This window comes from Dyadobacter koreensis (genome assembly GCF_900108855.1).
In the GTDB taxonomy this organism is placed as follows: Bacteria; Bacteroidota; Bacteroidia; order Cytophagales; family Spirosomataceae; genus Dyadobacter; species Dyadobacter koreensis.
This window is the reverse complement of record NZ_FNXY01000005.1, coordinates 1-98,680: the sequence shown is the minus strand read 5'-3', so window position 1 is coordinate 98,680 and position 98,680 is coordinate 1. Positions and strand designations below refer to the sequence as shown.

Sequence of the window (98,680 nt, the reverse complement as noted above, 5' to 3'; positions counted from 1 at the left end):
AAGGTACATTTTGTCGGTAGAAAGCATAAAAAATTTATCACAAAGCGTTCCAATAGAAACGGCTCCTAAAACGGATTTCGGATTTTGCTACCTACGAAGTATGCCGATGGCATAAACGTCTGACAATTAAAAATTAAAGATCAATATCAGCAGATTATGTACCTAAGGTACATTTTGTCGGTAGAAGGTATAGAAAAATTTATCACAAAGCGTTCCAATAGGAACGGCTCGTAAAACGGATTTCGGATTTTTCTACCTACGGGTTATACCGATGGCATAAACGTTTGACAATAAAAAAATTAAAAACCAATATCCGCAGATTAAGTAGGTAGCTACATTTTGTCGGTAGAAAGCATAAAAATTTATCACAAAGCGGCCAATAGGAACGGCTCGTAAAACGGATTTTGGATATTTCTACCTACGGGATATACCGATGGCATAAACGTTTGACAATAAAAAAGTTGAAGATCAATATCCGCAGATTATGTACCTAAGGTACATTTTGTCGGTAGAAGGCATAGAAAAATTTATCACAAAGCGTTCCAATAGGAACGGCTCGTAAAACGGATTTCGGATTTTTTCACCTATGAAATATGCCGATGGCGTAAAATTTCAGGTTTCATATTATGTCAACTCCTCTTATCACGAATCGAATTGTTACTCCTAAAACTCCCGCTGGTAATTTTTCTGAAAAGAGCTGCTTTATTGTTTGGTTGCTTTATTTCATTATTCCTCCTCCTGGACCTCCTATTCCCATTCAAACCAAAAGTCCAATATTCAACCCAAATCACCGCCAACGACGGAACCATTTTACACGCGTTTTTAAGTCCGGACGATAAATGGCGGCTATATACCAATATTTCTGAAATTACGCCCCTTTTGCAAAAAACGCTTATCCACAAGGAAGACCAATATTTCTATTACCATCCCGGAATTAATCCCTTTGCTATGTTACGGGCCGCCGGAAGAAATATTTTTAGCGGAAAAAGAACGTCTGGTGCTTCGACAATTACCATGCAGGTTGTCAGGTTATTAGAGCCTAAAAAAAGAACCTACTTAAATAAATTGACTGAATCTTTTCGGGCAATGCAGTTGGAATTACATTATTCAAAAGATGAAATTCTTCAATTGTATCTTAATCTCGTGCCTTATGGCGGGAATATTGAAGGTATTAAAGCAGCTTCCCTGTTCTATTTTGGTAAAATGCCTCAGCTGTTGAGTCTTTCCGAAATTACCGCGCTTACCATTGTGCCAAACCGACCATCAAGTTTACGTCCTGGAATGAGAAATGATGCGTTGATAACGGCCAGAAATCAGTGGCTTACACGGTTCAGTAACGATAATTTATTTGATAAAAGTACAATTCAGGACGCCATTGCAGAGCCATTGACTGTCAAAAGATTGACTACGCCGAAACAGGCGCCTCATCTTGCACAGCGCTTAAAAAAAGACTTTCCAGATCAGCCGATTATTAACACGACGATAAAAATCCAGTCCCAAAAACAAATCGAAGAACAGGTGAAAAACTATATTAACAGGCTACAAAGCATGAATATCCACAATGCCGCGGTTTTGGTTATTAACAATGAAACCATGGCGGCTGAAGCTTATGTGGGTTCGGCTGATTTTAACAATCCTTTTGACGGCGGACAAGTGGATGGAATCCGTGCAATCCGGTCTCCCGGAAGTACTTTGAAGCCGATACTTTATGCAACTGCTTTTGACAAAGGCCTTATTACTCCAAAAACAGCATTAAACGATGTGCCGTCAAATTTCAGTGGTTATGAACCCGAAAATTTTGATCAGCATTTCAATGGCCAGGTTACTGCGGAATTTGCTCTTGCTAATTCTTTGAATATTCCGGCAGTTAAGATTTTGAAAGAAGTGAGCACGCCGGTTTTGATTGATAAATTAAAAAAAGCCGATTTTCAAACGATCAGAAAGCAATCCAAAGATTTGGGGCTATCTATGATTTTGGGAGGTTGCGGTGTTTCCCTTGAAGAGTTGACGCGACTCTTTGCCGCTTTTTCAAATGAAGGAGAATTAAAACCAATCCGATATGCTACAGAAAATCCTGTTTCAAAAAAAGGTGAACAGCTTGTTTCAAAAGAATCAACTTTTCTATTAAACAACATTTTGACACAGATTACCCGGCCTGATCTGCCCACTAATTTTGATAATACTTACCACTTACCAAAAATCGCCTGGAAAACCGGAACGTCTTATGGAAAACGGGATGCATGGAGTATCGGGTACAATCGAAAATATACGATTGGAGTTTGGGTTGGAAATTTTTCAGGAGAAGGAGTTCCTGAATTAAGCGGAACCAATACTGCAACTCCATTATTGTTTTCAATTTTCAATTCTCTGGATTATAACTCTTCCAGAAGCTGGTATCAAATGCCGGAAAACGTGTCTTTACGAAAAATTTGTGCGGCCAGCGGAGATATTCCTAGCGATTTTTGCGATCATCAGATTACGGATTATTTCATCATGGGCGTTTCTCCATATCGAAAATGTCAGCACCTGCGGTATGTTTTTACAGATCTTGCATCAAAAATTTCTTATTGTACTTATTGTCTTCCTGAAAGTGGTTTTGTGAAAAAAACATACCCAAATCTGGCTCCTGAGCTCATTGCTTACTATGAATCAAAGAAAATTCCTTATCAGAAATTACCTCCACATAATCCTTCCTGCGAAAGGGTTTTCCGGGAAGGCGCACCTTTGATTACGAGCCCGAATGATGGAAGTGAATATTTTATTCAAACAAATGAACCGCAGCAAATTCAGTTAAGCTGCCAAACGAGGAATGACGTTCAGGAGGTTTTTTGGTATGTGAATGATAAATTGGTAAAGCGGTCTTCTCCCCATGAAGCTGTGTTTATTAGTCCGCCGATTGGGCGGGTTAAGATTTCTTGTAGCGATGATAAGGGTCGGAATTCTGATATTTCAATTTTGGTGAAGAAGATTTAAAGGGGGGTCACGTAAAGCAAAAAAGCGGACGCCGCGCGGTTTAAACGCAAAGACCGCTAAGTTTTTACTCTTAGCGGTCTTTGCGTTTTTTAATCTTTGCGCCTTTGCGTGAAACCCCTTAAAGCACAGTTTCACTTTCCTGATACAATACCTGAATCAAAGTCTGTCCCACCGCTTTCAATGTTTTCGGATCTATATTTTCAAGATCATCATGCGCCGTATGCCACTGATCGAAAAAGGTACGTTCCGGATCATTCTGCTTAATATGAATAATATCGATCATTGGGATTTTTGCCGTTTCGTTTACAGGAATATGATCATCCGTGATGGAAGGTCCTGCCTTGTCGATAAAATAATTACTATACCCGAGCTGACTGGCGATGCTCCAAATAGTTCGAACTACGCCGTCAGCCATACTTACCGAATAACCTTCCTGTGGAAAAGTTGCACCCTTTGCCCCCACCATATCGAGCAATACGCCAAAATAAGCCGTATAATTTGGGAGATGTTTATTTGCAGCCCAGTATTGAGATCCCAGACAAAATCCGCCAAACTTATCGGACGCTTTTTCGGAATTTCCCCAATCTTCCGCATCGAAAAGAATGATATCGACACCGAGGTTTAACTTATTTCCGGAAGAAGAAAGCACTCTCGCAATTTCAAGCAAAACCCCTACGCCACTCGCTCCATCATTTGCAGCCAAAACAGGCGTTAGTTTCGAAACAGAATCCTGATCTGAAAAAGGACGGGAATCCCAGTGGGAAGTTAAAAGAATTCTTTTAGAAGCTTTTGGATTGAAACTAGCTATAATATTTCTTGCATTAAGCTTTTTTCCATCATATGTTTCCGGCGTAAAATTTTGCTCGGTTACTTCCAGTCCAAACTTTTTAAAAGTTGAAACCAGATAATCACCACAGGCTTTATGCGCCGCCGTATTGGGAACACGCGCCCCGAATTCAACTTGTTTCTTTACAAATTGAAATGCTGAATCTCCATTGAATTCAGGACTTGATACTAATTTTTGCAATTGTTCTGTCGTTTGCTCCGAACTTGTCTTTGACTTACAGCTGGCTAGAAATAATATGCCAGTCAAACAACTGCATAACAATACTGAAACAATCGTTTTTCCAATCAATCTCATCATCCTACTCTTCATATGCCCACTCCACGCGTAGTTTACTATCTCGTATTGCAAGTCCCTGAAGCTTGAAATAGGTACGGATTTCGTCTACTTTTTCATAATTTTGAACTGCTTTATATTCTCGGTAAAGATTCAGCATCCCATCCAGAACTGCGTGCCCTTCTGTCAGCTCTTCCTTAAGTCCGAGAACATTTTCAATGAAAACGATGAAATTTTCTAATAATGAGGTAAAAGTAGCTTCACCTAGGGCAGCAGACTTCACCTGACTCATATTCAGCATATTCACATACTTTAGCATGTTGAATAAATTTGCGATTGCTACCGAAGTATTCAAATCATCATTCATTGCATCATAGAAACCCTGAATTGATTTTTCGATATCTGCAATTTTCTTTTCATCGCGCGCAACTTCTTCGTCAGAATATTTCAGAATTTTAGCGAGACGAATGCCATTTGCCAGCCTTTTATATCCTTTTTGCGCCGCTTTTAATGCTTCATTAGAAAAATCAAGCGTACTGCGATACTGGCTTTGCAACATAAAGAAGCGAACGGTCATTGGGCTATATGCCTGATCCAGCAACTCATGATCGCCTGAAAATAATTGGCTTGGAAGGAAGGAATTGTTAAGCGATTTTGACATTTTCTGTCCATTTACCGTCAGCATATTTGTATGCATCCAGTAGCGAACCGGCTCAATATCTGTCAAAGCCCGCCCTTGCGCAATTTCACATTCATGATGCGGGAATTTTAAATCCATTCCACCGCCATGAATATCAAATTGTTTACCTAAATATTTGGCACTCATGCAGGTACATTCCAAATGCCAGCCTGGAAAGCCCATTCCCCAGGGAGAATCCCACTGCATAATATGCTCTGGACTTGCCTTTTTCCAAAGAGCAAAATCAAGCGGATTGCGCTTTTCAGATTGACCATCAAGATCACGGGTTTCATTCAAAAGGTCTTCGAGAATCCTGCCTGAAAGTTTTCCGTATTCATTTCCGGCATCGTTGTATTTTGTTATATCAAAATAAACAGAACCGTTTGATTCGTAAGCCGCTCCTTTATTAATCAACGCAGTTACCGCTTCAATCTGCTCAATCAAATGTCCTGTAGCAGTTGGTTCGATACTAGGAGGAAGCAAATTAAATTCAGCTGTAACATCGTGAAAGTCATTTGTGTAGCGCTGAACAATTTCCATTGGCTCCAACTTCTGAAGCTTCGCCATTTTACCAATTTTGTCTTCCCCTTCGTCACCATCGCCAACCAAATGGCCAACATCTGTAATATTTCTCACATAACGGACTTTGTAGCCGATGTGTGTCAAATAACGATACAGGATATCAAAAGATAAAAAAGTACGGATATTTCCAAGGTGAACATTGTTGTAAACCGTCGGTCCGCAGACGTACATACCTACATATGGAGCAGCAAGCGGAACAAACAAATCCTTTTTACGGGTGAGCGTGTTGAATATTTTAAGCGGCTGGTAAGTTTTATCAGTCATGTATATTTTACTTTCTTGTAATCAATTTTAGTAATTTATCTTTCAGGTTTTGAAAGTCTGTTTTCAACCCAACTTATAATTTTTTCAGCTTTATCCACTCCAAATTTTGCCAAGTCAGCACTGGGCGAACCCTCATAACCCATGTCTAAGTGTAAAACCTGATACGCGGTAGCAAAATCTGAAGTGACTTTTTTGTCTATTCCGGACAGTTCGTTTTGATACCATTCAACACTTTTTTTTGTCTTCTTCCTCTTTTCTCCTAACAATTCATCAAGCGCAAGTAAAATTCCCGTGTATGCAGTGTGTCCGGCTATTTTCACATACTTTTTATCTTTATACAGACCGTCTTTTTTATTTGCGTTATTACTAAGAAATCCCTTTGCATTGTCAATGTGTCTTCTTGCTTCGATAATTGCTTCCATGATAGTGCGATTCTTTTGTATGAAGAAATAATTGATTAAATAAATTCATAAGAAGTCTTTCACACCATATTTTAACGTTGCCTGACAAAAATAGCAAATAACTCAGGATTGACGCCAACTGTTTAGCATTATGCCATCCTTTAAATATGCTATTCAGCCGTTTTTATTATCTTCGCAGCGTTTTTGTCTTCAAATCAAAAATTGAAACTTACTAAAAATCAATACTATACTACTTTATGAGTTTATTAACAGTTGGCTCTGTGGCGTTTGATGCCCTTGAAACACCTTTCGGAAAAACCGATAAAATCATTGGCGGCGCGGCAACCTATATCACACTATCAGCCTCGTATTTTACAAAAAAAAATAACCTGGTAGCAGTTGTAGGAGGTGATTTTCCTCAGGAAATGGTTGACCTTCTTATAGAACACGGAGTTAATACCGAAGGTTTAAAAACAATCCCGGATGGTAAAACTTTCTTCTGGTCTGGAAGATACCATGAAGATATGAATACCCGTGACACACTTGAAACTCAGTTAAATGTCATGGCTGACTTTGATCCGGTTATTCCTGAATCTTATCAGACAACGGAATATCTGATGTTGGGCAATACCGTTCCCGCTACGCAAAAAGCGGTAATCGAACGTATGGTAAAACGTCCTAAACTGATCATGCTGGATACGATGAATCTTTGGATGAACATCGCCATGGACGATTTGAAAGATGTTTTGACTTTGGTTGACGTATTGACGATCAATGACGAAGAAGCACGTCAGCTTTCAGGAGATTATTCTTTGCGTAAAGCAGCTCAAACGATTATGGCCATGGGACCAAAAACGTTAATCATTAAAAAAGGAGAGCACGGCGCACTTTTATTCCAGGGCGATAGAATTTTCTTTGCTCCGGCTTTGCCTTTAGAAGTGGTATTCGATCCAACCGGAGCCGGTGACTGTTTCGCTGGCGGATTTATCGGATATCTTGCCAAAACAGACGATATCTCTTTCGAAAACATGAAACGCGCTATCATTTATGGTTCTGCGATGGCATCTTTCTGTGTTGAAAAATTTGGCACAGAGCGCGTTGTAAATCTTACACAAGAAGAAATCGACGCCCGTGTTCAGGAATTTGTGAAGTTGTCAAGCTTTGAAATAGTTTAGTAGCTGTTGGCTGTTATCGATTAGCTTTTAGCCTGGTTCAACAGACGATTTCTGATCAATATAAAAGGTCTGAGAATCTGGGAGATAAATCTCAAATTCTCAGACCTTTTTTCTTAATACGTGTGAGTGGCCTGTTTTGTTGAAAAATTAGTACTGAAAAGGTGTTTTCAGCCGCTTTTTCAAACAACAAATATTTTACAATGTCCGCCGACAAAAATAAATCGCTTCTTATTCAGATTGTTTTCTGTTTTATTTCAAGCTTTTCAATTGGTCAGAATTTGCCTGAGAGTAAGCACAAACTTATTGTAATTGCCCATCGTGGAAACCACGTCAATGTCCCGGAAAATACATTGGCTTCTATTAAGGAAGCGATTAAATACGGTGTAGATTATGTTGAAGTAGATTTGCGAACAACCAGAGACGGCCATTTAATCATTTGTCACGACGGAACGGTTGACCGCGCCACAAATGGAAAAGGTAAAATAATTGATCACACACTGCCGGAAATCAAAAAACTTAAAATTTTCAATAATAATAAAAAAACTTACAGAATTCCGGAATTCAGGGACGTTCTCAAATTGTGTAAAAACAAGATCAATATTTATCTGGATTTTAAAGATGCCGATGTGGCGCAAACCTGGAAGCAGATTCAGGACGCAGGCATGGAAAAGCAGATTGTAGTTTATATCAATAAAAAAGAACAATATCCGCAATGGAAATCCATAGCACCTCAAATGCCATTAATGACCAGCATTCCTGATGAAATTAAGAATACTGATCAGTTATCATCTTTTTTAAACGATATAAAGATCAGCGTCATTGATAATGTTGTAAATCCGGACATGGAAAAAATAATAAAGGAAAAGAAAATTTCAACCTGGCTCGATGTGCAAAGTCCAACGGAAGGGCCGGCCTCGTGGGATGAAGCAATTAATAAAGGCGTTCAAGGCTTACAAACCGATCATCCGGAAGCGTTGATTGAATATTTAAGAAAGAAAGATTTAAGGTGATTAATCTCAAATAATTCCCTTGACCAAAGCAACACCTGACGAATACGGCTCCTTTGGAGCCTCCCGTTTATAGAAAGACGAGCCAACGCCTGATCCACAACTCCATCGGAGTTTCCTGCATATTCCCGGAGGCTCGCTCCGAAAGTGCCAGGATTTGGCACGCTGAAATTCTTGCTACAAACAGGAGACGGCGATGCCGTCCTTGATTTGCCTAAATTCCTTTATAAATCTTTTTATCAATACATTCCTTTCAATTTCAACCAATATATTTACAACCACAAAAAATTTAAAAATTCCTTACCATGCCAAGACAAAACATTCTTACAGGATCTCCCTGGGAAGATAAAATGGGTTATTGCCGTGCGGTACGCATCGGAAACATCGTAGAAGTTTCAGGAACTGTTGCTATTGTAGACGGAGAAATTGTGAAAGCAGATGACGCTTATGCACAAACCAACAACATCATTGAAAGAATTTCAAAAGTGCTTGAAGATGCCGGTGTTTCTTTGAAAGATGTCGTTCGTACCAGAATCTTCACAACAGATATTACCAAATTTGATGATATCGCACGAGCACACGGTGCTTATTTTGGAGAGATAAAACCAACAACCGGTATTTATGAAATCAGCAAACTGGTTTCACCTGACTATCTTGTTGAAATCGAATTTACTGCTGTTGTGGAGTAAATAATAATAAAAAGAATGGTCTACGAAATAAATCGTAGACCATTCTTTTTTAGCTAAATAATGCCATGATATCGTCTTGGCTCAGCTTTTTGATAAATCCGGCTTCGCCGCCTACCAAGTCTTCGGCCAGTTCCTGCTTGCGTTCTTGCAGCAGCAATATCTTCTCTTCTATCGTATCCTTACAGATCATTTTATAAGCAAACACTTTGCGCGTTTGTCCAATACGGTGCGTTCTGTCAATTGCCTGACGTTCAACTGCCGGGTTCCACCACGGATCCATCAGATAAACATAATCTGCTTCGGTCAGGTTAAGTCCTACTCCACCCGCTTTCAAACTCATTAAAAACACCCTGCAATTCTGATCGTTCTGGAAACGGTTCACACGACCGGCGCGATCAACTGTTTGCCCATCCAGATACTCATAAGGAATATTAACTTTTTCCAGGTGCTGACGGATGAGATCAAGCATACCCAGGAATTGGCTAAATATCAGAATCTTGTGATTCGACGCGTTTTCTTCGATTTCCCTTACGATTTCTTCCAGCTTTGCAGATTCATTTCCATAATCCACGTCGTCTGAAAGTAGCACCGGAGAATCACAAATCTGACGAAGTTTCAAAAGCGCTTCAAAAATTAAGAAGTTACTTTTGTTCAAACCATCGGTAGCCAGCTTTTCCGCAATCTGCAATCTGTATTTCTCACGAATCGTTTCATATACCTTGCGTTGCTTCTTGCCCATTTCACAATACAGAATTGTTTCAGTTTTATCCGGCAAGTCGGTCGCTACTTCTTCCTTGGTACGTTTTAACATAAAAGGATATACCAGACGACGCAATTCTTCCGCCTTAACTTTGTCCTGAAACTTATCGATCGGCGTTGCATATTCTGCACGGAAAAAGTCGGCGTGACCTAACAATCCGGGGTTCAAAAATTCAAACTGAGAATATAAATCAAATGTATTATTTTCAACCGGCGTACCCGTCATGGCCAGGCGATTATTCGATCTGAGCAATCTGGAAGCTTTGGCAGTTAATGAATCAGGATTTTTAATGGCCTGAGATTCATCAAGAACAATGTAATTGAATTGTATTTTTTTCAACAATTCCACATCACTCCTCATTGTGCCGTAAGTCGTCAGAATGATATCATATTCTTCAAAAAATTCAAGATCCTTACGACGATCCATACCACGATGAACATACAATTTCAAATCTGGCGTAAACTTAGCAGATTCTGCCTGCCAGTTGAATATCAGCGTAGTAGGAACTACGACTAAATTCGTAGATTCCGGATTCTTATTTTTCTGGTGCTGTAAAAACGTCAGCATTTGCAGGGTTTTCCCCAAACCCATATCATCAGCCAGACATCCTCCCCAGCCAAATTCTTCAAGGAAATTCAGCCACTTATATCCTTCTTCCTGATATTGTCGAAGTGTCGCGTTAATATTTTCAGGAAGCGGCACACTTGGGATTTCTTTAAAATTCAGGAGTTTTTGTTTTTTCTCCCAAAGCTCCTGTAAAACCTCTTCGTTATCAATCTGTGAAGCCAGTTCTTCGATCAGCGAAAAATGAAATTTTGACAAATGCACTTCGTCGCCATCCACTCTGCCGAATTTTAATAATGGCTCCAGTTTCTGTATCCATTCTTCCGGCAAAATTCCCATTGAACCATCTTTCAGTTCCACGTAATTCTGCTTTTTCAACAAGGCTTTTTTCGCATCAGCCAACGTTACCTGCTGATCACCAAAACTGATTTCGATCTGCATATCGAACCAATCAATTCCAGAAGAAGCCCTGATCTGCACTTTCCCCCGGTTCGGGTTGATGCGCATTTTTTTCAGATCCTTAAAACCTAAAAGCTGGATTCCCTTTTCTTCGACCGTATCCACGAAGTGAAACAACCACCCATCTTTCATTACCTCTTCAAAAGGAATGAAGAAAAATGGCTGATCCGGCTGCTGCGCAAAATCAGGATGAAGCGATTTCGCCCAGTCCCAGTGTGTTTTCTCTGCCGTTGTATCACGTTCAAGCAACTGGATTTTGTTATCCTCAAACCCAGCTTTGGTACGCTGATTATCGTGAATTAATTCTGTTTCTTCAGATTCCTCATCGCCTTCGTAAACATATGTCGGGACGATCAACAGGTTCGATTCATCTTCTTTCAGATAAATTCTGCCCTTGACATAGTTCATCGCGCTTGTTTCCAACTCATGACGGGTTTGGAAAATAACTTCGAAATGTTCTGTCACCGGCATAACCCAGTCCTTCATGAAACTTTCAGCGTGATCCTTACGCACACGGATTTTAAATCCGTTTTGACGCAAGTAATCAACCATTTCCGCATCGTTGATACTTGCCCAACGAAACAAAATATCTTCTTTGTAGATACCCAACCAGAAGCTATCGAACGTTGCAGCTACTTGCTGAAGATCGATTGGTTTGCCCTTTTCGATTTCGGCATAAGGATTCAGGCTTATGAATTCCTGATCTTCCGTTAAAACAAAAAATATTTTTGCCGGAGTCGGATGAAGTTTTACTTCCTGAAGCTGGTTTTGATTCGTTACATAATCATTTTCTGTAATGAATAATCGCTCGCCGCTAAGGTCTTTGAAAATCCTGACAAGCTGCCGGCCAACCCATTTATGCGCTTCATTTTGATAATCCGAAGATTCGTCGCTTAAATGAGCACTGGATTGTCCGCGACTTTTCATGTATTTTTGAAGACCTTCCGGACTAAAATGTCTTGCGATACGGACGAGTCTGGAATCCCCAGCAGTTAAAACCGGAATTTCTTCAGGCAAATAAGCCGTTCCCGACCCACCTGCAATACTGCGTATGTGAGTATACTTTTGCGTTTTCGAACTGCTTTTTGCAGAAAAAATACCAAAACCTACATCGAGTAAACTATCAGCACCTCTTGGCCAAAACACATATAGCGAAAGCCTTTCGTCACCGGAATGCGAATCATTATCTGTAACCTGATACGTCGGTTGCAAATCCGGAATTACCTTGTCCCGCAACGAACGCCAGTTTTGAAAAGAACCTACTTTCTGGATTCCCTTATCTTGCTTGATTAACTGCAAGGCACCGTTCTGGTCAATTTTGAAATCAAATTTTCCTTCCAGATTATCTTCAAGCGTATAACCGTATTCTGCCAAAAGATTTGTTTTGTCTTCCGTCCAGTCACGCATCATATCAAACGCACGCTCTCCGAACTGATCTCGCAGCTTTAACAATGCAGCCAGTTTATGCTCGCAAATCGGAACATAAAGCGTCTGTTCGCATGAACAGCTTGTCTGTATTTGATTGGAATTTGGAATTTTCGTGAATTGAACTGAAAACTCTTTATCTCTGATATTCACTTTGCAATCTGCAAATCCGTCGCGTGTCGAAACAATATCAACTTTGGCAAGCTGATTTCTATTATTCCATGTTTCCCTCTGGACGATATCTTCAAGATATACGTCTTTAAGTGAAGGAAGCACAACCATTGTATCAGCCATGTGATGCTCAGTTGGCTTTACGTACGCTGGCATTTTGTCCAGTACATACAACGTCATCGCGATACGATGCTTGCAAAGTCCGCCGTAATCATGCGTACATGTACAGGAAGTACTAATATTTGGGGTAAGAAAATCCTGGATTTTTATAACATAATCCCGGACCGAGTAATCACTTTTTACTTTGAACTCGGCATAACCTCCTCCATTGTAGTCCAATTTCACGATGCTGTAACCACCGCTACTGAAAATGGAACGTCCTTGTGATAATGTTTGGCCCTCAGAGTTCCGTCTTAAAAACTGTGATAATCGCTCCTTCCTCTCGTTGTCCATTTATCCTAGAAACTCGTTAAACCGCAAAAGTACGGTTTGTTTCTGTTTTTGTGAAGCCTATTCTAAAAGTATAGTGGAAATAGCATTAAAAAGCCTTCTAAAATGCAACTCTGCACTATAATTTATTTCAGGTTTCAGAAATAAAGTGCTGCGAGACGATTTTAAACTTTATTTCCGGATCTATTCTGAATGTAGAATTCAAAGGAATAGCGGGCAAATTTTATAGTCAAAATCTACTTCGCATAGGGCTGATCTATGACGCCGATATATGCAGATTTCAAACTTCCCTTTAAATATTGCCGGATATCTTTTCCAACGTTCGGATACATCAGCCGGTTTTCAAGTTCGGAAAAAGGCACCCAGACAACTTCCAAAGCTGTTGTTTCTAAGGGATTGATGACAGGTGAACCTTCATCAATTTTCGCACTGAAGACCATATGCAAAGTTTCCTTTCGTGTTTCACCCCACAAAACTTCGCCGCAAAGTGCCATTTCGCCAATTTCGACAGTTACTCCTAACTCTTCCATTAACTCGCGACGAAGGGCTTCCGGCAGACATTCATCGGGATCTGGATTTCCTCCGGGAAGTGCGAACACTTCCTTTTCTCCATACTTATAACGCATGGTCAGAACAGAATCTTCGTGGACGATAATAACTGCCGGACGTACTTTCATGTAGAGTTTTGATTGGATTAGTGCATCGGCAAAATAGTAACTTTCATTATAAATTAATTCCCAATCACCATTTTTTCGATCAGAAGCATAAAAATATGTATCACCTTGATATGTATTTCCTGAATTCTGTCGGCATATCCGAAATGCGGAACCCGGATTTCCACGTCAGCCTGACCAGCGAGTTTTCCTCCGTCCTTTCCCGACAGAATTACAACTTTCATCCCTTTTGCCTTTGCGGCTTCAACGGCACGGATAATATTTGCAGAATTTCCACTGGTACTAAGTCCTAAAAGAACATCTCCTGATTGTCCCAATCCCTCGACAAATCTTGAAAATACAAATTCAAATCCGAAGTCGTTACTGACGCAGCTTAAATGACTTACATCAGAGATAGCAATCGCGGGAAGTGAACGGCGATCATCACGGTATCTTCCTGTTAATTCTTCGGCAAAGTGCATCGCATCGCAGTGTGAACCGCCATTACCGCAAGAGATAATTTTATGATTATTTGAAATTGCTTCCGCCATCAGAGACGCTGCCTTTTCTATTTTTTCTATCTGAACCGGATCACCTAAAAAAGTTTCGAGAACAATTTGTGCTTCACGAAGTTCCTGGCTAATAATATTCTGAAATTCCATAATAATGATTTACAAAGATCGTAACGATTGACAAAAGTATTTAATAACCGAACCCTCACAAACTAAATACCGAACCGAATAGTTTTTGTCAGATTTTGGTAGCTTTCAAAACATGCCATTTTTTCCCTGGCCCTTTATGTTTTTCGACAGAAAACCCTGCCGCAGCTAAGGCTCGTTTTACAATTCCTTTTGAAGAATATGTTACCAAAACGCCTCCCGGGCAGGTTTGAGACGCAATTTTTCCGAGTATTTCTTCGGTCCATAGTTCGGGCTGAGCTTTGGGATCGAAAGCGTCGTAAAAAATGACATCAAAAAGTTCTTCGCTGGAAAATTCCTGTAAAGTCAGCTGCTCTTTTCTAAAAGTAAAATATTCTGAAAGCTGATGATTTTCAAACCAGGAAGATTTATGCAGTTTTAAAAACCCATTAAACGAAGTTACATCTTCATAATTTAACTGCGAGGCTTCTTCCATTGAAACTGGAAACGCTTCAACGCCTGTATATAAAATTGATTTTTGATACTGATCGGCGGCCTGCCAGGTAAGGAATGCGTTGAGACCTGTTCCAAAACCCATTTCAAATACCCGGACAGGTTTTTCCGCGGCTTCAAGAACAGGAATTAGTCCTAGGTTCATATAAATGTGTCTGGACTCTTTGAGAGCTCCAGACACAGAGTGATAATGCTGATTGTATTGCGAATTGAGTAAGGAGTGCGACCCGTCCTCTGTCAATTTAAGGCGTTCCAAAATAAAGCAAATAGTTAGTTGCGGCCTTAAAAATACTCAAATCATTCTTCGCAGTGTAAGCTTGGTAAAGAAAATATTTCCATTCCGTTTAACCAGCAAATCGATTTTCCTTCCGTCGCCACGCTGCATCAATTTATAAATTTCGCTGACATTTAATTCCGTTGCCGCATGATCGTCTATGAAAAGCAACTGATCTCCTTCGATAAGGCCTGCACCGGCAGCTGGTGATTTTTCCTGAACGTGATTAACAAAATACGAACGCAGGTCACTTCCTTCCGCCCGAATTTCCATACCACTCATATCATGTTCGAATTTTTCACGCAACCGACTTTTGTTAGGTTTCAAAACCATATAACCTTCTTGGTAATTCATTGTAACTTTGAACCTGCGAAGCAATTCGCAGCCAATATTTCCCTGGCGTTCTACGTTAGTTCCTATTTTGGCACTGAACCCTGCACTGTCGGGAAAAGAAGCCACGATGTTATCCAGTTCAAAACGACCCAGTTTCATTCGGTCAACACGGCCCAGATTTCCATTGATCACGCCATTTAACCCCCTGCCTAATTGCGCACGAATGACTTTTTCAGGAAGACGGTAGGTTTCCTTAGGAGAATTATTCAGTAAAAGAGCGTGTCCAGCACCTGTATCGATTAAAACACGGATTGGTTTTTCTCTTCCGTCAGCAAATAAAGTTACTGCATCCGTAAATGGTTTGGTATCTTCGATTACAATCGGATGTTTATCGCCCTTGCTGGGTTTGTATTTATAATTTCCATTTTGCGTAAGTAAAAGTTCTCTCTTTGAAAAATCGATGGTTACTACAAAATTGTTAAAAATGTCGTAGCCAAAAATTCCGTGAACCGGCACTCCGACATACTCAGAAAGTCGTAAGAAGTCTTTTTCGATAACAACAATATTTTGATGATTTGCCCGAAGCCGTCCCATTGCAAAACGGTTATCAATAGCAACATGTGCTGCTACTGACTTCCCTTCACCCGCTCCTGACAGGTTTACTTTTCTGGTCAGCCGCAATTTATCCGGTTTCAGAACAGACGGGTCCGTGATAATGATTGAACTTACTCCGGTGTCGAGAATAAACCGCAGCGAGTCGACATCGTTAATGCGCGCATAAACCAGGATAAGATTTGAATGCAGTTCAAAAGGTATCCGGGCCGTTTTATGATTTCTATCTAAAAAGTATCCATATTTTTCTTCGGCGTTCTCAGTGCCATCCGGTGATGCAGCCATTGCAGCATCAGAAATAAAGAGCGAGCTGATTACCAATAACCAGATAAAAGTTTTCATCGTGGCCTCCTTTCTTTTTAACCTTGGTTTCTATTTTATTTTCATGAATTAACTGGTCTCATTACGAATGATTTATATCCTGTCCGGGACGATAAGTAGTCATTTGATCGAAATCGGTTTCTTATGTAAAAATAATGTTTTATTCTATAATAAACACAAAAAAATCTTGCAATTACCTTATTATTCTGAAGATATTTTTAAGGAAGAATAGAATACCGGAAATGAGGAAATAATGGTAAGTTTGTAGCGCAAAACGAGGATTTAACACAATAAAATTAATTATGCGAAAAAAAATAGTTGCCGGGAATTGGAAGATGAACAAGCTTGCAGATGAAGCTGTTGCTTTAGCATCTGAGCTTGTAAACATTGCGAACGACGAAGTTAAAGGAGACGTTAAAGTGATCCTTTGCCCTCCTGCAATCTATCTGACTACCCTTAAAAAATATATTGAGACATCTCCGAATTTTGCATTAGCTGCGCAAAACTGCTCAGATAAAGCCTCAGGAGCTTTCACAGGCGAGATTTCTGCTGCTATGCTTCAGTCGATCGGTATCGAATACGTTTTGATCGGTCACAGCGAACGTCGTCAGTATTTTGCTGAGTCAAATGAATTGCTTGCTGCGAAAGTAAACATTGCGCTTGAAAACGGTATCTCTCCAATTTTCTGCTGCGGCGAATCTTTGGATCAAAGACAAAATGAGGATTATATCGGATTTGTCAAAAATCAGATTTCTGAAAGTCTTTTCCACCTTTCTGCTGAGCAATTGCAGAAAGTAGTTATTGCTTACGAACCAATCTGGGCAATCGGAACAGGTTTGACGGCAAGCGCTGAACAAGCTCAGGAAATGCATGCCGCCTTACGTGCGCATTTGGCTGGAAAATATGGAAGCGAAGTTGCTGAGGAAATTTCTATCCTTTACGGTGGAAGCGTAACAGCTGCGAGCGCAGACGAACTTTTCGCTTCACCTGATATCGACGGAGGTTTAGTTGGAGGTGCTTCTTTGAAATCCCGCGAGTTTATCAATATCATCAAAGCGAGATAATTCAGATATAAAAAAGGTCATTCAGCGAATGCTGAATGACCTTTTCCTTTCCTATTCTGCGGATTTTATTTGTGTTATGACAAATTCAACCCGTCTGTTTTTCTTCCGCTCTTCCTCTGAACCATTTTTTGCCAGAGGCTTTGTGGCCCCGAAACCTTTTGCTTCAATCCGGTCTTCGCTTATTCCTTTTCCAGTTAAATATTTTTTCACTGATGCGGCTCTGTTCGCCGATAATTCGAGATTTTTATCAAAGTCACCCACATTATCGGTATGACCTTCCACTCGGATTTTGATACCCGGATTTTCCTTCATCATTTCCGATAGCCGATTTAACTCGTCGTATGATTCCGTGAGTAAAGTAAACTTTGAGGTTTCAAAATAGATATTAGGAAGTGCAATGGTTTCACCAACTGCAAGCGGAATCAGGTAAATATCCCTTGAAAACGAGCCTCTTGCAGAAGAATCAGCTGGTGATAAACTGAAATTTGCTCCATAATAACCATTTGCCAAAACACTAAAATCATAACTGGATTTAGGATCGATACCAATCCGGTAATTCCCTGATGAAGATTTGAACTGCAACGAATCCCCTTTTTCAAAATAAGTTATCTGGGCAGGAATCGGATTTTTAGTTTTTGAATCGTAAACTGTCCCTTTGATCATGACAAATTCCTCTTCGACCGGGGTCGGTTTTTCTTCAATTTTCTCCGCGGGTTTGTTTGCTAATGGCGGTTTAGGAGCTGGTTTAACAGCCTTAGGCGCAACTTTCGATGTTGTTTTTGAATTTTTCTTTAAAGGGTTTTTGATATGCACACCATAGAAATTCCAGGTTTGACCACCTTCTCCCGCCCTACCTTCATAAAAATCAAAAATCTCGATCCCGGGAGAAAGCTTTTCAAAATATGCGACAAAATCTACTACCTCTCCAGGTGTAACTTCACGTCTTGATTGCGTTGGGATATCCTTTGCTTTGATCAGCTTGAATTTCATATTAATTTCTCCCGGCTTGTAGAGCCTGGTTTCCGGATCTAGCCATATTCTTGGCGTTTCCGGAACTTGTTGCCTTCTAGGTGATGGTATTTGTCGAAAATCCGGTAGAGGAACAGGAGATCTTTCCGGAATTGTTAGCGAGCCTTTTTCAGTGAATTGTAAATAAATTATGGTGAATTCATCCGTCAGTTCAACCCGTTTAATTTTCACATAAGGCGCAGATTGTTCCTCTACTCTTGGGTTTTCAGTTATTTGCCCAAAAGCAGCAGTAAGTGAAAGCGCAACAGCACAAGTAAAGGCAAAAAGCGATTTATAGGTCATGGTTATTCTTTGTTAATTTTTTACGAATTAACTTCAAAAACGCAGCAGCGCGGGGGATAGTTTGTTAAAAATTGTTAAACTGACTTAACAATTATTTCTGAGGAATAAATGCCGACCAGAATTCGGGGTCGTAGCGCTCCCAGGCGTGGCAGGCAAAGGGAAGTTCATGATTAGTTATTTCATAAGTCGCCGCCGGACTTTTCTCAAAAGAGAAACGCAATGCCTCCTTCCACGGCGGAAGTTTAAGAAATAATTTCATGGGGATCAATCTGGTGGCCTCCTGTGAAAACAGCATATCTTCATTACCAAGCCAGGCCGGATAAAAAGTATTGTAAATTTTCAGATAACGCAAAAAAGCAGAAACTTTCCGAAGCGACAAACCTCCGTTCAAAACAATGCGGTTACCTGAAAGCGCCTTAGCAAAGATATCCTGCTGATCAGAAGATAACGTGTCAAATTCTTCCTGATGTAACGAAGGAGCGCCGACATAGTCATAATCTTTCCGGCACCACTCTGTTAATTCATCCCTGAAGACGTAAGCATCCAATTGATAAATCAATATATACTCAAAGTCCGAGAAAGCTTTATAAAAATCCGTGGAAATCATTAACCGGTTGTAAGAATCAATACCCTTGAAGTAATGATCCTCGAATGACTTAAAACTGATCGACGGATATTCTTGTTTTATTTCAGCAAAATCAAGACCATCAGGTTTAACAAAAATGACAGGATATCTTGACAAAACCTTCAAACATTGCCGCAGCGACAACTTTTCCGATTCCGTCAATTCCAATTTATAAACTGGAATAACAATCGCTACACCCGGTTCCTGTTTCTGTATCTTCACTTATAAATAAATTATTACTCAAATAAATCGCCGAAAACCGGAAGCCACCAATGTTTGCTGCTAAACAGATATCTTCCTTTTACGATATCTGTTACCACCGGAACTACGCGCACAAGGCGATTTTTGGGCAATTTTGCTCTTTTTTTATAATGCTCCTTCGCAAGCAGCAAATTCTTTAATTTATCTTTTGGAAAAAGAGGAATCCCCATTAACAACTGATAAATCTGTTCGAGTTTATCGGCCCGTTCCTGCAAGGGAAGAAGTTTTTCATTTCTGTCGCGAAAAAAGCGGTCCCTGAATCTGACATGCTCAACTTTTGCGCCGAAGCCAACCTGTTGACGTGCATGAATTCGATAAGAAACCAGAGGTTCACTGATAAACTCAATTTTTTCCTGAAGGCTTAAAATCATCGCGATGTATGCGTCATGAATCAGGTCAGGTATATGCGTCGGAAATGGCATTAACCTTGGTAACGCAGATTTACGGATTGCAAGCGTTGCGCCCGTTACTACAAATCCTTTAAAAAGAATTTCATGCGCTTCTCCACTCACCCATTTATTTTGCGCAATATCATCAAATTCAATTTCCTGCCAGATTGTTCGGCCGGTTGGATTTGAATCATCGTCAATCATCATCGCGTCGGAAAAGACAGCGTCAATATTTGGGTGAGTATCAAAATATTCTATCTGCTTTTGAACTTTATCAGTCCGCCAGGCATCGTCCTGATCTGAAAAGAAAATAATATCGCCCTTACATAGGGAAAGGCATTTCTCGAAATTTTTTGTAGACCCAAGATTTTTTTCATTCTGATGAATGAAAACGGGAAAAGGTAACTTTTCCGAAAAAGATCTTAAAACCTGAATGGTATCGTCATTCGAACCGTCATCACACACAACCAGTTCATCAACAGGGACTATCTGATTGGCTATGCTCTCCAACTGCTCAGGCAGATATTTTGCCCCGTTGTAAGTGCACATGGCCACTGAAATCATATTGTGTATCGGAATTTTAAATACATAAAGAGTGCAAGTTACGAGGCTAATATATTTTTTCAATTAATAAGAGCCTTACTTAATAAACTATTCTTCGCTTTTTAAAATTTTAACGCCGTTTTCTCCAATTGCATAAAAAGTTTCGAAGAAAAATGCAATATCTATAACCGGCAAATTCGTGTTATTGAATATCGAACCGCAACTTTTCACCATTGCTTAGAGAGATTTACGATAAAATATATAAGCATACGATAGAAACCCTTTTCCGGATTAATATTTTATTTTTTTATCTAAATAAAGGATTGAAAATCATTGACTACCACGAAAATGAGTCGCATAGCATACCTGTTGTATGGCTAGACATTTCGGAAATTTTTGAAGTGTGCATATTCAAACGGAAGAATTATGAATACACTTGTCGCCGGGCATAGATGTTACATCATATGCTGACGTTTGATAAAAGGATAGAATTACGTTCATTTGATATAGTGTGTTATGAAATCAAAGGTATCCTAGTTTTGTCGTATACCAAAATTTAACTTATTAACGGGAAACCGATATGCCGATAGAAGACCAACTGAAGAAGGCTATTATTCAAATGCCGCCAAAGGAAAAAGATAAGCTGCTTATCAGACTGATCACGAAGGACAAAGCACTGACTGATAAATTATATTTTGAACTGATCGAAGAATCGTCAACAATTCAGGAGCGGCGCGAGTCGATTATGGCACGAATTACACGATTGACAAAAAATGTGCAGGATTCGCCGGGATGGATTCTGATGGATATGCGAAATCTGAGCGGCGATATTACCTATCATGTGAAAGTGACAAAAGATAAAATCGGCGCTTTGGAATTGAATATTTTTTTGTTGAATACTTTCCTGAGCAGTTATTCCGACAAGCTGAAAGTGTATACTTCCAGAACCGACAAATGTGCTTTATACATTGCCAAGAAAGCGCTGACAATTCTGAATGGTTTAAATAAACTGGAAGAAGATTACCGTGTCGATTATAAAAAAGACACAAATAAAATGCTCAAACTCGTGCATCAGTTATGCTCCAAAATGTATGCACGACAATTAAATGTGCCAGAGGAATGGGAATAAGAATGACTTAAACTTAATCCTGACGTAACAGAGTAATCCTGAATTTTATATTTCTTGTCAACCGAAAAGCAATTTCTTATATGACCAACAAAACAACAGCATTATTGATCATCGATGCTCAGTTTGATTTCTGCAACCCAAAAGGCACTTTGTTTGTGCCCGGCGCAGAAAATGATGTCGAAAGAATAGCACAGCTTATCGCCTCCTATGGTGAGCGCATCACTCAGATTTTTGTGACACTCGACACACACAAAGTTCTTGATATTGCGCATCCTTTATTTTGGGAAGATCCAAATGGGAATACGGTTGCGCCTTTTACTTTAATTACGGCAAACGCTGTAAAATCCGGAAAATGGACACCTCGCTATAAAAAGGAGTATGTTTTAAATTATCTTGAAACGCTGGAAAGTGAAGGCGAATTTAAACATTTTATCTGGCCGGAACATTGCCTGATCGGATCCCGCGGCGCTTCACTGGATGATACCATTTTACACGCGCTTCTCTCGTGGACGCACCGCACAGGTACGGACTACAAAGCTGTCATCAAAGGAACAAATCCATTGACCGAACACTTTGGTGTTTTTCGTGCGCAGGTACCTATCGAAGGCGAAAAAGAGACAGAACTGGATCAGAAATTTATTGATGAATTAAGCTCTTTCGATCAGATTCTCATTGTTGGCGAAGCGCGTTCACACTGTGTGGCTACCAGTATTAAACAGATATTAATTTATGCTCCTCAGCTTTCACCGAAAGTTAAAGTCCTTGCAGACTGCATGTCGGACGTAACAGGCTGGGGACATCTGGCTGACCCGATCTTCGAAGAAGCCAAAGAAAAAGGTATTGAATTCAAAACTTCCAGGGACATATTTACCAGCTCATGAGATTATTTTGTTTGCGACACAGATCATTCTTTCTACCTTTTTTTCTTATCTGGATCGTCCTCAGTATCATCCAGTTATTGTTTACTCAGAACTTTATTTTTCTCTTTGTCAACAAACACTGGACACCGTTCGCAGACATTTTTTTTAAGACTTGCACGCACATCGGAGACGGCGTTTTTATATTAGTTTCAGGACTTGTCGCCGCGCTCTTTTCCTATCGGCTTGCAGTAAAAATTTTTCTTAGTTATGCCATTTCAGGAATTGTTGTGCAATTCCTGAAGCAAATGGTCTTCGCTGAAATTTATCGTCCTCCTAAAATCCTCGCTTCTTTACTTCCTGTGCTGCATAAAGTTGAAGGTGTTCAGCTTTATCATTTCAACAGTTTTCCTTCCGGACATACAACTTCTGCATTTGCCCTTTTTACAGTCCTTGCTCTTGAATGCAAATCATCGCTTATTAAACCTTTCCTGCTAATTCCTCCGCTACTGGTCGCTTATTCGAGGATTTATTTATTAGCCCATTTTCTTGGTGATGTTTACGTTGCCGCTTTTGTCGCAATTCCGGTTTCGGTCCTGGTTTATTTTTACATGAACCAATACTGGGCAGCACAAACCGATCCAAGACTTGACGGCGGCTTGACGAAATTATTTTAGAAAATCATTCTAAAAACAATTCCTAACACACACTGGCCATGCTTTCAACAGAAATAAGCCGAAAAATTTTTCTTGTGCTGTTCGTACTCTTCGGCTTCCTGTGGGGTATCGGCAATGCACCATTGTTCGATGAAGACGAAGGTTTTTTCGCAGAAGGAACAAGAGAAATGGCAGTTCGCGGAGATTTTATATCCACTTTTATTAATCAGGAACAGCGTTTCGACAAGCCTCCGTTAACTAACTGGCTTCAATACGGAACGACAAAAATTTTCGGCTGGAACGAGTTTTCGATGCGTCTTCCATCCTGCCTCGCCTCGGTTTTCTGGATGTTCCTGATCTATTTTTTCACCAAGAAAAGACTGGATGAAAGATCCGCCTTTTTTGCGACACTTATCTCTGCCTCGTCTCTTCAAATAACAATTGTTGGAAAAGCAGCACTTGCAGATGGTATTTTAAACATGGCACTGACAGGTGCCATGTTTTGTCTTTTTGATTTTATTCAACAGAAAAACAGAAAATTCATCTGGGCTTTTTACGTTTTTACCGGTATCGGGTTTCTTGCCAAAGGCCCTATCGCAGTATTAATCCCCGGAGTTGTGTTTATTTTTTACCTCATCAGATGGAAAACCTGGAATTCGATTTTACGTCTTTTGGATCCGATCGGGATATTGGTTTTTCTGGCCATTTCTGCTCCCTGGTATATTTTGGAATATCAATACAGCGGCGATGCTTTTATTAATGGATTTTTCCTGAACCATAACGTAAACCGTTTTCAGACGGCATTCGAAGGACACTACGGTGGAATATTTTATTTCATCCCGGTATTGCTGCTTGGCTTGCTGCCTTTCACCGCTATTATTTTAAAATCCTTTACAAAAATAAATTATATCTGGTCAAAAAAATGGCTGTCTTATCTGATGATCTGGTTTTGTTTTGTGTTCGTTCTTTTTTCCTTTTCCGGTACGAAATTACATCATTATATTATCTACGGATATTCCCCACTGTGCGTTTTGGGAGGATGGTATGCGGCAAATAATGACCGGCTCCCGATTATCTGGCCAGCATCCGTGTTATTGATTTTACTTACCGCAATTCCATTTCTACTTCCTTTTGTCGTTCCAAAAATTAGCGACGCCTATGCTCTGGAAGTATTAAAAGGAGTACCATTTGAATTTGATCATTTCTATTTGATTGCCATGCTGGTGTTGTTAGCAACATTACTACTGGTTTGGTTGAACAAGAATTGGTCAGCCGAAATCAGGATGGGCATTGCTGGTCTCACTATGTTGATAACGATCAACATTTTATGGATGCCCCGACTTGGCGCTTTATTGCAAAAACCAGTAAAAGAAGCCGCACTTTTTGCAAAAAAAAATGATTTTCGAACCATTGTCGTACTGGATCATTATAGTCCAAGTTTTCATTTTTATTCAGGATTATATGCAGAGGAACGGGAGCCGACCGCAGGTGAAATTGTATTCACAAAAATAGATCATCTTAAAAATATTCCTTTACAGCAAGTTTTTTATAACAAACATGGATATATACTGGCAAAAGTAGCTTCAAAGTAAATTGATATTTTGAGTATCAATTTCTTAATTTTTATTCCGTTATTTTTCTACTTTTAGTATCGAAGTCGACAATTCGTGTTAGGAAACACAAACTAATTGCACGATTTTTGGGTTAATATTTAGATCGGGAAAGCAAAAAACCCGAGCTAATCGACCTGATTTTCTATATATGACGCAATTACCTGTGACCCGGATTGAAGCTGCTCAGTTTGACGAATTAGATCCGAGGAAATTTATTCTGATTAAGGGCGCGCGCGTTAATAACCTGAAAAGTGTTGACGTCGCTATTCCAAGAAATAAACTGGTTGTAATAACCGGACTTTCGGGTTCGGGAAAATCTTCTTTGGCCTTTGATACGTTATTCGCAGAAGGCCAGCGTATGTATGTAGAAAGTTTGAGTAGCTATGCCCGGCAATTTTTGGGTCGTATGGAAAAACCGGAGGTGGAATACATCAAAGGAATTTCACCGGCAATCGCTATTGAGCAGAAAGTAAATACGCGAAACCCACGCTCGACAGTCGGAACTTCAACAGAAATTTACGATTATTTAAAACTTCTTTTTGCCCGGATCGGTCATACTTATTCACCCATTTCAGGGGAACTGGTTCGGAAAGATTCAGTGACAGATGTAGTAAACTATATTCTTGGACAAGAAGAAGGAGCCCGTGTGTTAATTTTAACACCACTTTTAGTCCGCGACGGCCGGTCTGTTAAAGAGGAATTGACGATACTTTTATCGAAAGGATATAACCGGATCATGATCGGTTCAGATACTGCCTACATTGAGGAAGTGCTGGAAAAACCAGAAGATTATCAATTTGAAGGAAAAGAAATTTTTATTCTGATTGACAGGGCTTCCGTTCAAAAAGATGATGAGGATACACAGTATCGCCTTTCCGATTCAGTCCAGACTGCATTTTTTGAAGGGGAAGGCGCTTGTTTCGTTCAGGTGGTCGGCGGAGAACAACGAGTTTTCTCTGATAAATTTGAGCTTGACGGGATGGTTTTCGAAGAACCAACAGTTAATCTTTTCAGTTTTAACAACCCATTTGGAGCTTGCAAACGCTGTGAAGGTTTTGGTAAAATTTTAGGGATAGATCCGGAACTGGTCATTCCTGACAAAAATCTTTCCGTTTATGACGGTGCGATTGCACCATGGCGCTCTGAAAAAATGAGCGAATGGCTGCAACCGCTGATACGTCATGGCGTCAAATTTGATTTCCCGATTCACCGTCCGTATAAAGATTTAACTGCCGAGCAAAAAGAATTGCTTTGGACGGGCAATCAATATTTCTCTGGTATTAACGCCTTTGTTGCTGAGCTCGAATCTCAGACCTATAAAATTCAGTATCGCGTCATGTTATCGCGTTTTCGAGGCCGGACAACCTGCCCGGAATGTCGCGGCTCCCGTCTTAGAAAAGATGCTTCTTATGTGAAAGTAGGTGGCGTTTCAATTACGGATTTAGTTTTAATGCCGATCAAGGATGTTATTACTTTTTTTGATAACGTTGAAATCAACGACCATGACCGGAGCATTGCGAGAAGAATTTTGACGGAAATTGAAACCCGCTTAGATTATATGAACCGGGTGGGACTTGGTTATCTGACTTTAAATCGTCTGACGAATTCACTTTCTGGCGGAGAGTTTCAACGAATAAAACTTGCCACTTCACTTGGAAGCGCGCTTGTGGGTTCTATGTATATACTCGATGAACCGAGTATTGGACTTCATCCGAGAGATACACAACGGCTCGTAGGTGTTCTGGAATCTCTTCGTGATTTGGGCAACACCGTGATTGTCGTAGAGCACGAAGAAGAAGTTATGCACGCCGCAGATCAGATTATTGATATCGGACCGGAAGCAGGAACTGGTGGAGGAAATCTGGTATTCCAGGGAAACTGGGATGAGATTCGAGAATTGAAGGAGAGTGGTGAAGAAAACAGTTTGAATTCTCATACGCTAGATTTTTTATTAGGGCATGATTCAATTCCTGTTCCGTCTGTCAGAAGAAAAACATTGCATTTTCTGGAAATAAAAGGTGCTCGGGAAAACAATCTTAAAGACCTGGATGTAAAAATCCCTTTGAATAACCTGACTGTCGTAACCGGTGTCAGCGGTTCAGGAAAATCAACTTTGATACGCAAGATTCTGTATCCTGCACTGATGCGATTGAAAGGTGAGTTTAGTGAAGATGTCGGAAAATTCAATGAGCTAAGCGGAAGTGTAGATCGTGTTGAGTCAATCGAAATGATTGACCAGAATCCGATTGGAAAGTCTTCACGTTCAAATCCGGTAACTTACATCAAGGCATATGATCACATCCGCCAGATGATGTCTGATCTGCCTTTATCGAAAGCGCGTGGGTATAAACCTTCCCATTTTTCTTTCAACGTCGATGGCGGACGCTGTGAAATTTGTCAGGGAGAAGGTCAGGTAAAAGTGGAAATGCAGTTTATGGCTGACATTTATCTGACTTGTGAGGGTTGTAATGGAAAACGATTCAAACAGGAAATTCAGGAAGTACAGTATGAAGGGAAGAATGTTTCCGATATTCTGGACCTGACGGTTGATGAAGCCATTGAGTTTTTCAGAAAATCGGAACCGAAACTGGCGGATAAATTGATGCCTTTGCAGGAAGTTGGGTTAGGATATGTTGGTCTTGGGCAATCGTCAAATACCCTTTCCGGTGGGGAAGCTCAACGTGTGAAACTTGCTTCTTTCCTTGGAAAAGGTTCTTCGCATAAAGGCAAAACGTTATTCATTTTTGACGAGCCGACGACGGGCCTTCACTTTCATGATATCAAAAAATTATTAAAAGCAATCAATGCACTGGTCGATCAGGGAGACAGCGTGATTATCATTGAACATAATATGGAAGTGATCAAATGCGCTGATTGGATTCTAGACCTTGGGCCAGAAGGCGGTGACGGCGGCGGCTATCTTACTTTTGCCGGAACTCCTGAGGAAATGGCAAAACTTGAAGGAAACTTTACGGCTGATTTTTTGAAAGAAAAGATATAAAAAGCTGGCTTTTAGTTTTTTAGTTGAAATTGGAATAAGAATTGGAATTGCGACATAAGTCACTTAGATTTATGACACAATTCCATTTTTTACACGACTATGGCTAAATACAACATGTTTGAAGAGCGGGCAGCTTCTTACAGCGCAATACCAATTTCTGAATTTTCAGTTATCAGGGCTTCCCGTGAAGGCGTTGATCGTTCTTTGGTAGACACTGTTTCTAACCTGGTAAAACTTACCGATAATGAAATGGCATATTTATTGGGAATGACGCCTCGCAATCTTCACCGCATTCCTTTGAATAAACGATTGGGAACAGATGCTTCTGAAAGGTTGCTCCTGTTAAAAAATATTCTGATTCATGCTTTGGATACTTTTGAAGGTAAAGAAACCATCGTGCGAAATTGGTTGAGGACACCACTATCAGAATTAAATGATCAGAGCCCACTTCAATTGATGGATACTGTTACAGGTTTCTCACTTGTAGATGACGTGCTTGGCCGACTAGACTTTGGCTTACCTGCCTGATATGCAGATAGTTTACAGAATTATCCGGGAAAAATTTCGGGACCAGGCTTTATCGGCGGAAGGAAGTCGCCTGTATGGAGCGCGGTGGAACCCAAAGGGAACTGGTATTCTTTACACAACGTCTACACCGGAATTAGGGCTGGTTGAAGCACTTGCCCATGCTCCTGGCGTCCGGTATGAAGATCTTCCCACATACTGGCTCTCTTCAATCAATATCCCTGAAAATATACGATTCTACTCTCGTGAAGAAATACCTGCTTTTTGGCAGGATAAAAATTACGAAAGAACACAGAATTGGCTTGATAGCTGGTTAAAAAATCCTGATGTTCTTGCGATTGGCCTACCTTCCGTCCTTGTTCCTTTCTCTTATAATATCCTGCTTCACCCTAACCATGACTTATTTGTTCAGGTAAAATTAATTTCCCAGGAAAAAATCCCGATTGACAGACGGTTATGGCGTTTAAAAGAGTAAAAAATATTTTTCTATTCTTTAAAAAATTTCGTGTCCAGATAGCCCAATGCTTCTAAAATTCGTACTTATCTTAAAGTATAGGCATCACTTTTGTGGCTTATTGAAGCAAAACAAACATTGGAACCATGAAGTTATATAAAACCGAACACGGGATAATACTTGAAAAGGGAGATACTTTTTATCGCTTGCCAGAAACAGACTGGGATATTGTGGTCAACCGCGATGACCTCTATGAATGGCTTTCACTTCAGGCAGAAAGTTTAATCTCCGTGACTTTCACCGACGAATTTCCAATGCCGGAAGTCCTGGCGCCGATTGGTACCCAGGAAGTTTGGGCGTCCGGAGTAACATATAATCGCAGTAAGGAAGCCCGGATGGAAGAGTCTGAAAAGGCGGGTGGCGATACTTTCTATGACCGGGTTTACGATGCAGAACGCCCGGAGCTTTTTTTCAAATCCACTGCCTGGCGAGTGATCGGAAATCATGGGACCGTGCGGATTCGTCGGGATTCGACATGGGACGTGCCTGAACCAGAATTAACTTTATTTGCTTCTGAATCGGGAACTTTGGTTGGATATACGATTGGCAATGATATGAGTTCGAGAAGTATCGAAGGCGAAAACCCTTTGTATCTTCCTCAGGCAAAGTCTTATACTGGGAGTGCTGCGCTTGGCCCATGTCTTTATGTTCCGCAAGAACCCCTTTCTCCTGATACTGTTATTGATCTTTCGATCATCCGCGAAGGTGAGGAAGTTTTTAATGGAGAAATCACTCTCGCTTCCATGAAACGTAAGGCAGACGAACTGCTGCGTTTTTTATACCGCGAGATGTCCTTTCCAACTGGTTCTTACCTTATGACAGGCACCGGAATTATTCCTCCATCTGATTTCACACTTCAAATCGGTGATACTGTGCATATTACCATCGAACCGATCGGAACACTTACCAATACTGTTGGTTAGGGATACAAAAAAGCAGGTATGACCCGAAAATCATACCTGCCAACCTTAATTAATATTTGTAAACTTCTTGTAATCAAATTTTAAGATCCGGTTAAAGAAGATGCTCCCAAAAAAGTATAAAGCACATCTTTGATAAATCCTGCAAGTTTTGTTGCAATAGAACTATTAATTTCACATGCTTCTTCTTTCTCAAAAAAGGAAGTTGGTACTTCTTCGATTATTCTCTCATTCAACGTCACCATACGGCTCATTTTTGTAGCCAGATCCTTTGTGTAGGAAATAGCCGAAAGTCCTGATTGATGAACTACTGCTGTTTTGTGTATGACAGATTTCGCCGGGACCCTTTTTGAGCCATATTCTTTTACCGCATGAATTTCTTTTCCCGCCTGAAGCTTTTTATGCGCGACAAACATATTATGAGAATATCCGGTAGCACTTGCCTGTAAGCTGAAAAGGACTAATACGATAAGTAATTTTATAGTTTTCATGGCTCTGTTATTTCAGTCGTTTACAAAAAATGTTGTTATTGAAATCTTTGTAACTAATTGATAGTACAAATATATATGTTTTATAAGGTACATTGCAATACATAGTACCTTGTTTTTAACATTTTTTTTAATTTTTTTTCAAACTAGCTAAAAAAACATCAATGAACGGTCTGTCAGCTTGTTGAGAGATGGAAAATTAGGAAGAAAGGTTGCACGTAGAAAATAAACAATGCTGAACTGACGGAAAAGCCCGACGAAGTGTGGAATATCCTGATCAAACTATGTTGTCAGAAGTGGTCATTTATGGGCATGGGGTTGTCAGGAAAAATCAAAACATTATTAACCTGCAACCGGGGCAACTTTTTTATTACCACTATACCGCTCTTTCAACTTTAAAAAGTAAGCTTCAAAATAATAATAACTTAGTGTAGCGATGACATACGTGAAGACCAGACTGCCAATCAGGTTCACAGCCCAAAACTTCGTATTCAGGAAAATTTCGAAAAGTTTGAAGCAGAAAGGGTGGAAAACATAAAGTCCATAACTGACTTTTCCTGTGTAGATAAGTGGGCCCTGCGATAAAAATTTCTTCAACCAGTTGTCTTCGTTCAGACAGATAACGAAACCGATAAGGCTGCAAAAAGAAATTGAGGTTTGTAAAAAACTGACAGATTCCTGGATCGATGGGCCGACAAACCGGTTAAAAACCCAAACCATATTGACGGGTATCAAAAGCAATAGAAAATAAATTGCGTTTTTACGTTTTACAAATCCATGGTATTCCAGAAGTGCCAGAATTGCACCGATCGCGAGGTCGTCCATTCTTGTGAACGTGAAATGATGAATAAGCGGATAATGCTGACTCATATAAATCCTCAACACGAAAGAGGTAATAATGATCACGCCGATCCAGAAACTTATCGCGCGTTCTCTTAAATAGTAGATCAAAAATGGCCAGACCAGATAAAAATGTTCCTCTACAGCAAGCGACCAGAATTGTCCGGGCCCTTCCGATTTCCAACCAAAGGTGGTAGAAAAATCCTGAAGATAGATCCAGTAATATACCTGCAAACCAAACTCAGGGATGCTGCCACCAAAAAATAACGGGGTCAGGTAATAGATAACCAGGAACAAATAATAGAGTGGAAATATCCTGAGCGACCTTCTGACAAAAAAGTTGTAGAAATAATTTTTGCTTTCTCTGGTCGATAATAATATTCTGGTGATCAGAAATCCGGATAATACAAAAAACAGCGTTACGCCGGATTCTCCTTTAAGCGCAAACCTTTTAAGAAATTGAAATATGCTGCCCTGGGTTTCGAAATCAGAAAAAAAGTGGAAAAACATTACCATCAAAATGGCAATCGCCCTTACTCCGTCTAACTCTTTGTAATAACTTAATTTGATTTTTTGTTCACCTGAAATCATTCATGCCTGAAATTATACCTGACAAAGTTTTAATGAAGCGCGGGTTGGTAAGATTTTATAATTTTTAAGCCGGGAAATTGTTTGAAATTATCCCGGCTTAAATTTTTACTTTTCTCTGAAGAAAATCGTAATCGGTACTCCTGCGAAGTCAAAGTTTTCGCGCATCCTGTTCTCCAGGTAACGCAAATACGGATCTTTCACATGTTTTGGATTACTACTGAAAAATACAAACGTCGGCGAAGGCGTAGGCAACTGGATCATGTACTTGATATTGATATACTTTCCACGGTGAGCCGGCGGCGGATATTTTTCAATTTCAGCCTGCATTACGTCATTCAACTTCGAAGTGCTGATTTTCTTCGTCTTGTTTTTATAAACCTGCATCGCCATTTCCATCACCTGGTGAATACGCTGTTTTTCAACAACGGACGCAAAAATGATCGGCATGTAGTTCATCGGTGCAAGTTTTTCCAACAGCTGCTTTTTGAAAGTATCAGCTGTTTTAGAATCTTTTTCAACCAAATCCCATTTGTTCACCATGATCACGATACCTTTCTTGGCCTTATCAGCCTGACCAATGATCGTGATATCCTGTCCTTCCAAACCTAATGTTGCATCCAAAAGAATGATACAAACGTCAGATTCCTCCATCGCTTTGATCGAACGAAGCGTTGAGTAATATTCGATATCCTCATTCACTCGGGATTTACGACGCAAACCAGCCGTATCCGTCAAAATGAATTCCATACCAAAAGCATTGTAATGCGTGTGGATTGCATCGCGTGTCGTTCCGGCAATATCGGTTACAATGCTGCGGTCTGTTCCTGTCAGTACATTCAGGAAAGAAGATTTTCCAACATTCGGACGGCCCATGATTGCGATACGCGGAATACCAGCTTCCGGATCTTCAATTCCAGGCGTTTCAAAATGTTTGATTACCTCATCAAGCAAATCACCCGTTCCAAAACCGGTTTGTGCAGAAATCGGATAGATTTCATCGCCCATACCTAATTCATAAAATTCAGCTGCGGATTGGTAACGGTCTGTTGTTTCAGCTTTGTTAGCAACCAGATAAACCGGTTTGTTGAAACGACGCAAAACGTTTGCAAAATCTTTATCAAGATCGGTCAGTCCTGTCATAGTATCCACCATAAACAAAACTACCGTCGATTCTTCAATCGCCAGCTCAACCTGATCACGGATTGCTCCTTCAAAAATATCTTCTGATCCTACTACATATCCTCCCGTATCGATCACGGTGAAGTACTGGTCCGTCCATTCACCATAGCCATAGTGACGATCACGTGTAACGCCGCTCTGGTTATCCATGATGGCCTTGCGGCTTTCGATCAGACGGTTAAAAAGTGTAGATTTACCCACGTTCGGGCGCCCTACGATTGATATAATATTTGCCATTTTTATTTTTCTAATCTCTGCCAGAAAGTTTTTGGACAGAAACCCATTTTTATTTATTCTTAATGATAGAACCCTGATTGTCAGGATCTGAATTCAGGATTGAGAATGACGTTTCCTATTCTTCATATCCAAACTGACGAAGCTTGTTCTCCTTGCTTCTCCAATCCGGTTCTACTTTTACGTGTTGTTCAAGGAAAACTTTCTTGCCAAAGAAATCTTCCATGTCCTTGCGCGCCTCGCTGCCGATTTTTTTCAGCATCGCGCCTTTTTCCCCGATGATAATTCCTTTCTGGCTTTTACGTTCGACCAGAATTTCTGCCCGGATCACAATCATATCGTCGCGTTCCTTAAATTCTGAAATAACCACTTCGCTGCTGTATGGAATTTCCTGGCGGTAGTTCAGAAATATTTTTTCGCGAACGATTTCCGAAGCAAAGAAACGTTCAGGTTTATCGGTTAGTTCATCTTCATCAAAGTATGGTGGATGAAATGGTAACCGGGTAATAATTGCATCAAATAAAGTCTGCACGTTGGCATTTAACAGCGCCGAGATCGGGATAATTGCAGCAGGCTGAATTTCCTTTTCCCATTCTTCTGTCTTACGTTTCAGCTCTTCTTCATTCGATAAATCAATTTTATTTAATACCAGAATGATCGGTGCATTTGTTCTTTGAAGCAAAGGAATCACTTCGTGTTCCGCTGCTTTTTCTCCAACTTCTGTAACAAAAAGCACAACGTCAGCATCTTCCAGAGACCCTTTTACAAAGGTCATCATGGAATCGTGCAATTTATATGCAGGTTTTACAACACCCGGTGTATCTGAATAAACAAGCTGGAAAGGAATATCTTCATGTTTTCCGTTCAGAATTCCCATAATACGGTGACGCGTCGTCTGTGCCTTAGAAGTGATGATCGACATCTTCTCACCTACCAGCACATTCATCAAAGTGGATTTACCGACATTCGGCTTACCTATAATGCTCACAAATCCGGCACGAAAGTCGCGGAGAGCAATTGGTTTTTCTATATTTTCGTTCATAAGGTTTTTATTGTATTTCGTTGATTCAGAACTCCTTTAATTCTATAAAAAACGAAACTATTAAGGTGTTACAGTCAGCTTATCTTCCAGCATACGGTTTACATATTGCTGTGCAAAAGCCTTCACTTGTAATTCCATCGGGCCTTGTATGGCGGGTAATTTATCCTTTAAATTATTTTTCAAGAGCTTATCTTCCTGATAATTATACAAACCTACGGTTTTCTGGCCATCAAATTGCAATATATATGGACCATTGAACCATTGATATACACCATCGTAGTTTACAGCAAAGTTAATTGGCGGTTTTTGGAAGATGTTTTTCCCGAAAGCAAAATATGGTTTATCATAGTGCAGGTAACTTAAAACAGAAGGCATCACATCAATTTGCTGTACCAGAGTAGTATCGTCCCGGCCCGTCACCGTGCTGTCTCCCGGCGCGTAAAAAAGAATCGGAATAGAAAAATTTCCTACCGAAGTCTGGTATTCCGGATAATGCGCAAATGTGGCAGCGTGATCTGCCGTAATCACAAACAAAGTATTTTTATACCAGGACATCGTTTTGGCTTTGGCGAAAAACTTACGCAGCGCATAATCTGTATATCCCATTGTCTGGTAAACCGGCAATGGACCTTTCGGAAATTTTCCTTCATACCGCTGCGGCACTTTATACGGGTCATGTGAAGAAACTGTGAAAAGCGTACTCATAAATGGCTCTCTGAATGTACCCATTTTATCGGCCCAGAACTGTAAAAATTCTTCATCCCAGATTCCCCAGATCCCATCATAGTCCGCGTCGTTATTATACTCCGTCTTACCGTAATATTTTTCGATACCAATTAAATTGACAAATGCCTGGAAACCCATAGAACCATTTGGGGCACCGTGAAAAAACGAAGTAGAATAACCTTTTGCTTTCAAAATTTGGGGGAAACTTGGAAGCTTGTTGTCTGTATAACGCATCGTAACAAAAGGCTCCTTAATACCGGGAATGCTGGTTAAAACTGACGGGATGGCCTCAATCGACTTGGCTCCGTTGGCAAACGAATACCAATTGACCTTACTGTGCTGCATCAGCGAATCAATAAAAGGCGTGTAACCTCTATAAGTTCCATTTTCAAGATCGTGATTATATCCGCCAACCATCTCTTTTCCAAAACTTTCCCAGATCAGAATTACCACATTCATGGGTTTGAAAGCAGGTTGATTTGGTTCTGGTAAATGTACAGGATTGAAAATCTTATTCGCTTCCTGATAATTGTCAAAATAGCTGACACGCTCATAATCGCTCCTGCGCATCGTTTTGAAAATACAAAAAGGCGTATTGAGAACGATGAACATTTCCTTCGGCTTTTTCACATATTCTCCGGCATTACTCAATGTAATCGGACGAATACTATGGTCAAAACCTCCGCGGACTCCGCCAATAAAAAGCTTGACGATAATCCCCATCAATACCGCATGAATCAGGAAAAACGCCCAGATCGGAACATCCGTGCGTCCTTTAACTTTCAATAGCTGTGTAATTTTAATCAGTGAGAGCACGAGCAAAATCCAAATTACAGCCACATACCAGTACCTGACAAGAAATCCGCCAAAGAGCGAGCCCATATTATCCTGATTCGAAAATTCCTTCACGATTGTCCAGGTAGTACGTTTGATTGTGAAGCGATAATAAATAAAATCCATACAGTTTGCCATCAGGGCAATACTGTTAGTGATCACAAAAAGATAGTCGAGAAATCTCTGGTAACCTTTCCGATACTTGAACGTAAAAGGAACACACATCAGGAAAATGAAAAGAATATTGACGTAGAAAACGGCAACAATATCAAATTTTATTCCCCCACCCATTAAACTCAAAGCATGCTCAAAAGAAATTTCAGGAAAAAAAACAGTGTTGAATGCATAAAATAAAATACGGCAAATCATGAATAAAATCATAACCCAAAGTATTCGAAACAGCATTACAACATGTATACGACCCAATATAGAAGAAAGGGGCAACGGAAAATTCATATTTATTTTAATGGTGTCAGGAGGTCGTTGAAAATATTTTTTAGAAATTTTTTACAAAAATAGTTGTTTTTATTGAAACATTAGTCGTATGTTTGCACTCCAATTCAACGACACCGCGGGATGGAGCAGTTGGTAGCTCGTTGGGCTCATAACCCAAAGGTCGCTGGTTCGAGTCCAGCTCCCGCTACAAGAAAAGAAAGTCACTATCGAAAGATAGTGGCTTTCTTGCGTTTTAGGCATATTCAATTATTCAAGCAAATGGGTAGTTGGGCGAATAATCCAAAGATCGCTGGTCCGACCAGGCAGGCGATCCTCGCCAGCTCCCGCTACAAGAGAAAGGTCACTATCAAAAGATGGTGGCCTTTTTGAGTTTCTGGCACTTTTCTTAAATTATTTAAATTGTTCGTTGGCAGTAACCCAAAGGTCGCTGGTCCGACCGCGCAGGCGATCCTGGCCAGCTCCCGCTACAAGAGAAAGGTCACTATCGAAAGATGGTGGCCTTTTTGCGTTTCTGCCACTTTTCTTAAATTATTTAAAATTGTTCGTTGGCAGTAATCCAAAGGTTGCTGGTCCGACCGCGCAGGCGATCCTGGCCAGCTCCCGCTACAAGAGAGAGGTCACTATCGTAAGATGGTGGCCTTTTTGCGTTTCTGGCACTTTTCTTAAATTATTTAAAATTGTTCGTTGGCAGTAATCCAAAGGTCGCTGGTCCGACCGGGCAGGCGATCCTGGCCAGCTCCCGCTACAAGAAAGAGGTCACTATCGAAAGATGGTGGCCTTTTTGAGTTTCTGCCACTTTTCTTAAATTATTCAAAATTGTTCGTTGGCAGCAATCCAAAGGTCGCTGGTCCGACCGAGCAGGCGATCCTGGCCAGCTCCCGCTACAAAAGAAAGGTCACTATCGAAAGATGGTGCCCTTTTTGCGTTTCTGGCATGAAGAAAAACAACCTGATTAATCTTGCTCCCATTCGAGCATCCTGTTTATAGCATTGTATCAATATGCTATTTCTTCGGCTCCATCGGAGCCTCCTGCAATATCAAAAACTCAGATGGAGTTAAGGATGGGTGCTAAAATTGAAATTGCTATAAACAGGATGTTCCGAAGGAGCCGCGAAGAATCACCATTATTATTCAAACAAATTTTTGATGACCATTCAATCTATATTGAAAAACTATAACGATTTAACGCCTCCATCGATCAGCAATTCTGAGCCAATCATAAAGGTTGAATCGTCGGAAGCCAGGAAAAGTGCTGCTGAGGCAATTTCTTCCGGCTTACCTACCCTTTTTATCGGTGTAAACTGTGCCATATTTTCCTTGAATGCATTCGCCTCTTCTTTTGAAGATGTAACCTGGTCAAAAACATCTGTATCAACGGGACCAGGCGTAAGCACATTTACGCGAATTTTTCTATCCATCAATTCAACAGAAAAACTACGGCCCAGAGAGCGAATTGCGGCTTTTGTAGCAGAATATGATGCATGATTTGGCACACCTTTGGCGTTAGCTATGGACGATAACAAAATAACCGAAGCCCCATCATTAAGATAATTTACCGCTTTTTGTACGGTAAAAAAAGTGCCCTTAAAATTTACGTCACTTTGTTTATCGAACATTTCCTCGGTAAAGTCGGTCAACGGAGCCAGGACATAAACTGCGGCGTTTGCCACGAGCACATCAATTTTTCCATACTTTTCTCCGACCAATTTGTATAAATGATCCAGTTCTGCGAGTTTTGAAGAATCTGCCTGGATGGCTATGGCACCTGCGCCGATTTCGCCGGTCGCCTTTTTCAACGTGTCTGCATTGCGTCCAGTGATTATTACTTTTGCCCCTTCTGCTGCAAATAATTTTGCAGTCGCCAATCCTATTCCGGCACTTCCACCGGTAATTACGGCTATTTTATTGTTTAATTTCCCTGACATTGTGTTTGATTTAAATACAATGCAAAGCTCCGCCAATTTTATCGCCAGGAAGAGAAACCAGATTAAGAAATCAGGTGAAACCAGTTTCACTTTTCGCCTTCCTCTTTCGAATTCTCGAAAGGAATTGCGTAGTCATTCCCAAATAAGAAGCAAGGGCATATTGTGGCATACGCTGAGCTACCTGGGGATATTTTTCTAAAAAGTCATCATATCGCTTTTCAGCAGAAAGTGTCAGATTAGAAATAAATCTTCTTTGATGAAACGCCATTCCTCTTTCTGCCATCACTCTAAAAAACGTTTCATACTTGTGATTCAGGCTTTTCAATTCCTTTTCTTTTTCAAATTCTATTTGAAGTATCCGGCTGTTTTCCAGGGCAACTACAAACATGGTCGCCGGCTTTTGGTATATATAGCTATTGACATCTGAAATCCACCAGTCATCAATGGCAAAGGAAATTGTATGTTCCTGTCCGGCCTCATCAACCACAAATGCTCGTAGCGCCCCCTGCAAGACATAATTTCGATGCCTGGCAGTAAAGTCAGGCTGAATAATATATTGCCCTTTTCTTATTTGGTTTTCATGGAAATAACTACTAAACAAACGCGCCTCCTCGTCTGTCACTTCCACGAATTTTTTCAAATAGTTAATAATCCTGGCGCAATTATCCATGAATTGTCTAACAGTAAATATTTGTTTATTTTTATCTCGCAAAAAAAAGATACCGGCGATTCGGTTCATTGTTGTCGGCCCATGCCAACAAACATTCTCAGTCTGCAATCAAATCGCGGATCAATACCGACGCGCAAGTTGCCCCGAAAACTGCGGGCAGATAAGACATGGTGCCATATGCCGATTTTTTATAATTACTTCCATCTGTCAACATCAAAGATTCTTTCAATTGCTCTTCGGTCGAAAAAACAGCCTTGATTCCTTTATATATTCCCTCTTTCTTCAAATTTTTTCTTACTTGCTGAGCGAAGTTGCAGTTATATGTTTTTGAAATGTCAACCACCCGGATCATCGTCGGATCCATTCGTCCGCCTGCGCCCATAGAACTTACAATTGGAATTTTGCGCTGAAAAGCTTCTTTCAAAAACGTAATTTTCGGAGTGACGCTGTCAATGGCATCAACTATATAATCATACGAATTCACCGACAGGATTTCATCAACAGCTTCCGGATTGATAAAAGTTTTGACAACATGCAGCGTTAATTCCGGATTTATGGCTTTCAGTCTTTCTGCCATAATATCGGCTTTACTGACGCCATGATTAGTCGAAAGTGCCGGCAATTGCCTGTTTCTATTGCTCGGATCGACTGTATCTCCGTCTACAATGGTCATGGCCCCAACTCCATTTCTGCAAACAAATTCCGCTGCGAAAGAACCTACGCCACCCAGACCTATAATCAACACATGTGCTTTGCTCAGCTTAACAAGCTTTTCTCTTCCAATTAATAATTCGGTTCGGGAAAGCCAGGCGAAATCTTCCATTAGTAATGAAATACGTTTAAAAAGTTTTTTTCAAGTTGCAAAACAATCTCTTTTTCAGAAATTTCTTTTACCACCGCCGCTGATTTATAGATTTCTCTAATGTCAATATCCGCATCGTCAGTCTCTAAAAATATTTGTTCCAGAGGTGTAATTTTAAAAGTATTAAGAATTGCCGCATTTCCTCCAAGCAGAGATTTTCCGAAGGACAAATAATACCCAGCATCGATAACAGGCTGAATAAGCGACAATTTATTATTTATGCCATGAAAAATAACAGGAACGTTCACAGTTTTTAATTGAGCGAGAACTTCACTAAAAGCTCTAACACAATGGATAATTAACGGCTTATTCAAATTCCGGGCAAGTTTTATTTGCAATTGAAACGCCTTTAACTGCAAATCCCAGTCCGTTGACGAAAGCTTGTCAAGTCCACATTCTCCGATGGCAAGAACTTCGGATTTCTCTGCATTTTCGGCCAGATTAATAATTTGCTCATCCAGATAATCTGCATTAAGATACCAGGGGTGCAAACCCATGCTTACTTTTCGACCCATAATTTCGTGATCGAAATTTTTGTATAAATTTTCAATAAACAGGACATCTTCACTTACAGAATGTGGATGTGTGTGAATGTTATAGTACATATCAACTATTGATTAAAGATAAAATAATAGGGTCAATTTGTTTGCCAAACAGCATGAATAGGCGTCAATTTATTAAAAATCCGGGTATTCATTCTCAGTCCTTTCCGGTCAACAGGAGCCGATTCTTCAAATAATTGTCTTATTTTTGGCCATCTGCTAGATCATAATTGCCGAGTCCAAACAAATATGCACTACTCTACCTGGTTTGAAAATCCTGACAATAAGCTGAGAATAATCCTGTTAGCCTTTGTCATTTTACTGTTGCCTTTCCTTGCTCTTTCGTTTTTCGTTTTCCCGACAACCGACGATTATTGCCACGCACTTGGGGTAATTGACATGGGTTACTGGGGATATCAGGAACATTACTGGAAAACCTGGTCGGGCCGTTATATCGGAACTATTATTTCTGCCACGCAGCCACTTTCATACGGCTCATATCTGGGTTATAAAATCGCACCGATCATTTTAATCTGCCTGTATGCTCATGCGATGTGGGTATTTGTTAAGGCCATTACTTTGAACAAGCTGGTAACCTGGCAAACAGCACTGATCACGTTTTTGTTAACTTTTGTTTTAATTGCCGAACTTCCGATTGTTTCGGGCTATTTCTACTGGTATACAGGTTATTACTATACATTAGCAGACATCGGAACACTGCATTTGTTTGCATATCTATTCAGAAATTACTCAACGCTGAAAAGTAAACATATCGCAATCATCTGCCTTTCAATGATTATTTTGGTTGGCACAAATGAATATACGCTGGTATGGCTGGTTGCCTTAACAGGCGCCTTTTTCCTGTTCGGCTCTCTGGCAAATAAAAAAATTCAATATTCCGCGCTGATCATGTTCCTGATCGCACTCGCCTTTGGAGTGTTATCAATTACTGCTCCGGGAAATGCCGTTCGCGCAGAATCGGGACTTTATCCGACACCATTAAAATTCAATCTGGTCTTTTCAATCCAGAATAGTCTGGTCACCGGCGTTCTGAATTTCTCCAAGATGGCACCGACCTTGTGTGTTCTGGCACTTGTCCTGATCCCTTATGCCGCGCAGATCTATCATAAAAAAGGAAAAGAAGAATTCCGATTCTTGTCCGTTCACCCGATCATTTCACTAATTGTGTTTTTCGGTTGTCTATTCCTGACTTATTTTCCAACATACTGGTCGATCGCTGGCCCCCCTAACTTACGCGGACAATGTGTGATCACCTTCTGGACACTGATAGGATTCACTTACAATGTTTTTGTCATTACTTTCTGGGCGATTGAAAAATACAATTCCAACATTATCACCCGTTTCGGATTGATCGGCTGGGTTATTGCGCTATATTTTATTACCATTTACACCAGTAATTTTAATTACCGATCGGCCTGGTCGGATGTGTTGACAGGCCGTGCTGCACGTTTTTATGCAGAAATGGAGGCGCGTACGAAGCAGGTTTATGAAACAGAAGAGCATTCTGTTTATGTTCCGAAATTAAAAAATACTCCGTACTCGATTTTGATTATCACAGAGGCTCCGGATCCGGCATGGGGGTCAGTAGAATATAATAACGGCTGTGCAGAATGGTACTTCAAAAAGAAGTTTTTCTTAAAGTAAACACAAACCGGGAATACCTTCGGAGGTGAAAATGAGGCAGAAAATTTCTTAAATTTCATATAACCTGCACGTTATCTGAAGAAAAAAGTTTTTTGACCTTGTCATAATTCGAAAATTTATTTACCTTTGCAAGCCAAAATTACGGGTAGAAGAGATTTATAGCGCAATAATTTGATAATGAGATGAAACGTACCTATCAACCATCGAATCGCAAGAGGAGAAATAAGCACGGATTCCGTGAAAGAATGTCTTCGGCTAATGGCCGGAAAGTTGTAACGGCCCGTCGCAAGAAAGGTCGTTGGAAACTAACGGTTTCAGACGAAAAACGTCATAAGCAATAATCAAGGTTTGAAAGTTTGAGTAGGGTAATGCCTTGTTGGTAGTACCAAATCGGAGACACCTTGTCTTTAATCGTGTATTAAGTTCGATTAACTCTCAAACTTGATACACGTTTTTTTTCTACGAGAACTTGAAACAAACATTTGGTAAAAATGAGCGTTTGTGCAGCCACCGTGTAATCGGACGGCTTTTTCAAAGGGGTAGTGCGGATGTACATACGTTCTACCTCTTTCCTTTTAGGGTATTGTACATTTACGATACCGAAACTCCTCCCCCATTTCCACAGCTTTTATTTTCAGTTTCGAAACGGCAGTTCAAGAAAGCTGTTGACCGGAATCTTGTGAAAAGACGCTGTCGCGAAGCCTATCGTTTGAATAAGGCTGCATTAGTTTCTCTTCCTGCTGAATCGCGCCCTGCTTACATTGCTTTTTTGTATATTGCGAAAGAAATATCAACTTTTGACGTTATTGAAACAGCAATGAAGCAATCGGTAAATCGCTTGCTGAAATTACCTTCCGCTCTCCGGAAAAATCAAAATCAATGATTTACGATCCCAGATGAAAAAGTATTTTCGTTCACTCATATTTGCCGCTCCGGTCGTTGCCGGACTAGCGTTTGTGTCATTCAAGCAAGAGGACCGTCTGTTTGAAATTGCGCGCAATCTGGATATTTATGCCACGCTTTTTAAAGAGCTGAACGCATACTATGTCGATGAAATAAATCCTAACCAGCTGATTAAAACCAGTATAGATGGTATGTTGAGATCGCTCGATCCCTATACCGTTTATTATGCGGAAGATGATATCGAAGATTACATGACCATGACGACCGGCAAATATAACGGTATCGGCGCCATGGTAAATTCGTCGGAAGGGAAACATACCGTGATGATGGTTTATGAAGATACACCAGCACAGAAAGCTGGGTTGCAACTAGGTGACGAAATCATAAAAATTAACGGGATCGATCTTTCAACCCGCGAAGATTTCGATTCCGGGAAATTATTGAAAGGACAAACACAAACAAGCGTCACACTGACGATTAAGCGTTATGGTCTTCCTAAGCCGTTGGAAATCACGTTAAACCGTGATATCGTAAAAGTGACGAATGTGCCTTATTATGGTATGTTAAGCGAAGATGTTGGCTATATTGATCTTAAAGATTTTACTGCCACAGCTTCCCGCGAAGTAAAAACTGCTTTTCAGGAATTAAAGGGAAAAGGAATGAAGCACCTGGTGCTTGATCTTCGAGATAATCCGGGAGGTTTGCTGAATATGGCCATTGAGATTTCTAATATTTTTATTCCAAAAGGAGAAGAAATTGTTTCTACGAAAGGAAAAGTGACAGAATGGAACAAGTCCTATACTGCCTATAATCCGGCATTGGATACTGAAATTCCGATTGCCGTTTTAACAAATAACCGCAGTGCTTCCGCAGCTGAAATCGTTTCAGGTGTGATTCAGGATTATGATCGTGGCGTTTTGATTGGGCAACGTACGTATGGAAAAGGGCTGGTTCAGACGACCCGTGATCTTTCGTACAACACCAAAATGAAAATCACAACAGCAAAATATTATATTCCTAGCGGCCGCTGTATTCAGGCGATTGATTACGGACATCGCAACGAGGATGGAAGCGTTGGGAAAATTCCTGATTCTCTAATGACGGCTTTCAAAACACATAATGGCCGCGTAGTTTATGACGGAGGAGGGATTTTGCCTGATATCGTTACTGAAAAAGAAACATTTTCACCTCTGGCAACTTCGCTTGCAAGAAACCGTTTGTTTTTTGATTATGCGATAAAATATCACTTTGAGCATGCGACTATTAAGCCGGCAAAAGAGTTTCATCTGACCGACGGAGAATATAATGATTTTGCAAAATGGCTGAACGACAAGGAGTATGATTACACAACTCAGGTTGAAAGAGATTTAAACGATCTTGAAGCTTCTGCGAAAAAGGAAAAATCCATTGACGTAATTCAGGATCAGCTCAAAGGACTCCGCGCAAAACTGGCGCACAGCAAGGATAATGATCTGCAAATTTCAAAGAATGAGATCAAAAAGATTCTGGAAGAAGAAATTCTAAAACATTATTACCTGGAAAAAGGTATGCGCGAAGCTTCCTTCAACGAAGATTCCGAAGTGAAAGAAGCTTTGAAATTGTTCAAAGAACCGAGCCGTTACGCTGAACTTTTAAAAGGAAAAAAATAGCTGCCAGCTATCAGGTCTGGCCGATTGATTATCGCCGACGGCCGATGTAATTAATTTAATTCATGCTTTTACTTAGTATTGACACTTCCACGCGCGGATGCTCCGTAGCGCTTCATGGAGACGCCGGGTTGTTGGCCAACTATGAATTATATACTGACCGGTCCTCTTCTGCCATGCTCACAACTTTGATGAGCACCAGTGTCGAACACGCCGGTTACACTTTGAAAGACTTGGATGCCATCGCAGTAGCTAAAGGCCCAGGCTCTTATACCGGATTGCGAGTAGGCGTTTCAACCGCCAAGGGATTGTGTTACGCTCTGGACAAGCCATTTATTGCGATCAATACCCTGGAGGCGATGGCGCTTCAGGTAAGTCCTTTTTTTTCGAAAGATTTTCTTTTTTGCCCAATGATCGATGCGCGGCGTATGGAAGTATATGCCTCCGTTCTCGACGGTGACAATATTACCGTTGAACCGACTAAGGCTATCATTCTGGATGAAAATTCATTCCAGAATTTACTTGAAAATCACAAGGTTGTTTTCTTTGGCGATGGTGCTGCAAAATGCAAACCATTATTTGAGCAAAACCCAAATGCATTTTTTATCTCCGAAGAAATCCGGCCTTCCGCCAAAACAGTTGGAAAGTTAGCGGTAAAGTCTTTTGAAAAAGGTGAATTTGAAGACGTTGCGAGCTTCGAACCTTTTTATTTGAAAGATTTCATGACACCGCCATCCCGGAAAGTAAGTCCAGCTGTTTAGATAAAATTATTGTTTCCAGGAAAATCTGAAAACAAAGTCTGCTTAATTCGTGTTATAATCTTCAAACACCAGAATTTCCTATGCAAACTGAAGAGATAGTTAATCGCGTTGCCACCAGTGGTCTTATTTCGTTTGACCTTGAAGAATTATACCATCCCGGAGAGCGTGTACTTTATGATATAAAAGATAATTTATTCATGGGTATGATTCTGAAAGAAAAGGATTTCCGTGAATTTCTTAAAACGCACGACTGGGCTCAGTATACCGGAAAAAATGTAGCAATTATCTGTTCAGAAGATGCCATTGTGCCAACCTGGGCTTACATGCTTCTGGCAATCCAGCTGGAACCCTATGCAAATGCAGTTGTCTTTGGCGACTTATCTGCTCTCGAAGACAAACTATTTTCTGACGCGATTAATAAAATTAATGCTGAAGAATTTCGTGGTAAAAAAGTAGTCGTAAAAGGTTGCAGCAAATTTCCCGTTCCAATTTCAGCGTATGTTAAAATCACAACAATACTGAAGCCGGTTGCCCAAAGCCTGATGTTCGGGGAGCCCTGCAGCACTGTTCCGCTTTACAAAAAGCCAAAAGTCTAAAATTCTTCTTCCTGCTCCATTTCTGCCCGCAATAGTCTGAAACTCATGCGATGATATTGACATGGACCGTGCAGCTGAATAGCGCTTCTGTGGTGAATTGTCGGATAACCGACATTCCTTTCCCAGCCATAGTGAGGAAATTGTAAAGACAACTGGCTCATCAGGTCATCTCGGTATGTTTTCGCCAGAACGGAAGCAGCCGCAATTGATAAATAATGCGCATCGCCCTTGACAATACAAGTATGTGGAATCATAGGATAAGGAGTAAACCGATTTCCGTCCACAAGTAAATGTTCCGGTTTTGTATGCAGTTTATCCACGGCGTAATGCATGGCAAGGAAGCTTGCTTTTAAGATATTGATCCGATCGATTTCGTAATTGTCAACTTCTGCAACAGCCCATGCAATGGCTTCCTGCATAATTTCTTTTTGCAGAATATCGCGCTGAACACGCGTCAATTGTTTGGAATCGTTGAGATATAAGTGAAAATAATCGGGAGGAAGTATTACGGCCGCGGCGACTACAGGTCCGGCCAAACAACCTCTGCCCACTTCATCCAATCCCGCTTCGCGGACGTCCTTATTATAAAAAGCCTTTAACATCAGTCTTCAAGAATATTTGCCATAAATGTACTTTTTGTGCTTAACGCAATCAGCAAAAGTAAAATGGCCCAATAAAGATAAATACGATAATAATCACTTACATCCCGTGAAACAACATTTCGGGATTTTACTTTTTCTATCTGGTTGATTTGTTTGAAAACGGCTCCCAGCGCCGTATTATCTGTCGCCCTGAAATATTTGCCATTGCCCAGCGCAGCGATTTTCTGAAGCTCGCTTTCGTCGACCATTGCACTGGAAACATTCAAACTATCCTTTTTTATAATCCTTAACGTTTTACCGACCGAGATACTATACACACGAACGCCAAAAGCTTTTGCAAGCTGTGCAGCGGTTGTCGGGCCAAGGTTTCCTGATGTATTATCTCCGTCACTAATTAAAATCGCAACTTTGCTTTCCCCGGAAGTTTCCCTCATACGGTTCACGGCCACGGCCAGCGCACTTCCAATAGCCGTTCCGGCCGTTGGTATCATCGTTGGCTGAATCTCATCCAGGAAGCCGTACAGCAGCTCATAATCCGTCGTCAGTGGGCATAAGGAAACAGCTTCACCGGCAAAAATGATTAAGCCTATCCTATCCTGTAATCTACCGCGTATAAATTGCCGTGCAACTAATTTAGCCGCTTCCAGCCTGTTTGGACTAAGATCTTTCTCCATCATCGAATCAGAAATATCCAGCAACAGCATTATATCAATACCCTCAGAAAATTTATCCGTTCTTTCTGTGACAATTTGAGGACGGGCGAGTGCAACAAGTATCAATGCCACGGCAAACGCAACGCAGATCGGCTGGACGAAACGTAAAAGCGTAAGCCAATCCCGTCTTGCATTTTCACGGTTATAAGTAATTACCAACCGTTGCTGGTGTTTCCGATGGAAAGCACTTCTTAACCAGAACAAAAATGGAATTGCGGGCAGCGCATATAAAAAGTAGGGATACGCCCACTCATACGACCTGAGTACATCCCACGAAAACCACCTTGGCGAAAACCATTCTTCCATATTATATCTCCGGAGCTAAATCTCCCTCTAAAATCTGTCTCCGTTTGTTACGATAAAGCCGCAAGGCACCAGCCTTCAAAACTTCAAGCGACTTATCCATATCTTTTGATTTGACCTGACCGTAAATAATTCCATCCATATTTTTCAGCGCAGTCGCCAACCCGTCGTCTGGCATATTGTCCATGATTTCCCGTGTTGTATACGTTGCAAATGGCTTTTTTTCCAGTCGTTCCAGATAATTCTTCCAGACAATGATCGCCTTTTCAGCGTCTTTAATATCCTCCCTTTCCTTGGCGTTTCGAAGTAAACGGTTAAAGGACCGGTTATATTCAAGATGCCTCCGCTGCAGTTTGATCAGTTGCCATTGTTTATAAATGTCACTTCCAAAAAGCCAGTAAATACTGCCTGCGGCTCCAATCGTTAATGCCAAAACGCCCAGAAAAATAGAAAAGTTAAATTCGTGGCTTAGTGGCAGCAACCCCACCTCCGGCTTCAGAGAAGTCGTATCGGCAATGCCTTGAAAATTATCTTTTCTTAAAAAAATAGTATCTGAAATTGTATGGATTGCCGTGCAGTCTTTGCCATTAAAAATAAAAACGGGCACTTTCAAAGATTGTCCCAACGACACATTAAATGACACCAGCTGATATACAGTGCTATCCAGACTACCTCTTTTGTCCGTTCTGGTTGTAAAATTTTTCTTTGAAATAACCTCGAAAGGTAAGAAGCTGAACGTTGTATCCGGAAAAAAAACTTCTGTTTTGGGAGCATGCAGATAACTTAGCGCATAAAAAAACGGCTTACCGATCTCGATACTATCCGATAAAAATCTTCCTTCCGGTAAATTTTTTTGAGCTGCAACAGGTTCTGTTGGCAGGAAAAATCCTGTCAGGAAAAAACATAAGAGGTGTACTATTTTCTTTAAATCAGCGCTAGAACCGGCAGTCGACAACAATTTTTTTTACCATTTAATAAGTTTAAAACATTTCCAGGTCTTAGGAAGAAGTCATTCCGCTCTTTGCATAACGCCTGACCTTAAATAAACGAATAAGTGCCGGAACATAATCTTCCTGTGTATTTATCGAAATATAGTCTGCACGGTTTTGGTGACAAAGTTTTTCGAGCTCGACACTTCTGCTTTGAAAACGATTAGCCATATCATCACGATATTGTTTCGAAGACGTGTTTACCCAGGTTGTTCGCTGCTTTTCGGCATCATAAAGAGGAATAATCCCTAATCGCGGCAAGCTTGTTTCTCTTGAATCATAAAGGTGAATCACGATTAAATCATGTTTTCGAGCAAGCGCCTTGAGATTATGCTGATAGTTTGAATCAATAAAATCTGAAATCAAAAAGATCAGGCTCCGCCTCTTCAAGACGTTCAACGCCACCAAGATTGCTTCTGAAATACTTGTTTTGGTTGATTCGGGTACGAGTTTATAAATTTCGGACAAAACACTATACCCATGTTTCATCCCGTCAGAAGGACGAACATACCGTTCATTTCGGTCAGAAAAGCACAAAAGACCAACGCGGCTCGCTTCCTGGATCGCCGACAGAGTCAACACGCCGCATATTTCTTTCGCAATATCGATCTTAAGCTTACTGGCCTCTCCTACCTGTTGTGACGCACTGACGTCAAGCATGAAAAAGGCAGTTTGCTCTTTATCTTCCTTAAAAATCTTGATAAAAGTCCCGTGCCCTTTTGCCGAGGTATTCCAGTCAATGGCGCGCACATCGTCGCCATACTGGTAAAGCCGAAGGTCATCGTATTCGAGCCCGGAGCCTTTGAAGACAGAGTGAAAGTTTCCATGCCGCTCACTCGTGACCGCTTTTCGCATCCTTATTTCATACTTTCGGAGTTTCCCCAAAAACAGTTCAAACATATGTTTTCCGAAAAAATTACCACCTTTGTAATATAGAGCAGCTAAACAAAGATAGGTATTTTGAGAATTATGACGCGACGGATTATTAATTTCTCGTTCAGTTTACTACTGGCAGGAAGTATGGCAATCGTTTTTGCGGGCTGCACTAAGGAAGAAAAGCCACCAGAGGGCACACTTTCCGAAGAAAAAATGGCCACGATCCTCACAGACGTGCATATTGCCGAATCCCGGGTCACCCGCTTACAATTAAAATCTCTTGATTCTTCAATTCTTATATTTGATCAGTTGAAAAAACAGATCTGGGAGAAGAACAAAGTCGATACAGTAGCATACCGGAATAGTTATAATTACTACATGACACATCCGGAGTATATGTCGCGTATCTATGAAAATGTGGCTAAAAAGATTGAGGCACGCGAGAAAAAAAAGGACATCAAACTTTAAAAAAAGTTAAATTTTATATTAAAACTCTCCGTTTTGAACTTCGTTATAGATACCAGCAAAATCTATTTCCATACCCTAATTAAAGAGACAAAGTGAACCATAGTATTGTAGTTATCCCTACCTACAACGAGATAGAAAATATTGAGGCTATTATCCGAAAGGTTTTCAGCCTTTCCAAGCCTTTCGATGTACTGATTATTGATGACGGGTCTCCGGATCAAACAGGGGCTGCTGTCAAAGAATTGCAGAAAGAATTCGGCGACTCACTTCATCTGGTTGAAAGGAAAGGAAAGCTGGGTTTAGGAACCGCTTACATTCATGGTTTCAAATGGGCCCTTGAAAAAGGGTACGAATACATTTTTGAAATGGACGCCGACTTTTCACACCCACCGGAAGATCTGATCCGTTTGTATCAGGCTTGTGCTGAACAGGGACATGACGCAGCCATTGGTTCACGGTATATCACGGGGGTAAATGTGGTAAACTGGCCGATCAACCGGGTTTTAATGTCCTATTTTGCGGGATATTATGTGCGGATGATTACAAGTATGCAGATCATGGACCCAACTGCCGGGTTTATTTGCTATACGCGGCGAGTGTTGGAAACAATTGATCTTGATAATATCAGATTCATCGGTTATGCATTTCAGATTGAAATGAAATTCAATACCTGGAAGTTCGGATTTGACATTGTAGAGGTTCCCATCATCTTTACGGACAGGACAAAAGGAGCCTCCAAAATGTCTCCGGGAATATTTAAAGAAGCGATTTTTGGTGTGATCAGCCTTAAAATCAACAGTTACTTTAAACGGTATATTCCTGCTAAAAAGCAAGTTCTGAAATAGCCAGCCAGCTCATTAATCCTGGTGCAATTTCTAACGAAGTCTCATCGACATCGAAGGTTGGGGTGTGCACGCCGGAAATAATTCCTTTGGCTTCATTGCGCGTCCCCAATCTGTAAAAACAGGAATCTACTACCTGCGAATAAAAAGCGAAATCTTCTCCTGCCATCCAAAGATCAAGATCGATCACATTTTCCGCACCCATATATGCTGTTGCAGCAGTTCTGACCCGGCGGGTTAATTCAGGATGATTTTTCAGGAAAGGATATCCTTTAATAATTTCGAACACACAGCTTCCGCCCATCGCCTCAGCCATACCTTCCGCCATCTTTTTCATTTTTCGCAAACCTTCCTCTCGCCATTGTTCATCCATGCAGCGCCATGTTCCCTGTAATGTAACCTCGTTCGGGATGACATTTGTAACACCATCTGCAATAAATCTGCCAAATGACAAAACAGCTGGATTTGAAGGTTTTCGATACCGGCTGATAATTTGCTGCAAAGCAACAACGATATGAGAAGCAATTAATATCGGGTCAATGAGTTGATCAGGAGCCGCAGCATGACCGCCTTTCCCTATGACGGTAACATACAATTCGTCAGTACTGGCCATGTACATTCCTTCACGAAATCCGATTTTTCCAACCGGAATGTTCGGAGCAACGTGCTGGCCCATCATACTGACAGGTCTTGGATTTTCAAGCACACCTTCCTTAATCATCAGTGAAGCGCCACCTGGTGCTTTTTCTTCTGCAGGCTGAAAAACAAGTTTTACTGTTCCTTCAAACTGGTCCCGTATCTGGGTCAAAATTCTGGCAGTACCAAGTAGTGAAGCGGTATGTACATCGTGTCCGCAAGCATGCATAACCCCCGGAACCTGCGATTTGTATGGAACATTGTTAGCTTCGACAATTGGTAACGCGTCCATATCAGCGCGGAGGCCAACAATTTTTTTTCCCGGATTTTTTCCTTCGATCAGCGCAACCAATCCTGTTCCTGCAATTCCTTCCTGCGGCGTAAGTCCTAATGCACGAAGTTCTTCTGCTACAAATTGTGCAGTTTTAAATTCCTCAAAAGAAAGCTCAGGATTAGTATGCAAATGCCGGCGGTTTGCGACAACACTGGCAGCCTGGTCCTTTGCGAGTGACTTTATTTTTTCTTGCAGGTCAAACATATATACAAAGAGAAAATTGAAATTTTGGGATGCCGGCTTCAAAGTGAAGTCAGACAAAAGCGGTTCAAAGGTACAAATAAATAGAATCTGGCTGAAAGCGCGCCGGATAGTATTCGTAAAATGAGTCGATATCAGCCCCCTTTTAATAATTAGGAACTTCACTTATATGAGTACTTCTAAGAAAAACAACTAATTTTGGCTTAACACATTAATATAGCAAGAAACGTAATGACGCATCAGGATTTTCTAAAAGCGTTGGTTTGTCCACTTACCGGCAGTCCATTAACAATCGCCGAAGACGGCAAAACGCTTACCAGTGAAGATGGTACAATATATGAAGTAGGTGACACGGGCATCGTAAATATGCTCTATCCCAAAGAGTTACTTCCAGGCGATGCTCATGAGCAATATCTTTACGATCAGGCTTTTCTTCGTTACGACAAAGGTGTTTCGTGGGTTTTTGAAACGTTAAATCATTCAGACGAAGCAGCGACACGCAGGTTCTTTATTGATTTGATGGATTTGAAACCCGGCATGAAGGCGCTGGAAGTTGGCGCAGGAACCGGAAAAGATTCAGCACTGATTTTAGAAAAAGTAAAACCGGGCGGAACAGCTGTTTTATCAGATCTGTCTCCAAATATGCTTAAACTTGCTCAGGAAAAACTTTCTACTGAGGATGTTAATGTTCATTATTTCCTTGGCAACGGTTCTTATCTTCCCTTTGCAGATGATACATTCGACGCTGTTTTCCATTTTGGTGGTATCAACACGTTCTCGGAAAGAAAAAAGGCGTTTGATGAATTGACACGTGTCGTTCGTCCGGGGGGAAAAGTTGTCGTTGGTGACGAAAGTGTTGCTCCATGGTTACGGAATACGCCTACTTACGCTACTTTATTAAAAGCAAATCCGCTTTTCCGCGCTGAGGTCCCTATCGAAGATGTACCTGCAAATGTTGAAAATTTCAAATTGCACTACGTTTTTGGAAATGCGTTTTACGTAATGGAATATACTGTGACGGCAAAAGCTCCGGAGGTGGATATTGACCTTCCAATTCCAGGAAAAGATTTCGTAGACAACTGGCGCCTGCGTGCCGACAAAGCTGAGGCTTAATAATTGATAGTATTCATTCATTGATCTGCAGTAAATTTTGCTGCACCGATTTGCTGAAAGGCAAACCTTTGAAAAAATTATAAATATGTGGGTTAAAAAGGGAGTAGTTTACAAGCCTGACGGAAGTTTACCGCACAGTCTTTCGCATGCACAAGTTCCGTTTGCTTACAAGCATAAAGATTTTTTACGCGTTTATTTCTCTTCACGTGATGCAAGCGGTCAGTCAAGACCAACTTTCATTGACGTAGATTACGAAGATCCATCCAAGATTTTATATATCCACGACAAGCAGGTTTTAGAATTGGGCGGGCCTGGTGAATATGATGAAACCGGCGCAATGCCTGCCTGGTTTGTAGATATGCCGAATGGAGACATCTGGCTTTATTATACCGGCTGGAACAGGACTCACAATTCTTACCGATTGTCAATGGGATTAGCTGTGAGTCATGACGGTGGCCTGACGTTTGAAAAAATGTTCAAAGGGCCGATTATGGATCGCAGCATTCAAAATCCGATCTGGGCTGCTCAGCCTTCCGTAATGCGCGAGGATGATGGAACCTGGCGGATGTGGTACATTTCAGGACATAAATGCGAATATATCCATGGATATCCGGAGCCGTTTTACCGCGGACAGTCTGCTACTTCGAAAGATGGAATTCATTGGGATATCAGTGATATTCCAACACTTGACTTTGACGATTTCCTTCATGCGGTTGGTCGCCCAAGTGTTTTCAAGGAAGATGGTATCTATAAAATGTACTATTCCTACCGCCATACCCGCGACTATCGCACAGATCGTAACCAGAGCTACCGCTTAGGTTATGCAGAATCGACCGACGGGGAAAACTGGGAAAGAAAAGACAATCTTGTTGGGATAGGCAAATCCGACAATCCGGAAGATTTCGATTATCAGATGATCAATTATGCTAATTATTATGAGCATAATGGAAAAAAATATCTTCTCTATAATGGTAACGGTTTCGGCGCTGCCGGCTTCGCTTATGCCGTTTGGGAAGATTAAGTTTCCAATCATAAAAAAGAATAACGAATGTCATAAATTTGACTTCGAAAAGAGTTATAAATTTGCGGGTAATAATTAACCGGATCTGAGTATAGTTATGTTTAGATAGTTTACTGATTTTCAATAATCTGAACATAACCATTCACTTTTCTATTTTCATTTTTTTAAAATCGCAAAACCAACAAAAAATGAGCACACTTCAGCAGCAATTCAATAACGACGGATATGTTATCCTGCGTGATTTTTTAGATAAAGATTTAATCAATTCGATCTACACGGAAGCAAGAAAAATCTTCGCAGCCCAGATCAAAAGAGTAACCGGAAAATCGGTAGACATCGACGACAAAGATGCATTTGAAAATGCGATGTTTGAATTTTTTGAAAAGGACTTCAACGCATTTGTCAATACCGGAAAAACGGTTCAGCATTCTTTTTCTCTTCATCGGCTTGGTGTTGATCCGCAAATCGAGCGTTTATTAAAACAGGTTGGCCTGGAAAATCCAATTATCGGAGCGCGCCCGGCGATGCAGTTTAACAGCCGTTTTTTATCAAAAGACGGAAGCAAGCATTGGAAACTGGATGCTCACCAGGATTGGCGCACAGGACAAGGATCTTTGGATAGCACAGTGATCTGGTTCCCGATGGTCGATGCAGGTGCTGATATCGGCGCCTTGCAAGTTATTCCGGGAAGCCACAAAACAGGCTTGAAAGAATCCAATACCTCGGGTTATCAGGGCGGAATCACAGCTGGAATAAATGACAACGAATTTATCCAAACTGAATTTAAGGTTGGCGATATTTTAGTTTTCTCAGCATTTTTGATTCACCAGTCAGGTAATAATATCACAAATAATATCCGCTGGTCAGTACAATTGCGTTATAACAATTTGGAAGAACCAACTTTTATCGAACGCGGTTACCCGATGGCGTATATTTATGCACCTGAAAAAGAGCTTGTAACACCAAACTTTCCGAGTGTAGAGCAATTGCAGACCGTATTTAGCTGACAAATTTATAGCTTGGGCTATACTGAAAAGAACCGGAGAGATATCAGCTAATCTATTGACATTGAAAATATTATGATTAAAGTAAGTGTCGTTATACTTACGTTCAACCAAGCCGCTTTTATTGGTAAAACGATTGAAAGTGCTTTGAATCAAACAACAAATTTTGATTACGAAATACTTGTAGGCGACGATTTCTCTACGGATGGTGCAAGAGATATTATACTTGACTATCAAAACCGGTATCCTGGTAAAGTTAAAGCCGTTTTGCATTCCAAAAACTTGGGGCAAAACGGCCTTTTTAATACAATTGAGACGCTTAAACTGGCTCAGGGGCAATACATTGCCCCGCTGGATGGCGACGATTACTGGACGAACCCGCTGAAACTTCAAAAACAGGTTGATTTCATGGATTCCCATCCGGACTATTCTGCCTGCTTTCATAACGCCCTGATTACTTTTGAGGATGGTTCGCCGTCTGTTGAAGTAAATCATCCGGATCAGAAAATGAAGATCGAGGTGGAGGATTTGATCGGGGAAGATGAGATCTGGTTTATGGCCACTTCGGCCGTGATGTTTAAAAACCATGTAATGTATTATCCTGATTGGTTTTTAAAATCGACAAGCGGCGATATTCCGCGTTACGTCATTCTGGCAAAACATGGCCCAATCGGCTACATTCCTGAGATGATGTCGGTTTATCGGAAAAATAAGGGTGGAGCAAGTTTTAAAGATCACTACCGGGATGAGCGTTTTTTGCAAAACCGCATTATGATGTATGAGGGAATTAACGAGGAAACGAATCATCAGTTTGATAAGTCGCTTCGATTGAATATTGCCAGATATTACCGGATGATGCTGGATGCCCGGCAATTATCAAAAAGCTATTTTAAGAGAGCTATACTTGCCGCCAACTATTTAGTAATGAAAAAAGCGGATCTTAGGGAATGTAAAGAGATTACCCGCGCCTATATTTTGCCGAAATGGATCATGAGCGCATATAGTTTTGTTGCATTACTGCCTTACAAGTTCCGTCAATCCAGTCACTGAAAACCTGTTATAAACTCGTTATGATCAAGGTTTCTGTTTGCGTTCCCACGTTTAATCACAAAAATTATATTTCCAGAATGCTCGATGGCGCTTTGGAACAGAAAACGACATTTCCCTTTGAAATCGTAGTCGGTGATGATGGTTCAACGGACGGTTCACAAGAAATTATCCGCAGTTATCAGGAACAGTATCCCGACATTATCAAAGCATTTTTACACACGGAAAACCAGGGGCCTTTCGAACCAAGAGAATTTGCAGGACGTAACAATGTTTTACAACTTTTAAAAGCTTGTCGGGGTGAATACGTGGCCATGTGTGAGGGAGATGACTACTGGACGGATCCATATAAGTTGCAAAAGCAGGTGGATTTTATGGAAAACAATCCGGATTTTTCCATTTGCCACCACAACATGCTGGTAACGTATGAAGATGGTTCGAAAAGCCATCCATTTAATAAAGAGAATCAGGCTCATGTTTCAACAATTGACGACATTCTCCAGGATCGCTGGTTTATGGCTACAGCAAGCTGGCTATATCGAAATTATTTTCTTACAGAAAGTTTCGCAGAATGGCATGCAACGGCCGCAGCCGGCGATTGGGCATTGAGCATTCAACTAGCTGCAAAAGGTAAGATTGCTTACCTGCCCGAGGTAATGGGAGTTTACAGAAAACATAGCGCCGGACTTAGCAACGTACATTCGCACAGCAATAAATGGTTTTTAAGAAACCGTAAAGAAATGTTTGAAAATGTGAACGTATGGCTTGATAAAAAGTATGACAACACCATTCTTCAAACCATTGCACGGTATGAAGAGCAACTTGAAAAGTTAGAAAAAATTGGCAGTTAATTATATTAATCTTTAATTTGTACTGTTTTTCAATCCTGACATACATGAAGCTAAGTGTTGTAATACCAGCATATAACGAAGAAGAATCCATTTCAGACACTTTGAGGTCACTTTACCAAACCTTGAAGAAGTACAATATCCCCCACGAGATTTTCGTGACAAACGATAATTCAAAAGATGGAACGCTTCGTGTTCTTGATGAACTTTCTCTTGAAATACCAAGCTTAGTATACCAGACGAATCCAGGTCCTAATGGTTTTGGGTATGCTGTGCGCTTCGGTCTCGAAAGATTTTCGGGAGACTGTGTTGCTGTGTTTATGGCCGATATGTCGGATGATCCTGAGGATCTTGTAAAATATTATTTCAAGATGGTGGAAGGCGATTACGACTGTGTTTTCGGCTCACGTTGGGAAAAAGGCGGTAAAGTGATTGATTATCCAGCTTTGAAAAAAGTAATTAACCGGGTTGCCAATTTCATCGTGCGCATGGTCATGGGTATCAAATACAACGATACAACTAACGCTTTCAAATTATACAAACGGGAAACAATCGATGGTATAAAACCATTTCTCGCTCCACATTTCAATCTTACAATCGAGCTGCCCCTGAAGGCAATTGTTCGCGGGTATAATTATGCAGTTGTTCCAAATAGCTGGACAAACAGAAAATACGGCGAGTCTAAATTGAAGATCAAAGAAATGGGAAGCCGTTATTTCTTTATTCTTATGTACTGCTTCATCGAGAAATTTTTCTCGCGCGGCGATTATATGAAAAAGTCAGTTGCTCCGAAAAAAGAAGTCAGCAGATAGTATCAAAATTTTACTATATCAGAAAGCGTACATGTATGTACGCTTTTTTATTTTATCCACTCCTGAATAAAAGTCATCTTATGTGCTATATAGGAGATAAAAAATCCCCAGCCGAGTGCACTAAGCGTCATCCAAAGGAAAATCGAACCTCGCGGTACTCTAAAAGCAACAGCTAAGGCAGTTCCAAAAATAGGCGTGAATAAAGGAGGTGTCAAAAGTGCAATGCCAATAATCCCGAATTTCTTCCAGATTCTTACTGCTATCCGATTTGTTTTACTAAATCTTTTAGGCGTATTTTTTCTATATTTTTTCAACAACGCCTGAATTACTTTGCCGACATATGTGACAACCAGAACACTGAACATCATGCCCGCAATGGAGCAGATAGCCGTTTCAATCCAGGTCAGATTTAAGATGACACCGGTAATAGGACCTCCAAAAAATTTAAGTGTACTGGCTAGTGCTACGGATATATATTTCAAAAAAATCGCTTTCATTTAAACTTTTACTTGAATCATTTCCAAAGCAAAGCGCCTTGTAGCTTCATTGGTATCAACATAATCCAGATATGCCGGGTTCTGAATGTAGTTAATTTTGGCAACGCATTCGATAATGACATCCGAAATCTCTAAAAAACGGATCTTGTCGCAAAGAAATGCTTCGACGGCAATTTCATTGGCTGCATTGACAATACAGGCAGCATTCCCTCCTTTTTCCAGTGCTTCATAAGCGACAGCCAGGTTCCTGAATGTTTCCATATCCGGCTTTTCGAAAGTCAGCGAGGGATATGATGCAAAGTCAAAACGTGGAAACGACGATTTTAATCTATAAGGATAATGAAGGGCATACTGAATTGGCAATTTCATATCTGGCAAACCCATTTGCGCCTTCATACTTCCATCTTCAAACTGCACCATGGAATGAATGATGCTTTGCGGATGCACAATCACATCAATCTGACTGGCAGAAAGGTCGAACAGCCATTTTGCCTCAATCACTTCAAGGCCTTTATTCATCAAAGTAGCCGAATCGATCGTAATTTTTGCTCCCATGCTCCAGTTGGGATGTTTTAATGCCTGCTGTTTGGTTACACCTGAAAGGAACTCACGATTTTTTCCTCTGAACGGTCCGCCGGAAGCAGTCAGGATTATTTTTTCTATCGGATTATTCTCCTCGCCAGCCAGGCACTGAAAAATGGCCGAATGTTCCGAGTCTACCGGATAAATACTTACGTTATTTTCTTTGGCCAACTTCGTTATCAGCTCACCGGCAACGACCAACGTTTCTTTATTGGCAAGCGCAATATTTTTCCCGGCTTTAATGGCATGTATCGTCGGCAACAAGCCCGCATAACCCACCATAGCGGTAAGTACCATGTCAATGCTGTCAGATTCCACTACTGAAAGAAGTGCGGCATCACCTGAATAAACCTGAATTGGAAGTGAAGAAAGCGCCGAACCTACTTTATCTTGAAGCGCCTCGTTTCCGATAACAACTACTTTCGGCTTAAATTTCACAGCCTGTTCAATTAGTAAATCTGCGCTATTCTGAGCAGTCAGTACTTCCACTGAAAAAATATCCTGATTGGCTTCAATTACATCCAGTGCCTGAGTTCCAATGGACCCTGTGGACCCCAAAATGGCTATTCTTTTTATTGACATAGTAGTTTAAAATGTAAGCTTTACAACGTATTCATTTTCGTCAGCTCATCAGCTATCTTACGATCGTTGGAAAGTCTTGGTACTTTATTTTGCCCGCCTAATTTACCGCTTGCGCGCATATAATCGATAAATGAATTCTTACGCAAAGGAGTCATAACCAGCTGACGCAGAATATTTCCTTTGATCAAATCGTCATAATAAACATTCAGTTCTGTCAGCCTTCTATCAATATCCTGAACAAATTGCTCCATATTGACCGGCATCTTCGCAAATTCCACAAACCATTCGTGATAAGGCAAACTGCCCTGATTTGGTGTTACCATCGGTGCAACGGTGAACTCGACAACTTCTACTTCGGGATGCCTTTCCATGGCATAACGCAGCGCCTTTTCAATCTCCTCTCCTATCACATGCTCTCCGAAAGCCGAAATAAAATGTTTAATTCGGCCAGTTACTAAAATCCGGTACGGATCCGTCGAAACAAACTTGATGGTATCTCCTATTGAATAACCCCAAAGTCCCGCATTACTACTTACGACAAGCGCATAATTTTTCCCTACTTCGACGTCATTTATACGAAGGCGTTTCGGATTTTCATCAAAATAATTTTCTACCGGAATAAATTCAAAGAAGATTCCTGAATTCAATAATAACAGAAGCCCTTCCTCTTTCTGAGAATCCTGGTAGGCAAAAAAACCTTCGGATGCAGGATAGAGCTCAATCGAATCAATTCTCTTTCCTATGGATTCGTATAGTTTAGCACGATAGGGTTCAAAATTTACCCCGCCATATATAAACAGTGAAAATTCAGGAAAAACGTCTTTTATTTTTTTTCCGGTTCTGTCAATGATTCTGTCAAAATACATCTGGACCCAGGGAGGTATACCAGAAATAAGCGACATCGGCTGATCGATTGTTTCGTCAATAATCTTATCCAGTTTTATTTCCCAATCTTCAATACAATTGGTTTCATAACTTGGCATCTGATTCGCCCGCAGATACCCCGGGACATGATGATTTGAAATCCCGGACAAACGTCCGGTCAACACGCCGCCAGTCTCCGTCATCACAGGACTTCCGGAAAGAAAAATTAGTTTTTTATCAAGAAATGCTGATTTTTTAGTTTCTGCAATATAACTCAGAATAGCGTTACGGGCAGAATTTATATGGTTTGGAATCGATTCCTTTGTGATCGGAATATATTTTGTTCCCGATGTCGTACCAGAGGTCTTTGCAAAATATAGCGGTTTTCCCGGCCACAGTATATCAGATTCACCCGCTTTCAGATGGGCTATATATCCTTTCAGATCTTCATAATCCCTCACCGGAACTGCTTCTTTAAACTCTTCGTAGGTATGGATATCCTTGAAAAAATGATCTTTTCCAAACTGCGTATTCATGGCCTTCGCAACCAGTTTTACCCGCCATTCTTCTTGTACTTCCGTACTTTTGACGATCCATCTTTGCTGTTCTTCTGCGATATATTTAGCCAGTGGCTGGCTCAAAAGTGCTCTGATTCCCATAGTAAAAACAAATGTACACAGGATTTATAAATTCTATTCTACAAGCACAAATCACAGCACTTAAATGACCAAAATCCGGCCTCAAAGTGAAATTTGTTAAATGCCTTTGTTTGTGGGTAATAATCTGTAATTTTGCACACCTGAAATCAAAGTGAGCGAAAATTTTAAAAATATATATGGGATTGTTTGATTTTTTGACAAGTGATATTGCGATTGATTTGGGTACGGCAAATACTTTGATCATCCACAAAGATACAGTTGTTGTAGATGAGCCATCGATTATTGCCATGGATAAGACCACCGGCAAAGTACTAGCGATTGGCCACACAGCAATGCAAATGCACGAAAAGACGAATGAAAATATAAAAACCATTCGTCCGCTTAAAGACGGTGTTATTGCCGACTTTACCGCCGCAGAAATGATGATCCGCGGCATGATCAAGATGATCGATACCGGCAGTCGCTTTTTCACTCCTTCCCATCGTATGGTTGTTTGTATACCATCAGGAATCACCGAAGTTGAGAAACGTGCTGTGAAAGATTCATGCGAGCACGCAGGCGCGAAAGAAGTTTACATGGTTCATGAACCGATTGCAGCTGCCATTGGTATCGGAATAGATATCACGCAGCCTAACGGTGTAATGATCGTTGACATTGGAGGTGGTACCACGGAAATCGCTGTTATCGCACTTTCAGGCATTGTATGTGAGCAGTCAGTACGTATCGCTGGTGACGTTTTCACAAGAGATATCGTTGACTATATGCGTCGTGAACACAATCTTTTGATTGGTGAGCGTTCTGCTGAATTAATTAAAATGGCTATCGGTTCGGCATCGCCTGAACTGGATACAGCTTTGGAAGATTATCAGGTTCGCGGTCGTGACTTGATGACGGGTATTCCAAAAGAAATTCGCGTTACTTACAGTGAAATCGCTTATTCGTTAGATAAATCAATATCTAAAATTGAAGAAGGCGTTATGAAAGCACTTGAAATTTCTCCTCCTGAACTTTCAGCGGATATTTTCAAAAACGGTATCTGGCTGACAGGCGGCGGTGCTTTGATCCATGGTTTGGACAGGCGCATTTCCCAAAAAACTAAATTACCTGTACACATTGCAGATGATCCGTTAAAGGCGGTGGTAAAAGGAACCGGTGAGGTTCTTAAAAATCTGGAACTGTACAAACCCGTATTGATTTCGTAGTATTGGATCGTTCACAGCATGTCGGTTTCAGGCAAAAACCTGCACTGGCATGCTGGGCGTGAACATATTAGCCCATGCTTCAGCTTGTAGATTTCATTGCCCGGAATCGGTTTTTTTTGGTGTTCGTTTTGCTGGAAATTTTCAGCGGATGGTTGATTGTGCGTAGTAATTCTTATTGGGGCGCCACTTATTTCAATACATCAAACTATTATGTTGCCAAAACGCTTGCATTTTCTAATTCAGCCCGTGAGTATACCCGCCTGGGTGAAATAAATTCAGATCTCGCTAATGAAAATGCACGACTGAATGCATTGGTCGCTACGCTGAGCCAGAAAAATGCCAAGGACGCTCCGGTAGGTTATGTTCCTGATTCAGCTTTCAATGCCAGATTCACATACAAAGTTGCCAAGGTCGTAGATAATGAAACGAACAGAACCAACAACTACATCACAATCGATAAGGGATCTGCCGATGGTATAGAACCTGATATGGGTGTAATCTCGGCAACAGGTGTTGTTGGAAAAGTCCGGTTCTGCTCAAAGAATTATTCGATTGTCACTTCCATTCTGCACCCACAGTTTATGGTTTCTTCCAAACTGATCAGAAGTAACGAAATTGGAACTGCCAAGTGGCCTGGAAAAGACCCTAATTTTGTAGATATGGTGGATGTCTCCAGATATACCAAAGTCTATAAAGGAGACTCAGCGGTGACGTCAAATGTGAACGCCGTTTTTCCACCGGGAATTATGGTTGGAAAGGTTAAATCAGTTACTGTTCACCCTGACCAGACATTTTATAATATCGTCCTGGAACTAGCGACGGACTTCAGAAACCTTTCCTATGTCTATGTGGTCAAAAATCGCCAACTTGGGGAACAGGAAACATTAAAACAACGCTTAGGAGATCGTCGATGAGTTTACGCGAAGTAATACAATATAGTTTGATGGTAATACTTTACCTGCTGCTGCAGATCTTTTTCATGCGCAACATGGTTTTGTTCAACTATGCGTTTTGCTTTATCTATATCGCCGGCATTTTAATCCTTCCGGCGGAGATCAGCAGAATGTATCTTCTCTTTATTGGATTTGCAATTGGATTTACTGTTGATATTTTTTCAAATACATTTGGAATGCACGCAGCAGCCACAGTCCTGATCGCTTATCTGAGACCATTTTTGATTCACTATCAAATGGAATCCAAAGGAGCCGAACGCGTAGATATTGGTATTCGAAGTCAAGGAATAGGCGCTTTTTTGGCTTACGTTTTGCCTTTAATTTTTATCCATCATGCCATGCTTTTCCTAATGGAAATAAATAATTTTGGCATGATATTGCACACACTCATCCGAATCGCAGCAAGTACCCTCTTCACAATGCTAATGATCGTGCTACTGGAACTTTTTTCAAGGAGGTAACCTGACATTTTGACCGTGCCAAATCCGGTGGCTCGAAATTTGATGTTTATACATCAATAAGGGGCGGTCCTATAAATTATATCATCGCCAGTGTCAGGTAAAGTCCTTTCAGCGAAAAAATGTGCATCCCGAAATAATGGCAGTTCAGGAACTTATAACCGCCGTTCATCAAAATTTGCTTTGTACGATTTGGAGCTGTTGATAATCTTTGTAAATTCAGCATTCCTATGTCAGTTGCCATGTCAGAATCGATCACCACTAATGGATACACAGATGATCTCAGATACGAGATCTTCAACCGTGAATTCATGCCACACATAGACTCCATGTATAACTTCGCCTTCCGTCTAACCATGGATGAAGACGATGCGAACGACCTGGTGCAGGACACATACCTGAAAGCTTTCCGTTTTATTTCTTCTTTTGAACAAGGTACAAATGCCAAAGCCTGGCTTTTCCGTATCTTGAAAAACAGCTTTATCAACGATTATCGTAAGAAAAGCAAAGAACCTTCAAAAGTTGATTATCAGGAAGTAGAAACAACTTATAATTCCGAAGAAGCATCCGACACAACTTACACGGTTGATCTTCGTGCTGATGCAGTTCAGGAATTAATCGGAGACGAAGTGGCCAATGCTTTAAATGCACTGCCTGTCGATTTCCGTACCGTAATTATTCTATGTGATATCGAAGGATTCACATATGAGGAAATGGCAAAAATCCTGGATATTCCAATTGGTACCGTACGGTCCAGACTACACCGCGCGCGTAATCTTTTGAAAGAAAAACTTAAAAGTTATGCTAGCTCAATGGGTTATGATTCATAACCTATGAACTTTTTTTATGCACTATTGGGTTATAGGGTACAGTCGTACATATATATTCCAAAAATCAATTTACCAGCATAATTTGTGATGAATGCATCTTCCCATACGCCTTCTGTTACAGAAGAAGCGCAAAAACAAACCATGAAGCATAGTTGCGAGCATCATGCCGAATGCATGAAAATCATTCAGTCGATTCTCGATGACGAAGCTACGGAAGCAGAAAAGGATCATTTTAGGGAGAACATGGATAAATGCCTTCCTTGTATCGAGGCGTATCGCCTAGAAAAATGCATTAAGGAGTCATTAAGTCTCAAACTTGTGAAAAAACCTTGTCCTCAAAGTATCATGGATACCATTTTAACCAAAGTAAATAGTTAATCCGGTTTCGCGTGAAAGGTAAGCTTATCATTTTTTCTGCCCCATCAGGATCTGGGAAGACTACAATAGTCCGGCATCTTTTAAGTAAATATTCCTCGCAGTTAGCGTTTTCAGTTTCAGCTTGCACACGTTCGCAGCGTGAATATGAAATAGATGGAAAAGATTATTATTTTTTATCTATTGAAGATTTTCGCCAGCGGATTGCAAATCAGGAGTTTGCAGAATGGGAGGAAGTATATGCCGGAAATTATTATGGAACACTGAAATCAGAAATTCAAAGGCTTTGGGATGAGGGAAAACATGTAGTTTTCGATGTGGATGTCAAGGGTGGCCTTAAACTCAAAGAAGCATACGACGAAAGTGCATTGGCTGTGTTTGTGAAGGTTTCTTCGGAAGAAGAAATTCAACGCAGGTTAAACAGCCGAGGTACAGAAACTCCCGAAACGCTTGCAACACGCTTAGCGAAAGTTCGTTATGAGCAAAGTTTTGAGCATGAATTCGATACAGTACTGGTGAATGATCATCTGGAAGAAGCTTTGGCGAAAGCAGAGGTTTTGATTCAGGACTTTATTCATTCATAACAAACTGATCTTTGTCATGCTTTTGTCAGTAAATTGTCAGTTTTGTCATGACAATTCAAGTCCTCATAAATGCAGCAAAAATTCTCCTCTATCATCATAAACGTTTCAATTCCTGACGTATGAAAATCGGTCTGTTTTTTGGATCCTTCAACCCGATACATATTGGTCATTTGATTATTGCCAATACCATGGTCACGGCTACGGATCTCGAACAGGTTTGGTTTGTGGTCAGTCCTCAAAATCCCTTCAAAAAAAATAATAGTTTACTTCACGAATTTGATCGTTATGATCTGGTTTCCAGGGCTGTTGCAGATAATTCCTTGCTTAAAGTTACGGATATAGAGTTTCATATGCCGAAGCCGAGTTACACGATCGATACGCTGATCAGAATGCAGGAGAAATTTCCTCAGCATGAATTCAAGCTGATCATGGGTGAAGATAATCTGGCTCAGTTCCCGAATTGGAAAAACCACGATAAAATTCTTGAATACGTCGGCTTATATGTATATCCGCGGCCAAATGCTGCATCTCATAATTTCAAAGATCACCCGGCTGTGAAATTTGTTGAAGCTCCCTTGCTCGACATTTCCGCAACGTACCTGAGAGCCTGCCTTAAAAGCGGTAAATCAATTCGTTATATGGTTTCAGAGCCAGTTGAAGAAATGATCCGGTTGAAGAAATTTTATCTCTGACAATTACGGTCAGTTACCTCAATTTTTTCAATTCATCGATCATGGCAGATCGCTTTGGATATTTTTCTCTCAGTGCTTGCGCCGCTTCGATAATTTTTGAACGGCTTCCAGGCATTTGCTTCATAATTTCCAGCATATTATAAGCCAGATTAGCATATTCACGGCGTGAATTAGCCTTTTCACCATCCAGAATAAGTGCTGGAATAAAAAGATCTGAAAGTTCAGACTCAAACCTGACCGCAAGATAAGGGAGGTATTCAAAAAGCACATCCAGCCTCGGATATGATTCCACTACCCTGTAAAGGCTTTCCCACTTTTTTTCCTCTATATACAACGGAGCAAGGACCTTTAACAAGTGATAACTTGGAGACCACCATGCGTGATGAAGATGTTCCTTGGCCTGCATATTTATTTCCGAAGTAAGTTTTGCGACTAACTTAAAAAATGCTGCTTCCTGCTCAGATTCTGGAAACGTGTTTTTCCACGCGCGATAGTAATTACAATCAAAACCTTGATCAAAAGCGAATTGAAGTGAGTAATGCCTTATAGCTTCAATATCTTCTTCAATAATGGCAATTTCAAGAAGCCTCCTTTTCCACTCTGTCACAGTTCCAGGATGCTCTTTGTTTTCAGCAATTACAATTCCTTCGGTTATTAATTTTTTGGCAGATATATAATCTTTTCTTTCAAGGAGCTCGCTTAGGAGCTCTTTTCTAACTTCGACGAAATTCAAATTCTCATGAATCAATTTTTCTCTTTCGGCAGTATTTCCGGTTTCCCGGAATAACAGTAATTTCTGAATTAAAAAATATTCCGCTGTATAGTTATCTTCCTCCTCTTCGTGATCATTCGTCTCGCTCCGGCTGGCAGATATCAGAAAATCCTCTACTCTTCCAAGCTGTATTGCCAGATACCGAAATGTATTGAAAAGCTCATACCCAAAATCTCCATAGTCAAAATACACGTCCTTACTGAGCTCTTCATTCAGGAATAAGAAGAGTTGTTCTTTTATTTCACTTGAAATCTTTGTGGATTTAGCAATTTCTTGTATCAAAAGGACAGCATCCAAAATCGTGTCTCCCAGATAACCGCTGGAATCATCTATTTCAGGCACAGCATCTGCTGCCAACTGCGACAAAACCGTACAGACTATAATTGAAGCATCCTGAAAATTATTAAGGTGAATAGCTTGCCTGGCTTTTGCAAGAATTGCGTTCATTGCCTGAGCCAGATCATTGGAAGAATAATAATCTTTAAACCGCCTGTCTATTGCAGAACGAATCGCTTTTTTTACCAGATCGGCATATTGTCTTTTAACATCTGTGCCCTTATGTTTATTGACAAAGTACAGCTCAAACTGACGCTTAAAATCTTTGTTGTCGCTGGCGTAATATGCTACAAAGCCTTTCAGCTCAGCTTCTGCCAGATTTTCCAAAATATCGTCAAAAGCTCCCATTTTTGGCTGCGCCGCCGGCTTGAATTGAATCGTTTTAACTTTATCTTTCAATTCATAAAAAACAGCGACAATATGCTTAAAAACATCTGCATCATGGGGGCAATCACACAAAAAAGAATCTATTTCGCCGCCTTCCCCCAGCATTACTTCCACCAAATAAATCTCTGAACCCTCCACCGAAGCAGTCCACAATCCGGTTTCCTCTTCTTCAAGACTGATCACCGCACCTTCGTAGTAATAGTTTTTTCCGCGCTGAAGTATTATCCGGGGAAGTTCCTGGTGGAAGTTTTTTAAGTTCATCTCAGGATGAGGTTAGATATCAACTTAAATTTAACAGGCTGATCTACTTATTACCAAGGTTTGGAATGGGCTAGATTATAATGGCCGGCTCTGATAAGTAATCTCTGACATCAACCCAATCGCATTAAATTTCATAATCACCTTTTTTGCTTCGGATTTTTTTGTGATGTCCTCGCACTGAGTCCCTTTCTCCAAAAAATAAACATAGAATTTTGTATTTCCTGCGCCTAACTGATGGATATCCGGCTTCCCAAGAATCTTTCCTATCTCGTCTGCGAATTTTCCCAAAAGCTCTTTTTGTTCCCCTCTCAGATCTGCGACCAATTCTGCTCGCTCTCCTTTGCATCCTCCGCGGTCCTGACGCCATTTTTTCAGGTCCAGCTTGCCAAGTGTATCCGGAGGTGTCGAACAGGCTACAAGGCCGAGAAAAAGCGCCATTAATGAAACTAGTGATTTTATCTTTATCATATCAACATTTACAACTTCGGTATTTATAAAACAAAAGCGAATCTAATCATATATTCACAAGCGAAGAAAACGTTTGTTGAAAGATGTAAGGGAATCGACCCGAAATGTTTTTACGGAATAATTTTATATAAGCATTTTGCAAAAAACTTGCAGGCTACTCTGCTTTTTCTCAGATTCCAAAAATATTATGAAATCAAAAATCAACGGAATCCCGATGAAAAAAATAGTTCTTTTTAGTTTTCTCACATTTTGCAGCTTTTGTTCTTATGCCCAGGCAAGTTTTTCACGTCCGCAGGATGCGACGGAATGTTCAAATACTTTTTTCAAAGCCATGTTAGATGAAGATACCAATATGCTGAATGATATTTTGTCAGATGATTTTTCAATAGTAAGTTTTGATGGACAACAAGTTGACCGCGAGATGTTAACTCAAGGTGTTGCGCAAGGCTACATCACGGTAGATTCCGGAATGATATCGAGTACGCGGACAAAAAATTATGGCGATGTTGGTGTGATCACAGGGACCTGGAATGTGCGGGGAAAAATTGAGAACAACAGTTTTCAGAACGCGGTAACGTATACTGTCGTTTCTGTAAAAAAAGGAGGAAGCTGGAAAATTTCTACAGTGCAGCTGACTCCGGTCAGGTAACATTTGTCAATAAAAAAGAGCTTCTTGGGCAGAAGCTCTTTTTCTAATATCATTCCTGTTGAATATTATTTCCCAATTGGTACCAATATCCCGATGTGAGCGGATGCTCCCCGGTTGTGAACTTTGGAATCGTCACCACCTTCCGATGCAAGGTTTCTTAACCCAAAATGATAACGTCCTTCGGCAAAAACTTTTATAGTGCCAAGAGGATATGCGACGCCCGCACCACCGACAAGACCAAAATCAAATTTATTGGTATCATCCGAAGAACCATAAGATTCGTCTTCACTCGTGTCGCTAACCAGTTCACCGTCAACATACACTTTCGATCTGGATTTTGCTCTTATATTACCAGTCATTAGTCGCACCTCAGGTCCGATGGAAAGCAATCCCTGCAGTTTTCCCAATTGAGGTCTGTATTGAAATAGGATCGGCATTTCAATATAATTCACCAACAACTTTCCATTAATGTCAATCTTTACCTGCTGGCTATTGATCAGCTGTTCGGATTTCTCCGAAATCCGGGCACCACGCTGGGAGAATCCCGGTTCAATTTGGATACTGGTTGATCCACTTATAGGCAGATTAAATAAAAGTGCAAAGTTCAAACCTGCTTTTGGTTTAAACGGGAAGTCCTGATCGTCTCCACTCACTGCAAAAGTCGCAAAATTTGCTCCTCCCCTGACACCGAGACTTACCTGGGCCCAGGAAGCCGAGCAAGCAAGAGTGAAAAGTGATAATAAAAGAAATTGACGTACTGATTTTTTCACAATCATGGCTTTTCGAAAATTTGTTGAGTTGTTTACCGAAACCTTAATACTAAAAGAAATAAAAGTAATAGAAATTACAAGTATACGAAAGTTTAATTATTTCGATAAAAAATTGATTGTGCTATTCCCCCTACAAAAAAAGCCGCCCTTAACCGGGCGGCTGATTTTTCAAAATTTATAATCAGAAAATACTAAACGTTCATTAAAGATTCACGACGACGCATTTTACCGGCCGGAATACCAAACATCATTTTGAAACGACGGCAGAAATAAGCTGTGTCTTTATATCCAACATCAGAACCAATAGCACGGATACTTTTCTTCGAAGTACGAAGCAAGTCAACTGCTTTCTCCATACGTTGGTATTCGATATAATCCTGAGGATTAATACCAGTCAGCATTTTGAAGTACTGTCCAACGTAATCTTCTGATACGTTTGCAACGTTTGCCAAAACTTTGTTGGATAGATCACCGCCCAAATTGTCTTTGATGTAAGCGAAGATGTCAATCAAACGAGGATCCTTGAAATAAGTACTGTTTGTAACAAGTTGTTCAACAAATAATTTATTTTTAAGAATATAACGAATAATTTCGATTACAACCTCTTCTGTTTTAATCTTGATGATACGTCCTTTACCAGGGATATCAAGCATATCTTCTGTCAAAATCTGATTGATCGTGATTGCAATCTGATCGTCTCTCTTGATCAAAAACGGAGGAACATCCAGCGAAGTAAAGAAGTTTACAGTATCGAAAACTTTTGCTTCAAAAGAGATAAGACCAAATGAATTTGGCAATTTTCCGATTAAAGCAGGGTCATGTCCGGCTTCTATATAATTATCCCGGTTTGTCATGAACTCTTCGTTCGACACGGTTTTCGCAGATTGCGTGTTTCCGTACGTAACAGTTGCATGCTTTCCGCCTGGGATAAACAACATGTCACCTTCTTCTACCTTATGAGATTCCTCACTCCCGAAAGAAACTTCTCCGTCGTACAAAATTGTAAGTGAATTCTGTACATCATAAAAATTCTTAATCGTGATAGGTTGCAGGATACGAATGTGTCGTGCCTTCACAAACTTCACTCCCAACGATTCGATAATCTTATTATAGTCTTCCATACATGTATACATTTAGGGCCCGAAAAGACCGATTATTCTAATTTTGTACAAATCTAATAAATTGTACAAAACTAATACAAGCATGTAATAACAAAAAATATAAAAAAAGTATCTTTTTAAGACGAAATTAATCCCTCATTTAGAACAATATGTAGAAAAATGCCTTAAACGAGCTATTTTAGCAACTCACGAGCAATCACAAGTTTTTGGATTTCAGAGGTACCTTCATAGATTTGTGTAATTTTTGCGTCACGCATCAGCCGTTCAACGTGAAATTCCTTAACATAACCGTAACCCCCGTGAACCTGAACGGCTTCCGTTGTAACCCACATCGCAACATCGGACGCATACAGCTTAGCCATAGCGGCCGCTTTTATATAATCTTTTCCCTGATCTTTAAGTCTTGCTGCTTTATAAACGAGCATTCTGGCCGCTTCAATTTTTGTCGCCATTTCGGCAAGCTTAAATTGTATAGCCTGGTGGTTACTTATCGGTTTTCCGAAAGTCTTTCTTTCCTGGGAATATTTTAAAGATAATTCAAAAGCTCCTGCAGCAATTCCCAAGGCTTGGGCAGCAATTCCGATTCTTCCGCCGTTCAAAACCATCATCGCGAATTTAAACCCGAAACCATCTTCGCCGATTCTGTTTTCCTTTGGCACTTTAACATCAGAGAACATCAGCGTATGGGTATCGGATGCCCTGATTCCCATTTTATCTTCCTTTCGCCCCACAGTAAATCCGGCAGAATTTTTTTCGACGATGAGCGCATTGATTCCCTTATGTCCCCTATCCGGATGAGTCTGCGCGATGACTAAACAAATTTCTGAAGAATTTCCGTTGGTAATCCAGTTTTTAGTACCGTTTAATAAATAGTAATCACCCATATCCTCCGCCGTCGTATGCTGTGAAGTAGCATCAGAACCAGCCTCAGGTTCAGAAAGACAAAATGCACCAACCATTTTCCCTGATGCAAGCCGGGTCAAATATTTTTCTTTTTGCGCATCCGTTCCATAAGCCTGAAGTCCCCAGCAAACCAGAGAATTGTTCACCGACATAATCACGGACGCCGAAGCATCTATTTTCGAAATTTCTTCCATCGCAATAACATAGGAAAGCGTATCCATGCCGCCTCCGCCGTATTGCGGCAACACCATCATGCTCAAAAAGCCCAGATCTCCCATCTTTCGGATCAGAGCAGGATCAAACTTTTGTTCATTATCACGTTCTATAACACCTGCTAAAAGTTCATTCTGTGCAAAATCACGGGCAGCAAATTGTACAGCCTCATGTTCCTCACTCAGGTTGAAATCCATTCCGGTAAGTTGCGCATTATATGGCATAAGAAAGGTACTTTTGATGATTGCTAATAACTCAAAAATAGACTTTTGTAATATAGTATGCAAGCATACGAATTTGTAACGTATTAAATCTTTGCGTTTTGCTGGTCATTTTGAAAAAAAGTTATCTTAAGTTTGCGGCTTGATATGAGCTCAAACCGCTAAAATCAACACACTTCATAAAAGACATTTACTTTAACATGCCCATTCTTACCGTTTTTTATATCAAGCTTTTCATCAACCTGGGACTTACGCTGGGTATTTTCTGGGTGATCAGCCGGTCTGAACTTTTTGCAAAATGGCAGCTCGAAAAAGAAAAGGCCGTTTTTGCAGCAGGTTTTGTCCTGCTTCGTCTGATTCCATGGATCGGAATTTTCCTGATCATCAATGAAGATCCACGCGGTGATATTCCTTTCTTTTTTTATAAAGCAGAAGCTGCAAAAGCCGGTGGTTTTGTGTATCGTGATTTTTGGTCGTATCATGCTCCATTATATGCCTATATTATCAGCATTCCGGTGTGGATCTGGCACAATTCCCGTGCCATCGTTTTATTTATGGTATTGATGGAAAGTGCAATCCTTTGGCTTACCTACAAAACCTATAAAGTCAAAAGCAGCAGAGCATTACAATATGCGATGATCTATCTGATGCTTCCAGCCGGATTTATGTACATCCTTGTAGACGGGCAGGAAGAAGTGTGGTTTTGGGGTGCCGCCTTACTGATCTGGCGTTATACAATAAATCATAAGGATAACTACGAAATTGGTGCCGGGCTGCTTTTTGCGCTGACGCTGCTGACAATAAAAGTGACGTTCATTTTTCTCCTTCCTGCGATTCTCGTTGTAGTTAAAAAGCCAGTAAAAATGCTGTTAGTGATGGCGGCCGTCGGAATTCCGGCTGTCGGATTTTTATACTGGCAAATCGGAGATCTGTTTTTAATGCCAATTCAGCATACGGAGCAATTGATGACGCCAAACTTATTCTCAGTAAGCCGTCCGTTTATTGAATTGTTCATTCATATCAACGAAAAGAAATCAACCATGATCAACTGGATCGGTTTACTTTTCACAGTTTTTCTTCCAGCATATATGGCATTTAAAGCACGCCACAGACATATCAGCGAAATTCTTCCCGGAATTTTTATCGCTGTGTTTGTCTGTATGATGATTTTCCAGGCAAGTGCTATGGGTGCCTACCTGATCGCTTATTTAATGGCCGTTTTGTTTGATGTTATCGATATCAGAAAAACCTGGCATGTAATCGTTTTATTAGCGGTAAACTGGCTCACGGTTGTTCAGCCTTTCGTTTGGGTTTACATTCACCAGCCTTCTTACACTTCTTTCGGCATGTTTGGAAATCTGTCAAATCTCTTTGAGTATATTTTACAAATTATGAACGTATTATGTTTTGTCTGGATTTTGCGGAAGACTTATCAAAACGTTGTAAATCCTGATAAACTGGCTGTGGCATGAGTGTAGTTTTAGCAAAAACGGGCATCAGCCTGGCGTGTATTGTCCTGCTGATTATTCTTATTTCCCAACGAAAAAAACTTTCCGGATGGCTTGAAAATAAGGGCGTCAGAGCTTCTCTGGTTACAGGCTGGGTTATTTTCCGCCTAATTCCTTTCATTGCCGTTTACATTTTAGCCAATATTACCCCAACTTCCGATGTGCTTGGTTTCTGGGACGAAGGCAGCAAGGCCTCCATGGGCCAGGTTGTCTACCGCGACTTCTGGTCGCCCTATTCTCCGCTATATGCCTATTTTCTTGGCATTTGGCTAAAAATCTGGTATAGTCCGAAAATGATCGTACTTACCATGGCTGTCATGGATGGCGTGGCGCTTTGGGTTTCGTGGCATTTTTTCCGTCCATTTCAATCGCGCGGATCATTTTTGTTTAAAGCACTCATATACTATGTTCTTCCGGGATCGCTCGTGTTATGTATCGTAGGTGCGCAGGAAGACGTTTGGATGTGGTTATTTGTTGTTCTTGCATATCTCGTCAGAGAAAGAACCGTTCGTGTGGAATGGTATGCCGTAATTCTCGCCATCGGATTATTGATGACCAAAGCAATTTTTGTCCTGATCCTTGTCCCGTTATTTCTTATTGAAAAACAGAAGATCAGATTCCTCATTCCGATGGTTATTATCGGAATAATTTCGCTTGGTATTCTTTATCCGCTCGTGGGTCTGGAATTCATGCAGCCGATGGATGAAGCAAAAGTTTTGCGGGCTCCTAATATCCTTTCAATCATCAATCCGTGGTTTTTTGACGGAATTGGCGTTGGCGAAAAATTCTGGAACTGGGTTGGACTGGTAACTTCCGTTGGCTTGGCTACGATAGCTGCTTTCCGTTTGCAGCATGCCGATTTTCGGATTATGCTCTCTCGTGTCTGGGTTGTTTTATATGCGACGATGATGGTAATCCAGCAGAGCGCTTACAGCAATTATATTTTTCTCTTTCTGGTACCGCTCGTTTTTTACGTAATCGACTGGAGCAACCGCAAACAGGTTTTTCTTCTTTTAATCTTTAATATCCTTTGTGTTGTTCACCCATCCTATTGGTGGAGATTAGGTATGCCGCGCTATTTGAGTCCGGCTGACATAACGGCCTCGGGAGGTTCTATAATCGATTACCTAATCCAGGTGAGTATTATTATCCTGACCGGATATTTTGTGTGGCTTGCTTTTCCTAAAAAAGAAGTTTCAGGAAACGTATCCCGTTGACTATAACCTATTGATTTTTAAGATTATTTAAGAAAATTGGATCAAGGTATCTGTATACTTTTGAAGATCGCTAAATCTTCATTATGCAACCTGTCGATATCCAAACGCTTCATGAGCTTCAGATACTTTCTAAAAATAGTAAGGAGCGAAGTATCCTGAATTTCTTTGATCAAACCAAAACACAGGGAGGCCAGGATGCGCTGAAAAGGCTGATCGGTATACCTAAAAAATCTGTCGAAGAAATTTTATCATTTCAGCAGCTTCTCAATTTTGTACACGAAAACCTGGACAATTGGGAGCTGAACGTATCCAGAGCTTACATTGCAGCCGCTGAAAGTTATTATGCTTCCAATATTTCTTACACCATGTCCCAGGATGTTTTCAAACATTGGGTCGATACATTTTTATATTCCTGGCGCCATCCTGCTGAATTTTATTTCGTTCAAAGCGGCCTGACAGCAACACTACTTCTCGTTCGTGGAATGCGGGATATGCTTTTCAAGTTTGACGACGCTGATATTCCAAAAGAATTGCAAGACGATTTCTCGTTTCTTCGGGAATTTCTACTTTCTTCCAGCATCAATTCTTTTGTTAAAACAAAAGGAAATCATCTTTCACTCACATCGGTATTTTACCGCGATTATTACTTTCGGGTTACAAATAAAAATCTATTTCGACGGCTACTTGATACCTGTTACAAGTTTGATGCTTACGCCTCCGTTGCCAAAACCCGAAAATCACATCATCTTGTTTTCCCCAGATTTATTGAAAATAAGACAATTTTTAAGGCTGACCAAATCTGGCATCCCTTAATTTCAAATGCCATTTCGAATAGTTTCGAGATGGGAAATCAGCAAACGCTCTGTTTATTGACCGGCGCTAACACGAGCGGAAAAACGACGTTTTTAAAAACCTGCGGAGCTATTGTGTACCTGGCGCATCTGGGATGGCCCGTTCCAGCCGAAAACCTCTCCCTGTCTTTTTCTGACCGGTTGTTTACTTCGATACATCTTTCTGATAATCTGGAATTAGGGTATAGTCACTTTTACAATGAAATTATGCGGATTAAATCCATTGCAGAAGCACTTCACAGCGGAGACAGATGTTTTGTAATTATCGACGAACTTTTTCGTGGAACGAATCAGGAAGATGCTTTTCATTGTTCTAAAATTGTAGTAGACGGTTTTTCAATTCGAACCGATTCTACTTTTCTTGTGTCGACGCATCTTTATGAGTTACTGGGAAACTTTGCGGATTGCCCCTCTGTTTCTTTCCGCTGTTTTAGAACCATAATCACCGCAAGCGATTTTAAAAATACTTATCAGATCGAAGAAGGTATTGCTTCGGAAAAAATCGGGCAATTGATTTTGAACAAAGTTGGAATTCCTGAACTATTGAAAATCGCTGTTTCATAAAAAAGCCCTCACAAAATTGTGAAGGCTGATTCTATATTATGTCAAATTAATTTTATTCAATCGTATCAAAACCACAATAAGGCACCAATACGGCCGGTACACGGATTGTTCCGTCAGCCTGTTGATTGTTTTCCAGCAAAGCTGCCACGATGCGCGGAAGTGCTAATGCAGAGCCGTTGAGTGTATGCAATAATTGCGTTTTCTTATCCGCGGATTTGTAACGGAGTTTCAGACGGTTTGCCTGGTAAGTTTCAAAATTAGATACAGAGCTGCATTCGAGCCACCTTTCCTGTCCGGCAGACCAAACTTCAAAGTCAAAAGTTAAGGCGGATGTGAAGCCCATATCTCCGCCGCATAGGCGCAAAATACGGAAAGGCAATTCCAGTTTTTCCAGCAATCCTTTTACATGATTCGACATATCTGTCAAAGCCTGATAAGAATCTTCCGGCTTACAAATCTGAACAATTTCAATTTTGTCGAACTGATGCAAACGATTTAAACCACGGACGTGCGCTCCCCAACTTCCAGCTTCACGGCGGAAACAAGGTGTGTAAGCTACGTTTTTAACTGGCAAATCATTTTCTGCCACGATCACATCACGATATAAATTCGTTACGGGAACTTCCGCTGTCGGAATCAGATAAAGATCGTCCTGGGCATCGTGATACATCTGGCCTTCTTTATCCGGCAATTGTCCGGTACCAAAACCTGAATCTGCATTAATAAGGATCGGAACCTGCACTTCGTTGTAACCGGCTTTTCCTGCTTCATCCAAAAAGAAAGCAATCATCGCGCGTTGTAAACGGGCAGCCTTTCCTTTATAAACCGGGAAGCCTGCCGCAGTAATTTTATTTCCAAGCTCAAAATCAATGATCGGAGCCTGTTTTCCGCCCAATTTTTTGATCAACTCCCAGTGAGGCTGCGCGCCTTCCGGAAGTACGGGCTTGGCACCCGCTTCAAGTTCATTTACATTATCCTCCGCAGTGCGCCCTTCCGGAACACTTTCATGCGGCAAGTTTGGTAGTTTTACCAATTCACTTTGCAGCTCCTCTTCAATTGATTTGTGCTGCTCGTCAAGCTCTTTGGATCGTTCTTTCAAAGCCGCTGTTTCACCTTTCGCGATTTCAGCTTCTTCTTTTTTGCCATCCTTCATTAAGCCGCCTATTTCCTTTGCTTTCGCATTGGATTGGGCCAGAACTGCATCCAGTTCCTGCTGCGTTTCCCGACGCAGGCGATCCAGTTCTATAATCCGGTCAACCACAGTTTCCGGATCTTTATAATGCTTCTTCGTTAATCCGGCGATTGTTAATTCCCTGTTATCCCGGATAAAAGTTGTCTGTAACATATTTGGCTATTAGCTTTTAGTGATTAGCTGGGTTGACATAGTGCTGACTGCTAATCACTAAATAAATGATCAGATTTTTGAAATCACGGAGCCGTGAAAATACCTTTCATCGCATCTTCATAATAAAAAAGACGCTCATTAAGTACATTTAAGGCCTCAGCTTTGTATTTCGAATGGATCAAAAGTGAAAGATTGTGTTCCGAAGCACCATACGAAATCATTCGTATAGGAATATTTTTCATCGCATCAAGTACTTTCAGCGCGATTCCTTCCTTATCGGCGCTAAAATTTCCAACGATACAAATGATATTCTGGTCGCTGTCATTTTCTTCCAGATCTGCAAATTCACGTAACTCTGCTGTGATTGATTCAAGATGTTCCGAGTTGTCAATCGTTACCGATACTGATACTTCCGAAGTAGTTATCATATCGACAGGCGTTTTGTATTTTTCAAAAATCTCAAACACACGACGCAGGAAGCCATATGCATTCAGCATACGTGTAGAGTGAATATATATCGCTGTAATATTATCTTTCGCAGCGATCGCTTTTATTTCTCTGTCAGAAGATTGGTTGGCGATAAGCGTTCCCGGTGCTTCTGGTTGCATGGTATTTTTCAAACGAACCGGTACACCACGAAGTTTCGCAGGCGTAATTGTGCTTGGATGGAGAATTTTTGCTCCGAAATAAGCCAGTTCAGCCGCTTCTTCAAAAGTAAGTTCCCGAATAGGGAAAGTTCGTTTTACGATACGCGGGTCATTGTTGTGCATTCCGTCGATATCAGTCCATATCTGGATTTCCTCTGCACGGATAGCTCCACCAATTAAAGAAGCAGTATAATCAGATCCACCGCGTTTCAGGTTGTCAACCTCCTCGCGTGGGTTTCTGCAAATAAATCCTTGGGTAACAATTGTTTGCTTATCCGGATGCTGTGCTAAAATCGAAGTAAGTTTTTCTTCGATTTTTTCAAGTTCCGGCTCATTATCTGCATCAATTCGCATAAATTCCAAAGCAGGAAGCAACACAGAACTATCCCCTACTTCTTCCAGATAACCCTGGAAAAGCTGGGTACTCAACAATTCGCCCTCTGCAACAATTTCCTTTTCCTGTTTGGAAGCAAAAGGTTTGATACCAACCAGCGAACGGATAAATCCGAATTCATTATCAATTATTTCCTGGCCTTTGGCAAGACCCGCTTCAGTTGAATAAAGCTCCTTAATAAAAGCATCGTAATGCGCTTTCAAATCACCGATTTGCTTCGCTGCAGATGCATCTTCGTTTGCCTTGGCAGCTTCTCCGATCGCGATAAGTGCGTTCGTTGAGCCTGACAAAGCGGATAATACTACAATTTTCCGACTTGGATCCGTCAAAAGAAGTTCACGGATTGAATGCATACGTTCAGGTTTCCCAACCGAAGTGCCGCCAAATTTCCAGACTTGCATAATTATTAATTATTGAAATTTTTAATTTACTAAATTTTTGAATTGCCAGGGATTGTCACTTATTGCGGCCGCCGCGCGGTCAGGAAGTTGTCAGGGGTTGTATTTGCCATAAACGAATCCTGACTATTTCCTGATCACCCTTGACCGAACAAATGACCATTTCCTGAATACAATTGACCTCGCGGCGGCCGCAATAAATGACCACTTCCTGACTATACCTGACCAATACTACTTACCGGCAATTTGATCCTTTAGCCCCACCATCTTGATGGCAGTCATTGCTGCTTCGTCGCCTTTGTTGCCGAACGCTCCGCCGGCTCTGTCGATTGCCTGCTCCATATTATTTGGAGTCAGAACACCGAAAATTACAGGCTTATTATTTTTGATGCTGATGTTTGTAATGCCTTGGGCAACAGCGTGGTTGATATAGTCGTTGTGTTTCGTTTCTCCTTGAATCACAACGCCTAAGGCTATAACGGCATCAATATCTTCACGCTGCGCGAACCAATGAGCGCCTAACGTTAGCTCAAAACTGCCAGGAACATTTCCTCTTAAAATATTCGCTTCGGCCGCACCGTAATTGACCAATGTCTGATAGGCACCTTCGAAAAGTTTTTCTGTGATCTCATTATTCCACTCGGCTACCACGATAGCAAATTTTTTATTACTGATATCAGGAAGTCCTTCTGTATTGAATACGCTTAAATTTTTATCTGCACTTGACATATAAGTACCTGTTAATGATAGATTATGAGTTGAAATATTTGAAAACAAAAAAAGGATAAAACCGGTGTCGGCTTTATCCTTTCCTGGAACAATAATGGATCACCATTTATTTGCCGACTTGTCCCTCTAACAATCCCATGTACTTCTTAGCGTTCACAACTTCCGATGAAAGCGGGAACTCTTCGATAACACGTTTATAGGAAGCAACAGCATCAGCAGCCTGATTCGCTTTTTCCTGAGCAAGTGCAAGCTTCATTAAATATACTGGTGTGAAAAATTCGTTTTTTTCGTTATCAGCGGCTTTCTTATAATAAGTAATAGCCTCAGCTGCCTGGTTTTTTTCAAGATAGGCATCACCGATCAATGATTGAGCACGCGCATGAACCAACAGATCAGAAGAACTGAAAGATTCCAGGTGGCTGATTGCATCATCATATTTTCCCTGCTTCAACAAAGCAACACCTGCATAAAAGTTTGCAAGATTTGCCGCGTCAGTACCTTTATAGCTATCCGCAATAGACAAAAGCCCTTCGTTTCCTCCGCTTCCATTCAATGCTTTTGACAAAGAATCAGCTTCGAAATCATAAACAACAGAAGAAAGTGCGTTTTGTGCCGTACCTTCCTGTCCATCTATATAAAAACGATATCCCGCAAACGCTACTACTGCCACAAGGATTGCTCCTCCGATACCTGCCAGTACTTTGCGATTTTTAAGGAAAAAAACTTCAGCCTTATTGATTTGGCCTGCTAACGCTTCCGGAGTTTCAATAATTTCAAGCCCGGACTCGTCCGTAATTTTCTTGCTCATATCAATTGATTCGTATTTTGGAGTGCAAAGTTATGAAAACTTATTTAAGTCAAAACACTTCTCGCACAATTCTTTACAGTCGACTTGAATTGCTCTTCTTTATTATATTAACTTTTTGTTTGAATTTTTATTATTTCAACACAATTTTTACTTGAAAAATAAGTTAAAAATTTCATTCCATACAAAAAGAAAACTGCGTAACGTATACATTTCCAGTAACATTACGCAGTTTAAAATCTAATATATAGCTATGGATTAGCTGTATAACGGATACTGTGCCATCCAGGTATTGATCTCCTGTTTCACAGCAGCAATTTTTGCATCCTGATCATGGTTAACCAAAACTGTGTCGATCAAATCTACGATACGTTCCATGTCTGTTTCAAGAAGTCCGCGTGAAGTCATTGCAGCAGTTCCCAAACGCATACCCGAAGTTACCATCGGAGATTTGTCATCGAAAGGAACCATGTTTTTATTGATCGTGATATCAGCCTTGATCAAAGTATTTTCTGCAAGTTTTCCTGTAAGACCGGATGCAACACCATTTTTAGTGCGCAAATCGATCAGCATCAAGTGATTGTCTGTTCCACCGGAAATGATCTGGTATCCCTTTTCTACGAATGCTTTTGCCATTGCCTGAGCATTTTTAGCAACCTGAACAGCGTAGTTGTAATATCCTTCACTAAGTGCTTCACCGAAAGCAACCGCTTTTGCAGCAATAATATGTTCTAACGGTCCGCCTTGTGTTCCAGGGAAAACACCTGAGTCAAGCAAAGATGACATCGTACGAAGTTGTCCTTTTTGAGTTTTGATACCGAAAGGATTTTCAAAATCATCACGCATCATAATCACACCACCGCGAGGACCGCGTAATGTTTTATGTGTTGTTGTTGTGACGATATGGCAATGTCCAAACGGATCGTTAAGCAAACCTTTTGCGATAAGTGCAGCCGGGTGAGAAATATCTGCAAGAAGAATTGCACCAACCTGATCGGCGATGTTACGAAGTCTTTCATAATCCCAGTCACGGCTATAAGCAGACGCACCGCAGATCAATAATTTCGGACGTTCTTTCAAAGCAGTTTCCTCAACTTTATCCCAGTTGATAAGCCCAGTTTCCGCTTCTACACCATAAAATACAGGTTGAAAATATTTGCCTGAAATGTTGACAGGAGATCCGTGAGAAAGGTGACCACCATGTGCAAGGTTGAAACCCATGATCTTATCGCCAGGATTCAGACAAGCCACAAAAACCGCCATGTTCGCCTGAGCACCTGAATGAGGCTGAACGTTTGCCCATGTCGCACCGAACAATTCTTTCAGGCGATCAATCGCAATTTGTTCAATTTCATCGACTACTTCACAGCCACCGTAGTAACGCTTGCCTGGAAGACCTTCTGCATACTTATTTGTAAGCACACTTCCTGATGCTTCCATCACCTGCTTGGATGTAAAATTTTCGGAAGCAATCAGCTCGATACCTGATTCCTGACGGTGTTTTTCTTTATTGATAAGGTCAAAAACTTGGGTATCACGTACGACGCTTGTAAGTGTAGACATGGTATTTCTCTTGAAATGATGTGATATTTTTCTAACAGGGTACAAAAATACAATAGATTATTTGGTAATAAAATTTTAACAAACACTTTATGATGAAATCCTCATGAGATGTTTGCGTGTACGAGCACCCTTTATTAAATTGCACAAAAGTTATTTTTAAATTATTTTAATAATATTCGCTTTGTGTTGTAATTTTGCACTCAATATTTTTATCATAACTTTAAGCTTGCCTATCTGGTTCGGCCGTTATGATTAAATTTATTGAAAAGATTTACAGCTATTTTTCCAGACCGACTATTCCAGTTCATTCTTACTAAACTCTTGATTTAGAAATCACATTTAATTAAACCCATGGATCAACAATCTCTCAATCCCGAAACAATTTTGATGCAGGCAGCTGATAATGCTATTGTCTCAGGCGAAAGTGTCGGACAACCGATAACTTACGAAAAGATTCCAACCCAGATCTTTGCAGATTCTAAAGACGCTTCTAATGCAGTAGCTCAGGAAATAGCAGATCTTATTCGTCAGAAACAAAAAGAAGGCAAGCCTTGTGTTTTGGGATTGGCGACAGGTTCTTCTCCAAAAACTGTTTATGCAAAACTTGTTAAAATGCATAAAGAAGAGGGCCTAAGCTTTAAAAATGTAATTTCATTCAATTTGGATGAATATTATCAGATGGAGCCGGACTCTATTCATAGCTACCACCGGTTCATGAAAGAGCAATTGTTTGATCATGTTGACATACCGAAAGAAAATTACTTCCTGCCAGACGGAACAATTCCTGCGGCGATGGTTCGTGATTACTGTACTTCATACGAAAATAAGATAAATGCGGTAGGCGGGCTGGATTTCCAACTTTTAGGTATTGGTGGAAACGGACATATTGGTTTTAATGAACCTGGTTCGCTTATCAATGCACGTACAAGGCTGATCACGCTCGACCATTCTACACGTGCTGCGGCGGCGATGGAATTCGGAGGACTTCATAAAGTACCCCGCAAAGCAATCACTTTGGGTGTTGCTCCGATATTGAGCGCGCGTCGTATCGTTTTGCTTGCCTGGGGTGAGCGCAAAGCTTCTGTTATCAGAGGTGCTGTGGAAGGACCGGTTACAGAGCGTAATCCTGCTTCTTATTTACAGGCGCACCCGGACGTTTCTTTCATTCTTGATGAAAGTGCTGCTTCGGAATTGACGCGTGTAAAAACGCCTTGGTCGGTTGATTCTGTTGTTTGGGACAACAAAATGATCAAAAAGGCCGTGACGCATTTGTCACAAAGCCTTAAAAAGCCAATTTTGAAACTTACAGACAAAGATTATAATGACAATGGTATGAGTGATTTGCTCGCACAATATGGTGCTTGCTATGAAATCAACATCAATGTCTTTAATCAATTACAGCATACGATTACAGGATGGCCAGGCGGAAAAGCGAACGCCGATGACACGAACCGTCCGGAACGTGCACAGCCTGCAAAAAAACGTGTGCTTATTTTCAGTCCGCACCCGGATGACGATATTATCTCGATGGGGGGTACTTTTCAGCGTCTGGTTGACCAGGGACATGAGGTACATGTTGCTTACCAAACTTCCGGAAATATTGCCGTAGCTGATGATGAGGCGCTTCGTTTCATTGATTTCGTTGTTGATTTTAATAAAGAATTCGGTATCGAAAGTCCGGAAGCAACGAAGATATTTACCGATGCGAAGGAATTTCTGAAGCATACAAAAGACAGTGAAATTGACACACCTGAAATCCGCCACGTAAAAGGAACCTTACGCCGTGGGGAAGCAAAAGCGACTTGTCGTTTTGTAGGGATTCCGGTGGAAAATGCTCACTTCCTGAACATGCCGTTTTACGAAACAGGAACGGTGCAAAAAAATCCGATTGGTGAGGCAGATATCAAGATCATCGAAAATTTGATCGAAGAAATTAAACCACATCAAATCTATGCAGCCGGAGACTTTGCCGATCCGCACGGAACACACAAAGTTTGCTGGGATGCAATCGAGGCTGCGTTAGGCCGCTCGAAACATAAGAATTTCATGAAGGATTGCTGGGTATGGTTATACCGTGGTGCATGGGCCGAATGGGATATCTATGAAATTGAAATGGCCGTACCAATGAGCCCGGATCAGGTTTTGAAAAAACGTCAGGGAATTTTCAAACACCAGTCTCAAAAAGATGGTGTGGTGTTCCAGGGCGACGATTCCCGTGAATTCTGGCAACGTGCTGAAGAGCGCAATAGAGGAACAGCTCAGCTATATGATGATCTTGGTCTGGCAGAATATGAAGCAATGGAAGCTTTCGTTCGCTGGAAATTCTGATAGACTGAAAAATCAAAATGAAAAGAGCTGTAAAAAATTTTACAGCTCTTTTCATTTTTGTTAGTATATGATAACTTTTAGTGGGTCAAGTAATAGTTGTGCGCAATGAATTTCATACTAACATTCGTCAGCATGTTTTTAGGATCGAAGCTACAATGTAATTCCATTACAGCTCCATATCGATCCACATGCGTTGAGCCATTTTCTCAACCATGTTCAATACTCCTTGTACCGCTCCGAAAATAATACACAGAGGCAGTATAACCGGCAAAAAGATGAGCCATTGCAGCGCCATCGTGAAATTAAACTTCTTTAAAACAGGTGCTTTCATAGGATCGGGGGTTATTCACAGGTTAATCTTAGGGATCACAAATTAATTATAATTTATTTATGATCAACGTAAATATAAATCAAAACGTTTAAACCATATTAAACATTTCAATAAATAATGTAATTATTTCGACAACTTTTGAGTGTAAAGCAGTTTTGGATTGAGACCTACCTTTCAAAATACCCGCTCGTGTAGAAAAAAATTTGTTAATTTGTTATAGTAAAGCAAACCTACATAGTAAAAATATGGCGTCTTCCGACATCATTCAATTATTACCCGATTCCATAGCCAATCAGATTGCTGCCGGAGAAGTTGTCCAGCGTCCTGCGTCGGTTGTGAAAGAACTTCTTGAAAATGCCATAGACGCAAAAGCTGGTAATATTCAGGTCATTTTACGTGAAGCAGGCAGAACATTGATACAAATTATTGATGATGGGATCGGTATGTCTGAAACGGATGCAAGAATGTCTTTCGAGCGCCATGCCACATCCAAAATCCGCCAGTCTGAAGATTTATTTCGTATTCGTACCATGGGTTTTCGCGGAGAAGCGCTGGCTTCTATTGCCGCGATTGCGCAGGTAGAGCTTCGAACCAGGCAAGCAGATAATGAACTTGGAACGCTGATCAGAATTGAAGGTTCAGAAATAAAAACACAAGAACCGGTTGCATGCATTCCGGGAACAAGTTTTTCTGTAAAAAATCTTTTTTACAATGTCCCTGCACGACGAAATTTCCTGAAATCGAATTCGGTTGAAATGCGACATATCCTCGATGAATTTCAAAGAATCGCCTTAGCTCATCCGGAAGTTGGGTTTACTTTACATCACAATGATACCGAAGTTTTCAATTTGCATCCCGGCAAACTCGTTCGCCGGATCATTGATATATATGGCCGCGCGTACCGCGAACAGCTTGCATTTTGTCAGGAAGATACTTCCTACATCAGCGTTCGTGGATATATTGGCAAACCTGAATTTGCAAGAAAAACCAGAGGTGAACAATTCTTTTTTGTAAACGACCGGTACATCAAACATAATTACATGCACCATGCTGTTACCAGTGCATTTGATGGAACCATACCGGAAGGCAGCCATCCGTTTTATGTTTTGTTTATTGAAATAGATCCCTCGCATATCGACATCAACATTCATCCGACCAAAACAGAAATCAAGTTTGACGATGAAAGATCGGTTTATGCGATTATTATGGCTGCTGTAAAAAAGGCAGTCGGCGTTTACAATCTTTCGCAGTCAATTGATTTTGAAGACAATATTAATTTCCTGAACCCATCTCCCTCGGATCCAAATAATGACAGCGTTCCGCGTACCGTTATGCCAGACTGGGCAGCACAATCGAGGCATGCTGAAAATGGTCCTTCAAAAACCAACCTTACAAACTGGAATAAATTATTTGAAGGATTACAGAATACAGACGACAGAAGCCGTGAGCTCGCTGCTTTTGAAATGAATTCTACGACTGTTTCCCGTCCAACTTCGTATGAAGAGCAGCCCATGACGATCGCGAGCAAGGTCAACCGTATGGCTTCGGAAGTCATCTCTGCACCGGAAAGCGACGCTGTACTTTTCCAATTACATAACCGTTATATTCTCTCTCAGGTTAAAGACGGCATCATGCTGATCGATCAGAAAGCAGCATACGAACGTATACTTTATGAGCGATACCGTAAAATGCTTACGAACCGGAACGGGGCATGTCAGCAGCTTTTATTTCCAAAAACAATCCGACTGACACATTCGGATATGCAGCTGGTGAACGAAACCAAAAAGGAAATCAGAAGCCTGGGTTTTGAGTTTGACGAGTTCGGTTCCAATGAATTAATTATTCGTGGAATTCCTGCTGATTTGCCGGAGGAAAGTGAGCAGGATCTTTTCGAAGAGCTTGTTGAACAACTGAAACAAAGTTATTCAGACCTGAAATTAAATAAGCCAGAAAGCTTATCCAGATCGCTGGCACGCAGGTTTTCTGTTCGTTATGCGGTAAAACTATCCTTTCTGGAAATACATACGTTGATTGACCAGCTGTTTGCCTCAACCGATCCAAACAGAACGCCAAGTGGCGAGGCAATTATCGTTTTATTGACGATGGATAAGTTAAGCAGTATCTTTAAGGGATAAGGAAACGAAAATTAGCCTGAAAGAGTTATAGAATACAAACTTTTGATTTAGAATAAGAATGTTACAAATCACGCCGACTGTTAAGAACTTATTGATACTGAATGTCTTATTTTTTATTGTTGATGCATACATCTTACCTCTTTCCGCAAGGTTTGCGTTAATGCCGGTATTGTCACCATCTTTCATGCCTTATCAGTTTGTTTCTTACATGTTTCTGCACGGTGGATTCGGACATTTATTCAGTAATATGTTTGGTCTTTTTATGTTCGGACCGTTGCTGGAAAGAATGTGGGGACCCAAGCGTTTTTTGATTTTTTACTTTGTTACAGGGATTGGAGCCGGTGTACTTTTCTCCGCAATTGGCTATTATGAAAATGCACAACTCCTTAAAGCTGTGGAGGTTTATGTACAATATCCAACACCGGACGGACTTGTTGACTTCATGAGTCACCATGCGAAAGGCTTTTATCAGGCTAATCTTGATTTTTTTAATGCTTTTGAAGAAAATCCTACCAATCCTTCGTATATTCAAAATAGTATTGGCGCCGTGAAAAGCGTTTACCAGGCAAGTATCAACACGCCAATGGTCGGTGCGTCCGGGGCTATTTTTGGTATCTTAATGGCATTTGGATTATTATTTCCAAATACGGAGCTTTTTATGCTCTTTATTCCGTTTCCGATTAAGGCAAAATATTTTGTCTCGTTTTACGGTTTATATGAGTTGTATTCAGGTATACAAAATTCGCAATCCGATAATGTCGCTCATTTTGCGCACGTTGGAGGAATGCTATTTGCTTACATATTGTTGCGTTATTGGGGCACACAGAAACAAAATTTTTATTGAAAGAAGAAGATGAGCAATATTGTTGACGACATTAAGAGAGAATTTGAAAAATCAGAAAATTCGCTCGTAAAAATTATTTTAATTAATACGGCCGTATTTTTGGTATTGTTATTGGTAAAGATCGTTTTTACACTCAGTCAGTCATCCAATATTTATTACTGGATTACGGATAATTTACAACTTCCTGCCTCTCCACAGGAGTTTCTGCGAAAGCCCTGGACGCTGATCACCTACTTTTTCACGCATGAGGACATATTCCATATTTTGTTCAATATGTTATTTTTCTACTGGTTTGGAAAACTGATAGACGAATATCTGGGAGCAAAACGTGTTGTTGCTTTATATTTTCTTGGCGGCATTGTGGGCGGAGCAATTTACATGCTGATATATAATCTCTTACCATTTTTCCAGGCGCAAGTTGAAACCTCGATGATGATGGGGGCTTCAGCAGCTGCGTTTTCTGTTGCTGTGGGTGCTTCTACCTTATTGCCGAATTACACATTCAACCTTATATTTTTAGGCCCGATCCGTATTAAATTTATTGCGCTTTTTTACATCATCCTGTCATTGGCTCAGACCGTAGGGCCTAACGCAGGTGGAAACCTTGCGCATCTCGGCGGAGCTCTGGTTGGGTATATTTTTATCAAATTGTTGCAAAACGGTACCGACTTGGGTAAACCCATCTACGCCATCATGAATGGTTGGTCCGGACTTTTCCGCAAACGTCCTTCCATGCAGGTAACATATCGCGAAAAACAGGTATACCGAAGCACTAGCGTGTATTCTTCGGCATCTTCTTCGTCAACAATAGAAATGCCTGATCAACATGAAATTGATTCGATTCTTGACAAAATATCGAAGTCAGGATACGAAAGCCTTACCAAAGAAGAAAAACAAAAACTCTTCAAAGCCAGCCAGCAAAAATAAAAAGTAGTACACATCATCTATTTGCTTAATTTTGTACGTCTTTTTAGATAAGGCCGATTACCAAAATCTGATTTTCAATAGCTTTCTATATGCTTATAACACCAGGAAAACTACTTGCTAAGATTGATTCTCCCGAGGATTTAAGAAAGCTGGACCGTACTCAACTTCCTCAGGTTTGTAATGAATTACGCCAGTTTATCATAGATAACGTTTCTGTCTACGGAGGTCATTTTGGTGCCAGCCTGGGTGTAGTAGAATTATCAGTAGCACTTCATTATGTATTTAATACGCCAGACGACCAACTTGTTTGGGATGTAGGGCATCAGGCCTATGGCCATAAAATATTAACCGGACGCCGGGATAACTTTCACTCTAACCGTACTTATGGTGGGCTTTCCGGTTTTCCAAAACGTAAGGAAAGTGTTTATGACGCTTTTGGTGTAGGACATTCGTCTACGTCAATTTCGTCTGCACTTGGGATGGCGGTAGCTTCCGCTCTTCAAAATCATCACGACAGACAACACATCGCTATAATTGGTGATGGTGCAATGACGGCCGGGATGGCATTTGAAGGGTTAAATCATGCAGGATCAACAGATTCGAATCTGTTGATTATTTTGAATGATAACTGCATGGCCATTGATCCGAACGTTGGTGCTTTGAAAGAATATCTGACGGACATTACGACTTCCAAGACTTATAACAAATTCAGAGATGAGGTTTGGAATATGCTTGGCAAGATGAGCAATTTTGGAAAGAGTGCTCAGGAAGTTGTATCGAAGGTTGAAACTGTGATGAAAACAGCAATACTTCGTCAGAGCAACCTTTTTGAATCCTTGGGTTTGCGCTACTTCGGCCCGATTGACGGAAATGATATTGGCCATTTGACAGAAGTTCTAAATGATCTTAAAAGTATCCCTGGTCCGAAAATACTTCATTGTCTGACCGTGAAAGGAAAAGGTTACGGACCGGCTGAGAAAGATCAAACAAAATGGCATGCACCGGGCGTTTTTGATAAAATAACCGGGGAGATCAAGAAGAAGGTTTACGACGTTCCGCAAGCGCCAAAATACCAGGATGTCTTTGGAAATACGTTGTTAGAATTAGCTGAAAGCAATCCCAAAATTGTTGGTGTTACGCCGGCGATGCCGTCAGGATCTTCTATGAATATCATGATGAAAGCAATGCCGGACAGAGCTTTCGATGTAGGTATTGCTGAACAGCATGCAGTAACTTTTTCGGCTGGAATGGCTACGCGTGGTGAAGTAGTTTATTGTAATATTTACTCCACCTTCATGCAGCGCGGATATGATCAGGTTGTTCATGATGTGTGTATGCAGGAACTTCCGGTGATATTTTGTCTCGACAGGGCCGGTTTGGTAGGCGCTGACGGGCCGACGCACCACGGGGTTTATGATATTGCATTTATGCGATGCGTGCCCAACATGATCGTTTCTTCTCCGATGAACGAACAAGAGCTGCGGAATTTAATGTATACGGCGCAGCTTGATAAAATACAGAAAGGAACAAAAGCATTCACAATCCGATATCCTCGTGGTAACGGCGTAATGCCGCAATGGCAAACTCCATTTGAAGAAGTTCAGATAGGAAAAGGAAGAAAAATTAAGGACGGATCAGATATTGCCATTTTAACATTAGGCCCTGTTGGAAATTATGCTGTCGATGCCAGCGAAACGCTTGTTAAGGAAGGCATCAGTGCAGCGCATTATGACATGCGTTTTGTCAAACCTCTTGATGAAAATATGCTTCATGAGATTTTCAGCAAGTTCGACAGGATTATCACAATAGAGGATGGTTGCCTTCAAGGTGGCTTCGGAAGCGCTGTGCTCGAATTTATGGTCGATCATGGATACAGTTCGCGTGTAAAACGACTTGGTATTCCTGACGCATTGGTTGAACACGGCGAGCCGGATGAATTACACCGTGAGTGTGGTTTTGATAAGGATGGCATTGTTGGAGCAGTTCGTGAACTTATGCATGCTTCTTTACCTATGGGCTTTTGATTTGCTTTTTAGCGCGTCAGCAGAATTCTTCGGATTTGATAAAATAACCGTTCAATAAGTCGTAAATCCTCGGTTACGATTTCTGCTGATGCTGCCATACCGGTTTTGTAAACCAGCGATTTGTTAAAATTTGTCTTAAGTCCAGCAGGCAAAGATACTGTTGCGAAAAAATACGTGTTATCCTCCGACGGAACTTTCGAAATCGAAGTCACATTTCCCTCTACGGCTCCATATTCCTCAAATGGATACCCCTGAAATTTTACAAGCACCCGTTGCCCAATATTTACTCTCCCTGAATTAATTTGCGGAATACGAATTTCTCCCATATACTGCCGTGTTCCGCTACCAATATACATCACTTCTACTCCTTCTTTTAAAGATTGTTTCTCTTGTAAGGTTGTAGAAAAGAATACATTTCCCGCCTGTGGCGCAACAAGCAAATAGCGTGATTTCCATGATTCAATAGCGCTTCTAAGCGTATTGAGAGCCTGTCCAAAGTTTTCAGTTTGTTCCTCAACAGTGCGATTCAGTTCCAACAAATCGTTTATTTTAGTATTCTTCTGATTGTCATTTGTAATACGCAATGTTTCTATATTTTTAGCAGGAAGCAGTTTAGCCAACGCTTTACTTTCCTCTCTGTAAATTTCAATATCTGGTATGACTTTCCCTGCATGAAGTTTTTTACTGATTTTATATTCCTGATCGGCCAGTTCTGAACCACGTGTATAAATACTTCGCTGTTCATTAAGTTGTTGATCCATTAATTCAGCCCGTTTGATATCGCTCATCAATAACTTTTTCTTTCGCTCATAAAACCGGTCAGCATACAACATTCTGACCTGGACATACACTTGTTGAAAATTCTGGTACGGCGTCTGGACTTCTCCTAGATGTTCGAAGCTGGTTAGTTTGATACCGCCGAGTTTTGAAAAATCATGCTGTTCTACAATATTCCTTATTTGATTTAATTCCTTTTCCAGATCAAGTATTTCCTGATGTCTGGAAGTGCTTTCCACATAAGCCAGTATGTCTCCCGCTTTCACGCTTTGATTTTCCTTTACAAATAATGCTTCTATGCGCCCATCTGTTTTAAGAATTACCGGTTTTGGCAGATTATTCGAAATAAGTCGAAAATCAGCACGAACAATTGTGGGATAATGAATTAGCCAGCTAACAGCAAAAGCCACCATTAAAACAAAACATAATGACAATGTTCCCCATCGGATAAGCCATTTGGGAGGCTGATCCATAAAATCCCTGACAGCTTCGCTTCTAAGGTCTATATCATCCTGAATCTCTTCCATTAGCTACCTAATTCTAATTGATTTTTCACCAAAGAATAATAATATCCTTTGCTTTGTACCAGTGCGACATGCGTACCTTTTTCAATAATACTTCCTTTATCTAATACAATAATCTGATCTGCATTTTTAACAGTACTTAGCCGATGCGCAACAACAACTACTGTTTTTCCTTTAAAAAACGCCTCAAGATTACGCATAATCACCGCTTCGTTATTGGCATCCAATGCACTGGTAGCTTCGTCAAAGAAAATATATTCCGGATCTTTATAAACAGCCCTTGCAATAAGAATTCGCTGTTTTTGTCCACCGCTGATACCCATTCCACTGGATCCTATCCTGGTATTATATCCGTTTGGAAGCTCCTCCACAAAATCTCCAATGTTGGCAACATGAACAGAATGAGCAAGTTTTTTACGGTTTACCCCTCCATTTTCATCTGATTCGCTGATATTACGGGCCACTGAATCAGCGAATATATATCCTTCCTGCATCACAACGCCACACTGCTTCCGCCAGAAATTATAACTCAAATTTTTAAGATTTCCATTTCCTATTTCTATTTTACCGTCTGTGAGATCATGATATTTCAAAAGCAATTTAAGCAAGGTAGTCTTACCACTTCCGCTGGCACCAACAATAGCGGTAACCTTTCCCTGGGGAATTTGAAAATTGATGTTATTAAGTACCAAAGCAGATGTGCTGCTTCCATAACGAAAATTCAAACCGGATACTTTTATTGTTTTATCCTCAGGTAATTCACTGATCAGCAGTTCGTCAACATTTTCTTCGTTGGTTTTATTATGAATTTCTGCCAAACGTTCCAGACTTAATTTCGCATCCTGGTAACTACGTATAAAAGCGATGAAATTATTAACAGGTACATTCATCTGTCCGATAATGTATTGCACGGAAAGCATTGCACCTAAAGTTAATTCTCCATTGATGACTGATCTCGCAGCGATATAACTGATTAGAATATTTTTAACCTCATTGATAACCCTTCCTCCTTCATTTTGGGATTGAGATAAAGACAAACTTGCCATGTTCAATTTGAACAAACGCGCCTGAATGGCTTCCCACTCCCAGCGCCTTCGTTTTTCAGATCCATTCAGTTTTATCTCCTGCATGCCATTGATAAGCTGAATCGTACTACTCTGGTTTCCAGAGGACTGGTCAAAATATTGATAGTCAATTTTGGCTCGTTTCTTCATAAATAACAGAACCCAGGCCATATACAATGCCGAACCAATGATAAATACGAGGAAGAGTTGAGGATTGAAATAATAAAGTATTGCGCCAAAAATAGTAAGGGTGACCGTCGAAAAAAGAACATCCAAAGTAGTGGCAGATAAAAATGCCTGTACCCGGTTATGATCCTGAATTCTCTGCATTATGTCGCCAGTTGACTTTGATTCAAAAAATGAAATCGGAAGATTCATCAGTTTCATCAGAAAATCAGACAGCATCCGCAGGTTTATCCGGCTTGTTACATGCAATAATATCCAGTTTCGGATCACACTTAGGCCCGACTGCGATATAAACAAAACCAATTGCGCTACCAGGACAAGTGTTACAAAATTTAGATTCCGGGTATTTATACCTGTGTCGACAATCTCCTGCGTAAGAAAAGGTAATCCCAACTGAAGTAAACTAGCCAGAAAAAGACCTAAAAATAATTGCCAGATGTGTCGCTGGTATGGCCTGAAATACGGCGCTAAAAATCCCTTAACTGATTTTGAAGAAATCTGATTATCCTCCTGTGAAAAAAATGCAGGTGTAGTTTCAAACAGTAAAAGAATTCCTTCCGAATCCTCATTTGCATTTTTTTCAGGAATCCATCCTTTCAAAAAATCCTGTCGGGAATACGTAATAAGTCCATGCCCCGGGTCGGCAACAACAACCTTGGTGGCTGTTGCTTCGTAAACCACAACATAATGCCGCTGCCGCCAGTGTGCAATACAGGGTAATGGAATTTGCTCGGCAAGTGTTTTATAATCTGAACTTAATACCAAGGTACCGAATCCAATATTTTCAGCAGCATCGACCAATCCTCCCATCGTAGCGCCATCTCCTCTCAAACTTGTAAGCTCTCTCAGATAAGCACCATCGAAAGATTTTCCATAAAACTTGCTAATCATTCGTATGCAGGTTGGGCCACAGTCCATTCTGTCATATTGTCTGTAAAAAGGATATTTTCTACTCAAAGTATTGTCATTTAACTTCAATCATTTTCCGTAGCTCTTCCATGGTCCCAAACTCCTTTTGTCCCTGCAAAGGCCAGGAGGTGTAAATTCTGTCTATGGTTAGGTTTTTTGAAGTGATCAGATCGTACACTGCTTTTCCTCTCTGGCCCGCTGATGAAACCCTTCCACCCGATCGGAAATTTAGTAAATCACCAGTCCACAAAATTTTGCTGTCTGGAAAATAATAAACCAAATGCTCATTGGTATGCTCCGTACTTTTACCAATTTCATAGGCAATAACTTTACCCATAAACTTTTTCTCTCCATTTAAGGGTACGAAGTCGAACCGGAATTTCTGAGTATTGTCGATAAGGACATTGCTCATTGTGTGGGACTTTTTCATATTAGCCTCAAAATACGCCTGATTCCCGGCAGTGGTAACAACAGTTAGGGGCAGAGCAGCATAAGCCCTGAGACCTCCAGCGTGATCAGGATGATGGTGCGTCACAAACAAATACTTTAGAGGTTTACCAGGAAATCTCTTTTTCAATTGCGCGATAATATTTTCATTGAGCTCAATCCCGGAAGGAGTCTCAAACAAAGCAATATTATCGGGAAATTCTGCCACAAGCATCTTATTGTTTTGTGACACTATTTTTATAAGACTGATATTAACAGCAACCTTTTCAAAAACCAGGCTGTCTCTTGTCTCTATACGTTGAGCCATCTTTCTTTTGAAATACTCGGGGACCAGAGTCATTTTCAAGTCAGCAGTATCCGGTTTTATATTGGAACGAAAAGCTTCATAAGTAACTTCTCTTTCCGCTTTTCCATATTCATAATCCATGCGGGAAGCTGGCATTTTAATACCATTTTGATCAAAATACCCTTTATATTCAGTTGCGAAAACTACATCTCCATACGTATTGTCATAGCCTAAATATTCAGTTCTATCTAAAAGTTTAGTTTTTTTGTTGATAAATAAGGTGACTGGTTTTGAACCAAATGAAATCCATGCGTATGATTTATCTTCTCCCAAATAGCGCAGCGAAATTCTTGATAGCCAGGCTAGTTGAAGTAACTTGGCCGGAACCTTGCGGGCAAGTTCAAATGCAAAGTCAGTATTTTTGTCTTTCAACAATTTGTTTTGATAAAATCCCTTTTTGTAAACAGAATCCTGCTTGCTGACAGCCAATTCAACAAATGTATACCCGTTGTTTACTATCGTACTGCGCATGTAGCCGGATTGTTCTTTTGTAAAAAATACATCCGTTTCCTCATATGGAATGTCTTTTGTTTTCCCTGGCACTTCATAATGTCCAAGATTATGTATGACGCCCTTGGATTTTATGAACAGGCTGTCAGGAATATGTGTACTGGTAGCGCTTATTGATTTTTCTAATATTTGTAATGCCCTTTGATAATTAGCCGTAGTTTGGGCAAAAGAAATAAAGGGTGTGAAAAAAATGATGAGTGTGTATATTTTGATTTTCATGTATTAAGAGATTTGATTTCCCGTTCACATATTTTTTGACAATAGATTTGATTCCCTAAAACGATCATATTGAAAGGTATAAGGCTGGTTGCTGTAATCAAAACCTTGTATTTCTTTCTTATACCTTGCCAATATTTCTTGAAAACCCTCGCTGAACTGGCGATGAAAGTCAAGGCCAGCATCGGTGAGTATCTCCGGATTGTCCATAAGTTTTAAGTCTAGATAAAACTTGTGCAAATAGAATCCAATTCTGCCTAGTACCTCAAAACGCAAATTTTCATTAGTAAAATATTGGCTTTGAAGAACTTCGTCTAACGCATGTAATATGCATGTATAGGTAAACAAGCCATGAAACGCGCCATACGCTCCTCTCATTTCACCCGGATTGGTTGAATAATTTCTTAACGGATGATCTTTTGGGACTTTCAGATATTTAGGCGTATCCAGCGTAATTATATTAAAGATTATATGACCACATTGGTGTGCAATGTCATCAATAAAAAAAACAGGGGTTTGGATTTTGTTCTCTGTATTAAAATATGCCGTACCGTGATGCATTATTCCCGCAAAAGAATTGTGGTAAGGACTGCTGAATACTACAAATTCTCTTGTAACGGATGCTATCAAACTCCAAAAATTGGGTAATTGTTTCTGCAAGAAAGTTGTTGCTACGGATAAAGCATCTTCATTTTTATAGAGGGTGTCTTCCACAGGTTCATGAAAACTTACATCCTTGGCATAAGCCAATAAATCAGTAGGATGCAGACACAGACGGATTTTACTGTTTTCAACAAACTGATCAGGTATCCATCCAGTCAGTGTAATTAAATCTACCGGAACAATATTATATGGCTCAGTACGGATATATCCCAGATTTGGCAAGTTAACCATTCCGAACCGATCAGCGGTAAGAGAAATCATGGCTAGCCTTTTTTCATCAGGAATATAACCAACTACCGACTGAAGTAACGGAATTATATTTGTTTTGCTGATATCGGATAGGAAATAGCAAAATAATGATGGCTCTAGAAATGTAAAATCATCTTCATAATCAAGAATTTCAAAGAGAGAAGGATTTTCTTGGTAAAAAGCCATTCTAATTGTGTCAGAAAGTGATATTTGATTACAAAAAATCAAATCGCCTGTTAGCGTCTCAAATGAACGTTTCAGCATCGTTATGTTTTATTTACTAATATTATTCCGAGTAAAAGAGAAAACGCATTACTAGTGGAATGCAATAAAATTGAATACAAAATACCATACTTAATTCTTATATACGCCAAGGTTATGCCAGAGATTGTTTGCGGTAAAGTAATTATAGGCAGGTAAATAAGTAGCTTGCATGACAATTGATAATTGAAAATATGAGAAAACCCAAAGCTAAATAGCGACACATAGAAAAAAATCAATGAGTATCTATTCCAAGATGTTTGTATGTTTCTGTCAAACAATTCCACGAACAATTCATAATAGATTATCCATAAAAAAAATGACATTATTAGCCTGATCCAGATGCTAATCACATAATCAGAAATAACTCCAGTTAATAAATATGTAATAGCAGCCAAAAACAAGGATAAATTTAGGATAGAGTGTCTTAAATTTATCCTAAATATAAATTCCTCTAAAATTGGAGCAATTATAACGACTGTAAGAATCATATCAAGAGTACTCTTATCAAGAACACCCCTTATTGTAATATTCTCTGGAATTAATATATTAAAATAATTGGTTACTGCCCATACAATGGAAACTAGCATAATATTCAAAATATAAGATACTACAAATGCGTACAATGTACCTCTTATAGATTGATTAACACTAAACCTTCTGGTTGCTCGAAGCCTTCCGCTATTTAAAAGACATAGTAAATCTGAAATTAAATATCTCATTTATATTATATAGACCAATTGAAGGGACTTTAAGTCGTCCCCTCAATTGGTCTATATAATAGCTATCTATGAAACGGTGTCAAGTACAAAAGTGCCTCCCACCATGACAGACCTGAATGGCAGTCTGCCTCGTTACCACCACGTATCGCTTCCAATCCTTCTTTCAACTGTTCCGCTTTCTGTGCTTTTAATTCTTCTAAAGATAATCTCTTCATTTTAAATAGAATTTTTAATCAGTAAAAACCAACCTCCCCACCTTCTGGCCAGATATTGTTTCGGATTGTGCTACAAAACTGCAAAACGATATTTATTTCAACTATTACCTTAATAATAAATTAATGAGGATATCCAATATTATTACTGAGGTAATAGTCTAGCATTATCGAAAACACATAAGCATCTAATTATCAAAAATCTATCTAATAATTATTAAAGTTTGATTTATAGATATTTATGGAAAGATCTTGCGAACCTCTCTATTATCAATATCTTTACTACACAACGATACTAAAAGCTTCAATTTTGAAATAAGAATTTATTGCAAAGCGATTTGTAGAAATGATATTCAGTAATCAAAATTGTTGTAGAATGACAGCAGAGGAAGCATTACACACTTATTACAAAACAGGCACTATTTCCCAACCAAAAATAGCTCTCATGCTGGAAGTAAGCCAAGCCAGTGTTCACAATTGGCTCAGCGGAAAAAATAAAATTCCAGTTGAATTTTATGATCGTATTGCGAAGCTTTGCAATATTAATCTTTTAGAAATTTTACCAAGTGAGTGGAGGATCTTACTTGATAAAGAAAAACTGCAATAGCTTTTGATTAGAAGTCCCTTAATATCATTACAAATTTCAAAACATCCTTAATATCACAAAAAAGATGATCCTTTCGAGGTAGTCTTTTGTACTGTAATAGTATCGTGGTGGCTGGACAGCGCGTTCCGGACTAGGTACTTTGCCGAGTTAGTTGAACATGTATGAACGGCTAGAAGATTTATAAAGCACAAAAAAGACCATCCTTTTGAGATGATCTTTTTTGTAATGGTATTGTGGCGACTAGACTTCGCGTCCCGCCTACACGGCCCGACCTACTTTACCAATTTTTATCGGGAACGCATAGTTCAAGAGAGCGCCTCCGGTATCATCAGCGGTTCCGGGCTGGGCTTGCTAACGAGTGGGAAGAAGTTAAACCAAAAAAAATCCCATCTCCTATGAAGATGGGATTGAAATTAATAGTATTGTGGCGACTACCTACTTTACCAGGTTTGACCCAAGTATCATCGGCGGTTCTGGGCTTAACTTCTCTGTTCGGGATGGGAAGAGGTGAACACCAGGCCAATAGTCACCAACAAGCTCTTTGTGAGTGTATAATCAATGTCATATTGGAAGCAAAAGAGAATGAGGTAAAAGTTATGCAAGCTGTTGGGTAATTAGTACTGCTCAGCTGAATGTATTTCTACACGTACACCTGCAGCCTATCAACGTCGTAGTCTACAACGACCCTTGTGTGGAAGATTCATCTTCGGGCTAGTTTCGCACTTAGATGCTTTCAGCGCTTATCTATTCCCCACATA

At 40.5% G+C, this 98,680-nt stretch carries 90 protein-coding genes, 1 tRNA gene and 2 rRNA genes; 45 read left to right on the top strand and 48 right to left on the bottom strand.

From position 1 onward, the window contains the following. Positions 1 to 654: 654 nt before the first annotated feature. A complete protein-coding gene (pbpC, locus tag BMY70_RS16005) occupies positions 655 to 2,973 on the top strand; it encodes a penicillin-binding protein 1C (protein ID WP_374754710.1) in 2,319 nt (772 codons plus the stop codon). A gap of 118 nt (positions 2,974 to 3,091) precedes the next feature. On the opposite strand, the gene BMY70_RS16000 is transcribed toward pbpC, so the two are convergent. The 3 genes from BMY70_RS16000 to BMY70_RS15990 all read right to left on the bottom strand — a co-directional run bounded on the left by BMY70_RS16000 (position 3,092) and on the right by BMY70_RS15990 (position 6,040). After that, positions 3,092 to 4,000 carry a M28 family peptidase gene (locus BMY70_RS16000; RefSeq protein WP_229209644.1) on the bottom strand — a complete coding sequence of 303 codons (909 nt, stop codon included), beginning with the start codon at positions 3,998 to 4,000 and terminating at the stop codon, positions 3,092 to 3,094. Between the two features lie 118 nt (positions 4,001 to 4,118). Then, positions 4,119 to 5,618 (bottom strand): cysteine--tRNA ligase, encoded by a 1,500-nt coding sequence (gene cysS, locus BMY70_RS15995; RefSeq protein ID WP_090336808.1) that lies wholly within the window; start codon positions 5,616 to 5,618, stop codon positions 4,119 to 4,121. Between the two features lie 35 nt (positions 5,619 to 5,653). Further along, positions 5,654 to 6,040 carry a DUF5618 family protein gene (locus tag BMY70_RS15990; protein WP_090336805.1) on the bottom strand — a complete coding sequence of 129 codons (387 nt, stop codon included), beginning with the start codon at positions 6,038 to 6,040 and terminating at the stop codon, positions 5,654 to 5,656. A 236-nt stretch (positions 6,041 to 6,276) separates the two neighbouring features. Between BMY70_RS15990 and BMY70_RS15985 the strand changes: the two genes are divergently transcribed. The 3 genes from BMY70_RS15985 (at position 6,277) to BMY70_RS15975 (ending at position 8,890) form a co-directional block, all read left to right on the top strand. Further along, a complete protein-coding gene (locus BMY70_RS15985) occupies positions 6,277 to 7,194 on the top strand; it encodes a PfkB family carbohydrate kinase (RefSeq protein ID WP_090336803.1) in 918 nt (305 codons plus the stop codon). Between the two features lie 200 nt (positions 7,195 to 7,394). Then, complete coding sequence (locus BMY70_RS15980; protein WP_090337814.1) at positions 7,395 to 8,204, top strand: glycerophosphodiester phosphodiesterase family protein; 810 nt, start codon at positions 7,395 to 7,397, stop codon at positions 8,202 to 8,204. A gap of 302 nt (positions 8,205 to 8,506) precedes the next feature. Then, positions 8,507 to 8,890, top strand: a complete 384-nt coding sequence (locus BMY70_RS15975) for a RidA family protein (RefSeq protein WP_090336800.1) — start codon at positions 8,507 to 8,509, stop codon at positions 8,888 to 8,890. A gap of 49 nt (positions 8,891 to 8,939) precedes the next feature. Here the strand turns inward: BMY70_RS15975 and BMY70_RS15970 are convergent, their stop codons facing one another. The 5 genes from BMY70_RS15970 to BMY70_RS15950 form a co-directional block, all read right to left on the bottom strand. Then, positions 8,940 to 12,722 (bottom strand): DEAD/DEAH box helicase, encoded by a 3,783-nt coding sequence (locus BMY70_RS15970; RefSeq protein WP_090336798.1) that lies wholly within the window; start codon positions 12,720 to 12,722, stop codon positions 8,940 to 8,942. Positions 12,723 to 12,955: 233 nt separating this feature from the next. Next, positions 12,956 to 13,396: an NUDIX domain-containing protein gene (locus tag BMY70_RS15965; RefSeq protein ID WP_090336795.1), complete on the bottom strand. Its 441-nt coding sequence runs from the start codon at positions 13,394 to 13,396 to the stop codon at positions 12,956 to 12,958. A 53-nt stretch (positions 13,397 to 13,449) separates the two neighbouring features. Beyond that, positions 13,450 to 14,034, bottom strand: coding sequence for a D-sedoheptulose 7-phosphate isomerase (gene lpcA, locus BMY70_RS15960; RefSeq protein WP_090336793.1), 585 nt, complete (start codon positions 14,032 to 14,034; stop codon positions 13,450 to 13,452). Positions 14,035 to 14,122: 88 nt separating this feature from the next. After that, positions 14,123 to 14,764: a tRNA (5-methylaminomethyl-2-thiouridine)(34)-methyltransferase MnmC2 gene (gene mnmC2 / locus BMY70_RS15955; RefSeq protein WP_229209676.1), complete on the bottom strand. Its 642-nt coding sequence runs from the start codon at positions 14,762 to 14,764 to the stop codon at positions 14,123 to 14,125. Between the two features lie 51 nt (positions 14,765 to 14,815). After that, the gene (locus tag BMY70_RS15950; RefSeq protein ID WP_090336789.1) at positions 14,816 to 16,084 is read right to left on the bottom strand and encodes an aspartyl protease family protein; all 1,269 of its coding nucleotides are present in this window, start codon (positions 16,082 to 16,084) and stop codon (positions 14,816 to 14,818) included. Positions 16,085 to 16,365: 281 nt separating this feature from the next. Here BMY70_RS15950 and tpiA point away from each other — a divergent pair, with 281 nt between their 5' ends. Next, the gene (gene tpiA, locus BMY70_RS15945; protein ID WP_090336787.1) at positions 16,366 to 17,127 is read left to right on the top strand and encodes a triose-phosphate isomerase; all 762 of its coding nucleotides are present in this window, start codon (positions 16,366 to 16,368) and stop codon (positions 17,125 to 17,127) included. Positions 17,128 to 17,178: 51 nt separating this feature from the next. On the opposite strand, the gene BMY70_RS15940 is transcribed toward tpiA, so the two are convergent. The 3 genes from BMY70_RS15940 to BMY70_RS15930 form a co-directional block, all read right to left on the bottom strand. After that, positions 17,179 to 18,438 (bottom strand): OmpA family protein, encoded by a 1,260-nt coding sequence (locus BMY70_RS15940; RefSeq protein WP_090336785.1) that lies wholly within the window; start codon positions 18,436 to 18,438, stop codon positions 17,179 to 17,181. Positions 18,439 to 18,529: 91 nt separating this feature from the next. After that, complete coding sequence (locus tag BMY70_RS15935) at positions 18,530 to 19,285, bottom strand: DUF5672 family protein (protein WP_229209642.1); 756 nt, start codon at positions 19,283 to 19,285, stop codon at positions 18,530 to 18,532. 14 nt (positions 19,286 to 19,299) lie between these two features. Beyond that, entirely contained in the window at positions 19,300 to 20,277 is a 978-nt protein-coding gene (locus BMY70_RS15930) for a glycosyltransferase family 2 protein (RefSeq protein WP_090336782.1), read from the bottom strand. Between the two features lie 559 nt (positions 20,278 to 20,836). On the opposite strand from BMY70_RS15930, the gene BMY70_RS15925 reads away from it, so the two are divergent. From BMY70_RS15925 to BMY70_RS15890, 8 genes are all read left to right on the top strand, one after another. After that, positions 20,837 to 21,385 (top strand): hypothetical protein, encoded by a 549-nt coding sequence (locus tag BMY70_RS15925; RefSeq protein WP_090336780.1) that lies wholly within the window; start codon positions 20,837 to 20,839, stop codon positions 21,383 to 21,385. An 80-nt stretch (positions 21,386 to 21,465) separates the two neighbouring features. Continuing rightward, positions 21,466 to 22,266: a cysteine hydrolase family protein gene (locus BMY70_RS15920; protein ID WP_090336779.1), complete on the top strand. Its 801-nt coding sequence runs from the start codon at positions 21,466 to 21,468 to the stop codon at positions 22,264 to 22,266. Further along, positions 22,263 to 22,919, top strand: a complete 657-nt coding sequence (locus BMY70_RS15915; protein ID WP_090336777.1) for a phosphatase PAP2 family protein — start codon at positions 22,263 to 22,265, stop codon at positions 22,917 to 22,919. The genes BMY70_RS15920 and BMY70_RS15915 overlap by 4 nt, the downstream gene beginning before the upstream one ends. A 38-nt stretch (positions 22,920 to 22,957) precedes the next feature. Beyond that, the gene (locus BMY70_RS15910) at positions 22,958 to 24,490 is read left to right on the top strand and encodes an ArnT family glycosyltransferase (protein WP_090336776.1); all 1,533 of its coding nucleotides are present in this window, start codon (positions 22,958 to 22,960) and stop codon (positions 24,488 to 24,490) included. Positions 24,491 to 24,659: 169 nt separating this feature from the next. Beyond that, positions 24,660 to 27,512, top strand: a complete 2,853-nt coding sequence (gene uvrA / locus BMY70_RS15905) for an excinuclease ABC subunit UvrA (protein ID WP_090336774.1) — start codon at positions 24,660 to 24,662, stop codon at positions 27,510 to 27,512. A 99-nt stretch (positions 27,513 to 27,611) separates the two neighbouring features. Next, entirely contained in the window at positions 27,612 to 28,040 is a 429-nt protein-coding gene (locus BMY70_RS15900; RefSeq protein WP_229209640.1) for an Xre family toxin-antitoxin system antitoxin, read from the top strand. Position 28,041: 1 nt separating this feature from the next. Further along, the gene (locus BMY70_RS15895) at positions 28,042 to 28,512 is read left to right on the top strand and encodes an RES family NAD+ phosphorylase (protein WP_090336770.1); all 471 of its coding nucleotides are present in this window, start codon (positions 28,042 to 28,044) and stop codon (positions 28,510 to 28,512) included. 125 nt (positions 28,513 to 28,637) lie between these two features. Continuing rightward, on the top strand, positions 28,638 to 29,474 hold the full coding sequence (locus BMY70_RS15890; RefSeq protein ID WP_090336768.1) for a fumarylacetoacetate hydrolase family protein: 837 nt from the start codon (positions 28,638 to 28,640) through the stop codon (positions 29,472 to 29,474). 80 nt (positions 29,475 to 29,554) lie between these two features. On the opposite strand, the gene BMY70_RS15885 is transcribed toward BMY70_RS15890, so the two are convergent. The 5 genes from BMY70_RS15885 to BMY70_RS15865 all read right to left on the bottom strand — a co-directional run bounded on the left by BMY70_RS15885 (position 29,555) and on the right by BMY70_RS15865 (position 35,786). Continuing rightward, a complete protein-coding gene (locus tag BMY70_RS15885; RefSeq protein WP_090336766.1) occupies positions 29,555 to 29,962 on the bottom strand; it encodes a hypothetical protein in 408 nt (135 codons plus the stop codon). Positions 29,963 to 30,301: 339 nt separating this feature from the next. Beyond that, positions 30,302 to 31,390 (bottom strand): acyltransferase family protein, encoded by a 1,089-nt coding sequence (locus BMY70_RS15880; RefSeq protein ID WP_090336763.1) that lies wholly within the window; start codon positions 31,388 to 31,390, stop codon positions 30,302 to 30,304. A gap of 105 nt (positions 31,391 to 31,495) precedes the next feature. Continuing rightward, on the bottom strand, positions 31,496 to 32,806 hold the full coding sequence (der, locus tag BMY70_RS15875; RefSeq protein ID WP_090336761.1) for a ribosome biogenesis GTPase Der: 1,311 nt from the start codon (positions 32,804 to 32,806) through the stop codon (positions 31,496 to 31,498). Positions 32,807 to 32,921: 115 nt separating this feature from the next. Then, on the bottom strand, positions 32,922 to 33,845 hold the full coding sequence (gene era, locus BMY70_RS15870) for a GTPase Era (RefSeq protein WP_090336758.1): 924 nt from the start codon (positions 33,843 to 33,845) through the stop codon (positions 32,922 to 32,924). Between the two features lie 60 nt (positions 33,846 to 33,905). Beyond that, positions 33,906 to 35,786, bottom strand: a complete 1,881-nt coding sequence (locus BMY70_RS15865) for an LTA synthase family protein (RefSeq protein ID WP_229209639.1) — start codon at positions 35,784 to 35,786, stop codon at positions 33,906 to 33,908. Between the two features lie 189 nt (positions 35,787 to 35,975). On the opposite strand from BMY70_RS15865, the gene BMY70_RS15860 reads away from it, so the two are divergent. After that, positions 35,976 to 36,048, top strand: a tRNA-Met gene (locus BMY70_RS15860). Positions 36,049 to 37,033: 985 nt separating this feature from the next. Here BMY70_RS15860 and BMY70_RS15855 read toward each other — a convergent pair. The 4 genes from BMY70_RS15855 to BMY70_RS15840 all read right to left on the bottom strand — a co-directional run bounded on the left by BMY70_RS15855 (position 37,034) and on the right by BMY70_RS15840 (position 39,923). Next, entirely contained in the window at positions 37,034 to 37,786 is a 753-nt protein-coding gene (locus tag BMY70_RS15855; RefSeq protein ID WP_090336753.1) for a glucose 1-dehydrogenase, read from the bottom strand. Between the two features lie 70 nt (positions 37,787 to 37,856). Beyond that, complete coding sequence (locus tag BMY70_RS15850) at positions 37,857 to 38,426, bottom strand: Crp/Fnr family transcriptional regulator (protein ID WP_229209638.1); 570 nt, start codon at positions 38,424 to 38,426, stop codon at positions 37,857 to 37,859. A gap of 127 nt (positions 38,427 to 38,553) precedes the next feature. Beyond that, positions 38,554 to 39,279, bottom strand: coding sequence for a tRNA threonylcarbamoyladenosine dehydratase (locus tag BMY70_RS15845; RefSeq protein ID WP_090336751.1), 726 nt, complete (start codon positions 39,277 to 39,279; stop codon positions 38,554 to 38,556). Continuing rightward, positions 39,279 to 39,923: a TatD family hydrolase gene (locus tag BMY70_RS15840; protein WP_090336749.1), complete on the bottom strand. Its 645-nt coding sequence runs from the start codon at positions 39,921 to 39,923 to the stop codon at positions 39,279 to 39,281. Before BMY70_RS15840 ends, BMY70_RS15845 begins: the two co-directional genes overlap by 1 nt. A gap of 186 nt (positions 39,924 to 40,109) precedes the next feature. On the opposite strand from BMY70_RS15840, the gene BMY70_RS15835 reads away from it, so the two are divergent. From BMY70_RS15835 to BMY70_RS15810, 6 genes are all read left to right on the top strand, one after another. After that, positions 40,110 to 41,525 carry a hypothetical protein gene (locus BMY70_RS15835; RefSeq protein ID WP_090336747.1) on the top strand — a complete coding sequence of 472 codons (1,416 nt, stop codon included), beginning with the start codon at positions 40,110 to 40,112 and terminating at the stop codon, positions 41,523 to 41,525. Positions 41,526 to 41,707: 182 nt separating this feature from the next. Further along, positions 41,708 to 41,866, top strand: coding sequence for a 50S ribosomal protein L34 (gene rpmH, locus BMY70_RS15830; protein WP_090336744.1), 159 nt, complete (start codon positions 41,708 to 41,710; stop codon positions 41,864 to 41,866). A 128-nt stretch (positions 41,867 to 41,994) separates the two neighbouring features. Then, positions 41,995 to 42,408 carry a ribonuclease P protein component gene (locus tag BMY70_RS15825; protein WP_090336742.1) on the top strand — a complete coding sequence of 138 codons (414 nt, stop codon included), beginning with the start codon at positions 41,995 to 41,997 and terminating at the stop codon, positions 42,406 to 42,408. 13 nt (positions 42,409 to 42,421) lie between these two features. Further along, complete coding sequence (locus BMY70_RS15820) at positions 42,422 to 44,077, top strand: S41 family peptidase (protein WP_090336740.1); 1,656 nt, start codon at positions 42,422 to 42,424, stop codon at positions 44,075 to 44,077. Positions 44,078 to 44,139: 62 nt separating this feature from the next. Next, positions 44,140 to 44,835 carry a tRNA (adenosine(37)-N6)-threonylcarbamoyltransferase complex dimerization subunit type 1 TsaB gene (gene tsaB / locus BMY70_RS15815; protein WP_090336737.1) on the top strand — a complete coding sequence of 232 codons (696 nt, stop codon included), beginning with the start codon at positions 44,140 to 44,142 and terminating at the stop codon, positions 44,833 to 44,835. 80 nt (positions 44,836 to 44,915) lie between these two features. Continuing rightward, positions 44,916 to 45,431, top strand: a complete 516-nt coding sequence (locus BMY70_RS15810; protein ID WP_090336735.1) for a DUF2480 family protein — start codon at positions 44,916 to 44,918, stop codon at positions 45,429 to 45,431. Here BMY70_RS15810 and rnhB read toward each other — a convergent pair. Genes rnhB through BMY70_RS15790 form a run of 4 tightly spaced genes read right to left on the bottom strand, consistent with a single transcriptional unit; the run spans position 45,428 to position 48,938 of the window. After that, the gene (gene rnhB, locus BMY70_RS15805; protein ID WP_090336732.1) at positions 45,428 to 46,033 is read right to left on the bottom strand and encodes a ribonuclease HII; all 606 of its coding nucleotides are present in this window, start codon (positions 46,031 to 46,033) and stop codon (positions 45,428 to 45,430) included. The two genes, BMY70_RS15810 and rnhB, sit on opposite strands and share 4 nt — an antisense overlap. Beyond that, positions 46,033 to 47,052, bottom strand: coding sequence for a vWA domain-containing protein (locus tag BMY70_RS15800; protein ID WP_090336729.1), 1,020 nt, complete (start codon positions 47,050 to 47,052; stop codon positions 46,033 to 46,035). Before BMY70_RS15800 ends, rnhB begins: the two co-directional genes overlap by 1 nt. Position 47,053: 1 nt before the next feature. After that, positions 47,054 to 48,007, bottom strand: a complete 954-nt coding sequence (locus BMY70_RS15795; RefSeq protein WP_229209637.1) for a hypothetical protein — start codon at positions 48,005 to 48,007, stop codon at positions 47,054 to 47,056. A gap of 40 nt (positions 48,008 to 48,047) precedes the next feature. Next, on the bottom strand, positions 48,048 to 48,938 hold the full coding sequence (locus tag BMY70_RS15790; protein ID WP_090336727.1) for a DUF58 domain-containing protein: 891 nt from the start codon (positions 48,936 to 48,938) through the stop codon (positions 48,048 to 48,050). Positions 48,939 to 49,007: 69 nt separating this feature from the next. Between BMY70_RS15790 and BMY70_RS15785 the strand changes: the two genes are divergently transcribed. Next, positions 49,008 to 49,382 (top strand): DUF4296 domain-containing protein, encoded by a 375-nt coding sequence (locus BMY70_RS15785; RefSeq protein WP_229209636.1) that lies wholly within the window; start codon positions 49,008 to 49,010, stop codon positions 49,380 to 49,382. A 92-nt stretch (positions 49,383 to 49,474) separates the two neighbouring features. Continuing rightward, the gene (locus BMY70_RS15780; protein ID WP_090336725.1) at positions 49,475 to 50,227 is read left to right on the top strand and encodes a polyprenol monophosphomannose synthase; all 753 of its coding nucleotides are present in this window, start codon (positions 49,475 to 49,477) and stop codon (positions 50,225 to 50,227) included. On the opposite strand, the gene BMY70_RS15775 is transcribed toward BMY70_RS15780, so the two are convergent. Beyond that, positions 50,205 to 51,398: a M20 metallopeptidase family protein gene (locus tag BMY70_RS15775; protein ID WP_090336724.1), complete on the bottom strand. Its 1,194-nt coding sequence runs from the start codon at positions 51,396 to 51,398 to the stop codon at positions 50,205 to 50,207. The genes BMY70_RS15780 and BMY70_RS15775 overlap by 23 nt on opposite strands. A gap of 228 nt (positions 51,399 to 51,626) precedes the next feature. On the opposite strand from BMY70_RS15775, the gene BMY70_RS15770 reads away from it, so the two are divergent. The 6 genes from BMY70_RS15770 to BMY70_RS15745 all read left to right on the top strand — a co-directional run bounded on the left by BMY70_RS15770 (position 51,627) and on the right by BMY70_RS15745 (position 57,240). Beyond that, the gene (locus BMY70_RS15770; protein ID WP_090336722.1) at positions 51,627 to 52,508 is read left to right on the top strand and encodes a class I SAM-dependent methyltransferase; all 882 of its coding nucleotides are present in this window, start codon (positions 51,627 to 51,629) and stop codon (positions 52,506 to 52,508) included. Positions 52,509 to 52,593: 85 nt separating this feature from the next. Next, the gene (locus BMY70_RS15765) at positions 52,594 to 53,529 is read left to right on the top strand and encodes a hypothetical protein (protein WP_090336719.1); all 936 of its coding nucleotides are present in this window, start codon (positions 52,594 to 52,596) and stop codon (positions 53,527 to 53,529) included. Positions 53,530 to 53,717: 188 nt separating this feature from the next. Beyond that, positions 53,718 to 54,536, top strand: a complete 819-nt coding sequence (locus BMY70_RS15760) for a phytanoyl-CoA dioxygenase family protein (protein WP_090336717.1) — start codon at positions 53,718 to 53,720, stop codon at positions 54,534 to 54,536. A gap of 72 nt (positions 54,537 to 54,608) precedes the next feature. Continuing rightward, the gene (locus BMY70_RS15755; RefSeq protein WP_090336715.1) at positions 54,609 to 55,583 is read left to right on the top strand and encodes a glycosyltransferase family 2 protein; all 975 of its coding nucleotides are present in this window, start codon (positions 54,609 to 54,611) and stop codon (positions 55,581 to 55,583) included. A 20-nt stretch (positions 55,584 to 55,603) separates the two neighbouring features. Continuing rightward, positions 55,604 to 56,431 (top strand): glycosyltransferase family 2 protein, encoded by an 828-nt coding sequence (locus BMY70_RS15750; RefSeq protein ID WP_229209635.1) that lies wholly within the window; start codon positions 55,604 to 55,606, stop codon positions 56,429 to 56,431. Positions 56,432 to 56,475: 44 nt separating this feature from the next. Further along, positions 56,476 to 57,240: a glycosyltransferase family 2 protein gene (locus BMY70_RS15745; protein WP_090336713.1), complete on the top strand. Its 765-nt coding sequence runs from the start codon at positions 56,476 to 56,478 to the stop codon at positions 57,238 to 57,240. A gap of 47 nt (positions 57,241 to 57,287) precedes the next feature. On the opposite strand, the gene BMY70_RS15740 is transcribed toward BMY70_RS15745, so the two are convergent. Genes BMY70_RS15740 through BMY70_RS15730 form a run of 3 tightly spaced genes read right to left on the bottom strand, consistent with a single transcriptional unit; the run spans position 57,288 to position 60,424 of the window. Further along, positions 57,288 to 57,737 carry a hypothetical protein gene (locus tag BMY70_RS15740; protein ID WP_090336711.1) on the bottom strand — a complete coding sequence of 150 codons (450 nt, stop codon included), beginning with the start codon at positions 57,735 to 57,737 and terminating at the stop codon, positions 57,288 to 57,290. Continuing rightward, positions 57,738 to 58,901: a 1-deoxy-D-xylulose-5-phosphate reductoisomerase gene (locus BMY70_RS15735; protein ID WP_090336709.1), complete on the bottom strand. Its 1,164-nt coding sequence runs from the start codon at positions 58,899 to 58,901 to the stop codon at positions 57,738 to 57,740. Positions 58,902 to 58,921: 20 nt separating this feature from the next. After that, a complete protein-coding gene (locus BMY70_RS15730; RefSeq protein ID WP_090336707.1) occupies positions 58,922 to 60,424 on the bottom strand; it encodes a GH3 auxin-responsive promoter family protein in 1,503 nt (500 codons plus the stop codon). 176 nt (positions 60,425 to 60,600) lie between these two features. Here BMY70_RS15730 and BMY70_RS15725 point away from each other — a divergent pair, with 176 nt between their 5' ends. From BMY70_RS15725 to BMY70_RS15715, 3 genes are all read left to right on the top strand, one after another. Further along, positions 60,601 to 61,626 carry a rod shape-determining protein gene (locus tag BMY70_RS15725; RefSeq protein ID WP_090336705.1) on the top strand — a complete coding sequence of 342 codons (1,026 nt, stop codon included), beginning with the start codon at positions 60,601 to 60,603 and terminating at the stop codon, positions 61,624 to 61,626. Positions 61,627 to 61,700: 74 nt separating this feature from the next. Continuing rightward, positions 61,701 to 62,540: a rod shape-determining protein MreC gene (gene mreC, locus BMY70_RS15720; protein WP_090336703.1), complete on the top strand. Its 840-nt coding sequence runs from the start codon at positions 61,701 to 61,703 to the stop codon at positions 62,538 to 62,540. Between the two features lie 29 nt (positions 62,541 to 62,569). Then, on the top strand, positions 62,570 to 63,040 hold the full coding sequence (locus BMY70_RS15715) for a hypothetical protein (protein WP_229209634.1): 471 nt from the start codon (positions 62,570 to 62,572) through the stop codon (positions 63,038 to 63,040). 76 nt (positions 63,041 to 63,116) lie between these two features. Here the strand turns inward: BMY70_RS15715 and BMY70_RS30930 are convergent, their stop codons facing one another. Further along, a complete protein-coding gene (locus BMY70_RS30930; protein WP_177197038.1) occupies positions 63,117 to 63,281 on the bottom strand; it encodes a hypothetical protein in 165 nt (54 codons plus the stop codon). Between BMY70_RS30930 and BMY70_RS15710 the strand changes: the two genes are divergently transcribed. From BMY70_RS15710 to nadD, 4 genes are all read left to right on the top strand, one after another. Continuing rightward, on the top strand, positions 63,268 to 63,867 hold the full coding sequence (locus BMY70_RS15710; protein WP_090336699.1) for a sigma-70 family RNA polymerase sigma factor: 600 nt from the start codon (positions 63,268 to 63,270) through the stop codon (positions 63,865 to 63,867). The two genes, BMY70_RS30930 and BMY70_RS15710, sit on opposite strands and share 14 nt — an antisense overlap. A 141-nt stretch (positions 63,868 to 64,008) precedes the next feature. Beyond that, positions 64,009 to 64,245 carry a phosphohydrolase gene (locus BMY70_RS15705; protein WP_229209633.1) on the top strand — a complete coding sequence of 79 codons (237 nt, stop codon included), beginning with the start codon at positions 64,009 to 64,011 and terminating at the stop codon, positions 64,243 to 64,245. Between the two features lie 11 nt (positions 64,246 to 64,256). After that, the gene (gene gmk, locus BMY70_RS15700; protein ID WP_090336695.1) at positions 64,257 to 64,826 is read left to right on the top strand and encodes a guanylate kinase; all 570 of its coding nucleotides are present in this window, start codon (positions 64,257 to 64,259) and stop codon (positions 64,824 to 64,826) included. A 119-nt stretch (positions 64,827 to 64,945) separates the two neighbouring features. Then, positions 64,946 to 65,518, top strand: a complete 573-nt coding sequence (gene nadD / locus BMY70_RS15695) for a nicotinate (nicotinamide) nucleotide adenylyltransferase (protein WP_090336692.1) — start codon at positions 64,946 to 64,948, stop codon at positions 65,516 to 65,518. A gap of 13 nt (positions 65,519 to 65,531) precedes the next feature. On the opposite strand, the gene BMY70_RS15690 is transcribed toward nadD, so the two are convergent. Together BMY70_RS15690 and BMY70_RS15685 are read right to left on the bottom strand one after the other, a co-directional pair. Beyond that, on the bottom strand, positions 65,532 to 67,274 hold the full coding sequence (locus BMY70_RS15690; protein WP_090336690.1) for an SWIM zinc finger family protein: 1,743 nt from the start codon (positions 67,272 to 67,274) through the stop codon (positions 65,532 to 65,534). A gap of 75 nt (positions 67,275 to 67,349) precedes the next feature. Then, complete coding sequence (locus tag BMY70_RS15685) at positions 67,350 to 67,712, bottom strand: hypothetical protein (protein ID WP_090336686.1); 363 nt, start codon at positions 67,710 to 67,712, stop codon at positions 67,350 to 67,352. A gap of 244 nt (positions 67,713 to 67,956) precedes the next feature. On the opposite strand from BMY70_RS15685, the gene BMY70_RS15680 reads away from it, so the two are divergent. Then, positions 67,957 to 68,391: a nuclear transport factor 2 family protein gene (locus BMY70_RS15680; RefSeq protein WP_177197043.1), complete on the top strand. Its 435-nt coding sequence runs from the start codon at positions 67,957 to 67,959 to the stop codon at positions 68,389 to 68,391. A 65-nt stretch (positions 68,392 to 68,456) separates the two neighbouring features. Here the strand turns inward: BMY70_RS15680 and BMY70_RS15675 are convergent, their stop codons facing one another. The 3 genes from BMY70_RS15675 to BMY70_RS15665 all read right to left on the bottom strand — a co-directional run bounded on the left by BMY70_RS15675 (position 68,457) and on the right by BMY70_RS15665 (position 71,595). After that, positions 68,457 to 69,161, bottom strand: a complete 705-nt coding sequence (locus BMY70_RS15675) for a porin family protein (RefSeq protein ID WP_177197042.1) — start codon at positions 69,159 to 69,161, stop codon at positions 68,457 to 68,459. 191 nt (positions 69,162 to 69,352) lie between these two features. Further along, positions 69,353 to 70,282, bottom strand: a complete 930-nt coding sequence (locus BMY70_RS15670) for an AraC family transcriptional regulator (RefSeq protein WP_090336674.1) — start codon at positions 70,280 to 70,282, stop codon at positions 69,353 to 69,355. 173 nt (positions 70,283 to 70,455) lie between these two features. Further along, positions 70,456 to 71,595 carry an acyl-CoA dehydrogenase gene (locus tag BMY70_RS15665; protein ID WP_090337808.1) on the bottom strand — a complete coding sequence of 380 codons (1,140 nt, stop codon included), beginning with the start codon at positions 71,593 to 71,595 and terminating at the stop codon, positions 70,456 to 70,458. 224 nt (positions 71,596 to 71,819) lie between these two features. Here BMY70_RS15665 and BMY70_RS15660 point away from each other — a divergent pair, with 224 nt between their 5' ends. The 3 genes from BMY70_RS15660 (at position 71,820) to BMY70_RS15650 (ending at position 75,759) form a co-directional block, all read left to right on the top strand. Beyond that, positions 71,820 to 73,091 (top strand): hypothetical protein, encoded by a 1,272-nt coding sequence (locus BMY70_RS15660; protein WP_090336670.1) that lies wholly within the window; start codon positions 71,820 to 71,822, stop codon positions 73,089 to 73,091. Further along, positions 73,088 to 74,344, top strand: coding sequence for a hypothetical protein (locus BMY70_RS15655; RefSeq protein ID WP_090336666.1), 1,257 nt, complete (start codon positions 73,088 to 73,090; stop codon positions 74,342 to 74,344). The genes BMY70_RS15660 and BMY70_RS15655 overlap by 4 nt, the downstream gene beginning before the upstream one ends. A gap of 83 nt (positions 74,345 to 74,427) precedes the next feature. Next, the gene (locus tag BMY70_RS15650) at positions 74,428 to 75,759 is read left to right on the top strand and encodes a MutS-related protein (RefSeq protein ID WP_090336662.1); all 1,332 of its coding nucleotides are present in this window, start codon (positions 74,428 to 74,430) and stop codon (positions 75,757 to 75,759) included. A gap of 52 nt (positions 75,760 to 75,811) precedes the next feature. On the opposite strand, the gene serS is transcribed toward BMY70_RS15650, so the two are convergent. The 5 genes from serS to glyA form a co-directional block, all read right to left on the bottom strand. Continuing rightward, complete coding sequence (gene serS / locus BMY70_RS15645; protein ID WP_090336659.1) at positions 75,812 to 77,104, bottom strand: serine--tRNA ligase; 1,293 nt, start codon at positions 77,102 to 77,104, stop codon at positions 75,812 to 75,814. A gap of 83 nt (positions 77,105 to 77,187) precedes the next feature. Further along, positions 77,188 to 78,546, bottom strand: a complete 1,359-nt coding sequence (locus BMY70_RS15640) for an aspartate kinase (RefSeq protein WP_090336655.1) — start codon at positions 78,544 to 78,546, stop codon at positions 77,188 to 77,190. A gap of 228 nt (positions 78,547 to 78,774) precedes the next feature. Continuing rightward, on the bottom strand, positions 78,775 to 79,272 hold the full coding sequence (gene ribH / locus BMY70_RS15635; RefSeq protein ID WP_090336652.1) for a 6,7-dimethyl-8-ribityllumazine synthase: 498 nt from the start codon (positions 79,270 to 79,272) through the stop codon (positions 78,775 to 78,777). Between the two features lie 106 nt (positions 79,273 to 79,378). Beyond that, complete coding sequence (locus tag BMY70_RS15630; protein ID WP_090336649.1) at positions 79,379 to 80,080, bottom strand: tetratricopeptide repeat protein; 702 nt, start codon at positions 80,078 to 80,080, stop codon at positions 79,379 to 79,381. Positions 80,081 to 80,335: 255 nt separating this feature from the next. Then, the gene (gene glyA, locus BMY70_RS15625) at positions 80,336 to 81,640 is read right to left on the bottom strand and encodes a serine hydroxymethyltransferase (RefSeq protein ID WP_090336646.1); all 1,305 of its coding nucleotides are present in this window, start codon (positions 81,638 to 81,640) and stop codon (positions 80,336 to 80,338) included. Positions 81,641 to 82,027: 387 nt separating this feature from the next. Between glyA and nagB the strand changes: the two genes are divergently transcribed. Further along, positions 82,028 to 83,968, top strand: coding sequence for a glucosamine-6-phosphate deaminase (gene nagB / locus BMY70_RS15620; protein WP_090337807.1), 1,941 nt, complete (start codon positions 82,028 to 82,030; stop codon positions 83,966 to 83,968). 166 nt (positions 83,969 to 84,134) lie between these two features. Here nagB and BMY70_RS30925 read toward each other — a convergent pair whose 3' ends face one another. Then, complete coding sequence (locus BMY70_RS30925; RefSeq protein ID WP_177197041.1) at positions 84,135 to 84,299, bottom strand: hypothetical protein; 165 nt, start codon at positions 84,297 to 84,299, stop codon at positions 84,135 to 84,137. 245 nt (positions 84,300 to 84,544) lie between these two features. Between BMY70_RS30925 and mutL the strand changes: the two genes are divergently transcribed. From mutL to dxs, 4 genes are all read left to right on the top strand, one after another. Continuing rightward, a complete protein-coding gene (gene mutL, locus BMY70_RS15615; RefSeq protein WP_090336642.1) occupies positions 84,545 to 86,434 on the top strand; it encodes a DNA mismatch repair endonuclease MutL in 1,890 nt (629 codons plus the stop codon). Between the two features lie 58 nt (positions 86,435 to 86,492). Beyond that, positions 86,493 to 87,278: a rhomboid family intramembrane serine protease gene (locus BMY70_RS15610; RefSeq protein WP_090336638.1), complete on the top strand. Its 786-nt coding sequence runs from the start codon at positions 86,493 to 86,495 to the stop codon at positions 87,276 to 87,278. 9 nt (positions 87,279 to 87,287) lie between these two features. Beyond that, positions 87,288 to 88,205: a rhomboid family intramembrane serine protease gene (locus BMY70_RS15605; protein WP_090336634.1), complete on the top strand. Its 918-nt coding sequence runs from the start codon at positions 87,288 to 87,290 to the stop codon at positions 88,203 to 88,205. A gap of 89 nt (positions 88,206 to 88,294) precedes the next feature. Continuing rightward, on the top strand, positions 88,295 to 90,229 hold the full coding sequence (dxs, locus tag BMY70_RS15600) for a 1-deoxy-D-xylulose-5-phosphate synthase (protein WP_090336630.1): 1,935 nt from the start codon (positions 88,295 to 88,297) through the stop codon (positions 90,227 to 90,229). Between the two features lie 8 nt (positions 90,230 to 90,237). Here dxs and BMY70_RS15595 read toward each other — a convergent pair whose 3' ends face one another. The 6 genes from BMY70_RS15595 to BMY70_RS30920 form a co-directional block, all read right to left on the bottom strand. After that, complete coding sequence (locus BMY70_RS15595; RefSeq protein WP_090336622.1) at positions 90,238 to 91,533, bottom strand: beta-barrel domain-containing protein; 1,296 nt, start codon at positions 91,531 to 91,533, stop codon at positions 90,238 to 90,240. Next, positions 91,533 to 93,737, bottom strand: a complete 2,205-nt coding sequence (locus BMY70_RS15590) for a peptidase domain-containing ABC transporter (RefSeq protein ID WP_090337806.1) — start codon at positions 93,735 to 93,737, stop codon at positions 91,533 to 91,535. The genes BMY70_RS15595 and BMY70_RS15590 overlap by 1 nt, the downstream gene beginning before the upstream one ends. A gap of 7 nt (positions 93,738 to 93,744) precedes the next feature. Then, positions 93,745 to 95,211, bottom strand: a complete 1,467-nt coding sequence (locus BMY70_RS15585) for an MBL fold metallo-hydrolase (RefSeq protein WP_090336620.1) — start codon at positions 95,209 to 95,211, stop codon at positions 93,745 to 93,747. Positions 95,212 to 95,235: 24 nt separating this feature from the next. After that, positions 95,236 to 96,384, bottom strand: a complete 1,149-nt coding sequence (locus BMY70_RS15580) for a hypothetical protein (protein ID WP_090336617.1) — start codon at positions 96,382 to 96,384, stop codon at positions 95,236 to 95,238. A gap of 2 nt (positions 96,385 to 96,386) precedes the next feature. Continuing rightward, positions 96,387 to 96,872 (bottom strand): CPBP family glutamic-type intramembrane protease, encoded by a 486-nt coding sequence (locus BMY70_RS31690; RefSeq protein WP_374754715.1) that lies wholly within the window; start codon positions 96,870 to 96,872, stop codon positions 96,387 to 96,389. Between the two features lie 293 nt (positions 96,873 to 97,165). Continuing rightward, positions 97,166 to 97,318, bottom strand: a complete 153-nt coding sequence (locus tag BMY70_RS30920; RefSeq protein ID WP_177197039.1) for a hypothetical protein — start codon at positions 97,316 to 97,318, stop codon at positions 97,166 to 97,168. Between the two features lie 373 nt (positions 97,319 to 97,691). Between BMY70_RS30920 and BMY70_RS15570 the strand changes: the two genes are divergently transcribed. Beyond that, complete coding sequence (locus BMY70_RS15570) at positions 97,692 to 97,922, top strand: YdaS family helix-turn-helix protein (RefSeq protein WP_090336610.1); 231 nt, start codon at positions 97,692 to 97,694, stop codon at positions 97,920 to 97,922. A gap of 422 nt (positions 97,923 to 98,344) precedes the next feature. Here the strand turns inward: BMY70_RS15570 and rrf are convergent. Together rrf and BMY70_RS15560 are read right to left on the bottom strand one after the other, a co-directional pair. Further along, positions 98,345 to 98,456: ribosomal RNA gene (gene rrf, locus BMY70_RS15565) — 5S ribosomal RNA — on the bottom strand. A 60-nt stretch (positions 98,457 to 98,516) separates the two neighbouring features. Next, a 23S ribosomal RNA gene (locus tag BMY70_RS15560) occupies positions 98,517 to 98,680 on the bottom strand; the annotation flags it as partial.

Bases quoted from the DNA above. Each gene is read 5' to 3' on its own strand.
- cysS (WP_090336808.1), bottom strand. From the start codon at position 5,618: ATGACTGATAAAACTTACCAGCCGCTTAAAATATTCAACACGCTCACC.
- BMY70_RS15990 (WP_090336805.1), bottom strand. From the start codon at position 6,040: ATGGAAGCAATTATCGAAGCAAGAAGACACATTGACAATGCAAAGGGA.
- BMY70_RS15985 (WP_090336803.1), top strand. From the start codon at position 6,277: ATGAGTTTATTAACAGTTGGCTCTGTGGCGTTTGATGCCCTTGAAACA.
- BMY70_RS15980 (WP_090337814.1), top strand. From the start codon at position 7,395: ATGTCCGCCGACAAAAATAAATCGCTTCTTATTCAGATTGTTTTCTGT.
- BMY70_RS15975 (WP_090336800.1), top strand. From the start codon at position 8,507: ATGCCAAGACAAAACATTCTTACAGGATCTCCCTGGGAAGATAAAATG.
- BMY70_RS15970 (WP_090336798.1), bottom strand. From the start codon at position 12,722: ATGGACAACGAGAGGAAGGAGCGATTATCACAGTTTTTAAGACGGAAC.
- BMY70_RS15965 (WP_090336795.1), bottom strand. From the start codon at position 13,396: ATGAAAGTACGTCCGGCAGTTATTATCGTCCACGAAGATTCTGTTCTG.
- lpcA (WP_090336793.1), bottom strand. From the start codon at position 14,034: ATGGAATTTCAGAATATTATTAGCCAGGAACTTCGTGAAGCACAAATT.
- BMY70_RS15950 (WP_090336789.1), bottom strand. From the start codon at position 16,084: ATGAAAACTTTTATCTGGTTATTGGTAATCAGCTCGCTCTTTATTTCT.
- tpiA (WP_090336787.1), top strand. From the start codon at position 16,366: ATGCGAAAAAAAATAGTTGCCGGGAATTGGAAGATGAACAAGCTTGCA.
- BMY70_RS15940 (WP_090336785.1), bottom strand. From the start codon at position 18,438: ATGACCTATAAATCGCTTTTTGCCTTTACTTGTGCTGTTGCGCTTTCA.
- BMY70_RS15930 (WP_090336782.1), bottom strand. From the start codon at position 20,277: ATGATTTCAGTGGCCATGTGCACTTACAACGGGGCAAAATATCTGCCT.
- BMY70_RS15925 (WP_090336780.1), top strand. From the start codon at position 20,837: ATGCCGATAGAAGACCAACTGAAGAAGGCTATTATTCAAATGCCGCCA.
- BMY70_RS15920 (WP_090336779.1), top strand. From the start codon at position 21,466: ATGACCAACAAAACAACAGCATTATTGATCATCGATGCTCAGTTTGAT.
- BMY70_RS15915 (WP_090336777.1), top strand. From the start codon at position 22,263: ATGAGATTATTTTGTTTGCGACACAGATCATTCTTTCTACCTTTTTTT.
- BMY70_RS15910 (WP_090336776.1), top strand. From the start codon at position 22,958: ATGCTTTCAACAGAAATAAGCCGAAAAATTTTTCTTGTGCTGTTCGTA.
- uvrA (WP_090336774.1), top strand. From the start codon at position 24,660: ATGACGCAATTACCTGTGACCCGGATTGAAGCTGCTCAGTTTGACGAA.
- BMY70_RS15900 (WP_229209640.1), top strand. From the start codon at position 27,612: ATGGCTAAATACAACATGTTTGAAGAGCGGGCAGCTTCTTACAGCGCA.
- BMY70_RS15895 (WP_090336770.1), top strand. From the start codon at position 28,042: ATGCAGATAGTTTACAGAATTATCCGGGAAAAATTTCGGGACCAGGCT.
- BMY70_RS15890 (WP_090336768.1), top strand. From the start codon at position 28,638: ATGAAGTTATATAAAACCGAACACGGGATAATACTTGAAAAGGGAGAT.
- BMY70_RS15885 (WP_090336766.1), bottom strand. From the start codon at position 29,962: ATGAAAACTATAAAATTACTTATCGTATTAGTCCTTTTCAGCTTACAG.
- BMY70_RS15880 (WP_090336763.1), bottom strand. From the start codon at position 31,390: ATGATTTCAGGTGAACAAAAAATCAAATTAAGTTATTACAAAGAGTTA.
- der (WP_090336761.1), bottom strand. From the start codon at position 32,806: ATGGCAAATATTATATCAATCGTAGGGCGCCCGAACGTGGGTAAATCT.
- era (WP_090336758.1), bottom strand. From the start codon at position 33,845: ATGAACGAAAATATAGAAAAACCAATTGCTCTCCGCGACTTTCGTGCC.
- BMY70_RS15865 (WP_229209639.1), bottom strand. From the start codon at position 35,786: ATGATTTTATTCATGATTTGCCGTATTTTATTTTATGCATTCAACACT.
- BMY70_RS15855 (WP_090336753.1), bottom strand. From the start codon at position 37,786: ATGTCAGGGAAATTAAACAATAAAATAGCCGTAATTACCGGTGGAAGT.
- BMY70_RS15845 (WP_090336751.1), bottom strand. From the start codon at position 39,279: ATGGAAGATTTCGCCTGGCTTTCCCGAACCGAATTATTAATTGGAAGA.
- BMY70_RS15840 (WP_090336749.1), bottom strand. From the start codon at position 39,923: ATGTACTATAACATTCACACACATCCACATTCTGTAAGTGAAGATGTC.
- BMY70_RS15835 (WP_090336747.1), top strand. From the start codon at position 40,110: ATGCACTACTCTACCTGGTTTGAAAATCCTGACAATAAGCTGAGAATA.
- rpmH (WP_090336744.1), top strand. From the start codon at position 41,708: ATGAAACGTACCTATCAACCATCGAATCGCAAGAGGAGAAATAAGCAC.
- BMY70_RS15820 (WP_090336740.1), top strand. From the start codon at position 42,422: ATGAAAAAGTATTTTCGTTCACTCATATTTGCCGCTCCGGTCGTTGCC.
- tsaB (WP_090336737.1), top strand. From the start codon at position 44,140: ATGCTTTTACTTAGTATTGACACTTCCACGCGCGGATGCTCCGTAGCG.
- BMY70_RS15810 (WP_090336735.1), top strand. From the start codon at position 44,916: ATGCAAACTGAAGAGATAGTTAATCGCGTTGCCACCAGTGGTCTTATT.
- rnhB (WP_090336732.1), bottom strand. From the start codon at position 46,033: ATGTTAAAGGCTTTTTATAATAAGGACGTCCGCGAAGCGGGATTGGAT.
- BMY70_RS15800 (WP_090336729.1), bottom strand. From the start codon at position 47,052: ATGGAAGAATGGTTTTCGCCAAGGTGGTTTTCGTGGGATGTACTCAGG.
- BMY70_RS15790 (WP_090336727.1), bottom strand. From the start codon at position 48,938: ATGTTTGAACTGTTTTTGGGGAAACTCCGAAAGTATGAAATAAGGATG.
- BMY70_RS15785 (WP_229209636.1), top strand. From the start codon at position 49,008: ATGACGCGACGGATTATTAATTTCTCGTTCAGTTTACTACTGGCAGGA.
- BMY70_RS15775 (WP_090336724.1), bottom strand. From the start codon at position 51,398: ATGTTTGACCTGCAAGAAAAAATAAAGTCACTCGCAAAGGACCAGGCT.
- BMY70_RS15770 (WP_090336722.1), top strand. From the start codon at position 51,627: ATGACGCATCAGGATTTTCTAAAAGCGTTGGTTTGTCCACTTACCGGC.
- BMY70_RS15765 (WP_090336719.1), top strand. From the start codon at position 52,594: ATGTGGGTTAAAAAGGGAGTAGTTTACAAGCCTGACGGAAGTTTACCG.
- BMY70_RS15760 (WP_090336717.1), top strand. From the start codon at position 53,718: ATGAGCACACTTCAGCAGCAATTCAATAACGACGGATATGTTATCCTG.
- BMY70_RS15755 (WP_090336715.1), top strand. From the start codon at position 54,609: ATGATTAAAGTAAGTGTCGTTATACTTACGTTCAACCAAGCCGCTTTT.
- BMY70_RS15750 (WP_229209635.1), top strand. From the start codon at position 55,604: ATGATCAAGGTTTCTGTTTGCGTTCCCACGTTTAATCACAAAAATTAT.
- BMY70_RS15745 (WP_090336713.1), top strand. From the start codon at position 56,476: ATGAAGCTAAGTGTTGTAATACCAGCATATAACGAAGAAGAATCCATT.
- BMY70_RS15740 (WP_090336711.1), bottom strand. From the start codon at position 57,737: ATGAAAGCGATTTTTTTGAAATATATATCCGTAGCACTAGCCAGTACA.
- BMY70_RS15735 (WP_090336709.1), bottom strand. From the start codon at position 58,901: ATGTCAATAAAAAGAATAGCCATTTTGGGGTCCACAGGGTCCATTGGA.
- BMY70_RS15730 (WP_090336707.1), bottom strand. From the start codon at position 60,424: ATGGGAATCAGAGCACTTTTGAGCCAGCCACTGGCTAAATATATCGCA.
- BMY70_RS15725 (WP_090336705.1), top strand. From the start codon at position 60,601: ATGGGATTGTTTGATTTTTTGACAAGTGATATTGCGATTGATTTGGGT.
- mreC (WP_090336703.1), top strand. From the start codon at position 61,701: ATGCTTCAGCTTGTAGATTTCATTGCCCGGAATCGGTTTTTTTTGGTG.
- BMY70_RS15715 (WP_229209634.1), top strand. From the start codon at position 62,570: ATGGTAATACTTTACCTGCTGCTGCAGATCTTTTTCATGCGCAACATG.
- BMY70_RS15710 (WP_090336699.1), top strand. From the start codon at position 63,268: ATGTCAGTTGCCATGTCAGAATCGATCACCACTAATGGATACACAGAT.
- BMY70_RS30930 (WP_177197038.1), bottom strand. From the start codon at position 63,281: ATGGCAACTGACATAGGAATGCTGAATTTACAAAGATTATCAACAGCT.
- BMY70_RS15705 (WP_229209633.1), top strand. From the start codon at position 64,009: ATGAAGCATAGTTGCGAGCATCATGCCGAATGCATGAAAATCATTCAG.
- nadD (WP_090336692.1), top strand. From the start codon at position 64,946: ATGAAAATCGGTCTGTTTTTTGGATCCTTCAACCCGATACATATTGGT.
- BMY70_RS15690 (WP_090336690.1), bottom strand. From the start codon at position 67,274: ATGAACTTAAAAAACTTCCACCAGGAACTTCCCCGGATAATACTTCAG.
- BMY70_RS15685 (WP_090336686.1), bottom strand. From the start codon at position 67,712: ATGGCGCTTTTTCTCGGCCTTGTAGCCTGTTCGACACCTCCGGATACA.
- BMY70_RS15680 (WP_177197043.1), top strand. From the start codon at position 67,957: ATGAAAAAAATAGTTCTTTTTAGTTTTCTCACATTTTGCAGCTTTTGT.
- BMY70_RS15670 (WP_090336674.1), bottom strand. From the start codon at position 70,282: ATGGAAGACTATAATAAGATTATCGAATCGTTGGGAGTGAAGTTTGTG.
- BMY70_RS15665 (WP_090337808.1), bottom strand. From the start codon at position 71,595: ATGGATTTCAACCTGAGTGAGGAACATGAGGCTGTACAATTTGCTGCC.
- BMY70_RS15660 (WP_090336670.1), top strand. From the start codon at position 71,820: ATGCCCATTCTTACCGTTTTTTATATCAAGCTTTTCATCAACCTGGGA.
- BMY70_RS15655 (WP_090336666.1), top strand. From the start codon at position 73,088: ATGAGTGTAGTTTTAGCAAAAACGGGCATCAGCCTGGCGTGTATTGTC.
- BMY70_RS15650 (WP_090336662.1), top strand. From the start codon at position 74,428: ATGCAACCTGTCGATATCCAAACGCTTCATGAGCTTCAGATACTTTCT.
- serS (WP_090336659.1), bottom strand. From the start codon at position 77,104: ATGTTACAGACAACTTTTATCCGGGATAACAGGGAATTAACAATCGCC.
- BMY70_RS15640 (WP_090336655.1), bottom strand. From the start codon at position 78,546: ATGCAAGTCTGGAAATTTGGCGGCACTTCGGTTGGGAAACCTGAACGT.
- ribH (WP_090336652.1), bottom strand. From the start codon at position 79,272: ATGTCAAGTGCAGATAAAAATTTAAGCGTATTCAATACAGAAGGACTT.
- BMY70_RS15630 (WP_090336649.1), bottom strand. From the start codon at position 80,080: ATGAGCAAGAAAATTACGGACGAGTCCGGGCTTGAAATTATTGAAACT.
- glyA (WP_090336646.1), bottom strand. From the start codon at position 81,640: ATGTCTACACTTACAAGCGTCGTACGTGATACCCAAGTTTTTGACCTT.
- nagB (WP_090337807.1), top strand. From the start codon at position 82,028: ATGCAGGCAGCTGATAATGCTATTGTCTCAGGCGAAAGTGTCGGACAA.
- BMY70_RS30925 (WP_177197041.1), bottom strand. From the start codon at position 84,299: ATGAAAGCACCTGTTTTAAAGAAGTTTAATTTCACGATGGCGCTGCAA.
- mutL (WP_090336642.1), top strand. From the start codon at position 84,545: ATGGCGTCTTCCGACATCATTCAATTATTACCCGATTCCATAGCCAAT.
- BMY70_RS15610 (WP_090336638.1), top strand. From the start codon at position 86,493: ATGTTACAAATCACGCCGACTGTTAAGAACTTATTGATACTGAATGTC.
- BMY70_RS15605 (WP_090336634.1), top strand. From the start codon at position 87,288: ATGAGCAATATTGTTGACGACATTAAGAGAGAATTTGAAAAATCAGAA.
- dxs (WP_090336630.1), top strand. From the start codon at position 88,295: ATGCTTATAACACCAGGAAAACTACTTGCTAAGATTGATTCTCCCGAG.
- BMY70_RS15595 (WP_090336622.1), bottom strand. From the start codon at position 91,533: ATGGAAGAGATTCAGGATGATATAGACCTTAGAAGCGAAGCTGTCAGG.
- BMY70_RS15585 (WP_090336620.1), bottom strand. From the start codon at position 95,211: ATGAAAATCAAAATATACACACTCATCATTTTTTTCACACCCTTTATT.
- BMY70_RS15580 (WP_090336617.1), bottom strand. From the start codon at position 96,384: ATGCTGAAACGTTCATTTGAGACGCTAACAGGCGATTTGATTTTTTGT.
- BMY70_RS31690 (WP_374754715.1), bottom strand. From the start codon at position 96,872: ATGATTCTTACAGTCGTTATAATTGCTCCAATTTTAGAGGAATTTATA.
- BMY70_RS30920 (WP_177197039.1), bottom strand. From the start codon at position 97,318: ATGAAGAGATTATCTTTAGAAGAATTAAAAGCACAGAAAGCGGAACAG.
- BMY70_RS15570 (WP_090336610.1), top strand. From the start codon at position 97,692: ATGACAGCAGAGGAAGCATTACACACTTATTACAAAACAGGCACTATT.